Raw genomic sequence first — 84,468 nt, 5'->3', positions numbered from 1 at the left:
AAGCTCATTGACGGTTGTAGCCGGAGGGGCAGCGGGCGACTTCGCCAAGCCTCGGGCCGGATGGCCATCCGGCCCGAGGCTCAATCGCTTCCATCGCACATAATCATCTCGTGCAGATACAAGGGGCGGCGCCAGCGCCGCAATTTTGGGCTGATCGAGCAGTGCGTTGCCCTTATAGCCCTCGCAACAATCGTTCCAACTCTTCAGCATCCGTCACGACCGGTAAACACACCTGCCCAGTACACAGCCATGCACCCGCCTCGTTGGTCGGCGGCAGGATTCCGCCAGGCAGCAAGGGTCGATTCGTACCCGTACCGATCGGCAGGACAATGTCGACGCGGCGTGGGTCCGGACTTCGATTCGCAACCGGAACGAGCTTTGGATCGTCAAGCGCATCGACGATGACCAGTTTTAGCGGCTCGATCGCCAGCGCGCAGGCGTTGACGATGCCGGCTTGGCCATAGGCCTGGTGGGCCGCGCGGCCGGCGGCGTGCTCGGCAACTTGCCAGGCCCTTTCCTGCAGCTCGAGATCGCCCGTGACGGAGGCCAGCCGGACCAGTGCCTCGATGATCTGGCCGGTGGCGGACGGAATGGCCTCGTCGACATCGCCGCGGATGCGGATCGGCACGTCGGTGCTGTCCGAGGCGGTCAGGTAATACCCCGTCTTTTCGGTATCGGCGTGCCAATGGTCGAGCTGCTTGATAAACTGGCCGGCCTGGTCGACATAGCTCCAATTCCCAGTGGCCTCGAACAGCGAGATCGCTGCGTTGGCCATGGCGGCATAGTCGCTGGACAAAGCAGGGAATAGTTTTCTGGCGCCGAGCATCGAATGCGGCAGACGGCTGTCGCGGCCGGCGGTGCTGATGTGGGCAAAGGCCTTTGCCGCCGCATCGATCCAGTCAGGCCGCGCCAGCGAACGGCCGGCCTCTGCAAGCGCTGCGATCATCTGGCCGTTCCAGTCGGTGAGGGTCTTTGCGTCAAGACCGGGCCTGACCCGCTGTTCCCGCACGGTGAGGAGTTTCGCCTTGAGCGGGCCGAGCTCTGCGCGATCGATCACATAGTGCGATTGCTGGGACAGGGTTTGGTGGACGACCGGCTTGCCTTCCCAGCCGTGCGGGCTGGAGAGCGTGAAGTGCTTGAAAAACAAGGCAGAATCGTCGACGAGGGCGGCCTCGATCTCGTCTTGGCTCCAGGTGTAGAACAGTCCTTCCTCGCCGTCGCTGTCGGCATCGAGACTGGCGGCAAAGGCGCCGCCGTCAACGCGCATCTCGCGCAGCAGCCAGCCGATCGTCTCTTCGATTCGGACCCGGAACAACCCGTTGCCGCTTGCGGCATGGGCCCAGTTGCAGAAGCGGATCAGCTGGGCATTGTCGTAAAGCATCTTTTCGAAATGCGGCACCAGCCATTCGGCGTCGGTCGAGTAACGGCTGAGCCCGCCGCCGATATGATCGTAAATGCCGCCGCTGACCATCTGTTCGAGGCTGTTGAGAACGTCGTCGCGATGGCTGGCGTTGCCGTCGCGCAGCCAGGACAGCCACAGCGTTTGCATGAACGGCGCATTGGGGAATTTCGGCGCGCCACGCAAGCCGCCCAGATCGCGGTCGATCATGCCGTCTATGCCCTTGGCAAGCTCAGCCAGCGTGTCGCGATCGAGCCCTGTTCTCGCGTGCAATCCGGCGAGCCGTGCCTGGACATGTGTGGTCAGGCCGTCGGCGCTCTGGTTGAGGCTCGCCCGCTTCTCGCGCCAGGCCTTGTCCACCGCCTCCATCACCTGGATGAAACCGGGGCGGCCATAGCGTGGCTCGCGCGGAAAGTAGGTGCCGCCCCAGAACGGCTTGCCGTCCGGCGTCAGGAACATGGTTAGTGGCCAGCCACCCTGCTCGCCCATCGAGGACAGCGCCGCCATATAGATCTGGTCGATGTCGGGGCGTTCCTCGCGGTCGACCTTGATATTGACGAACAGACGGTTCATGACGGCGGCGACACCATCGTCCTCGAAGCTTTCATGCGCCATGACGTGGCACCAGTGGCAGGCGGCATAGCCGACCGAGAGCAGGATCGGCCTGTCCAGCGCCTTGGCCTCCTCGAGCGAAGCCGGCGACCAGGCCCGCCAGTGGACGGGATTGCCGCTGTGCTGCTGCAAATAGGGGCTGGCTTCTTCAGCAAGCAGGTTTTGCGCGGGCAGCGTCACTGGGCAAACTCGGGTGCGATTGGCTGATGGGCGTAAAGCTAGGGCGGTTCGGTAGAGCGGGCAAATGATTTCAGGCGATTCCATCGTAGCGCTGTCGAGCGGCCGGCTCCCGGCCGGCGTCGCCGTCATCCGTATTTCCGGCCCGCAGACTCGATTCGTAGTCGAAACGATTGCCGGGGGTATTGTTAAGCCCCGCGTCGCGGTCTTGCGCAGATTCAGGGCGCCCGATGGAACCGTGCTCGATAACGGCTTGGTCGTTTTCTTTCCCAATCCGGCCAGTTTCACCGGCGAGGATGTGGCGGAATTCCACGTTCATGGCGGACGCGCCGTGGTGGCCAGGATGCTGGAGACGATTACTGGTTTCGACGGCGTCAGGCACGCGGAACCGGGCGAATTCACGCGCCGCGCCTTTCTCAACGGCAAGGTCGACCTGGTTGAGACCGAGGCCCTGGCGGATCTCGTCAACGCTGAAACCGAGGCGCAGCGGCGTTTTGCTGTCCAAAATGCCGAAGGCGCTCAGAGCGAACTCTATCTCGGCTGGCGTCGCAGGTTGATTCACGCCCGCGCCATGATCGAGGCGGAGATCGATTTTGCCGATGAAGACGATGTCCCCGGTTCCGTTTCGGATACGGTTTGGTCCGATGTCAAAACTATGATCGGCGAGATCGACCGGCACATTGCCGGATTTCGTGCTGCCGAAATCATCCGTGACGGCTTCGAGGTCGTTATCCTTGGCGCGCCCAACGCCGGCAAGTCGAGTCTGTTCAACGCCCTGGCGCGGCGGGATGCCGCTATAGTAACGGATGAACCCGGCACGACGCGGGATCTGCTTGAAGTGACACTTGATCTCCAGGGGCTGCGGGTCCGGCTTACAGATACGGCCGGGCTGCGCGATGCGCCGGGAAAGGTCGAGGCTATCGGCATCGAGAAGGCCAGGGCCAAGGCGCATGGCGCCGATCTCTTGCTCTTGCTGCAGGACATCGCGAACCCAAGAGATGTCGGCGAGCTGCCGAGTGTGGCGCCGACCTTGCGCGTCGGCACCAAGCTCGATCTGTTGGAAGACCGCGCGGCGAGCGACGCGACGGAGGATTATGCCCTTGTCATTTCGGTAAAGAACGGGACGGGCGTCGAGGAACTGCTGGGGGAAATCGGCCGGCGGGCAGCGGAAGCAGCCGGCAGCGTCGGCGATGTCCTGCCGTCGCGCCTGCGCCACGTCGAATTGCTCGGCGCAGCGAATAGCCACCTGCGTCGCGCAACCGACGGCCGGACTGTCGGGCAGGAATTGCGCGCCGAGGAGTTGCGGCTTGCAGCAGATCGCCTGGGCCGTATTGTCGGCGCCATCGACGTCGAGGACATGCTGGACGTGATTTTCTCGCAGTTCTGCATCGGGAAATGACTCACGTGAAACGATGTGCTCTCGTAAAATGACTCAGTTGTCGATGCAGAGATTTTGATGGACCGTTTGCGGAACGCCCCATCGCTTCGTCATCCACGGGCGGAGCAAGGAGCGTAGCGACGCGGCGCAGACCCGAGGATCCATGCCGCGACTTCTGAGCGCGCGCCACGGTGCAGAATTCTGATCCGCTGTACTCTTTGGCCAAGATCACGGCATGGATCCTAGGGTCTCCGCGACGTCGCTTCGCTTCCTGCTTTGCCCTAGGATGACGAACGTTGCGAACGCTTGGGTAAGACCTTCGAGCAGCGGCAAGGTGCGACTCACGTGAAACATCAGTGCCCCGATGACTCACGTGAAACACACGCGATGGCGGTGCAAGGCTGTTTCACGTGAAACGACTCGCGGAGTTTTCTTGACAGCCAAGCCTCGCGGGGACATGTGTCCCTTTAATCATTCGAGTCTGGGAAGTTTGTGATGACCAATCACTATGATGTGGTTGTGGTGGGCGGCGGCCACGCAGGTTGTGAGGCGGCCAGCGCTGCCGCGCGCGCTGGTGCCAAGACCGCGCTGGTGACGCTGCGCTTTGATACGATCGGGGTCATGTCCTGCAATCCGGCGATCGGCGGGCTCGGCAAGGGCCATTTGGTGCGCGAGATCGATGCCATGGATGGCCTGATGGGGCGCGTGGCGGATGCGGCCGGCATTCAGTTCCGCCTGCTCAACCGCCGCAAAGGTCCCGCCGTGCGCGGCCCTCGTACGCAGGCCGACCGGAAGCTTTATCGCCTTGCCATGCAGGAAGCGATTCGGCAGCAGAACGATCTCGACGTGGTTGAAGGCGAGGTTCTGGATTTTGAGATCGCCGATGGGCGGATCACGGCTGTTCTCCTGGCCGACGGCAGGCGGCTTGGCTGTGGCGCGGTCGTGCTGACGACCGGGACTTTTCTGCGCGGGCTCATTCATATTGGCGAGAGGAAGATTGTCGCCGGCCGCATGAACGAGCAGGCCAGCCTTGGGCTCTCGGCGACGATGGACCGCGCGGGCTTCAAGCTTGGACGGCTGAAGACCGGGACGCCGCCGCGGCTCGATGGCCGGAGCATCGACTGGACGACGCTGGCAAGCCAGGCCGCGGATGCGGATCCGGTGCCGTTCTCGCTGATGACCGACCGCATCACCACGCCGCAGATCGAGTGCGGCATCACCCGCACGACGACGGCCACGCATGAGCTGATTCGCGCCAATCTCGGCCGCTCGGCCATGTATTCCGGCTCGATCGAGGGCGTTGGGCCGCGTTATTGCCCGTCGATCGAGGACAAGATCGTCAAGTTCGGCGATAGGGATGGGCACCAGATCTTTCTGGAGCCGGAAGGGCTGGACGATGATACCGTCTATCCCAATGGGATTTCCACCTCGTTGCCCGAAGATGTGCAGCTCGATATATTGAAAACCATTCCGGGGCTGGAGCGCGCAATCATGCTGCAGCCCGGCTATGCCATCGAGTATGATCATGTCGATCCGCGCGAACTGCATCAGACGCTGGAGACGAAGCGCATCGGTGGTCTCTTCCTCGCCGGGCAGATCAACGGCACGACCGGCTATGAGGAAGCAGCCGGGCAAGGCCTGCTCGCAGGCCTCAATGCGGCGCGGCGGGCGGCGGGGAGCGAGCAAATCGTGCTCAGCCGCACCGAGGCGTACATCGGCGTGATGGTCGACGATTTGACCAGCCGCGGCATCGCAGAGCCCTACCGGATGTTCACGTCACGCGCCGAGTTCCGGCTGTCGCTACGCGCCGACAATGCGGATGAGCGGCTGACGCCTCTGGCGGCGAAACTGGGCATCGCCTCGGCACAGCGCATGCAGCGCTACGGGCAGGTCATGCAAAGCCTGGATGAGGCGCGGGATTTGGCGAAGTCGCTCGCCATGACGCCGAATGAGGCGGCGCGGCACGGGCTGGACATCAACCGGGATGGCGTGCGCCGGTCCGGCTATGAATTGCTGTCCTATCCCGACGTCGATGTCGCTTGGCTGGCCGGCGTCGATCCGCGCTTTGCGGCGATCGAAGGCAAGACCGCGGAGCGCCTCGAGACGGAAGCGAAGTATTCTGTCTATCTCGACCGCCAGAAGACCGACGTGGCGCAGATCCGGCATGAGGAGAGCCGGCTGATCCCCGAGACGGTCGATTTCGCCGGAGTGCCGGGTCTGTCGAACGAGCTGAAGCAGAAAATGCAGGCGCGGCGCCCGCGCTCCATAGCCGATGCCCAGCGCATGGAGGGCATGACGCCGGCGGCGCTGGCGATCATTGTCGCGCATGTCCGCCATGCGGAGAGCGCCCAGCGCCTACAAAAGGATGTTGCGTGAATTCTATGTCCCTGGAGAGCCTGCAGGATGCGGCAGGCCCGGTTTCACGTGAAACATTCGATCGGCTGGTGGCGTTCGAGCAGATGTTCCAGAAATGGAATCGCAGCATCAATCTGGTGGCGCAATCCACGTCGGGCGATGTCTGGCAGCGCCATATCCTGGACAGCGCCCAACTCGGGCGCATAGAACCCGTTGCCACACGCTGGGTGGATCTCGGCTCGGGCGGTGGGTTTCCAGGCCTTGTGATGGCGTTCCTGCTGGCCGAGCGCGACGGCGCCAGCATCGATCTGGTTGAAAGCAATCGCAAAAAGGCATCCTTCCTGCAGACCGTCGTCGGCCAGTTCAGCCTGCCGGCGCGGGTCGTGGCGCGCCGCATCGATGACAGCCATGCGCTGGTTTCGACGCCGCAAATCGTCACGGCGCGGGCGCTGGCTCCGCTTTCGACCTTGCTGGACCTGTCGGCGCCCTGGCTGGTTTCAGGCGCGCGCGGCCTGTTCCACAAAGGCCGGGATTACCGCACCGAAGTGCAAGAAAGCGTTCACCGATGGTCCTTCGATCTGGTAGAACATCCAAGTATGACCGACGTTGGCGGCGTCATCCTGGAATTGTCCAACCTGCGACCTGTCTGATCCGTCACTGACAGGCGATTTGGCGCCCAAAATGAATTTCTGGCATAAACCCATGATGAAGAATGGCCCCCGAATCATCACCGTAGCCAACCAGAAGGGCGGTGTCGGCAAGACGACGACCGCCATCAATCTGGCGACCGCGCTAGCTGCTATCGGCGAAAAGGTGCTGATCGTCGATCTCGATCCGCAGGGAAATGCCAGCACCGGTCTGGGCATCGACCGCAAGGACCGGACGGTGTCGTCCTATGACGTGTTGACCGGCGAGCTGGAGCTGGAAGCCGCGGCCATCCCCACAGCCGTGCCGGGCCTGTCGATCGTGCCGTCGACGCTCGATCTGCTCGGCATCGAAATGGAGATCGCCTCCGCGCCCGACCGGGTGCTCAAGCTGCGCAACGCGCTGCGCGCTGCGACCGAGCGCGGCGCACCCTTTGGCTATGTGCTGATCGACTGCCCGCCATCGCTCAACCTTTTGACGTTGAATTCAATGGCTGCGGCCGATTCCGTTCTTGTGCCGCTGCAATGCGAGTTTTTCGCGCTCGAAGGCCTCAGCCAGTTGCTGGAGACGGTCGAGCAGGTGCGGCGCTCGATCAATCCGGATCTCACCATCCAGGGCATCGTGCTGACCATGTATGACGGCCGCAACAATCTCGCCAACCAGGTCGTGCAGGATGTGCGGGCGCATATGGGCGACAAGGTCTACGAGACCATCATCCCGCGCAATGTGCGGGTGTCCGAGGCGCCGTCCTACGGCAAGCCGGCGATCCTCTACGATTTGAAATGCTCGGGCAGCCAGGCCTATCTGCAACTGGCATCGGAAGTGATCCGCCGCGAGCGCAAGTTACGCGCCGCTTGATGTGGCCGGATGCATAGTCAAGAGCCGATTCGATACCGAAACGATTTGGAATAGCCAACTGGAATAAAGATGAGCGAAGACCTTTCGAGAAAGAGACTGGGCCGCGGACTGGCGGCGCTGATCGGCGAGATTGATCGCCCAGTAGCACCTGAAAAACCGGGCATGAGCGCCGACGGCAAGGTGCCGATCGAGTTCCTGACCCCCAACCCGAAAAATCCGCGCCGGCATTTCGGCGACGCCGAGCTGACCGACCTTGCCCAGTCGATCCGCGAACACGGCGTCGTCCAGCCGGTGGTGGCGCGGCCTTCGCCGACACAGGCCGGACGCTACGAGATCATCGCCGGCGAGCGGCGCTGGCGTGCAGCGCAGCGCGCCGGGCTGTCCGAGATCCCGGTCATCATCCGCGAGGTCAACGATCGCACCGCGCTCGAACTGGCGATCATCGAAAACGTCCAGCGCACCGACCTCAACGCGGTCGAGGAAGCGCTCGGTTATCAGCAGCTGATCGACGAGCACGGCTACACCCAGGCCGATCTCGGCCAGGTGATCGGCAAGAGCCGCAGCCATGTCGCCAACACGCTCAGGCTCTTGAAGCTGCCGGATGTGATCCGCGACATGCTGATCGACGGCGCGCTGTCGGCGGGTCATGCCCGCACGCTGGTGACGGCGGAAGATCCGGCGGGCCTTGCCAAGCGCATCGTCGAAGAAGGACTTTCGGTGCGCCAGGCCGAAGCGCTGGCGCAGATGCCGGCCGGCACCAGCAGCGCCAGGGAAGCCAGGCCGGCGCCAAGTCCTGACGAGAAGGACGCCGACACGCTGGCGCTGGAAAAACTGTTGACCGATACGATCGGCATGATCGTGTCGGTGGATCACAAGGGCAGAGGCGGCACGCTTCGGGTAGCCTATCGCTCGCTGGAACAGCTCGATGAGTTGTGCAGGCGGCTGAAGCAGGAACGATAATTAGCCGGCGAATTATCTTCAGGCCGGATTTTTGGCGAAATCGGCGACGCCGCTAATCTCGCTCCTTGAGGGGGAGATGGCCGGCAGGCCAGAGGGGGTCGCCTCACACCAAGCGCCGGCGCCCTTGCGGAAGACATGAAGACGTAAGGAAGTAAGGAAGTAAGGAAGTAAGGAGGCCAGCGCTCCACGCGCAACGACCCCCTCTGTCGCCTTTCGGCGACATCTCCCCCTCGAGGGGGGAGATCAGCCGCGCTGCGCCAACCGGCTACTCTCCACCGCAATCCCCAGCAGCGCCTGCCGTGCCAGCGCCACGGAAAGGTCCGGCCGCCGTCGTGTCTGCAACACCGCCGTCTGCAGCCGGGTCAACGCGCGGCCGAGCGCGTCGGCGCTCCAGCGCTCCAGTGCCTTCTCGACCAGCTTGCGCCTGGAGAAAAACACCGGCGGGCGGGCGGCGGCAACGACCGAGGCGGCGTTGCGGTTACCGGACTCCATCTGGCCGCGCATGATTTGGATCTGCTGCAACTGCCGCATCGCCGAAGACAGCACCAGGAAAGGCTGGCCGCCGGACTGGCAATGGCGGGTAAAGGCAGTGTCGAAGTCGCCGATCTTGCCTTCGAGAAGCGCGTCGACCGCGTCGTCGAAAGAGGCGCCGGAGACGTCGCCCGACATCGCCTTGACCTCCTCCAGTCCGATCTCGTTCTGGCCATGTGCATAGAGCACGAGCTTCTCGATCTCGCCGCGCGAGGCCAACCGGTCGCCGCCGAGATTGCGGCGCAGCGCCTGTCTCGCCTCCATGGTCATCGACATGCCGGTCTTGCTCAGTTCGGCGTCGATGACGCCGTCGATGTCGCGCGCTTCATCGGCATAGCAAGGCAGCGCCATGGCACTGTCGGCCGCCTCGACGATGGCGCGCAATCCGACGCCTTTCTTGAGATCGCCGGCCTCGATGAGAATGATCGCATCGCGCGCCGGCTCCGCCGTCAGCGCCTTGACGTCGTCGGCCAGCGCCTTCTGGCCGCTGGCATTGCGCACCCACAAAAGGCGCCGATCGGAAAACATCGGCACGGTGCGGGCTTCGTCGAGCAGCCGGCCCTCGTCGCGGTCGACCTCCGAACCCTCGAGCCTGACCACCGAGAAGGGATCGTCGAGCGGCAGGCCGGTCTTGCCGGCAAATGCCTTCGCCCGCTCGGATACGAGGCCGCGATCGGGGCCGTAAAGCAGGACGATCGAAATGCGCTGGTCCGGCTTCGCGAGCCAGCCGTCGACCTCGTAAGCTTTCTTCTGTGCCATGCCGGGTTGGTTAGCATGATGCGGGCGTGGGGTGAACCGGGGTGTGCGTGATCTCCCCCTCGAGGGGGAGATGGCCGGCAGGCCAGAGGGGGTCGGTTCGACTGGATGCGACATTTTATGCGCCGAAAGAAGAAGTTGGCGCTCCATGCGCGGCGACCCCCTCTGTCGCCTTCGGCGACATCTCCCCCTCAAGGAGGGAGATTACGCTTCGCGCTTCCCCAATCACCCTATCTGCCAGCAAACCCGGCTCAATCTTGCGTCTAATTGCGCGCCGGCGCCCAACATCGACAAGAAATTTCGCCGACATATCTTCATCTTGGTGCGTGGGAGGCTGGATCGGCCGGCGCTGCCGGGACCGACGTCCGCAGGCTACCCGACGAATTCGCACTGGCCTGGCGGCGCAGATATGCAAATATCGACACTAGGCAACATTGGAGGACAAAGGTCATGGCCGATGCTGGGATGTTGCGTTTCCACGTTCCGGAACCGGAAGTGCGGCCGGGCGGAACGCCTGATTTTTCCAATGTGCCGATCCCCAAGGCCGGCTCGGTGCCGCGCCCCGAAATCGATGTCGATCCGCGCACCATCCGCGATCATGCCTTCTCGATCATCCGCGTGCTGAACCGCACTGGCGAGGCCGTCGGTCCCTGGGCCGGCCTGCTCTCCGATGAGGAACTTCTGGCCGGCCTGCGCCACATGATGACGCTGCGGACCTTCGACGCGCGCATGCAGATGGCGCAGCGGCAGGGCAAGACCTCGTTCTACATGCAGCATCTGGGCGAAGAGGCGGTGGCTTGCGCCTTCCGCAAGGCGCTGGCGCCGGGCGACATGAATTTCCCGACCTATCGCCAGGCAGGGCTGCTCATCGCCGACGGCTATCCGATGGTCACGATGATGAACCAGATCTATTCCAACGAGGCGGATCCGCTGAAGGGCCGGCAACTACCGGTCATGTATTCGTCGAAGGAGCACGGCTTCTTCTCGATCTCCGGCAATCTGGCGACGCAGTACATCCAGGCGGTCGGCTGGGCGATGGCCTCGGCGATCTCGAACGATTCGCGCATCGCAGCCGCCTGGATCGGCGACGGCTCGACGGCCGAATCCGATTTCCACTCGGCGCTGGTGTTCGCCTCGACCTACAAGGCGCCGGTCGTGCTCAATGTGGTCAACAACCAGTGGGCGATCTCGACTTTTCAGGGCATTGCCCGCGGCGGCTCGGGCACATTCGCGGCAAGGGGGCTCGGCTTCGGTATCCCGTCGCTGCGCGTCGACGGCAACGACTATCTCGCCGTCCATGCGGTGGCCAAATGGGCGGCGGAGCGGGCGCGCAGCAATCTCGGGCCGACGCTGGTCGAATATGTCACCTACCGCGCCGGGGCGCATTCGAGCTCGGACGATCCCTCGGCCTACCGGCCAAAGACCGAGTCCGACGCCTGGCCGCTCGGCGACCCGATCGTGCGGCTGAAAAACCATCTCATCGCGCTTGGCGTCTGGTCGGACGAGCGGCACGCGCAGGCCGAGGCAGAAATCCTCGACACGGTCATCGCGGCGCAGAAGGAAGCCGAAAGCCACGGCACGCTGCATGCCGGCGGCAAGCCGTCGACGCGCGACATGTTCGAGGGCCTCTACGCCGAGATGCCGCCGCATCTCAGACGCCAGCGCCAGCAGGCGGGAGTCTGAGCCATGCCGAGACGGACCATGATCGAGGCCATTCGCGATGCCATGGATGTATCGATGGGGCGCGACGACAAAGTCGTCGTGTTCGGCGAAGATGTCGGCTTCTTCGGCGGCGTCTTCCGCTGCACGCAGGGCCTGCAGGCCAAATACGGCAAGAGCCGCTGCTTCGACGCGCCGATCAACGAATCCGGCATTGTCGGCTCGGCCATCGGCATGGCCGCCTATGGGCTGAAGCCGTGCGTGGAGATTCAGTTTGCCGACTACATGTATCCGGCCTACGACCAGCTGACCCAGGAAGCAGCTAGGCTGCGCTATCGCTCCAATGGCGATTTCACCTGCCCGATCGTGGTGCGCATGCCGACCGGCGGCGGCATCTTCGGCGGCCAGACGCACAGCCAGAGCCCGGAAGCGCTGTTCACCCATGTGTCGGGGCTGAAGACCGTGGTGCCGTCCAACCCGCACGACGCCAAGGGGCTCTTGATCGCGGCGATCGAAGACCCCGATCCGGTGATCTTCCTCGAACCGAAGCGGCTCTACAATGGTCCGTTCGACGGCCATCACGACCGGCCGGTGACGCCGTGGTCGAAACATGAGCTCGGCGAGGTCGCCGACGGCCACTACACTGTGCCGCTCGGCAAGGCGGCGATCCGCCGGCCGGGTTCCGCCATCACGGTGCTCGCCTACGGCACCATGGTCTATGTCGCGCAGGCCGCGGCCGAGGAAACCGGCATCGATGCCGAGATCATCGATCTCAGGACGCTGCTGCCGCTCGACCTCGACACGATCGTCGCTTCGGTCAAGAAGACCGGGCGCTGCGTCATCGTGCATGAGGCGACGCTGACGTCGGGCTTCGGCGCCGAACTGTCGGCGCTGGTGCAGGAAAACTGTTTTTATCACCTCGAAGCGCCGGTTGCTCGCGTTGCCGGCTGGGACACGCCCTATCCGCATGCGCAGGAGTGGGATTATTTCCCCGGCCCCGCCCGTGTCGGCCGTGCCTTGCTTGAAACCATGGGGGCCTGAGATGGGCGAACACATCATCAAGCTGCCCGATGTCGGCGAAGGTGTCGCCGAGGCCGAGCTGGTCGAGTGGCACGTCAAGATCGGCGACATGGTGCGCGAGGACACGGTGCTCGCCGCCGTGATGACCGACAAGGCGACAGTCGAAATCCCGTCGCCGGTCGACGGCGAGATCCTGTGGCTGGGCGCCGAAATCGGCGACACGGTGGCGATTGGTTCGCCCATCGTGCGGCTGAAGGTGGCGGGCGAGGGGAATGTTGTCGCAGACACGAAATCGCCAGAGGTCACAGCGGCATCTACCCCCACCCCTAACCCCTCCCCACAAGGGGGAGGGGGAGGCGCCACAGCCTCCAAGGGCGGAGCAAAACCCACCTCATCGTCATCAGCAAATTCCAAAGGAATCGAAGGCGGGGAAGCGGCGGCGACCGAATCCCCCTCCCCCTTGTGGGGAGGGGCTAGGGGTGGGGGTACGGCGCCGACATCTCAAGTTGCCACGCCCGCCGGCGCACCGCGTCCCGAGGGCGAAAGACCGCTGGCTTCGCCTGCCGTGCGTCTGCGGGCAAAGGAAGCCGGCATCGATCTCAGGCAGGTTGCGGGATCCGGCCCTGCCGGCCGCATCGGCCATGAGGACATCGAAGCGTTCCTGGCGCGCGGGCCGCAGGTTGCCAGGACATCCGGCCTCGCCCGCAACGATGCGATCCAGGATATCAAGGTGGTCGGCTTGCGGCGCAAGATCGCCGAGAAGATGTCGCTGTCGAAATCGCGCATCCCGCACATCACCTATGTCGAGGAGATCGATGTCACCGCGCTGGAGGAATTGCGCGCCGCGCTCAACAAGGAGAAGCGCCCAGGTAGGGGTGGCGTGGAGCGGCCGAAGCTGACGCTGCTGCCGTTCCTGATGCGGGCCATGGTCAAGGCGATCGCGGACCAGCCCAACCTCAATTCGCTGTTCGACGACGAGGCCGGCATCATCCACCAGCATGGCGGCATCCATATCGGCATCGCCGCGCAGACGCCGTCGGGGCTGGTAGTGCCTGTGGTCAAACATGCCGAGGCGCGCGACATCTGGGAGTGCGGCGCAGAAATCATCAGGCTGGCCGAGGCGGCCAAGTCCGGCACGGCGACACGCGACGAGCTGTCCGGCTCGACCATCACCATCACCTCGCTCGGCGCCATGGGCGGCGTGGCGACGACGCCGGTCATCAACCATCCGGAAGTGGCGATCATCGGCGTCAACAAGATGATGGTGCGGCCGGTGTGGGACGGCACCCAGTTCATCCCGCGCAAGATGATGAATTTATCGTCAAGCTTCGACCATCGGGTGATCGATGGGTGGGATGCGGCGGTGTTCATCCAGCGGATCAAGACGCTGCTGGAAACGCCGGCGCTGATCTTTGTGGATTGAGGTGATGAGGCCGATGTCGAAGCTTGAGACGGACCTTCGGAAGTTACCGGCGTTGGAATGTGGGCTCCCCCTTCTCCCCTTGTGGGAGAAGGTGTCGCCGAAGGCGACGGATGAGGGGTGTTCCAGGGAACGCCAACGCCTCACTCCGCTGGAACACCCCTCATCCGTCTCGGCGCTAACGCGCCGATCCACCTTCTCCCACAAGGGGAGAAGGACAGGGCGCCCGGCGGCCGAAAGGAAGCAGCCAACATGAAAGAAATCTCCTGCAAGCTGCTGGTCATCGGCGCCGGTCCCGGTGGTTACGTCTGCGCTATCCGTGCCGGACAGCTCGGCGTCGATACGGTGATCGTGGAAGCCGGCAAGCCGGGCGGCACTTGTCTCAATGTCGGCTGCATCCCGTCCAAGGCGCTGATCCATGCGGCGGAGGAGTTCGAGAAGGTGTCGCACATGGAAGGCGGCAAGAGCCCGCTCGGCATCTCGCTCACCGCACCGACGCTCGACCTGGCGAAGACGATCGCCTGGAAGGACGGCATCGTGAGCCGGCTCAACAGCGGCGTCGCCGGCCTGCTCAAGAAGGCAGGAGTCAAGACCGTGCATGGCTGGGCGAGCTTTCGCGACGGCAAGACGGTTGCGGTCGAGACCGAGACGGGAAGCCAAGTCATCCGCGCCGAGACGATCGTCATTGCCACCGGCTCGGCGCCAGTCGAGCTGCCGTTCCTGCCCTTTGGCGGTCCGGTGATTTCGTCAACCGAGGCACTGGCACTGAGCGACGTGCCGAGAAAACTCGCGGTCGTCGGTGGCGGCTATATCGGGCTGGAACTCGGCATGGCGTTTGCAAAAATGGGCGCCAAAGTGACCGTGGTCGAGGCCTTGCCGCGCGTGCTGGCGCAGTATGACGCCGAACTCACGCGGCCCGTGGTCAAGCGGCTCAACGCACTCGGCGTCGAGGTGATGCTGGGTGCCAAGGCCAAGGGGCTATCGACCAAAGGCGATGCGCTGCTGGTCGAGACGGCGGATGGCAAGAGCGCCAAGGTCGCCGCCGAAAAAATCCTGGTCACGGTCGGCCGCAAGCCGGTGACCGAAGGCTGGGGGCTCGAGCAGATCGACCTCGACAGGGCAGGCAAATTCATCCGCATCGACGACCAGTGCCGCACCTCGATGCGCGGCATCTTCGCCATCGGCGACGTCACCGGCGAGCCGATGCTGGCGCACCGGGCGATGGCCCAGGGCGAGATGGTCGCCGAGATCGTCGCCGGCCACAAGCGCAACTGGGACAAGCGCGCCATTCCCGCCGTTTGCTTCACCGATCCGGAACTCGTCACCGCTGGTCTTTCGCCGGAAGAGGCCAGGGCTCTGGGCGGCGAGATCAAGATCGGCATGTTCCCGTTCGCCGCCAACGGCCGGGCGATGACGAAGCTGGGCGAAGACGGCTTCGTCCGCGTGGTGGCGCGGGCGGACAACCATCTGGTGCTCGGCATCCAGGCGGTCGGGCAGGGCGTGTCGGAACTGGCGGCGGCTTTTGGCCTGGCGCTGGAGATGGGCGCCAGGCTGGAGGACATTGCCGGCACCATCCATGCCCATCCGACGCAAGGCGAGGGATTCCAGGAAGCGGCGCTCAAGGCGCTGGGGCACGCGCTGCATGTTTGATTCGTGACAGTGCAAAGGCGGTGATGCTGGCGGGACACTCGCCCCCCTCTGTCCTGCCGGACATCTCCCCCTCAAGGGGGGAGATCAGCAGTTTCGGGCAACCCGCCTCTTCCAAGACTTTGAAAATTGGCGAAATCTAAGATGACAGCCTATCTCCCCCCTAGAGGGGGAGATGCCCGGCAGGGCAGAGGGGGGCAGCCTCTCACAAGAGAGAGACGCTGATCACCCCGCCAGCCGGCTCACCATCTCATGCTGCGCATAGGCGCGGCCGAAGCGGTTGGCCAGAAACGCGTCGAGCGCGATGTCTTCCTGCTTGATGAAGCCCGTGGCCGGCAGGCTGCCGTCGGCGAGCATGTCGAGCACGGCGCAGATGCCGGACGCCGTGGTGATCTGGATGGCGCTGCGCACCTGATCGCCGATGCGCCTGGAGTAGATCTTGTTGGCGTAGGTCTCCTGCAGCAGGCGGCCGTTCTTGCGGCCGGAGACGGTGACGAAGACGATGACCACGTCCTGCAGCGTCGCCGGCAGCGCGCTCTCGAAAATGTCTTTCAGCACGTCACGGCGGTGGCGCAGGCCGAGATCGTTGAGCAGCGCCTTCATGATCGCGGCGTGGCCGGGATAGCGGATGGTGCGGTAGTTCAGCGTGCGCACTCTGCCCTTCAGCGTCTCGGCCAGCGTGCCAAGGCCGCCGGAGGTGTTGAACGCTTCGTAGGTGACGCCGTCGAGCGAGAACTCCTCGCGCTCTTCCAGTGGCGGCACCTCGACCAGCTCGCCTTCGACGATCGCCTCGCAGGGCTCGCAATATTCGTTGATGACGCCGTCGGTGCTCCAGGTCAGATTGTAGTTCAGTGCATTGGAGGGATATTGCGGCAGGGCGCCGACGCGCATGCGCACGCTCTCCAGCGAATCGAACCGGCTGGCGAGATCGTTGGCGACGATCGAGATGAAGCCCGGCGCCAGGCCGCATTGCGGAATGAAGGCGCTTCTGCCCGAAACCGCCAGTTCCTTGACGCGGCGGGTCGAGACGACATCCTCGGTCAGGTCGAGATAGTGCACGCCGGCACAGGCCGCCGCTTCGGCGATGCGGGTGGTCAGATGGAAGGGAGCGGCGCTGAGCACCGCGAATTTGCCGGCGAGTGCGGCTTCAAGCGTGCCGGATGCTTCGATGTCGAGCTCAAGCGTCGCAACCGTGGCCGGCAGTTCGGCAGCAGCGAACTGTGCTGCCGAGCGGTCGACGAGCGTGACCTGATAATCCCCCTTGGCGGCGAGCATCTCGGCAATGGTCGAGCCGATCTTTCCGGCGCCGACAACGACAATTTTCTTCATGGCCGATCCCTCACTGATTGTGAGCCCAGATTCGCAGCTTGCCCGTCGAATGGAAGCGTGGTTTGGTTCGAAACGAAACCGTTGATTGGACAGTCTGCCGGGAAGAATCGTCGAAATGCTCAGTGACGCCGAACAGGCCCTGCTTTCCCTGCTGCGCGAGAATGCGCGCGCCTCGACCGCCGAGCTGGCGCGGCGGCTTGGCGTCTCGCGGACCACGGTGCAGAGCCGGATCGAACGGCTGGAGCAGCGCGGCATCATATCAGGCTATGGTGTGCGACTGGCGCCGGACTATGAGCAGGGGCTGGTGCGGGCGCATGTACTGCTCACCGTGACGCCCAAGCTCGCCGACAAGGTGGTGCGCGGCATGCGCGCCCTGACGACGGTCCGGACGCTGCATTCGGTCAGCGGCAATTTCGACATGATCGTCATCGTCGACGCACCATCGATCCGCGACCTCGACATGCTGCTCGACCAGATCGGCGCCATGGACGGGGTCGAGCGGACCCTGTCGTCGATCATCCTGTCGACGCGGATCGATCGGTGAAGCTGCTGGTCTCCCCCCTCGAGGGGGAGATGGCCGGCAGGCCAGAGGGGGTCGGTTCGACCGGATGCGACCTCCTTTCGACAGATGGGCGTTAGCGCTTCACGCGAGGCGACCCCCTCTGTCGCCTGCGGCGACATCTCCCCCTCAAGGGGGGAGAAAACTCACCGCCACCTCAAGCCCAGGGCGACAATCCTCAAGCGTGATCGATGCGCCATGCAGATCGGCAATCGCTCGCACAAGGCTGAGACCCAGCCCGCTGCCCCATGTCGACCGGCTATGGTCCAGCCGATAAAGCCGCTGAAACACTTTTTCATGTTCGTCGGCGGGAATGCCGGGACCGTTGTCGGCGACGCCGGCAACGACGCGTTCGTCCTGGCGCCCCACCGACAGCTTTATCGTCGTGCCCGATGGACAATGGCGCAGCGCGTTCTCGACCAGATTGGCGAACATCTGCGTCAACAGCTCGCGATCGCCATGGATCCGGTCCGTCGTTTCCGGTGGTTGCGCCAACGACAGCGACTTTCCGTCGTCCTCGGCAACATCGGCATAGATCTCGGCGATGGTCTGCAGCACCTCGCCCAGATCGACATCGGTGAACCGCGCCCGGCGGGCGCCGGCTTCGATCTGCGCGATGCGCAGCAGCGCATCGAAGGTCTCGTTGATCTGCAGGCTTTCGGCATGCGCCTCGGCCAGTTCGCGGGCGACCTTTTGACCTGACAGGTTCTTTTCGGACGCGGTGTCGAGGATCATCTGCAGCCGGTTGAGCGGCGTCTTCAGGTCGTGGGCGATGTTGGCGCTGACCTGTTTCATGCCTTCGACCAGTGCCGACAGGCGGTCGAGCGCGGCATTGACCTGGCTGGAGACGATGTCGATGTCGTCGCCCTTGCCGGTCAGCGGAATGCGGGTGTCCAGCCGTCCATGCGAGACATCCACCATGGTGGCGGCAATGCCGTCGAGACGGCGCTGGACCCGCGAGGCCAGCAGGGCGCCGCCGGCGACCGCCAGCCCGGTGATGATCAGGGTTCCCCAGCCAAAGCTCATCAGCACGATCCTCTCCAGCTCCTCCGTCTCGGAAAGGCTGAAGGCGACGGTCAGGGTGTTGCCGCCGACGGGGCCGGAATAGGCGCGGTACTCGGCGCCGGGCGGCACGCCGGGCATTTCGGTGTCGAACATCGAGAAACCGTCGGGAAGCCCTGCCGCGGTGAAGTTGCCGGCCAGGCGATTGCCCGTCGCGTCGGTCAGCGAAAACAGCTGCTCCTTTTTGAGGCTGCGCAGGGAGTGGCTGCCGACGGTCTCAACCAGCTCCTTGAGATCGTTCTCGGCATAGGTCGCGGCGACGACCGCGTAGGTCTCCTTGATGGTGTCGTCGAGCCGCTCGGCAAGATCGGCGCTCATCATCTGGTAGACGATGGCGCCCGACAGGACGAAGGCCAGCACGAACAGGAAGGCGAAGGTCAGAGCCAGCCGGAACGGCGTGCTGCGCAGCAGGCGGGACCATGTTCCGGTCATGACGGCGCGTGCAGGCTGTAGCCGGTGTTGCGGACGGTGTGGATGAGCTGGGTTTCGAAGGGCTTGTCGACCTTGGCCCGCAGCCGGCTGATATGGGTCTCGACGACGCTGGTCCTGGGATCGAAATGAAAATCCCAGACGCGCTCCAGAAGCATGGTGCGGGTGATGACGCGGCCTTCGCCGCGCATCAGCACTTCCAGCAGGCTGAATTCCCGCGGCTGCAGGTCGATCGGCTGGCCCCGCCTCGTGACCCGCCGCATGATCAGGTCCATTTCGAGGTCGGCGACCCGCAGGACGGTTTTCTGCTCCTGCGCCGCCGGCCGCCGGCCAAGCGCGTTGATGCGGGCGAGAAGTTCGGAAAAGGCGAAGGGCTTGACCAGATAGTCGTCGCCGCCGGCCTCCAGCCCCTCGACGCGATCGTCGATGCCGCCGACGGAGGTGAGAAAGATCGTGGGCGTCCGTACGCCCGCGGCGCGCACCGCCTTGATCATCGACAGGCCGTCGAGGCCGGGGATCATCCGGTCGGCGACGATCACGTCGTAATTGCCCCGGGTCGCCGCGAACAGCGCGTCATGTCCGTTGCGAAGGAGGTCGCAGACATGGCCGGCCTCGGTCAGTCCCCTGACGATATAGTCGGCCGTCCTGTGGTCGTCCTCGACGAGAAGCAGTCGCATGAAAGGTCCGGTCCGTTGCCGAGATGGAGAGGCTATCACCGGCACGGGCTTGTTCCTAGGATGTCACGAAGGCGCAGGCATTCGGAGCGGCTTCTCCCAACTTCGTCATCGTCGGGTCCGCGCTGCGTCGCTACGCTCCTTGCTCCGCGCGCGGATGACGAGGCCAAGGCTTCAGTCCAGGTCCAGCAACAGTTCATCGGCCTCGTCGGTTGCCTCCTTCAGGGTCATGTGCAGGACAAGCGCAAAGATACAGCCAAGGAAGAGCAGGCTGGTGAAGATGGTGCCGAGACCCAGGCCGCCGTGCCTGGCCGATCGCGACAGCAGGTCGCCGAAGGAGGCGCCAAGCGGCCGTGTCAGGATATAGGCGAGCCAGAAGGCCAGGATGCCGTCGAGATGCAGCAGCCAGTAGGCGAGCGCTATCAGCGCGATGGCACCGCCGAACAGCAGCCCCGTCGTGAGGTAGCCCATGTCGAAGCTTTCGGCGACGAGGTCGCCGGCGGCGGTGCCGAGCGCGAAGGTCAAGAGGATCGCCAGCCAGTAGAAGATCTCGCGCCTGGTGGTGAAGATGGTGTGGATCGACAGCGTCCTTTCGCTGGCGTACCAGACCGCGAATGTCGCGGCGAGCGCGACCGAGAAGGCGATGGTTGCCGTCTGCAGGCGCACGCCGAAACTGTCGACGAGGCTGTCCGTCACCAGCGTGCCGACGATGCTGATCAGCACCACCGCCGGCCAATAAGCCCACGGCACATAGCATTTCCGCGTAAACTGCAGGACAAGGGCCGCGATCAGGATGCCGGTCATGATCAGCGAGGTGACGGTCAGCCCAAGCCCGATCGTGTCGGCAAGATAATCCGCCGCGGTCTCGCCCGTGGTGACCGCCATCAGCTTGACCAGCCAGAAGTCGAGGGTGACGTCGGGAACCCTGTTGTGGCTCGGTGCGGCGGGTTGTTGCCTGTTGGGCGCGAGCATGGCTGAAGTCCAGAGGTCGATGGTTGCGGCGGGGCGGTTGCGATCCGCCCCGCGCATCGTAAACAAACGAGTTCACACCGGCCTGTCCGGCGGCATACAAATTCGTAAGAATGGGCGCAAAAGGCATTGCCAATGTCTGGCGATGCGTTTGATGGAATGCGGCGCCTTGCATCCGCCATCGCTGTTCAACGGCGCGCTGATGGCGGCCGCGGTGCCGGGCCGCACGTTCGGCCCGACCCATCCTGCGCTCTGGTGATCGGTGGTTCTAGCTACCGAGCGGATGCGGCATGTAGCCGACGAAGCCTGATATCTTCCAGCTGCCGCCGACCTTGCTGCAGAAATACAGCGTCTGCCATTTCAAGCGGTCGACGCTGCCGTCCGCCTTGGCAACCGAGCCGTCGAATTTCTTGTGCAGCACGGCGCGGTCGCCGTCGACATCGATGTCGCGCATGTTGGTGACGCGAAACAGCGCCTCGCGCAGCGGCTCGGCGAATTTGGTCGCCGCCGTCTCCCTGGCCTGGCGCAGCCATTCGTCGCGATAGATTTCGAGCCTTGGAAACTGCAGCCGCCAGGCGTCGGCGTTGTGCAGGAAATGCGCATGCATGCCGAAGAAGCTCGAGGCTACGAAATCATCCTCGACCATGGCCCAGTCCTGGCCGATGAAAGCGTCGATGTCGCGCCGCACCAGCATTTCCCAGAGCGCGTGGCGATCGGCATCGCCTGATGGAAACGGGTTCTTGTCGTAAGTCATCGCTGGGTGTCTCCGCTCTGGCAAATGCGTCTGTACGTTGCGGCTTCCAAGCCGCCCGTCAGCGCGTACGATGCAAGCGCTCTTGTAATAAAGCAACACGGATTTCGAAGAATGTTGCTTTCCAACAAGGCCCCCTATGAGGATCGCCCCGATCGGCGTAAATGTCGATCGAAGCGGGCGCTGCCATGGCACCCCGTCCTGTCATCAGAGGAGGCTTGTCCCTTGCCGAAACAGTGTTTTGGAACATCGCATGTGCCGTTGTCGCCCGCCGTGCGGGCCGGCGATCTCGTCTATGTCTCGGGCCAGGTTCCCGTCGGCAGCGACGGCATCGTGGTCAAGGGCGGCATATCGGAACAGACCGAGCAGGTGCTCGCCAATATCAAGGCCGCGCTGGCGCTGGCCGGCTGCACCATGGACGATGTGGTGAAGACCACGGTCTGGCTGGAAGATGCGCGCGATTTCGGCGCCTTCAACGCGGTCTATGCCCGGCATTTCCCCAAAAACCCGCCGGCCCGCACCACGGTCGAATCGCGGCTGATGATCGATATCAAGATCGAGGTCGAGGCGGTCGCTTACCGGCCTCTGTAGGCAAAGCAACGAAGCGGAGGTGACCTCAATGCAATTCGACCTCCTGCTGAAGGGCGGACGGCTGATCGATCCGGCCGCTGGCCTCGACGCGCCGCGCGATGTCGCCATCGCCAATGGCCGCGTTGCCGCAGTCGATGCCGATATCCCGGCGGACAGCGCAGCGCAGATCGTCGATGCCGGCGGCTGCATCGTCACGCCGGGCCTGGTCGACCTGCACAGCCACGTCTATTGGGGCGGCACGTCGCTTGGCGTCGATGCCGACCGGCTGGCCGCCAAGAGCGGCACCACCACCTTCATCGATGCGGGCAGTGCCGGCGCCGGCAATTTCCTCGGCTTCCGCCGCCATGTCATGGAGCGGTCGAAGGTCCGCATCCTGGCCTATGTCAACATTTCCTTTGCCGGCATTTTCGGCTTCTCGCAGACAGTGTCGGTCGGCGAGTGCAGCGACCTCAGGCTGTGCGAGCCGCGCGAGGTGGTCGCGGCGGTGCGTGAACACCGCGATGTCGTGGTCGGCGTAAAAGTCCGCTCCGGCAAGCATGCCGGCGGCACCAGCGGCATCGCCCCGGTGGATCTGGCGCTGGAGGCCGCCGACCAGGCCGGCCTGCCGCTGATGGCGCATATAGACGAGCCGCCGCCCGGCCGCTCGGAAGTGCTGCCGCGGCTGCGCAGGGGCGACATTCTCACCCACTGCTTCCGGCCGTTTCCCAATGCGCCGGTATTTGCTTCCGGCGCGGTGCGGCCCGACATGCGGCTGGCGCGCGAGCGCGGCGTCATCTTCGACATCGGCCACGGCATGGGCTCGTTCGATTTCGCCGTTGCCCGTGCCATGCTCGAGGAAGGGCTGGCGCCCGACGTGATCTCGAGCGACGTGCATCTCTACTGCGTCGACGGGCCGGCCTTCGACATACTGGTCTGCATGTCGAAGCTGCTGGCGCTCGGCATGCCGCTGGTCGAGGTCCTGCGCGCCGCCACGCAAGCGCCGGCGCAGGCGATCGCCAGGCCTGACCTGGGCACGCTGGCGGTCGGCACCGTCGGCGATGTCGCCGTGCTCCGGCAGCGCCCGGGCCGCTTCACCTTCGTCGATGCGGTCGGCGCGTCATTGGTCGCCGACCAGAGGCTGGTGTCGGATGGCATCGTTATCGGCGGCACCTGGTGGCCGAACGAGGCGGCTGATCACAACGAGACCGAGCGTTTCGTGGCGCAGGCGTCGCATACGCATGTTGAGGTGGCCGCGAGGCATTTTGGGCATCGGCACGATTAGCTCTTGCGGTAGATGGCTACCGCCCCGAATTGCTCGGCTTCCCATAAACCGGCGTCTCAATGCGCTCCATCCGCGCCTTGATCTGCAGCGCCACATATTTCGAATAGAAGCGCGACAGCGCCAGATTGCCGCCGTGGAACCAAAGCGCTTCCTGCGCGGTCGGCTTCCACATGTTGCGCAGCTCGCCTTGCCAGGGTCCGGGGTCGCCCTTGACGCCCGAGCCAAGCCCCCAGCAGGGGCCGACCTTGTCGGCGACTTCGCGCGAGACGATCGAAGCCACCGTCTCGTTCATCGACTGATAGCCGGTGCAGGCGATGATGGCGTCGGCGGCGAGTTCACTGCCGTCCTCGAACAGGATGCCGCTCGGGGTCAGCGACTTGATGGCGACGCCGCTGCGGATGCCGATCTTGCCGTCGATGATCAGGTCGGAAGCGCCGACATCGATATAGTAGCCGGAGCCGGTGCGGTAGGCCTTCATCAGAAGGCCGGTCTCGTCGTCGCCGAAATCGAGGGCGAAGCCGGCGGCGCGCAAGCGGTCGTAAAAAGCCGCGTCGCGCGCCTTGATCACCTCGTAAAGCGCCCGCTGGCCCTTGGGCACCAGCGCGAACGGCGTCGAGGCGACGATCATGTCGGCCTTCTCGGTGGTGATGCCGCGCGCCAGTGCGTCTTCCGAGAAGATCTCGAAGCCGACTTCCATCAGCGTGTCCGATTTGACCACCGTCGTCGGCGAACGCTGGATCATGGTGACCTCGGCGCCGCTTTCCCAGAGGTCGACGCAGACATCGTGGCCGGAGCTGGCCGCGCCGATGACCGCGACTCGTCTGCCGCGGAATTTGTCGCCGCTGGCATACTGGCTGGAGTGCAGCAACTCGCCCTTGAACCGGTCGGCGCCCGGCAGATCGATCCGCCGTGGCGGACCGTAGGCGCCGGTGGCGAAGACGATGTGCTTCGGCTTCAGCGTGATCTGGCGGCCGACGCGGTCGACGACCACGGTCCAGACTTTTTCGGCCTCATCATAGGACGCGCTCAGGCATTTCGTGGCGACCCAGTAATTGAGCTCCATGACGCGCGTGTACATTTCCAGCCAGTCGCCCATCTTGTCCTTGGGCGTGAACACCGGCCAGTTTTCGGGGAAGGGAATGTAGGGCAGATGGTCGTACCAGACCGGATCGTGCAACACGAGCGTGCGATAGCGGTTGCGCCAGGAATCGCCCGGCCGCGCATTCTTCTCGATGACGATGGTGGGCACGCCGAGCTGGCGCAGCCGCGCCCCCAGCATGATGCCGCCCTGGCCGCCGCCGATGACCAGGCAGTAGGGCTGTTCCTCGGTGCCGAGCTCGCGCGTCTCGCGCGCCCGCGCCTCCGACCAGGTCTCGCGCCTGGGATCGGCCTTGTGGCGCACGCCAAGCGGCCGCTTCGCCCCCTTGCGCTCCTCGAAGCCTTTCAGGTCCGTCATTGCCGTGAACAGCGTGCGGCAGCGGCCGTCGCGCAGCCGCATGATGCCCTCTCCCCTGGCCACCGCGGTTTCGAAGCTGAACCACGCCTCGATGGTGCCATCGTCCGAGATCGCCTCGCCGGTCAGTTGCCACGCGCTCGGCTTGGCCGTCGCCAGCGTCGCCGCCAGCATGTCGGCGATCGCCTCGCGGCCTTCCATGGTGGTGATGTTCCAGGTGAAGGTCAGGAGATCGCGCCAGTAGCAATCGTCGACGAACAGGTTGCTCGCAGCGGCCACGTCGCCGGCTGCGAGTGCCTGCGCCAGGGATTCGAGCCATGCGGCTGCCTGTTTCGTCGGTGCTATTTCGAGCATTTCTTTCCCTCTTTGTGCATGCGCCCAATCCAAGTTGGGATCATCAATTGTTGAACTCGGCGCCGCCCCTCATCCGCCTGCCGGCACCTTCTCCCCGTGAACGGGGAGAAGGGAGCTAGTCTCCGAGCGGCTCCATCTCCTTGCCGGTGCGGTGGATCTGGGCGTTGTATTTGATGCGGCGCACGGTCTCGCGGGCCGAACCGTCGAGCTTGTAGGCCGAGGCCACCGCCAGAAGGTCGATCGCCGCCAGGAAGGCGAAGCGCGAGGCCGTCGGCTTCAGCGTGTCGGGATATTCGGGCACCGCCACCGTCAACCTGACGTCGCAGGCGCGGGCGAGTTCGGTGTCGGGCGCGGTTACGGCGATGGCGTTGGCGCGGTAGTGCTTGGCGAGCTCGACGGCCTCGATCACCTCGCGGGTGCGTCCGGTCGCCGAAATGGCGATCACCAGATCGCCCGGCTTGAGCGTCGAGGCGGTCATGCGCATCAGATAGGGGTCGCACTGGGCGCTGACGGTGATGCCGTAGCGGAACAGCCGGTATTGGGTTTCCTGCGCCAGCGCCGAGGAGCTGCCGCCGAGGCCGAACACGGTGACCTGGCGCGCCTTGGCGATCAGATCGGCGGCTTTCTGCAGCTGCGCCGGGTCGAGCTGCCGCTCGGCCTCCTGCAGCGCCCGGCGCGCCTCGCCGAATACGGCGTTCCAGAACGGCATGCCATTGTCATTGCTGACGGAGGGCGACTTGGCCAGATAGAGCGCACCGACGACGAGGCTCTGCGCCAGCTTCAGCTTGAAGTCGCGCACGCCCTCGCAGCCGATGGCGCGGCAGAACCGGGTCACCGTCGGTTCGCTGACCCCGGCGCGCTGGGCAAGGGCGGCGTTGGAGGCGTCGACGGCATATTTGACGTCGTCGAGCACGACATCGGCGACACGCCGTTCGGCCGGGCGCAATTCGCTGTAGGAATCCTTGACCAGCGAGATGATGTCGGGAATGCGCCGGACAGGATCGCGCCCCTCGGTATCCTGGCCTGGAACAGGCTCGTCCTGGCTGCCAGCTTCGTTCATGGGGTCCTGGTCTTTCCCTGGGTTGCGAGGCTGCCGTCTTAGCATGTTTGCACGCCCTGGCTCCACGCGCCCGACCGCATCGCAACCGCAGCGTGTCGTAGGGTAAAGATCACCTTCCTCCGGTCCTCTCCGATCCGTGTCAGTTCCGAAGTATGTAGGAAAGCAACATGCATTTCAAGGCCGCAAAACCGATATTAAAACAAGCAGATAGGCATACTAATCGATTTTCCTGATACGGTGGCCATCGTCGGTGCTTGACAGGAAAGTAGGATAGTTACAGACTGATTTTCGCTGGGGATGAGCCAATGGATCATCGCGCAATCTTCCCGGGGGGCAGATGAATACGGGCGATGCAAAAAAGCCGAAGCTTGGCGTGCAGGCAGCGACCAAGATCTATCACACGGCCTCCGGCGACCTGCTGGCGCTGGACCGCTGCAGCCTAGATGTCAGCGCCAATGAAATCGTCTCGATCGTCGGCCCTTCCGGCTGCGGCAAGACCACGCTCTTGTGGTCGATGTCGGGCCTGCACAGCCTGACCAGCGGCGAGATCCGGCTCGATGGCAAGGCCATCACCGGTCCGCATCCCGATATCGGCATCGTCTTCCAGGAGGCGAACCTCCTGCCGTGGCGCAATCTCGACGCCAACATCCGCTTCCCTTTCGAGATCAAGGGCGAGAAGCCGGACCGGGCGTGGATCGCGCATCTGCTCAACCGGGTCGGGCTCGACGGCTTCGGCGGCAAGTTTCCGCGTGAGCTGTCGGGCGGCATGCAGCAGCGTGCGGCGATCGTGCGGGCGCTGGCGCTGAAGCCCTCGGTGCTTTTGATGGACGAGCCGTTCGGCGCGCTCGACAGCTTCACCCGCGAGGAGATGAACCGGCTGGTCGAGGAGATCTGGCTCGACACCAAGACAACGATCGTCTTCATCACCCACTCGATCGAGGAGGCGATCTTCCTCTCCGACCGGGTCGTGGTGCTGAGCGCCCGGCCGGGCCGCGTCGCCAAGGAATATCGCGTGCCGTTTGCGCGGCCACGCTCGCTGGAGATCATGGCGACGAAGGAGGTCTTCGACCTCACCAACCGTATCAAGATGGACATTGTCGGCGAACGCACGCGGCCAAAAGCGCCGGAGCGCGCGAGCGCCGAGATCGTGAGGATCAGGCCGTGAGCGGAGGCGACGCCATTCCGGAATTCTCCAAATCCAAGTCTGCCGACGGCCACGAGGTCAGCCTGACCAATCTGTCGGCCTTCGCCAGCGGCCCCGGCATCAAGTCGGGCAAGGAGGTGGCGGCCATTCTTGCCGTGGCGGTGATCATCATCGGCGGCATCGAACTGGCGCTGCGGCTGTTCCACGTGCCGCTCTACATCATGCCGCCGCCGAGCTCGATCGCCTATGCGCTGTTCGACGAGTTCCCGCTGATCGCGCCGCATCTCGGCTACACGCTCGTCGAGCTGGTGTCCGGCTTCACCATCGGCGCCATCATCGGCCTGGTGCTGGCCGCCGTCATCACCCAGTTTCCGTTCGCCGAGAAGATCGTCGCGCCCTACATCCTGCTTCTGGTCACCACGCCGATGCTGGCACTGGTGCCGCTTCTGATCCTGCGCTTCGGCTTCGGCTACACGCCGCGCATCATCGCGGTGGCGCTGGCCGCCGGGCCGATGGTGATGATCAATGCCGCCACCGGCTTTCGCCGCGTCGACAGCGCCAAGATCGCGCTGGCACGCTCCTATGGCGCCAGCACCCTGCAGATCTTCTGGAAAATCCGAGCGCCGATGGCGCTGCCGATGATCCTGGTCGGGCTGATGATCGGCGCCATCTTCGGTCTGCTGACCGCGGTCGGCGCCGAAATGGTCGGCGGCGGCTTCGGCCTCGGCAACCGGCTGACCACCTATTCGTCGATGATCCAGATGCCGCAGTTCTTCGCCGTGGTGCTGATCCTGTCGACGCTCGGCATCCTGATCTACGTGCTGTTCTTCCTGATCGGCAAGAAATGGGCGAGCTGGGAGGCTTGAACACAGGGATATGACGGCGCGCCCGGGAGGCGGCGGCAAGAGACTGACATCAAACAAAAAAGGGGAATGCTATGACCAAAGAAAACTCCATCAGCCCGGCGGGCATCAGCCGCCGCTACTTCCTGCAGGTGACCGGCGCCGGGCTGGTGACCGCGACGGCGCTTGGCGCCACCGGCCTCAAGGCCAGGGCCGAACCCTACGGAAAATTCACCTGGATCTCGCCGCGCGGCACGCTCGAAGTGCTCGACGACTATCCCTACTGGGCAGCCAAGAAGGCCGGCTATTTCGATGGGCTGGACACCGACATGCAGCCGGGGCCGTCGGACGGCACCGCGACGGTGAAGTTCGTCGATGTCGGCCAGGCCGATATGGGCTTCCCGTCGCCCGGCGTGTTCTCTTTCGCCATCCAGAACGGCATGAAGCTGAAGTCGGTGTTCCATATGGGCGCCCGCGACACGTTCAGCATCGCCTTCCGCAAGGGCGAGGGATCGAACGATCTGAAGAAGCTGGAAGGCAAGACCATCCTGCTCGGCTCCGCCGCCTGGCAGTCGATCACCGACCCGCTGCTGGCGGCGCAGGGCGTCGACATCAAGAAGGTCAAATATGTCGAAGCCGGCTGGCCGACATGGGGCACGGCTCTTGCCGGCGGCCAGGGCGACGCTGCCCTGTCGTGGGAAGGCCTACGCGCCGAATGGATCGCCAAGGGGCTCGACTTCGAATACTGGCTCGGCGTGCAGAACTCAAAGCTGCCGGCCAATACTTTCGTCGTGCGCGCCGCCGATCTGGAGGACGCCGACAAGAAGGCGTTGCTGGAAAAGTACCTGCGCGGCTGGGCGATGGGCCTCGAATTCGGCTACCAGAATCCCCGCGCGGCGGTCGAAGCGGTGTTCGAGCAGTTCCCGACGCTGGCCAAGAATCTCGGGCCGGAGCTTGGCACCACCTCGATCCTGCAGCAGATCAACGTCTTCCGCGGCGACATGGACAAACGCGGCGGCTGGGGCTCGCACGACATGGCGAGCTGGCAGGGCTTCTTCGACGAAATCCACAAGATCGGCCAGATCACCGCTCCGGTGAAGGCCGAGGATGTCTGCACCAACGATTTGATCGGCCCGGCCAATGATTTCGACAAGGCCAAGGTCAAGGCCGATGCCGACGGCGTCAAGCTGTCGGAAGGTTTTGCCGCGCTCGATGTCGAGAAGATCAAGGCGCATCAGTTCGATTCGGCGGTGAAGTAGGGCTGGCAATTGTCCAGGTCAGCGCCGCCCCTCACCTGCCTGCCGGCATCCTCTCCCCGTAAACGGGGCGAGGGGACGCTGTCGTTGATGATTTCGCCAATCGCCAACATTGCGGCCAGCCCTTTCTCCCCGTCACTATACGGGGAGAAATGCCCGGCAGGGCAATGAGGGGCGGCGCCAACCTAAGGTGATTGTCCTGGATAAACATGCGGGCGACGGCAACAGCGCCGCCTGTGATTTAATCAAGAATTTGGGAGGCAGCGGTGTCCGACAGAGTAAAAGTGCTGGTGGTGGGTCTCGGCAATATGGGTGCGTCGCATGCCAGCGCGTATCACCGGCTCGACGGTTTCGAGATCGTCGGCATTATGAGCCGCTCGATCAAGAGCAACACGAAGATTCCGGGAGAGTTAGCCGGCTACCCACTCTACGAGGATTTCGACCAGGCGCTGAAGGAAACAAAACCGGACGCGGTGTCGATCAACAGCTGGCCGAACACCCACGCCGAATATGCGCTGAAGGCAATCGCCGCCAACTGCCATGTGTTCATGGAAAAGCCGCTCGCCACCAACAATGAGGATGCCGAGAAGGTTGTCGCGGCGGCGCGGGCGAAGAACCGCAAGCTGGTGCTCGGCTATATCCTGCGCGTCCACCCGTCATGGATCAAGTTCATCGAGGTCGGGAAGACGCTCGGCAAGCCGCTGGTGATGCGGCTCAACCTCAACCAGCAGAGCAGCGGCAGCGCCTGGCACTGGCACAAGAACCTGATCGATTCGCTGATCCCGATCGTCGATTGCGGCGTCCATTATGTCGACGTCATGTGCCAGCTGACCGGCGCCAAGCCGGTGCGCGTGCATGGCATCGGCGCCAAGCTCTGGGCGGAAGCCGACAAGCAGAATTACGGCCACCTGCACGTCACCTTCGATGACGGCTCGGTCGGCTGGTACGAGGCGGGCTGGGGCCCAATGATGAGCGAAACGGCCTATTTCGTGAAGGACGTGGTCGGCCCCAAGGGCGCGGTGTCGATCGTCGCCGGCCAGCAGGCAAGCAATGCTGCCGAACTTGCAGAGGTTTCGAGTTCCGCCGACATCGACCGCCACACCAAGACCGATGCGCTGAAGATCCATTATGCTCAGGTCGACGGCGACAAGAATTTCTCGAAGCCCGACGAGATCGTCAGCATGGAGGACGAGCCCGGCCACCAGGAGCTCTGCGACCGCGAGCAGGCCTTCTTCCTGCGCGCCATCCGCGAGGATCTCGACCTCACCGAGCAGATGGATGCGGCGGTCAACAGCCTGCGCATCGTGCTGGCCGCTGAACAGAGCATCGCACTCGGGCGGACCATCGACCTGGCCTGACGCAATCCGGCTGCTGGCGGCAATCGTTTCAGGCCGGCGCTGCCCCTCACCCTTACCCTCTCCCCGTGAAGAACGGGGAGAGGGGGTCGTCAGCGTTGGAGCGTCTCCCTTCTCCCCGTCACTATACGGGGAGAAGGTGCCGGCAGGCGGCTGAGGGGCGGCGCCAACGTTGGCAAGATCAACGAACGACGGGAGAGAGACATGGTCACCGAAAGTCTGCTGAAAACCTATGCCGAGTCCGACGCGCTCGACCTTGCGGCACTTGTGAAGCGGGGCGACGTTTCACCGGGGGAACTGGTGGAGGCGGCGATCACGCTGGTCGAGCGGCTCAACCCGACGCTCAATGCGGTCATCCATCGCCTCTACGACATGGCGCGCGCCCAGGCCGAGACAATCGACACATCAGCGCCCTTCGCCGGCGTGCCGTTCCTGCTCAAGGAGCTGGCCTCGTCCTGGACCGGGGCACCGAACACCAACTCCTCATTCTACCTCAGGGATGTCGTTGCCGATTTCGACACCGAGGTCGTTCGCCGCATGAAGGCGGCCGGGCTGGTGCTGGTCGGCAAGTCGAACGCGCCGGAGAACGGTTGGTCGATCACCACCGAACCAAAACTCTACGGTGTGACCAAGAACCCGTGGAAGGAAGGCATCACGCCCGGCGGCTCGAGCGGCGGCGCTGCCGCGGCCATCGCTTCGCGCATGGTGCCGATCGCCGAGGCCAGCGATGGTGCAGGCTCGATCCGCATTCCGGCCTCCTGCTGCGGTATCGTCGGGCTGAAACCGTCGCGCGGCCGCGTCAGCCTCGCGCCGTTCGGCGACTATTGGTATGGCGGCGCGTACTTCCTGTGCTGCTCGCGCACCGTGCGCGACACGGCGGCCTATCTCGACGCGGTTGCCGGCGCGCTGCCGGGCGACCCCTATACGCCGCCGGTGCCCGATGGTTCTTGGCTCAGCCTGTCGGCACGGGCGCCAAAGAAGCTGCGCATCGGCTTTTCCGTCACGCCACCCAACGGCACGGCGATCGATGCGGAGGTGAAGGCGGCGGTGCTGGCAACCGTGGCTGCGCTCGAGCGGCTCGGCCACGACGTCGAGGAGCACGATATGCCGCTCGACGCGAACGCTGTGTGGAAGACCTACACCAACATGACCTGCGTGCAGACGGCGGCGACGTTCGACTACCTTGAGACGGTGATCGGCCGGCCGGTGACGCCAGGCGATGTCGAGGCGGTGACTTGGGCAATCATCGAGCGCGGCCGCTCGACCAGCGGCACCAGGCACATCTCCGATGTCGAGCAGCTCAGGCAGGTCGGCCGCGACATCGTCGGCGACCTCGGCGCCTACGATATCTTCATCACCCCGACCCTGACGCAGCTGCCGCGTCCGTTCGGCTATTACGACATGTCGGAAACCGACATCGACCGCTACAACGCCAAGTGGGCGGATTCGGTGTTTGCGTTCCCCTTCAACATCTCCGGCCAGCCGGCGATCTCGCTGCCGCTCGGCTGGTCGAAAGACGGCGTGCCGATCGGCGTGCAACTGGTCGGCCGCTACGGTGACGAGGCAACGGTGCTGGCCGCGTCGGCGCAGCTGGAGCAGGAGATGCCGTGGAGCGATCGGCGGCCACCGGTGAGTGGTTAGGTGCTGGCCACCTCACCACCGAGTTCCGTGGCGCCCCCCTCTGTCCTGCCGGACATCTCCCCCTCAAGTGGGGAGATCGGCTGCTACGACCACCTTCGCCAATATTCGACGTTGAAGACGAAGACCGACGCCGAAACAGTCAATCTCCCCACTTGAGGGGGAGATGCCCGGCAGGGCAGAGGGGGGCGCCGTAGAGCGCTATCTTTGAAAAACGACCACGCCCTCGCTACCCAATCCTCTCCAGCCGTCTCGGCAAGCGGTTCATGGCGACAGCCCCGTCCGGTGTGATCAGGAACTGATCCTCGAGATTGAAGCTGGCGAGGCCGTCTATGTAGAGCGGGATCTCGAAGGCCAGCACCATGCCGGCTTCGATGACGACATCGCTATCGGCGGCGATGAACGGCCATTGCTCCGAGAAGACCGACTGGCCGACGCCATGGCCGAAATGACCGCGGCGGTAGGTGCGCAGCCCTTGCCGCGCCAGGCTGTCGGTGGCGACGCGATGCACGTGGGTGAGCGTGGCTCCCGGAACAAGCGCTGCCAGCCCGTCGTCAAAGGCCCGCTCGGCGATCGCGTGCAGTTCGGCCTGCTCGGCGGATGGCGATCCGAAGGTGAAGTTGCGCGACATGTCGGAGGCGTAGCCGCCGACCGTGCAGACCATGTCGCACTTCAGCGGATCGCCAGGCATGGCTTTCGCATCGGTGCTTTTGGCCTTCGCGCCCAGCGTCACATATTCGGCTGTGGCGACCGGATGGGACAGGCCGGACGCGGCCGTGGCGACGCCTTGCCGATAGAGGGCAATGAGATCGCCCTGACGCATGCCGGCCATGGCATCGACCTGCAGCCGCTCCAGCCCGGCTTCCGACAGGATGATGCCTTGCTGGAGCAGATCGATCTCGCGCGGCGACTTGATGGCCCGCAACCTGTCGAGCACGGCCGAGCCGTCGACCATCGTGCAGCCCGGCAGCAGCGCCTGCATGACCGAGAGATCGGCGGCGGGAATAAAATCGAGATCGACGCCGATCCTTGCGCGCTCAAGTCCGAACCCGCTCAGGATCTCCTTCAGTTCGCGGACGGAACGGGCAAGTTCGAATGTTGCCGGCCGGGAAAAACCAGGCGCCCGGCCAGACGAGGCAAGGCCGGCCTCGACGCGTTGCGCCAGCCCTTGCCCTGCGGTCGAGGCGTCAAGCGTGGCGGTTTCGATCCAGATCGGGTGGCTGCGGATGACGGCATCCGACAGAGCCAGTTGCAGCTGTCCCGCATTGAAATCCGCCACCACGACGCCCACCGGCAAGTCTTGGCCAGCCGGGATGACGACGAAGCCGGCGCCGGCGCGCCGGAACAGTCCCGACGGCCCGATCGAGGCTCCGGTCGCATAGTGGAAGGCCTCAGGCGCGCACAGCACCAGCGCCTCGATGCCGGCGCGGTCCATCAGTTGCGCCGCGCGCTGGCGATCGACAAAGCCTGTCATGGGTTTCTCCACTGTCCGAAGCGGCAACGGAGCATTCCGGGTGCGCACAATCAAGCCGCTGACAGCAGCTACTTGATCGATTCCAGCTTGGCGACGGCGGCGGTGAAGCCGGCCAGCGACACCGGGATGGTGACCGGCTTGCGGGTGACCGATTCCATGCCGATGTTCAGATTGGTCCCGGACTTCATGGCCTTGATGAGATCCGCCGACAACGGCGTGGCGGCATAGGCGCCGTTCTGGTCGCTGGTCTGGATGGCAATCGTCGTCTTCTGGCCCTGGTCGATCTGGAAGGAGGCGCCGGACGGCAGGAACAGGCCGTGCGGCAGGGCAAGCAGCATGGCGAGGCTGCCATTGCCGTTGTCGCGGCGCACGGTCACGGTCAGCACGCGCTGCCCGGTCTTGGCCTCGGTCAGGTTCTGCGACACCTGGCACTGAAGCTCGGTGGTCGCCGAACCGGAGGAGCAGTTCACCGCCCACGGATTGGCATCGGCCGGTTTTGCATTGGTTTCAGCCGGCTTTGGCTGGGCCGGCTTGGCATCTTCGGCAAGGGCTGGGCCGGCGGCCAGACCAAGCCACAGGGCGGCCAGCCCCGCGGCCACGCCAAGTAAATTAGACTTGTCTAAAGTAAGTGCCATGTTGTTTTGCCGGATGCCTTGCATGTTTCCTCGCCGCGCCCCGGTATTCTCCCGAGCATGGCTTGATACAACACTCGCGACTGTTCCGAAAGCCGAGCCGGAGGCAAGCAAGCCGGCGAAATTACTGTGGCCTTTCAGACACAGCGAGCAATTTTGCAGGAAAGCTCTAGAAATCGGATCGGCCAGGACTCGCTATACAATAGAATTCGAGTAAGAATCTACACGGGGCGCGTGTAGTCCCCGAAGGACTCGCCAGGGATGGGAACTACCGAGACTTCTCGGCAAGTTGGTGAGATAGCGGCGCGTGGGGAGGATTTCCACATTCGCGCTGGCTATCGCCGTTCGCAAATCGCCAGGCATCTTTGGAAGACGACGGCGCTGACGACGCTGGCGCTCGGTCTTTCCAGTCTGACGGCCCATGCCGATCCGAACGGCCTGTGGCAGCCGCAGATCCGCGCCATCATCGGCGCCGACAACAATGGCGGCAACGGCGCGCTCGAAGGTTTCATCCCGCTCAAGCAGACGGCCGAATCCGTGCTGTTCCTGGATGTCCGGGCCAAGCATGATTTCAAGGATGGTTCCGGCCAGGATGTCGGCCTCGGCATTCGCCGCATCGTCAACCCGGACCTGATGATCGGCGGCTACGCCTATCTCAACCTCGAGAACTACAACTCCACCCAGTTCACCGCCGCCACGCTGGGCGCCGAGGCGATCACGCCACATTTCGATGCGCATGTGAACGTCTATCTGCCGATCAAGGGCGATTCGACGGATCACTCGACCAGTTCGACCCTGTCGATGGTCAGCAACCAGCTGATCGAGCAGATCTCGGTCCTTGACCACCGCGACTACGCCGCGTGGGGCATCGAGGGCGAGATCGGTGCGCAGGTGCCGGTCGCCCTGCCCGACAAGCATTCGCTGCGGCTCGACATCGGCGGCTATCACTTCGAGGATCCGCATGGCGACGACGGCAGCGTCACAGGCGCCAAGGCCGGGTTCGAGTATACGATCGGCGATGTCTTCGGCAGCAACACGGAACTGGTCTTCGCCGGCGAGGTCCGCAACGACAATCGCGACGACACCCAGTTCGCCGGCAGCGTGCGGCTGAACATCCCGTTCAATCCCGGCAGCGGCTCGGACAATGCGGCCAATGGGGCCGACAACGGGCCGGAGCCGGTCTATCCGGTCAGCGAAGGCCTGCGCAAGCGCGTCAACGAACGCGTGCGTGGCGATATCGGGGTCCGCGTCCAGTCGCAGACGCTGACCGGCGGCTCGACGACGCGTGTCGCGATCAACGCCGCCACCAATGCCGCCTTCGGCAAGTTCTATTTCGCCGATGGCGGCCTCGCCGGCGCCGGCACGCTGGCCGACCCGACGACTCTGGACGACGCCGTGACCAAGTCGGGTGCGAACGGCTTTGTCGTCGCGCTTGGCGGCAACGGCAATCTGACGACCGGCGGCGTGACGCTTGCCAATGGACAGACCGTCATCGGCGGCGGCGAAAGCGTCACCGCCAGGCTTTTCGGCGGCGGCACCAGCACCTTCAACCTGGGCGGCAGCGACGGCACGATCCAGGGCACCAACGTCGCCAACCCGGTCATCACGCTGGGCAACGGCAACACGCTCAACGGCATCACCATCACCGGCGGCGCCGACGGCATTTTCGGCAACAACATCACCGGCGCGACGCTGACCAATGTGACGGTCACCGGTGCGGGCGGCAACGGCGCCGACTTCACCGGCAGCTCGACCGGCATCACCGGCTCCAATTTCACCGCCACCGGCAACGGCCTCGATGGCTTGCACATCGAAGGCGACGGCACCTACAATTTCACCGGCACGACGCTGCTGCAGGGCAATCTCGACGACGGTCTCGATATCAGCGGCAAGGGCACCTACACCTTCGCCACCATCAATGCGCAGGACAATACTGACCGCGGCATCACCGTGCAGGGCACGTCGACCGGCGGGACGTTCACCACCACCGGCGGCACAATATCGGGCAATGGCGGCACCGCCGTCTTCATCGATCCGATCACCGCTCATGTGGTGCTGGACTCGATCAGCCAGAGCGGCGGCACGTCGGGCGTCGTGCTCGAGAATGTCGCGGGCAGCTTCACCGTCAACGGTGCGACGACGATCTCCGACACGACCGGACCGGCGATCGCCATTTCGGATTCGCCGGCGGCGATCCGCTTCGGCGACATCAGCATCACCAATCCCGGCGCCGACGGCATCTCGTTTGCCGGCGTCAATGCGGCGGTGGTCACCGGCAACATCGTCATTTCCGGACTGGGTGTCGGCACCGGCGTCGATTTCTCCGGCAGCAAAACCAATTTCACCGCGCAGTCGCTCAACATCACCGGTACCGGTGCCGCCGGTTCGATCGGCATCGACCTGACCTCGCCGAGCGTCGGCGGCGCGGTGATCACCATCACCGCTGGTGGCGTCATCGCCAATGTCGATACCGGCGTGCGGCTGGGCATTGCCGGAACGCCGGGGGCCACGGCCAACGCCGAGTTTACCTTCGGCGGCGGTTCCAGCTCCATCTCCGGCATCACCGCCTCGCTCGATGCGCGCGGGCTCAATGAGGGCAGCGGCCACTACGCCTTCGGCACGACGCAGTTTACCGGCCCGCAACTCTACGATCTGCGCAATTACATCTTCGTCGCGGCCGGGGCTTCGGGCGGCGGCACGTCCATCACCGACCTCGCCTCGATCGATTATGCCGACAGCATTACCGCCAGCGACGCCATCATTGTCCTGGTCAACCGCGGGACGATCGACGACGCCACCGGCTTCTCGCTGAGCGACGGGCAGGAACTGGCGTCGTTCGGCAACGGCCGCGCGTTCTCGCTCGGCGGGGTGCCGTTGAATGTCACCGGCACCAACGTCCATCATGACGAATCCATCTCGGATTCCGCGGGCGCGGCAACGCTGACCAGTTCCGGCGCCGGCGATGTCGTGACGCTGGGCAACGGCAACACATTGCTCGATTTCAATATTTCCGGGGGCGCCGCCGCCGGCATCCACGGCCTGGGCACAAATGGCCTGACCGTCCAGGGCGTGACGGTCAGCAATGTCGCAACCGGCCTCTTCCTCGATGGAGTGGCCGGTACGGTCTCGGTCGACGACCTGACCGTCCAGACCGCATCTGAAACCGGCATCGTGCTTGTCGGTTCGAGCGCGACCGTCAATTTCACCGGCAACACCAAGATCACCAACGCCACCAGTGCGGCGCTGTCCGCCAACAATTTCGACGGCATCGCCACCTTCGACGATCTCGACATCACCGGCGGCGGCGTAGGCATAGGCATCGTCGGCAGCTCCAGCGGAACCTTGACCTTCGGGGTCGGGAGTTCCATCGCCAACACGAGCAGCAACGCCTTCTCCATCAGCAACTCGACGCCCAACGTCACCTACAACGGCACCATCAACCAGACCGCTGCTACCAGCGCGGTGGGGATCTCCGGCATGAGCGGCGGCAGCGCCACGTTCGGTGGAGCGATCACCGCCAGCACCGCCACCGCCTTTGCGATCAACCTGAGCGGCAACACCGGCGGCACAATCAAGTTCACCGGCGGGCTGGATCTGACCACGACCACCGGCACCGGCTTCAGCGCCACCGGGGGCGGCACGATCACAGTCGCGGCCGCAGGCACGGAGCAGATCACCACCGGCACCGGCCACGCGATCAATCTCGACGGCGTCACCATCGGCACCGGCGGCATGGCGTTCGACAGCATCACGACAGGTGTTGCGCAAGCCACGGCGCTCAACTTCAATGCCGTTTCGGGCGGCCCGTTCCTGGGTGGCAATGTCACCATCGGCGGCACCGGTGGCGGCATCAACGGCCTTGCAATCAACGCTTCGTCATCGACCTTCACCATCACCAATCTGGTGACGACCAATGTCGCGGGCACCGATGTCAGCCTGACCAACAACACCGGCTCGATCGCGATCCTCGGTGGCGCCATCGCCAATTCGGGCACTGGCGACGGTGTCGTCGTTTCCGGTGGCAGCGCGACAATCGGTGTGGCGGCCAACATCTCCAGCTCGGCAACCGTGCCAGGCATAGCGGTCAAGGTCGACGGCACCACTGGCGGCTCGGTGACCTTCAGCGGCAGCGTCACCTCGACCGGCACCGGCAATCTTTTCGCGATCGGCTCGACGCTGCCCCCGGTCGGCGGCGCGATCAGCTTCATCGGCTCGACGCTGTCTGCGACGGGCGGCGGTGGCGCCGTCGTCACCGGCCTTGCCGGAACCGCGACGCTGAACGTCACAGCTCCGCTGTCGATCACCGGCGCCACTGCCACCGGCCTGGCCGTCGCCAATGTCGCCAGCACCGCATCGGCGACCTTCGGGGCGGTGACCGTGTCGGGTGCCACGGGCAATGGCATCGACATCACCAACAATGCCGGCGCCGTCACCTTCGGCACCACCAGCGTGACGATGGGTTCGACCGTCGGTCCAGCCGGCATCAACTTCGCCCTGACCAATGCCGATGTCACATTTGGAACAACCAATGTGACGATGGGCTCCGGCGCCAACCAGACCGGCATCGACTTCAGCGGTTCATCGACCACGGCCGATTTCGGCGTGACAACGATCACCGGCACCGGCGACCTCACCTCGCGCGGCATCGACCTGTCATCGACGACGGGCAACAAGACCATCACCTTTCTGCAGGGCTCCAGCATTTCCAATGCTGGTGTCGGCGTCGAACTGTCGTCGGGCGGCACGACGGCGACGTCGGCCAACGCCAACTTCACCTTCGGCGACGGCGACGCGACTGTGCTGCAATCCTCGATCACAGCGGCCAGTGGCGGCTACACGGTCAACACGATCGGGCTCGATCCGACGCTCGGCAATTATGATTTCGATGATGTCGCCTTCACCGGCAGCGCCAATCTGGCCAGCGCGGTCGGCGGGGTCGTCATGATTTCCCAGGACGGTGGCGTGATCGCTGCCGGCACCAACGGGCTCAGCGCCGCGGTGACCACGGTCACGGCCGCTCAGGCCGATGCCATGACCGGCACACTGACCTTCGCCTTTGTCGGCACGGTCGATCTGAGCGCCACGCCGTTCACGCTCGATTCGGGCCAGTCGATCACCGGCTTCGGCAACGGCAGTTCGATCATCACCTCCGGCACCATCCAGCCGATCAATGTCCAGGGCAATCTCGGCGCCACCGGCGGCAACGTCACCGGCAATGAGGGCGTGGTCAAGAGCACGGGCGGCGATACGTTGCAGCTGCTCGGCAGCAACCAGGTGCGCGACACCGCGTTCGACTTCACCGGCGGCAGCGGTTCGGTCTTCACCATCGACCAGAATGCCGGCGGCTTCAGCAATGTCGGCGGCATCGTTATCCAGGGCGTCACGGTCAGCAATGTCGCCACCGGCCAGACGGCGTTCAAGGTCGCCGGCCTCGACACCAATTTGTCGATCACGGACAACAACGTCAACGTCGCCGGCACGCTGCTCGACGTCGATGGCGGCGCCGGCAACATCACGGTCACGCGCGGCACCTTGCCCAACAGCGGACCGGCGGGCACGCTGACCGGCGGCGGCATCTCGATCGCCAACCGCACCGGCGGCACGATCAACTTCACCGACAAGGTCACAGTCAACGGCAATGGTGCCTCGCTTACCAACAACGCTGGCTCTACGGTCACCTTCGCCGATCTGGACATCACCACATCGGGCGCGACGGCGTTCAGCGCCAGCGGCGGCGGCACGGTCAATGTCACGACCGGCACGATCAACGCCACCAACGCGCAGGCGGTGGCGCTCGACGGCATCACGGCCGGTATCAACTTCGCCTCGACAAGTGCGACTTTCGCTTCCGGCAGCGGCATCGACCTGCAGAACCTGGCCGGCACCGCAAGCTTCGGCACCGGTACGCTGACCAACACCGGTTCGGGCACGTCGTTCAATGTCGGCTCGGGGACCGCAGCCAGCGGCGGCAACGCGACGACTTCCTATGGCGGCACGATTGCCAGCAACGGAACGGGCGCTGCGGCGTCGATCCAGAGCATGACCGGTGGCTCGGTGACGCTGTCGGGTAATCTGACCGATACCAATGCGGCCGCCGGCGGCAACATCGTCGTTGCCGGTAACGACGCAGCCGCGATCACGTTCTCGGGCGCGACCAAGCAGATCAATTCGGGCGCGACGGACGGCGTGAGCTTGGGCATCATTGGCAATTACGGCTCAGGCGCCCCGGCACTCAATACCAACAGCACGATCGACTTCACCCATGGCGGCCTTGATATATCGACAATGGCCGGGGCGGGCTTCGTCGCAATTGGCGATTTAGGCCCGGCTGGCGCAACCTCCACCATTATTACCGTCACCGGCGCGGGCAACAAGATCAATGCCGGCAGCGACGGGCTTGCTGTGTATGGTGCCAATGTCGGCAGCGCCGGCATTACCTTCGACAGCATCTCGGCGGACTCCACGATCCCCCTTCCCGGCGACCCCGGCGGTGCCGGAGTGACGCTGTTGGGCGCCAATCTCGTCGGGGATGTCAACATCGGCGGCCTGAGGGATACTGGATACACCGGCGCCTGGCTGTACGCCCTGAGTGGCACCGGAGAGGTCAATTTCACCGGGACGATCGATCTCGACGTCCAATATGCCGGGTTCAATATCGGCGGTCCCGAGGTTGGTACCGTCAACATCGCCAATGTCGCCGGATCCACCCTGACCATCGATGGCGGCCAGTTCGGCATCATACAGAGCTCGCAGGGCGGGACCGTCAACGTCGGCATCAACGGCAGCGCCAGCATCACGAACACCACCCTCTCGGCTATCAGCCTCGGCGGCGGCAATGACCTGGCCTTCACCACGCTGACCTACAAAGGTTCGATCACGGTCGGTGTGGGCGCGGTGTTAAGCGCCACGGGCGATGCGACCCGTCTGAACATGAGCGGTTCCGTCGTTTCCACCACGTCATCGACGGCCTTCGACTTCTTTGGCCATGCCGAAGGCATATACGATATTTCGAGCACCATCGATCACAGCGGTGGCGAGGGTGTCGCCATCGGCGGCTCGGCCAACGGCACGGTCACCTTCTCCGGCACGTCGAAGATATTCAACACCGGCGCCAACGATGCCATCGTCAAGGCACCGTCGTACGTGATGGACCCGCAGACCAAGGGCACTCTCGCCTTCACCAATGGCGGCCTTGTCATCACCACCAGCAGCGGCGCCGGCTTCACCGCCAGCACCTTCGGTTCGGGAACAGTCAGCGTCACCGGCGCCGGCAACACCATCACGACCACGAACGGCGGCACGGCGCTGAAGCTTGGCGACGCGACGGCGGTCGTCGCCGGGGCGAAAGGCGCGACGGTCGGCGCCGGTGGTATCAAGTTCGATACGATTTCGGTCAATGGCGCGGCGACCGGCATATCGCTCAACAATGTCAGCGGCGGCGTAATCGATCTCGGCACGGTCAACCTGCTAGGCATCACCGGTGCCAATGCGCGCGGTGTCGACATTTCCGGCACGCTCGGCTCGACGTTGAATTTCGCCAGCCTGAACATCGGGCTTGGCGCGGCGAACACCATCGGTCTCGACCTCAACGGCGCGTCGCTCGGCGCGAGCAACATCACCGCTGGCGATTTCGACGTCGACGGCGGCGGTTTTGCCGGCACGATCGGCATCGACATGGCCGACACGACCGGCACCGGCACGATCCAGCTCGGCGACACGGTCAACAACAATCCGGCGGGACAGACCTCCAAGATCGAAAATGTAGGCTATGGGGTCCAGTTCTCCAGCGCCACCAACGCCCAGCTCGTGTTCGGCGACGGCGCCGGCCCGGCCGAATCGTCGATCAAGACCACAGGCGGCCAGGTCATCCACGCCACCGACACTTTGCCGACCAACGGCGACTACAATTTCAACGACGTCAATTTCGATGGCGACATTTCGAACCTGTCCTCCTACAAGGTCTACTATGTCACGGCCGATGCCACCGCCCTTGGCGACGGCAGTCTGCTCAATCCAGGCACCTACGCCAACGCCCAGACGTCTTCGGCCAATGTCATTGTGCTGATCGACAAGACCGTCGACGGCGGCCAGGCGACGATCGACCTCGGCGCGACGTCGTTCCAACTCGATGACGGACAGGTGCTGCTCGCCTTCAAGAGCAACGACGCGGCGATCGATGTCTCCCAGCTCGGGGTCGACACCAGCGCCGGCGCGTCGCCGGCGTTCCACTTCACCACGGTGCAGAATTCGCCGATCATCGCGGCGCCGGCGGGCATCGACACGCTGCGGCCGGTCCTGCAGAGCAATAACGCCACGCAGGTCATCAATCTGGCGACATCAGGCAGCGGCATCTTCACGGGCGGTATCCAGAACCTGATCGTCAGCAATCTCGGTTCCGGTGCGGGCGTTGCCGTCAACGCGAGCGGCGCCTCCAGTTTCTTCGTCAGGAACAACACCATCGCCGCCGGCGGCAACGCGCTCGATTTCTCCACCACGGGAGCTCCGGCCAATACGCTTCTGCTTTCGATCGACGGCAACACGCTCAGCTCGACCGCGTCCGGCCTGGCTGCGTCGTTCACCGGCCAGAACATCGATGCCGACCTGAATTCAATCGCGATCAGATCGTTTGCCGGCAATACGGCGACCGGGGGCGCCGGCAGTGGCGGCATCGCCTTCAACAATGTCCGCTTCGATTCCGACGGCGCCGGCGGCACCGTCAGCGCCGGCACGCTCGGCATCGGTAACCCAGGCGCTCGCGTCCAGGGCAATGGCCTCAGTTTCACCAACACCAGCGGTACCCTTAATCTGGGCACGCTCAGCCTTGCCAACAATGGCGGCACCGGTGTCATCGCCAACACCAAAACCACCACCTTCACGCTGAACAACACCGGTGGCGTGGTCACCACCACCAACGGCGCGGCGTTCGATCTCGATCCGCTGACCGTCAACATGACGTTTGCCACCGTAAACGCCAGTGGCGGCGCGAGCGGCATCATCTTCGACGGCGTCGCTGGTACCTTCACCGTTACTGGCGCGACCGCCATCGGCAACACGACAGGCTTTGGCATCGATGCCGTCAACACCAACACCGGCACCTTCAACTTCAACACGGTGACGGTGAACAATGCCACCGTCCCCAACACAGGCGGCGGTATCCGAGTCCAGACCGGCACGCTCAACGTCACCGGCCTCGCCAACATCGACACGACCAGCGGCGTTGGTCTCTCGCAGGCCGGCGGCACAACCAGCTTCACCAACGGCTTGACCATCGACACCACCGCCGGCACCGGCATTCTCGCCACCGGCGGCACGATGGGCATCACCGCTACGGCTGCCGCCCAGACGGTGAACGCAACCGGCGGCACAGCGATCAATCTCTCCGGTGTCGCCGCCACCATCGCGCTCGATTCGACCTCGTCGGCCGGTGGCATCAACAATGTCAGCCTGACCGATGTCACGGGTATTGTTGGACTTGGAACTGGTGCGCTGAGCGGCGCAACGGGCGCGTCGTTCAATGTCGTCGGCGGCACGGCTGCCGTGAGCTATTCGGGCACGGTCAACAATTCGGGCGCATTCAGTCCGGCGCTGAATGTCCAGAGCCGGCTTGCCGGCGCCGGCCTCGTCGCCCTGAACGGCAATCTGACGGCCAGCGGGCTGGGCGTATCGCTGAACAACAATGCAGGCGGCACGGTGACGGTGTCCGGCGCCTCGAACAGCTTTACCGGCGGGGGCACCGGCATATCGATCACCGCCAACACCGGCGGCACCTACAACATCAGCGGCGCCAGCTACGCCATCGGCATGAGCAGCGGCGGGCTTGGCGTCGATATTGCCGGCAACAGCGCCCCGGTGACGGTCAATTTCAACGGCGGCGGGCTGGCGATCGTGACCTCGGCAGGCGCCGGCTTCAATGCCACGGGTTCCGGCACGATCAGCGTGACCGGCGTGGGCAACTCCATCGCCACGGGCACCGGTGTGGCGATGAACCTGAGCGGCGTCACCGTCGCGGCCACCGGCATGAATTTTTCCTCGACCAGCAACGGCGCCGGCGGCAACAGCGCCGTCGTCCTCACCAACGTGATCGGGTTGGGGACGATCAATCTCGGCGCCGGCACGCTGGTCGGCGGCAGCGCGGCAACCATCGCTGTCAGCGGCGGCACCGCCAACCTCAACTATACCGGCAATGTCAGCCAGTCGAACAATGCCACCCTGGTCAGCGTCACGGGCGGGCACAGCGGCTCGCTCAACTTCGCTACCGGTACGCTGTCGGCGACGAACGGTACCGGCCTGCAGTTCGACAATGCGGACGGCATCTACAGTTTCGTCGGCACGACGACGCTGAATGGCGGCAATGCCAGCGTCGACATCCTCAACGGCTCGGGCGGCACGTTCAATTTCGGCACCGGCACCTCGATCATCAGCCCCAGCGGCACGGCGTTCAACGTCAATGGCGGCACCGCCACCGTCACCTATGCCGGCACGATCACGCAAGCCACCGCCGGCCAGCGCATGATCGTCGTCGCCGACACCGCCGGCGGTTCGGTGAATTTCACCACTGCCGTGGCGAACGGGCTCAACGACACCGGCGGCACCGGCATTGTGATCGACGGCGCGGCGGGCAGCGTCACCGTCAGCAATGCCAGCCTGACGGGCACGGCCGGCATCACCATTCTCGGCGATTCGACCAACAATGCGACCGGCACCTACACTTTCAACAATGTCGCCATCCAGACCGACGCGGGGGCTGCGAACAATGCCTTCGTCGTCGATGGCGACCAGGGCACGCCAGGCAATGACGACGTCAGCGCGGTCGTCAACCTGAACAATGTCGACATCACCAACCCTGGCGGCAATGTCGCCAACATCCGCGGCATGGCCGGCGGCTCGGTCAATTTCGACAGCGCCAGCACGATCACTCGCAACGACGGCGGGCTGGGCATTGCCGTGCTCAGCAACGCCGGCGGCACGATCAACTTCGGCGGCGCGGTCAAGACGCTCTCGACCGGCGTCAACGCCGCCGTCATCATGACCAGCAACCCCGGCGCCGCCATCAACTTCACCAATGGCGGGCTGGTTATCAACACAACGAGCGGCGACGGCTTCAACGCGACCGGCGGCGGCACGGTGACGGTGCAGGGCACCGGCAACACGATCACCTCCGGCACAGGCACGGCGCTCAACGTCGTCAACACGAATATCGGCGCCAGCGGGCTGAATTTCCAGAGCATTTCGGCGAATGGCGGCATCAACGGCATCGTGCTCAACAATACGGGCTCGGGTGGATTGACCGTTACAGGTGTCGGCACCACCGCCGGCTCGGGCGGCACAATTCAGAACACAACCGGGCGCGGCGCCAGTTTCATCAGCGCGAGCAACATCACGCTGAAGAACATGAATTTCACCAATGCCGGCACCGACGATCTCGATGCCGACAATTCGGGGCTTTCGACTGGTGACAACCTCACGACCAACGCGGCCATCCACCTTCAAAACGTCTCTACGGCGACGCTGGACCGGATCGCCATTTCGGGCGGCGCCGAGCAAGGCATCAACGGCAATACCGTTTCGAACTTCACGCTCAGCAACAGCAGCATATCGAATGCGGGCAATGGAGCGGACGAAGATGGCATCCATTTCTACAACATGTCCGGCACCAGCGCGGTCACCAACACCACGATCACAGGCAGCGGCGACGACAACTTCCAGCTGCAGACCCAGTCCGGCACGCTCGCGCTGACGATTTCAGGCGGCAGCTCGACTGGCGCCGTGCTTGGCAGCGGGTATCTGTTCGGCATCCGTGGAACGTCGAACGCCACGATCAACTTCTCGGGTGCCAATTCGAGCAACAACTTCAGCGGTGGCATCGTCGCCGATGCATTCGACAACTCCACAATGAACCTGAACGTCATCAACAGCACTTCGAGCAGCAACAACGATCAGCTGTCCGTCAGCGCCGGGGACAACAGCGATGTGAGCCTCGTCGCCACCGGCAACACGCTGAGCAGCACGGCGGCGGGCGACTTCGTCGTGGTGAGCCTGCTCGGGTCGGCGTTCGACAACGGCTTTACTTTTGACGCTCGAATTGAAAGCAATACCATCACGGTCGCAAACGGGCTGACAGCGGATGGCATATCCGTATTCAATGCCGGCGGCGGCGCCATGCGGGTCGGAATCAAAAACAACTCCATCGACTATGCCGGTACGCAACGTGCTATCCTTGTCCAGGCCGGACAGGACGGCGCCGGCAGCATCCTGGCCCAGATAACCGGCAACGCGATTGACATCAAACTGGATGGGACCGGAGATGCGGCTGCTGGCATTCTCGTCCAGTCAGCCGTCACGGACCCGGAGGGAAATGGTGCATCCGTCGATCTGAGCATAGGCGGCGCCGGCGCGCTCGCGAACATCTTTACGCATTCGCTTGGCGGCACCATGGCGGCTGGTGACATCCGGGTACGTCAGCGCAACAACGGGACGATCAACCTTAGCGGCTATGCTGGGGGCGCCATGGATACTGCTGCCGTGATCGCTTATCTGAACGGCCGCAATACAGTTGTTTCTGCATCTACCGCGACGGCGCAAACGAGCGGATTTACCGGGCTTGCCACGCCGCCGTTCCCATGATGGCTACGTTGATGAGGTAGAAAGGCCACCATTTGGTGCGACGATCTACAACCTTGGGTACACACTGCCTTCCTGCGCCTCTTGTTATTTAAATACTGTCTATTATTTTATAATAGTACTTGGTTTGTTAGAAACCCAAGTAGACTTCTATGTCGTTCCGTGTATTCTTCTGATATCTAATGAGGGCGCGAGACATGGCCGAGCCATTTCTATCGGAAATCAGGATTATGTCCTTTGTCTTCCCGCCCAAGGGTTGGGCGCTCTGTAACGGGCAGCTTTTGCCGATCAACCAGAACCAGGCGCTATTTTCACTGCTCGGAACCACTTTCGGCGGTGACGGCCAAGTCAATTTCGCGCTGCCCGATTATAGGGGACGTATCCCGATCCACGTTGGGAGCGGTCACACACTAGGCGAGCGCGGTGGCGAGCAAAGCCATACGCTGTCGATTTCCGAAATACCGACACACGTTCACTTTGCGCAGGCAAGCACAAACACCGGTAGCAGCCAGGATGGTGCGGGGAACGTTTTGGGGGTGGTTCCGGGGCGGCTGTATAGCGATTTCGCGAACGTGACGACGCTGAGCCCGAGCACAATTACCAGTGTCGGCGGCAGTCAGGCACATCTCAACATGCAGCCGTTCCTGACGCTGAGCTTCTGCATTGCCCTGCAGGGCATTTTCCCTTCGCCGAATTAAGGAGGCGCGATCATGGCACAGCCTTATGTTGGTGAGATACGCATGTTTGCCGGCAATTTCGCGCCGGCCGGCTGGATGTTCTGCGAGGGACAGCTTCTGCCGATCTCGGAGAACGAGACACTGTTCCAGCTGATTGGCACGACCTATGGCGGCGATGGCCAGAGCACCTTCGCGCTGCCCGACCTGCGAGGCCGTGTTCCGCTCCATCAGGGCAGCGGCTTCATCCTTGCGGAGACGGGAGGCATAGAGGAAGTCAATCTGACAATTTCCCAGATTCCGTCACACAGCCATCCGATGGTCGCGTCCCTGAGCATTGGTCAAGATACCAGTCCCAGCGGGAAGGTCGTTGCACAGATTGGCGGTGGCGCCTTGCCCTACATCCAGGACACGACCGATACCGACATGGCCCAGCAGGCTGTAACAGCCGTTGGCGGCAGCCAGCCGCACAACAATTTCCAGCCGTATCTTTGCATCAGCTTTATCATTTCACTTTTCGGCATCTTTCCGTCGCCGACCTGAGAGGGACATCATGGCTGACCCGTTCGTCGCCGAAATCCGAATCTTCCCCTTTTATTTCGCGCCCAGGGGCTGGGCGTGGTGCGACGGGCAGTTGCTGCCGCTGTCGCAGAACACGGCATTGTTCTCGTTGCTGGGCACGACCTATGGCGGCAATGGCAAAAGCAATTTTGCCTTGCCCGACCTTCAGGGCCGCTTGCCGATGCACCCGGGGCAAGGACCAGGGCTTTCGCTGCACGATCTCGGCGAGACCGACGGTACGGAAACGGTAAGCCTGCTCGAATCGGAGATTCCTAACCACACCCACGCAATGCGCGACCATGACATCGACCTGGGCGAACTCAATGCGCCGTCCTCGACGCGAAGCCTGGCCAAATCCACCAACGCAACAATCTATACCCCGGCGGCCAACCTGACGCAGATGAGCCCTCAAGCGCTCCCCCCTGCCGGCGGCGACCAGCCGCACAACAACATGCAGCCCTATCTCACCTGCTATTTCTGCATCGCGCTGCAGGGCGTCTTCCCGCCAAGAAGCTGAATTCCGAACCGAAAGGGCAGGACCGTACGATGGCCAAGAACGCAGAACCGAAGTCGAAGGTCCCCGCAGCGAAGACGCCGGCGCCGAAAGCGGCTTCCAGGGCCCGCCCGGCGCCGTCCAGCCCTCCACCCATTTTCCAGCACAAGCCGGCCGGCACGTCGTTTTTCGAACTGTCGCGGCTGATGGTGGTGGGGATCGATTCCGCCAAGGGGCAGTTGATCCAGAAGGCGCAGCTTTCGCCGAACGGGCCATGGCCCTCGGCCTGGTCGTTCATCGCGCCCGGCGCCTGGGTGATCATGACGGCGGGCCTCACCAAGGACGGCCGTGTCGCCGTGGTCGCGCAGCCATCGGGAACCACCAATCTGTCCTTCATCACCGAAGACGCCAACCAGATCGGCCCGGTCGAGAAATGGACCGCGCCGATGAGCATCGGCACGCCGCCCGGCGCCACCTCCTATCAGAAGCTTTCGATGGCGCGCGATGCCGATGGCCGCATCGAGGTCTTCGTCACCGACAATCAGGGCCGCATCTGGTGGATCTACCAGAATCCGGACCAGATCGTGCAGGTGCAGAAAACCATCACGCCGCCCGGCACGACGACACCGATCGTCGTCACCGTCGACGTGCTGACGCCGCCGGCCAAACCGTGGAGCGACTGGATCCAGATCCCCGGCGGCCTGGTGACGGTTTCGGCGATACGCCAGGGTGACGGCCGCATCGCGCTGTTCGGCATCAATTCGAACCTGCATCTCTATCGCTGCCAGCAGGCGAAGGCGCAGGCCTTGAAGGCCGCCGACTGGACGGGTTGGGTGCAGATCGACACGACCCAGACAGGTGGCTTCATCGAGATGGCGCCGGTCATCGGCCCGCTGGGCGCCACCAATTTGTTCGCCCTGACCCAGAACGGCCAGGTGCTGCACACGCGCCAGATGCCCGCCGGATCGGATACGTGGACGCAGTGGGCGACACCCGGCTACTCCAGGGCGCCCAACCAGGCGCTTGCCGCCGGCATCCAGGGCGACGGCGATATCGTGCTGGTCGCGGCCGACCAGCAGCACTTCCTCCAATTCAACGCGCAATGGGATGCCTATACCCAGAACTGGTCGGGATGGCGCGATTTCGGCGCATCCCTTCGCTCGACGCGCCTGACGCTCAACTACAATGCCGACGGCCGGCTCGCTTTGTTCAGCCTGGCGCTCATGCCGGACGGCACCAACGGGCTGTGGACGATCAACCAGATGGGCGTCGACAGTTCCGAATGGGAGTATAACTGGACGTCGCTGACCGACAATAATCTCAAGCAGATCGTCGTCGTGCGCGACCTGACGCCGCCGGTCTGACGGTTGATTTCCGGCAGCGTGGCGGAAGGCAAGCAGGCCCGTCCGGTCTGGCCCCGGTCTGACACGGCCGGGCTCCGCTTTCGTGCGGCAGTGGAGGCGGACTTGCCGTTCCTGTCGCGGCTCTATGCCTCGACCCGCTTCGAAGAACTCGCGGTGACGTCGTGGAGCGAGGCGCAGAAGGCCGAATTCCTCGGCATGCAGTTCCAGGCCCAGCACGCGCATTACCGAAAACACTATCCCGAGGCCGATTGGCTGGTGGTGGAACGCGATAGCGACGACATCGGCCGCCTCTATATCGAGCGCTGGCCAACCCAGCACCGCATCATCGACATCGCCTTCCTGCCGCATCATCGCCGCAAGGGTTACGGCACCGCGCTGCTCTGCGACCTCATCGACGAGGCATGGTTAGCCGGCAAATCAGCGTCGATCCATGTCGAGAAGCACAATCCGGCGAGACGGCTTTATGTCGCGCTCGGCTTCGCGGTCGTCGAGGACAAGGGCGTTTATGACCTGATGGCGTGTGCGCCGCCGGGGGGCGACGATCTATGATCGTCGGAACCGATTTGTTGGCAGATGCGATCATTGTCTATGGTCATCGTTTGCGCTGCCCCTCACCTGCCTGCCGGCATCCTCTCCCCGTATAGTGACGGGGAGAGGGACGCTTTCATCGCGGATTTCGCCAATCTCCAGCGTTGCAAGAAAGGCGCCGGCGTCGCAGCCAGCCACTCTCGCCCCGTTTACGGGGAGAGATGTCCGGCAGGACAGTGAGGGGCGGCGCCGGCGGCAAGGATTGTCGCATCAGGCCCTGTCACGATGCGATAGGCCTGCGTGCAGCCCAAAACAGGGTCCTAATTGAACACCGCCTCGTACAGCCGCCCCGTCGCATCGGCGGCGACCGGCACGATGAAGATCTCGTGGCTGCCGCTTTCCCCCGTGAAAAGATAGGTCGCCTGCGGCAGTGCGATGTCGCGCGGGCCTTTGAACAGCAGCGAGAAGCCGCCGCCCGGGCGCGGGCTGGCGGCGATGGGCTTGACCGCGCTGAGTTCGAGCGGGATCTGCCGGCCGCCGGCTTCGATGGTGAAGGTTTGTCCCTGCTCGAAATCCGACACCGACGCCATTCCGTTTCCCTCAATCTGTCCGCCGGAGCGGTTCAGCGTTCGGATCGCTGATCCGATCCGGCTTTTGTTTCTTCGCAATCGCCAGGGGAAAACCGCTCCACACTTTTCCTGGATTTGCTCCAGCGGAGGCACTGTCGCCGCTTCGCCGCAAGCTGTCCAGAGGCGGGCAGGCTGGCGGTCGTGTTCCCAAGGCAATCGGCCGCCGCAATCCCAAAATACAGCACCGCCTGTCCTTTTATGCGCGCAAGAGACGCTGTAGTACTTTGTTCCTGCGCGGGATTCCTTTCGACCCAAGATCAGCGCAAACAAGCATAGATCCCGGCTTCGGGACCATTGGCAGCCTGATGGGCGTGCGGGAGACGGATGATGGCTGATGCAAAGACGGAAGTGACGGGCGACGCGATGCCGCTGTTCTATTCGAGGCCCGAGGCGCTCAACCCGGCGCGGCACGGCTCGCTGGGCCTGACCGCGCGCAGCGATTTCGGCTTCGCCCGCTCGGCGCACGCCATTCCGGTGGTGGCGTCGGAAATGCCGGCGGCGATGCGCTCCTACCCAATCGTCTTCATCGGCCCGGGCAAGGCGCCGGTGATCATCACCGGCGTGCGTCAGAACGAGAACCTGTTCGTCGGTGCCGAAGGCAAATGGACCGCGCCGCACTACATCCCCGCCTATGTCCGCCGCTATCCCTTCATCCTTGCCGAAGACCCGACATCGGCCGGCCGGCTGACGCTGTGCGTCGAACGGGCCAGCGACCGCATCGTCGACCAGTTGCTGGCGCCGTCCCGCGATGACAAGATCCTGCCGTTCTTCACCGGCAACGAGCCAACCGAAGCGACCAAACAGGCGCTCGCCTTCTGCAATCAGTTCCAGATCGACTTCCGAGCCACCCGCGAGATGGTCGAAAAGATCGATGCGCACGGCCTGTTTTCGCCACGCCAGAGCAAGGTGACGCTGGAAGGCGGCGAGGTGCTCAACCTCACCGATTTCCAGGTGATCGACGAGCCGGCCTTCAACAAATTGAGCGACGAGGCGTTTCTCGACCTGCGCAAATCAGGCGCGCTCGGCCTGCTCTATTGCCATCTCGCCTCGACCAACAGCTGGACCTCGCTGGTGCATCAGGCGTCGCTGCGGAAGGCGGGGCGGCCAGCGAGCTGATTTCACCCTGGCACGCACCAGATTGATCGTGACAACAGCGCAAGTGATTAACTTGAGGACACAGTGATAGTTCCGTCTTCAGGGCCGCTTACGATGGTCTCCTCGAAGTAATTATTTGTGATCCGAACATAGTATTCTCCAGTCAGAGCGCCGGATTCCGCTTTAAGCTTAAAGTTAATTGTTGTTGTGTCTTCGATGTTAGTGTCGTTGTCGTTGATCAATAAACATGAGGCTATGTCTGAAGTGTCAGCATAAATAAAGTCGATTACCAAGTACTCTGTGTCGTTAAACCAGCCACGGTCCGGGGAGACCGTCACGCTCACAGTAATCGGCTCTCCGGCTCTTACAGCATTCCCTTCAGGTGTATCGACGCGCACTATATCTACTCTTGCCATGATCCATCTCCCTTTGGCATTCTCAAATGACAATCGGGAACGCTAGTCGAGATCGCCGCGCCCGTTGCGGTTCATTGCGCCACCGGACCGCCCCATCGCACCGCCAGACCTGCCCATGGCGCCGCCCGATCGCCCCATGGCACCACCAGATCTCCCCATTGCTCCACCCGACCGACCAAACGAATGCGGGTCCAGCTCTGCACCCAACAGAACATCTTCGAGCGTTCCCGTGTCGAGCTCCAGCCGCATTGTCAGGTCACTCTTGTCGTACACCCAGACCTGCATTCCGCGGGCAAATGAGCCTATCTGCGATGAAAGTCCGGTATAGGCAGGGTCGCTTGGACCGCGGCTCATGACCTTCAGATCGGTGTCCGCCGGAGCTGGATAATCAACCGCGGTGCCAGGCCCATGAACAAGAAGTATGGTCGGTCTGGCCAGCTCGTAGAACTGCGCCTCGAAGGTGAATGCATAGATCCTTGCCAGCAGGCTGCCGGAGGCGTCGATCTGGTTCTGCAGGAATCTGTTATTGCCAGGTCTTGGAGGCCGTCCCCCATCGATCCTCTTCTTCAGCTTCAAATCTTCAAGAACTCTACCGAACAAGTGTATGGCCGAGGTATTTAAAATGGTTTCAGTTATCATGGATCACCCCATCCTCTGCAATGTCGATCAAAGCTCGGCGCCACTTCTGGACATCCAATATTTCTCGAAATAGCTCATATCCGGGAGACGCACCTGATCCCGTGGACGAGCGGTTCGACCCTCATGAACATGGCTCTTTCGGTCTGGCTTCGTCAGGCGAGGCCCGGCACGGTAGCGAAAAATCCCTCTTCGGTCGAAATCCCGGAAGATGATGCTTGATAGTTCTCCTCCGGTCACACGGTCGTCGACCGCGAGCATCGTTCTCGCCATGTCACGATAGTCCAGGAAATCCGGGGCGAGAGCCCACAGCGTCTCGGCGAGATAGGTACCCACGATATCGCGCGCGTCGAGCAGCGCTTCGACGAAACCGTCTGGATTGCGCGTGAAATCGCGGTCAAAGACTTTCTGGAGCGGCGCCTCGGCGGTTGGGTAGATCTCGGCGAGGTCGGCAAGATCTTCGGCCTCCGGCGAAATCAGTCCTCGATCCACCAAGCTCTCGTGAAAGACATCGACCAGAATGTCGAAGACGGCACCCGTTAGAGGTTGCGACAAGGCATGCTCGTCGGTCCAGCCGTCCGCGAAATCGGCCATCGTCAGCTTGTTGTTGGCCTCGCGTATCTGGCGGTGCGGTGAAAATTCCGAAAAGCGAGAGAGTTGATTGGCGATGTAGAGGTTCCCGCGCGTCACCGTCAGAACGTTTTCGATCACGGATGGAAAATGCATGGCCGCGATCAACGAAACGCAGTCGGAAAAGGCCTCCTGAAAGCCCAGATATTCGGGGAACTCAGCTCCCGGCTTGGGTATGCCGAGGACGCTGTAGACGAACGCATGGCCAACCTCATGCGCGATAATATCGAAGTCGAGGCTGAAGGGGAGCGCGCGTCCGTCTTTCGTGAATTGGCTGCCGAGCTCGAGGAAGCCATAGCCGTATTGAGCGTTGTCCCAATCCGGCAGGATCGAGATTTCCAGACGGTCGTGGTGATCGTGGAAATGCCAGACGAGCGGTTGGCCGATGTAACGCTCCCAAACGTCGAGCGTGAAGCGCACGCATCCGAACGCGTGCGCTGCTTCGAAGCCGGGCGTCGAGGGCTGATAGTGATCGAAGTTGCCTTCCTCGTCGGGAATGGCCGGATCGAGGATAGCTCGCGTCCAGGGCGGCAGGGAGATGAAGGGCGTGCCCAACGGACCGTGGTTGACGCCATAGGGCCGCATCTTGTCGGCCGGCTCGACGACATACATACGATCGTCGGATGGGCCAGGTCCGACACTGCCTCGCGGGGAAGAAACCGTAATGATCTCGGGACTTGACGTAGGGTCTTCGAACGGAGGCTGAACGAACAACCTGAACCGGGTACCCATTCCCCACCTCTCGGTTATATTAGTTACGTAACATAATATCCGCGGGATGGCGAGGGCGTTGGTTTTTCGGGTAAATCTTCCTGAAGGCCGATTCTTGATTATCGGCGACAATTTGACTCAAGAACAATGCGTATCGCTACTGCAGCAGCTGGAGCAACTTCTGGTAGCGAGGATGACTGCGAACAGAGGCGAAATCGGAATCGTTCTTGAACCAGAGTCTCATCTCGGCGCCAGCCTGCGGCAGCCACGCTTCCAAAAGGTCGATCGAACGTTCGAACTCCCCCAGCAACGCATAGGTACAAGCTGCGTTGTATTGGACGTTGATATCGTTAGGGTCGATCGCCAGAGACCGGTCAAGCCACTTGGCCGCCCTATCGCGTTCACCAAGGAAGGCCAGCACGATAGCCCCTAGGCAGGCACAATTGGCGTTCTCGGGATGCAAACGGAGTTCCTCTTCAGCTCTCTCCAATGCGATTCGTGCATAAAGCTCCGCATCGTTCTGTTGGCCGAGAGTCCGAAAGACGTTCACCAGCATGACCGGTGCGCCGTAGTCGGACGGTTTGATTTCCATCGCGCGCATGAAGTACGTGGCGGCGAACTCGAACTGGCCGCCGGTTACGCAAAACTCGGCATAGTAACGATTGGCCTCGTGGCAATTGGCGTCGAGCGTAAGAGCCTGTTCGAACGCCGCCGCGGCCTCGGAACGGCGATCGGCGAGGGACAGGGCAAAGCCCCTGGCTGAATGCGCTTCGGCCAAATTCGCGTCCAGGGCCAGGGCCTTGTCCGCGGTCGCGAGAATGTCGTCCACATGGATCGGTGAGCCGTAGTTCGACTGAAGGCGTACGTCGCAGACCGCCAGACCTGCATAGGCACGGGCATATCCCGGATCGAGCTCAATGGCCCTGATATAGCTTTGTCTGGCCATCAGGTGGTTGGCTCTGGTCGCGATGTGGCTGTAATCGCGCCCTCGAAGGTAATGCGTATAGGCTTCCACATTGTCCGTCGGCGCCTGCTCGATAGCTTTCCTCTCCTCAGGCAGGAGCTTGACCCTGAGCTGCGCCACGACCGCTTTGGCGATTTCGTCCTGCACGGCGAAGATGTCGGTGAGGTCGCGGTCGTAGCGGGCAGCCCAAACGTGTCCGTCCGTGGCGCCCTCGATCAACTCGGCATTGATCCTGACCCGGTTTCCCGCCTTGCGGACGCTGCCCTCGACAATGTAGCCGACGCCAAGCTCCCTGGCGATGCGTTCCATCTTGTCGGTCCTGCCCTTGAACGCGAAGACTGTATTGCGGCTGAGCACGAACAGGCCGGAGACGTTCGAGAGGTCGGTTATGATGTCTTCAGTGATGCCATCGCTGAAATACTGCTGGTCGGGATCAGCGCTAAGATTGGCGAATGGCAGGATCGCCACCGACGGCTTGTCGGACCGCACCAGCGTCTGGACGGTTCTGGCCGCAACATGCGTCTCGACATAAGACACGCCCTGGTCCCAGTTGGCGAAGTAGACATGCACCTGCTGGGCAATGTTCTTGACGGTCCTGGTGCCCTGATCGGCGAAGTCGACGCCCAGCTTGTTGCCGACCGCATGGCGCACCGCTTCCGAGCAGGCAATGCCGCCGGGCATCGCGAGGCCCTGCAGCCGCACCGCAAGATTGACACCGTCGCCCTGGAAATCATCGCCGTCGACGATGATGTCGCCAAGGTTGATGCCCATGCGAAACTTGAAATGCCGGTCCTCGGGAATGCCGGCATTCCGCTCGGGCATGCCGCGCTGGATCTCGACCGCGCAGCGCGCCGCATTGATTACGCTGCCGAACTCGACCAGAAAGCCGTCACCCATCACCTTGAAGATGCGCCCGCCGTGCTTGGTGACGGTCGGATCGAAGAACTCCCGTCGATGCTGCCGAAGGAGATTGAGCGTGTGCTCTTCGTCGACCTCCATAAGACGGCTATAGCCGACCACATCCGCGGCCAGGATCGCCGCCAGCCGACGCTCAACATGCTCCTCGGACATGTCGTCTCCTGAAATCGCAGACAATTGTTCCGCCTGAGTTAGTTCTAGCTGATTTACCTGCTCGGCGCCAACGCCGCTGGAGGTCGCTCGCGCCCGATTCGCGGTCTCGGCCGTCAGGGTCGCGAAATGGAAGCGAAAGCCGTTGGCCGATTATCCATGGCATATCGATCGCCCGCGACGCAAATTCCGGAGCCGCCTCGCTCTACCCGCGGACAACCTGTTGAGGCTCAACACCCAGGTCGGATGGGCAGCCCTACGTTCCCGGCTTCGGCTGGAAACGTCGTCCCCCCGCTCCCCGGCGCCAGATAGCAAAAAGGCCCGGTTACCCGGGCCCTTTATGCTTTTCAAATCTAAAGAAGATTTGGAGCGGGTGAAGCGATTCGAACGCTCGACCCCAACCTTGGCAAGGTTGTGCTCTACCCCTGAGCTACACCCGCTCGCACGGCGCTTGGCCGCAAGCCGGGCCTATATGGCTGAAGAGCGCGGCGATTGCAACAGGGAAATCGCAGGCTTTTTGCGACACGATGCGCGGGGCCGGCAAGCCGCCGGCGGGCGCGTGAGTGGCGGGCGGCGGGGCGCCAGCGCGAAGGGCGGTGCCGCTCACCATGATGTCGCATGACGGTCTTGTGTCGGCTGCCCCATTGGCCGTAAACGGCTGGCTTGAGAAACGGGACGAAACCGATGCCGAAGACCGAAGCCGATTTGATGGCCTTTCTTGCCGAACTCGGCATTGCCACGTCGACGAAGCGCCACCCGCCGCTCTATACCGTCGCCGATTCGCAGGCGCTGCGCGGCGAAATCGCCGGCGGGCACACGAAAAACCTGTTCCTGAAGGACAAGAAGGACAATTTCTTCCTGGTCACCGTCGGCGAGGACGCGGTCGTCGACCTGAAGCAGATCCACCAGGTGATCGGCGCCGCCAGCCGGGTTTCCTTCGGCAAGCCGGAGATGCTGATGGAGCTGCTCGGCGTCACACCGGGCGCCGTCACGGTCTTTGGCGTCATCAACGACACGGCAAACAGGGTCAAGCTCGTGCTCGACAAGGATTTGATGGAGCATGCGGTCATCAATGGGCATCCGCTGACCAATGAGGCGACGACATCGATCGCGGCGCGCGACCTGATCAGATTCGTCGAGGCAACCGGGCACGATGCTGCTATCTTGAAAGTCTCCGTGTGATCGCCACATGGATGGCTTGAGTCAGATGGTCTGAAGCATAGGGCGCCTGGCCGCCGGCCGGCGGCGCCACGGAAGGGTAGAGAGATGAGCGACAACAATCCGTTCGGCGGCTCCTTTGGCGGCAATGGCGGCCAGTACACCACCTCGGTGCAGTATGGTGGAGCCGCGCCGGCGCCGGCGAAAGTCGCGCTTGGCGATGCGCCCGCCGCTCCCGCCGACGTGATCAAGGACACGACGACGGCTGCCTTTGCCGCCGATGTCATCAAGGAATCGCGCCGGCAGCCGGTGCTGGTCGATTTCTGGGCGCCCTGGTGCGGGCCTTGCAAGCAGTTGACGCCGCAGTTGGAGAAGGCGGTCAAGGCCGCCGGCGGCAGGGTCAAGCTGGTGAAGATGAACATCGACGACCATCCCTCGATCGCCGGCCAGCTCGGCATCCAGTCTATCCCGGCGGTCATCGCCTTCAAGGACGGCCAGCCGGTCGATGGCTTCATGGGCGCCATCCCGGAGAGCCAGATCAACGAATTCATCACCAAGGTCGGCGGCAAGGACAATGGCGCGCCGCCAGTGGCTGAAGCCCTGGCCGCAGCCGTTGAGGCGCGCGCCGCCGGCGACATGCAGACCGCGGCCGACATTTATGACGCCATCCTGGCGCAGGCGCCGGAGACGATCGAGGCGATCGCCGGACTGGGCGAACTGTTGTTCGACGCCGGCGACACGGAAGGCGCCGAGGCGCTTTTGGCAACAGCCCCGGAGGCCAAGAAGGATGCGCCGCCGCTGGCAGCCCTGCGCGCCAGGATGGCGGTTGCGGCGCAGGCGGCGGCTCTCGGCAATCCAGCCGAGTTCGAGCGCCGGCTGGCGGAAAATCCCGGAGATCACCAGGCGCGCTTCGATCTGGCCATGATCCAAAACGCCAACGGCGACCGTACGGCCGCGGCCGACAATCTGCTGGCCATCATCAAGGCCGACCGGGCCTGGAACGAGGATGGCGCGAGGACGCAATTGCTGCAGCTGTTCGAGGCCTGGGGCATGACCGACGAGGCGACGCTGGCGGCGCGCCGCAAATTGTCGGCGCTGCTGTTCTCCTGAGCCGGCTGCCGGTTGTTTTGCCGCACGGGCTTGGCGTCGGCGACGACTGCGCCAGATTAGCTGGTATGACGCGCTTCTGGTGAAGCGATCGGAGGAATATGGTGCAAGCGGGAAACGCGCATTACCGGCTCGCCAAGGATTTGCCGTCGACGATCCCGATCTTTCCGCTCGAGGGTGCGCTTTTGCTGCCGGGAGGTCGCATGCCGCTCAACATCTTCGAGCCGCGCTATCTGCAGATGGTGGACGAGGCGATCGCCGGCCCGCGGCTCATCGGCGTCATCCAGCCCAGTCTCGACGGCGCCTTGCGCGGCGATGGCGAGCCGGAGCTCTGCAATGTCGGTTGCGCCGGCCGCATCATCGCCTTCTCCGAAAGCGGCGACGGCCGCTACCTGATTTCGCTGCAGGGCGTGTGCCGGTTCCGCATCGCCCACGAATTGACGGTCAAGACGCCGTTTCGCCAGTGCAAGCCCGCGCCTTTCCTTGCCGATCTCGACGAGGATCAGGCGGACAACGAGATCGACCGGCCATCGCTGCTCAAGGCGTTTCGCGCCTATCTGCAGGCCAACGATCTGGAGGCCGACTGGGAAAGCGTCAGCCGCGCCGAAAATGCCATGCTGGTCAATGCGCTGTCGATGATGGCGCCCTACGGGCCGGCCGAGAAACAGGCGCTGCTCGAAGCAGCCGACCTGAAGACCCGGGCGGAGACGCTGATCGCCATCACCGAAATGGCACTGGCGCGCGAGAATGAGGATTTTGGCTCGAGTTTGCAGTAAGAGTGTCGATATCCAGGTGAGACCGGCCTGCAAATGGTGGCTTCCTGCGCTTCCGGTGCTTGCGTACGAAAAGTACGCTCCGCTCCGGTTCTCGGTATCAGCCATTTTCGACTGGGCCTGACCTGAATCTCGGCACATCTTAGGCCCGCAACTGGCTGGGAGGAGAATCTTATGGCGGCGGATGGACGTGACGGGAGGAAGGTCGACCCCAAGCTGCTGGAACTCTTGGCCTGCCCGCTGACCAAGGGGCCGCTGGCCTGGGATCCAGAGCGCGGCGAACTGATTTCCAGGGTCGCCAAGATTGCCTATCCGGTGCGTGACGGCATCCCGATCATGCTGCCCTCCGAGGCGCGGACGCTTTCGGTGGAGGATGTGCTGGCCCCGCTGCCGCGCTTGGGTGGGTCGGGCTGAGGGGCACGCTGCTTATACCCGCCAATTTGCCGAAGGCTGGCGGGACAGCGGGGAGCGCGAAGGATCGCCGACGTCCGCTTTCGTTCCGCCCTTGGCATGGCCTTGCCTACTGAAAATTGCGGCCCTTGGGCATGACCCTTTCCGCTTCTTCCGACAGCGTTGCGAGATCCTGCCGGATCGGCGCGCTTTGTTTGGCGGGGCTGGAGCGATCCGAACCGTCCTTGGCGAGGTCTCTCGGAGGAACCGCTGGTGCGGCCCCGCTGACCTTCTCCAGAAGCACGGTCAGCCAGGGCGTCAGATCCTCGATCCTCTCGGCGACGATGTGGACCACGCCCGATTCCGACTGCAATTTTCCGGTGACCTTGACGAACCGGGCGCCCATGACGATCGGCCGGTAACGGTCGAAGGTCCTTTGCCAGAAGATGACGTTGGCAACCGCCTTGTCGTCCTCCAGCGTCAGGAAGATCGCATTGCCCTTGCCGGGGCGCTGCCGCACCAGCACGAGGCCGGCGACGGAGACGCGCCTGCCGTCGCGCACGGAAGGCAGGTTCGCATTGGGGATGACGCCGGCGCGGTCGAGCCGCTCGCGCAGGAAGGCGACCGGATGCGCCTTCAGCGACAGGCCGAGCGCGCGGTAATCATGGATGACATGCTCGCCGAGCGGCATTTTCGGCAGCTTCGTCTCAGGCTCCAGCTCGCGCAGGCGAAGCGCCGGCTGGTCGAACAGCGGCAGCCTTTCGGCGGCGCTCTTGCCGTCGAGCGCGCGCACCGCCCACAAGGCTTGGCGACGATCAAGGCCGAGCGAACGGAAGGCATCGGCCTGCGCCAGCCGCTCGATGTCGCCGACATCGAGGCCGGAGCGCAGCCAGACATCCCTGACGGATACGTAGCCTGAGCCGCGCTGTTCGACGAAGGCCGCCATGCGCTCCTTCGACAGGCCCTTGATCTGGCGGAAGCCGAGCCGCACGGCATGCTTCGTCTCGATGACGCCGCGCATCTCGGCATGGCGTGGGAGGATGCGGGCCGGATCGAACGGCGCCTTTTCCAGCGTGCAATCCCACACCGAAAAATTGACGTCGACATCGCGAATGTCGACGCCATGGTCGCTTGCGTCGCGCACCAGCTGGGCCGGCTGGTAAAACCCCATCGGCTGCGAATTCAGGATCGCGGCGCAGAACACGTCGGGATAGAAGGTCTTGAACCAGCAGGAGGCGTAGACGAGCAGGGCGAAGGAAGCGGCATGGCTTTCGGGAAAGCCATATTCGCCAAAGCCCTCGATCTGCTTGAAACAGCGCTCGGCGAAGTCCTTCGTGTAGCCCTTGCCGACCATGCCATTGATCATACGGTCGCGGTAATTGCCGATGGTGCCGGTGCGCTTGAAGGTGGCCATGGCGCGGCGCAGTTCATCGGCCTCGCCCGGTTTGAAACCGCCGGCGACGATGGCGATATTCATCGCCTGCTCCTGGAACAGCGGCACACCTAGTGTCTTGCTGAGGATCGCCTCCAGCTCCGGTTTTTGATACTCGGGTTTTTCCTTGCCCTGCCGGCGGCGCAGATAGGGGTGGACCATGTCGCCCTGGATCGGGCCCGGCCGCACGATCGCCACCTCGATGACAAGGTCATAAAAGGTTTTCGGCTCAAGGCGCGGCAGCATCGACATCTGCGCCCGCGATTCAATCTGAAAGACGCCCAATGTGTCGGCACGGCAGATCATATCGTAGACCCGGGCGTCTTCTGCCGGCAGGGTGGCCAGCACATAAGGTCGGCCGTATTTGTCTCGCGCCTTTGGATAGTGGTCAGTAAGCAAGGTGAAGGCGCGCTGGAGGCAGGTCAGCATGCCGAGCGCCAGCACGTCGACTTTCAGGATCTTCACCGCGTCGAGATCGTCCTTGTCCCATTCGACCATCTTGCGCTCGTCCATCGCCGTCTTGACGATGGGCACGATCTCGTCGAGCCGGTCCCTGGTTATGACGAAGCCGCCGACATGCTGCGACAGATGGCGGGGGAAGCCCATGATCTCATTGGCACGCTCCATCACGTGCCTCGACACCGGATCGGTGCGGTCGAGGCCGCCGGCGCGGGCTTCCTTCTCGCCAAGCTCCGATGTCGACCAACCCCAGATCGAGCCGGAAAGCGATGCCCTGACATCCTCGGACAGGCCCATCGCCTTCGACACTTCGCGCAGCGCCGAACGGCCGCGATAGCTGATGACGGCGGCCGCAAGTGCCGTGCGCTTGCCGCTGTATTTCTCGTAGATGTACTGGATTACGGTTTCGCGCTTTTCGTGCTCGAAATCGACGTCGATATCCGGCGGCTCGTTTCTCTCCTCGGAAATGAAGCGCTCGAAGAGCGAATCGATTTTTTCCGGTCCTACTTCGGTGATGCCGATGCAGAAGCAGACGACCGAATTGGCGGCCGATCCACGTCCCTGGCAGAGAATATCCTTGTTGCGCGCGAACTTGACGATGTCGTAGACAGTCAGGAAATAGCGGGCATAGTTGAGGCGTTCGATCAAAGCGAGCTCTTCCTCGATGCGCCTGGTCACCGAATCCGGCACACCCGCCGGATAGCGGTTGGCCGCTCCCTCCCGCGCCAGCCGCTCCAGTTCAGCCTGTGGGCCAAGACCCGATTCCGTCGGCTCGTCCGGATAATTGTACTGAAGGTCGCTCAACGAAAAGGTCAGTTCTTCCGCAAACCGCAGCGTCTCGGCCAGCGCTTGCGGATGCCTGCGGAACAGGCGCGCCATCTCCATTGGCGGCTTCAGATGACGCTCGGCATTGGCGCTGAGTTGCAGCCCGACCTCGGCGACGGGCGTGTTGAGGCGGATCGCGGTCAGCACGTCCTGCAGCGGGCGCCGTTCGGCCGTGTGGTAGAGAACGTCGTTGGTCGCCATCAGCGGAATACCGACGCTCTCGGCAAGCGCCGCGGCCTGCTCGATGCGGAAACGGTCATTGCCGGCGTAGTCGGGCGAAACGCCAAGCCGCAGGTACCTGCCGAAGCGGCCTTTGAGGTCTCCAAGCAGGGGAAGACTATCTTCCGCGCCCGCCGACAGACCGGGCAGGACCGCCAGCGACATCAGGTCACCCCATTCGAGGAGGTCGCCGCGCTGGAGAAGGGTGGCGCCTTTTTCGTTCTCGTCGCGCAGATTGGCTTGGGTAAGCATGCGGCACAGATGTCCCCAGCCCTTGCGGTCCTGGGGATAGGCGAGGATGTCCGGCGTGCCGTCGCCGAAAACCAGCCGGCAGCCGGGGTGATAGGAGAGCTTTTCGACCTTGGCCTGCTGCCAGGCGCGCACCACGCCGGCCACCGTGTTGCGGTCGGCAAGCCCGATCGCGGAGAAGCCCAGGAGCTTGGCCGCGACCACCAGCTCCTCCGGCTTGGAGGCGCCGCGCAGGAAGGAGAAATTCGACTGGATGCCGAATTCGGCATAGGGGATGACGGTCAGCGCGTTCATGCGAAGACACCATGCATGAACCAGCGCGGCGGTACCTGCGTGTTGCCGTAAAGACCTTGCCGGTAGAGCCAATAGCGGCGGCCATCGGCATCCTCGATGCGGAAATAGTCGCGCGTCGATGCCGCCTCGTCGCTTGGCGCTTCCCGCCACCATTCGGCGGCGATGCGTTCCGGCCCTTCGGCGCGCGTGACCCGGTAGAGCGCGCGCCGCCAGCGGAAGTGCAGCGGTGGTCCTTCCGGCATTTCAGTGGCCGGCACATCGATGGGTTCGGGCGAGCGGAACAGCCGGATTGGCCGTTCCGGCGGAAAAATGGTTTGTGGCGCCTGCAGCCTGCCGGGCTTTTTCGGCGGCGTGGTCCGGCGCGGCGCTTCGGTGAAGGGGATCGTGGCGACAGCACGCTCCGGCAGATGGCTCTCGACCGCGACCGGCCGGAGAACCGCGCCCTCGCCGAGCCGGGCGCGGATGCGGTCGGCGAACAGCGCGATATCGGCGCCATCGTCGATCGTTTCACCAGTCAGATCAGCCTGCTGCATGTCGAAGGTGGCTGCCGCCAACACCGAGAGCCGCACCAGATCGAAACCATAGCCGGCATCGATATCCTGCTCGAGCGCGGCCAGCCTCTCATGGAACAGTTTCTGGATCAGCATGGGTTCGCGCATCGGCCGCGAGGTGCCGATGGCGATGCGGCTGACGGCGCCGTCGACGCGAAAGAGCAGCAGCGCCAGTGTCCTGGCACCCTCGCCGCGGCGTTCGAGATCGGTTTTCAAGGTCGCCGCCAGCATGCCCACCAGCCGTTCGATGTCCTCGGTCAGGGTGACGGGTTCGGCGAGGTGGCGTTCGACCGAAAGCGGCGCGACGGGAAGGCGCGGCGACACCGCTTCGTCGAGACGGCCAAGCGCCTGGTCGAGGCGCAGGAGCAGCAAGGCGCCAAAGCGGCGGGCGAGCGGCGCGCGCGGTGCCGCCATGACGGCGCCCGCCGTGCGCAGGCCGACGCTTTCCAGGCTGGTGCGGGTCGCCGGCTCGATGCGCAGTGCGGCCAGCGGCAGGGGTGCCAGCAGCGCTTCCTCCTCGCCTGACACAATGATGCGGTCACTGCAAAAGCGTGCCGCCGCCCAGGCCGCGCCAGGCGTCGCGGCAAGCCCGGCTCGGACATCGAAACCCTGATGGAAGAAGCGCGACAGGATCTCGTCCAGCATGGCGCGTTCGCCGCCGAACAGATGGGTGCAGCCGGTGACGTCGAGAAACAGACCGTCCGCGCCATCCAGCGCCACCAGCGGGGTGTAGCGGTCGCACCAGTCGGCAAGGCCTTCGAGCAGACGGCGGTCGGCTTCCGGATCGGCCTCGACGATGTCGATCGACGGATGCATGGCGCGCGCATCGGCAATGCCCATGTCGCGCTTCAGGTGCAGCGCCTCAGCCCGCTCGTCGAGGGCCGAGATGCGCTGCGCGTTGCGGTCGCGATGGCTGATCACGAGCGGCGGGTGAGAGAGGTGATCCGACGGCCGGGAACGCCAGGACCGCCCCAGACGCTGGCGCAGGATCCTTTCCGCCGCCAGATAGGGAAACCACAGGGACAGGATTCTTTGTCCGGTCTCTTCCCTCGCTCCTTTTTTCGTCGCCCCATCTTTCGTCGAATGCGCGTTCATCGGGGTTCCACTCCAGTGTGAATTGTCCAGGCAGGGCTGTGCGGCTCTTGCCGATGGTGAGGGCGAAGGCCGGGCGGCCGATCGAGCCGGCCAGCGGCCCGGCGATGGTGTCGCGCGGCACCGCCGGCGCCGAGGCGACGATGAGGCGGACAGGGGCGGCCGTCGGTTCGGGTTCGGCCGCCTGCCGCAGCAGGAACACCGGCCGGCCGGCCGCTTGCGCCCTTGCATGCAGCCGGCGTGTCGCGGTCAGGTCCAGCCGCTGCGGATTGCCGCGGATTTCCAGGATGACCGCGGCGAGCGCTGTCATCCGGGCCGCCTCCTCGGCGACCCACAGCGCATCGACAAGCCTTGGCGCCTCGGAAAACAGCAATTGCTCCGGCTCGATGCCGAACGAGGCGTGAAGCCCCCTTGCATAGGGAAAGCCGGCCTCGCGGAAAATCTCCGATGTGCCGATCCACAGCACCGGCAGCCCCGGCGTTTGCTTGAGGATCAGACTGGTGAGCGACAAAGCGAAGCCGGCGACGGCCCCGGCATCGCGGGTTTGCGTGCCATGGATTTCACTCAGGGCGGCCTTCGGCAGGCCGCCGCTCAGGGCGGCGTCGAGGCGCTCGACACCGATAGGCAGAAACGCATCCGGCAACGCCGCGGCAATGCCACGCCGGACGATTGTGAGATCGGTGTTGGCGTCGGCGTGAAGGGGCGCGGCGGCCGGCGCGGCCAAGCGCTCGGGCAGCGTTCCCTCGATTTTCGCGATCTGGCGGCGCAGGGCAAAAACAGTCTCCCGCGCCACGGCGGTCATCGCCATGACGGTCAGCTTCCACTCACAATTGTTCCTGTTATGTTCCCTATAGATTCCAGAGGGGGACCCAGGAGTCAAGCAGAGTCATGGGGAATTTATTCCTCTCGGCAGGGATGGCGCAGGCGCATCGGCCCGTTCATTTGCCGATTCCGGTGCGAAAGCCTATATGCCGGGATCAAAGGACAAAGCATGGCCCGCATCTACAAGACCCGCACCTGGCACGACGAACTCTCGCCCTCGATGGACGAAATGGAGTTCCTGGCGCTGGAGGCGTATGCGCATCTGCCGGAGGATTTTCGCAAGCTGACCGGCGAGATCGTCATCCAGATCGCCGAGTTCCCGACCGACGAGATCATGGACGACCTGTCGCTGGAAACGCCCTTCGACCTGCTCGGCCTGTTCGAGGGACGCGGCATCGCCGAGCGCTGGAACCCGCAGACCGGCGAAGGCCCGAACCGCATCACGCTCTACCGCCGCGCCATCCTCGATTACTGGTCCGAAAACGAAGAAACGCTGGGCGACATCGTCACCCACGTGCTGATCCACGAGATCGGCCACCATTTCGGCCTGTCGGACGATGATATGGAGAAGATCGAAGAGGCGGCCGAGTAGCACTCAGATGACGGAAGCAGAATTTGCCGACCTGATCGATTGCAATTGGCCGTACCACGACATTTCACAAAGCCGGGAACTGATCGCAACCGCCATCGGGATTTCGCCGAATGCCGCTTTCCTCGCACTTAGTGAGCTTTGCCATCTGCCCGCAAGTGCTGCCATCGAACCGGCCACTCTCGTTGCCCTGGTCGATTTCTGGCTATCCGAATTCGACCACCCGATGGCACCTATGACAGCGGAATGCGCGATCTCCATGATTGAACGCAAGCGGTTGCCGGTTCCTGAAATCCTTACGAGAATGGATTCCGTCTCCGGCTATCCCGGTCTCCTTGCAGCGCTATCGATCCTCTATTTCGGCTGCGATGACGTCGAGGGCCGCGCAGACGCACGGTTCAACGAAATCAGAGCCGCCTGGGAAAATCTGGCGTAGCTGGTTACTGATCGACCAAGCGCTGTATTCGGCCCTCATTCCTGACCGTCGATATCCTTGACTACTGGTCCGAGAACGAAGAGACGCTGGGCGACATCCACGAGATCGGTCACCATTCGGCCTGTCGGACGATGATATGGAGAAGTTCGAAGAAGCGGCCGAGTAGCCCCACACCTTCGTCATCCTAGGGCGGAGCAAGGAGCGAAGCGACGCGGCGCAGACCCTAGGATCCATGCCGTGACGGCGATGCTATGCTCCGGCGGTGCAAGAAACCCGAGCGGCTACCAGCCGGTTCCACGAAAGAGCTCGAACCACTCCGGATTGGCCGTTTCGATCAGCTCGATCTTCCATTGTCGAGGCCAGCGCTTCAATGACTTCTCGCGCTGGATGGCATCGGTAATGTCGAAATATTCCTCGTACCACACCAGCCGCTGTACGCTGTAGCGACTCGTGAAGCGCGAGCCCTGGCCGGCCTTGTGCTCAGGCATTCGACGGCCGAGATCGTTGGTGACGCCGATATAGATGGTGCCGCGGTTCTGACTCGCGGTCATATAGACGTAGCCGGTCGTGGTTTCAGGGTAGCGAGCGTTGATGCGCGCACAAGCGCCATTTTGATCCGCCGCATTCTACGGCCAATGTCACGGCATGGATCCTAGGGTCTGCGCCGCGTCGCTTCGCTCCTTGCTCCGCCCTAGGATGACGAAGAAAGAGAGAGTCCTCAGCGCTGTCCCCTACCAGTCACTCAGCTTGGTATCGGGCCCGTATTCCTGGCCGTCGACATCCTTGACCACGGCCTGGCCGCAACGCATCGTCTTGGCCTTCTTGTCGTAGGCATAGGTCGGCGAGCCGAACAGGTGCCAGCCCTTGTTCAGCGCCGCCGTCACCTTGTGGCAGAAGCTGGCATCGTCCGGGCCGGACAGAAAGCGGTAGAGTTTCATTGTTCAGTCCTGTCGTGAGTAGCCATAGCCCGCTCGCATCCATCGAGCATTTATGCCCCGATGGCGGCTGCCTTCGCCAGCAGTTTTTCGGCCTGCGCCAAGTGCAGGCGCTCGACCATCCTGCCGTTCAGCGCGATCACGCCCTTGCCGGCATTCTCGGCGAGCGCGAAGGCTTCCTTCACCGAGCGCGCCTCGGCCACGGCTTCCGCGGACGGTGCGAAGGCACGGTTGGCGGCTTCGATCTGGGCCGGGTGGATGAGGCTCTTGCCGTCGAACCCCATGGCCGCGGCTTCCGCGCATTCATGGGTGAAAGCGCCGAGGTTGCGAAAATCGTTGGAGACCCCGTCGAGCATGTCGATGCCGCCGGCGCGCGCGGCCAGCACCATCTGCATCAGCCATGGCACGAGGTAGCGTCGGTCAGGCGTTGCCAGAATGCCGGTCTCCTTGACCAGGTCATTCGTTCCGGCAACGAAACAACTGAGCCGCGAGGCCGGGTCACGGCCAAGCTCGGCGATGGCGCCGATGTTGAGCAGCGCCTTGGGCGTCTCGATCATCGCCCACAGTTTCACGCTATCGGGGACAAAATTGTCGTCGAGCACATCGCCGGCCTCGAGCAGGTCGCGCGGCGTGTCGACCTTGGGCAACAGGATGCCGTCGGGCTCGCAGCCTGCGGCAGCCAGCAGGTCGTCGGCGCCCCATTCGGTTGCCAGAGCATTGATGCGCACGATCATCTCGCAGCGTTCGTTGGGGCGGTTGGCGAAAATGCCGGCCAGTTTTTCGCGAGCGGCGATCTTGTCGGCCGGGGCTACGGCATCCTCGAGGTCGATGATGATGGCGTCGCAGGCAAGCTGCGCGATCTTGGCCAGGGCCTTGTCGTTGGAGGCCGGGATGTAGAGCACGGAGCGGCGCGGGCGGTAGGTTTCCATGGGTGATCTATGCCGCGTGCGGGCAGGTGAGGCAAGCGCGCAGGGCTGTGCCTGAGGCGAGCCATCGCGAAAGCTGGTGCTGCCCCTCACTGTCCTGCCGGACATCTCTCCCCGTAAACGGGGCGAGAGGAGATGGCGGCAACGCCGGCGCCTTTCTTGCGACGCTGGAGATTGGCGAAACCGGCGACAAGAGCGTCCCTCGCCCCGTTTACGGGGAGAGGATGCCGGCAGGCAGGTGAGGGGCAGCGCCGACGTTAGAAAGATGGCGAATTCGACCTCAACAATTGCCTGCACGAAAACTGCACAGGCCTGCGGAAAACCTCCTCCGATCCGCCTCACCCTTTCCCCGCCGGCCTGACAAACAGACGGCATGCAAAACCGAGCAAAACCCCGATGGTCCCTGCCTTACCGGCTGCGCCGCGAAGACTGGTGGCTGGCCGATGCGCCGCGCGTGTGTCCCGTCGCAATCCTCATTCCCTTTGTCCGCAACAGCCCGCCGGCAACCCGGCGGGACGCCATCAGGAAAGCCCGATCATGACAGCGTTGCTCTCCGCCGCGCCGAGCTATTGCAGCCGCTTCGGTGTCGCCATCCTGCTGGCGGCACTTGCGGATTTCCTGTTCTACGGCCAGCCCGCCGGGATCACGGTTTTCCTGTTCGCCCTGCTGATTGCCGCCGCGGTTGTCGCCGTGCATCCGGCGGCTTTCAGCGACGGTCGGGTCTGGCTCAAGCCCATCGCCTCGCTTGTCGCGCTGCTGCCGCTGGCTGAAAACGTCAGCACCCTGTCGGTTTCGATCGCGCTGGCGGCGCTGACCGTCTTTGCCCTTTCGCTGAGCGGGCGGCTGCGGCACAGCATCGCCCGTATTGCCGGGCAGATCGTGCTGTTCGGGCTGGCGGCGCCGTTCCGCTTCGCCAATGATTTCATCCGCTGGCGCAGGACGGCGCGGCGGTTCGGCCGGCGGCGCATCCGGCTGGCGGCGATCGCTGTCTGGGTGATGCCGCTGACGCTGGGCGCGGTCTTCCTGGCGCTGTTCGGCGCCGCCAATCCGGTGATCGACTACTGGCTGTCGCTGATCGACCTCGTGAGGCTGCTCGATCTTATCCAGCTGGCGCGGATTGCCTTCTGGCTGTTCGTGCTCGCTGCTGTCTGGGCTTTTCTGCGGCCGCGCCTGCCGCGCCCGGTTCGCCGCAACCGGCGCGCGGCGCCCGCCGTCAGCGCTCAAGCCGACAAAACCGTCACCACCATCGAAGATATCCTGTTCGGCAAGGCCGCCATCCTGCGCGCCCTGATCGTCTTCAACATCCTGTTTGCGCTGCAGACGGCGCTCGACGCCACCTATCTGTGGGGCGGGGCGGCCCTTCCCGACGGGCTGAGCTACGCGGCCTACGCGCATCGTGGCGCCTATCCCCTGATCGTCACGGCGCTGCTTGCCGCCGGCTTCGTGCTGGCAGCGCTGCGGCCAGGCAGCGAGACCTCGGCCGATCCGCTCATCCGCCGGCTGGTCTACGCCTGGGTGGCGCAAAACATCATGCTGGTGGTCTCGTCGATCCTGCGGCTCGACCTCTATATCGGCATCTATGCATTGACCTATTGGCGCGTCGCTGCCTTTGTCTGGATGGGGCTGGTGGCAGCAGGCCTTGCCCTGATCATCGCTCGCATCGCGCTTAGAAAATCCAACGAATGGCTGCTGTCCGCCAATCTTCTGACGTTATCTCTGACGCTTTATGCCGGCTGTTTCATCAATTTCGCAGCAACGATCGCCAACTACAATGTCGACCATTCCCTCGAAATGACCGGCCAGGGCATTCCCCTAGACGCCTGGTATCTTCACTCGCTCGGTCCAGGCGCGTTTCCCGCACTCGATCGCTTCCTCGAGCAACAGGGCAAGACGGCGGCGGCCGGCACTGTCCGCGAACTGGCTGGCGTGCGCGGCAGCGATGAAATCTGGTATCGAACTATCCAGCAGAACTGGCGGGCCTGGAGCTTTCGCGACTGGCGGCTGCTTCGATATCTCGACACCAAGGGGCCGTTCGTGATTCCCTCCGCTATCGAACCTTCCATGCCGGGCCGCTGATCCATGCCGCATCACATCCTCGTCGCCGACGATGACCCGCACATCCGCGAGGTGATCTGCTTTGCGCTGGAAAAGGCCGGCATGAAAACGACAGGCGTGGCCGACGGTGCCGCCGCCCTGCAGGCGATCGGCCGCCGGGCGCCGGATCTTGTCGTGCTCGACATCGGCATGCCGGAGATGGACGGGCTGGAGGTCTGCCGGCGACTGCGGCACACATCCGATGTGCCGGTGCTGTTCCTGTCCGCGCGCGACGAGGAGATCGATCGCATCCTTGGGCTCGAAATGGGCGGCGACGACTATGTGACGAAACCATTCAGCCCGCGCGAGTTGGTCGCCCGCGTCAACGTCATCCTGCGGCGCGCCCGCCCGGCGGCGGCCGAACCGGTCGACAACAGGCAGTTTTCGCATGGCAAACTGGCTCTGGCGCCGGCCAGTCACGCTGCCAGCTTCGACGGCAAGGCGCTTGCCCTGACGGGGATCGAATTCTCGATCCTGAAGGGATTCCTGGCGCGGCCCGCGCATGTGCTCGACCGCGACGCGGTGATGGCCAGCGCCTATGCCGCAAACATCCATGTCGCCGGCCGCACCGTCGACAGCCATATCCGCAACATCCGCGCCAAGCTGGCAGCAGTGGGTTGCCTGGATGCCATCGAGACCGTGCATGGCGTCGGCTTCCGGCTTGGCCGATGCGGCTGACGACTTCCGGCAAATGGATCGGCCGCAAGTGGCGGCCACGGCTTGCCACGGTCGTCGTCGCCATCCTGATCATGGTGATGGCCCTGCCATTGGTCGGCTTGTTCTTCTTCCGCCTCTACGAGAACCAGCTGATCCGCCAGACCGAAGCGGAGCTGATCGCGCAAGGGGCGGCCATCGCCGCCATCTATGCGCAGGATGTGCGCGACGCCGGCATTGCGGCGGACAAGCTCGGTGCGCCGATGCCGGGGCCAGGCGGGGATTCAAGCCGAAGCGTCAATCCGGGCCCGCTGTACAAGCCGATCGAGCCGCAACTCGATCTCGCCTCCGACTATGTGCTGCCGACCCGGCCGGCGGCGATCGCTGCCACCGCCGATCCTGCCTTCGCGGCGATCGGTGCGCGCCTGTCCGGTATTCTCGACGCCACGCAGAAAACCACGCTGGCCGGCTTCCGGCTGCTCGATCCCCGGGGCGTCGTCATTGCCGGGCGCGGCGAGGTCGGCCAGTCGCTCAGTGCGGCCGAAGAGGTGCGCACAGCACTTGCCGGCAGCTATGCCAGCGCGCTCAGGCTGCGCATCCGCGACCAGCCGGCGCCGCCGCTCTATTCGGTCAGCCGCGGCACCAAGGTGCGTGTCTTCGCCGCTTTGCCGGTGGCCGTCGACGGCAAGGTCGCCGGCGTCGTCTATGTGTCGCGGACGCCCAACAACATCATCAAGCATCTCTATGGCGAACGCGGCAAGGTGACGTTGGCGGCGATTGCCATTCTCGGCGGCACGCTGCTCATCGGCCTCATCTTCCTGCGCACCGTCAGCCGGCCGATCTATGCGCTGATCGACCGCACCGAGCGCATCGCCGCCGGCGACCGCGCGGCGATCAGGCCGCTCGACCATCACGGCACGCGAGAGATGGCGGAGCTTTCCGCCGCCTTCCTCGACATGGCCGAAAAACTGCAGGCGCGTTCCGACAGCATCCAGACGTTCGCCACCCATGTCTCGCACGAACTCAAATCGCCGCTGACAGCGATCCAGGGCGCAGCCGAATTGCTGCGCGATTCCGGTGGCGCGATGGACGATACGGAGCGGCGGCGTTTCTCCAACAATATCGTCACCGATGCGGGACGGCTCAATCTGCTGGTTCGCCGCCTGCTTGACATGGCGCGCGCCGAAAACCTGGCGCCGAGCGGCGAAAGCACATCGATCGGTGCGGCGCTGGCGCTGCTTCCCGTAGACAACAGGCTGGCGGTTAGCATCGGGGCCGGCGGCGACATCAGATTGCACATATCGGCCGAGAACGCGGCTATCGTGCTGGCCAATCTCATCGACAATTCGGCCAGGCACGGCGCGACACAGGTTTCTGTCTCCGCTACGAGCGCCGACGGCAAGGCGAGCCTCCTGGTCAGTGACGACGGCGCCGGTATTTCGCCGAGCAACCGGGCGCGCATTTTCGAGCCGTTTTTCACCACGCGGCGCGAACAGGGCGGCACCGGCATGGGGCTCGGCATCGTGCTGGCCCTCCTGAAAGCGCATGATGGTATGATCGCGCTGGTTGACAGCGAACGCGGCACGCGCTTCGAGATCATTCTGCCGGTGGCGTGAAGGACACCATCGGCCGGATCGGAGAGAACATGCGCTACGACATCGTCATCATCGGCGGAGCCATCGTCGGCTCCTCGGTCGCCTATTACCTGCGTGAGCAAGGGTTTTCCGGCACGATCGCGCTGGTCGAGCGTGATCCGCAATTCGCGCATGCGGCAACGACGCTGTCCATGGCCTCGATCCGCCAGCAATTCTCGATCCCGGAAAACATCCGCCTGTCGCAGTTCACGCTGAAACTGTTTCGGCGGCTGAAGGAAGAGTTCGGGGACGACGCCGATATCGGCTTTCGCGAGGGCGGCTACCTCATCCTTGCCGGCGAGGACGGCTTGCCGATCCTCAAGAGCAATCACGAGGCGCAGATCGCGGAGGGCGCCGACATCGTGCTGGAGGATGCCGCCCAGCTTACGCGCCGGTTCCCGTGGCTGTCGACCGAGGGCATTTCAGCCGGCGCCTATGGCCGCACCGGCGAAGGCTGGTTCGACGCGCATGCGATGCTGACGCTGTTCCGCAAGGCGCTGCGGCAGAAGAAAGTCGATTTCATCGCCGCCGATGTCACCGGCATCGCGCGCGATGGCAACCGCGTCACCGGAGTGAGCCTCGGCAATGGCGAGACGCTGGAGGCTGGCATCGTCGTCAACGCCGCCGGCCCGAACGCCGGCAAGGTGGCTGCCATGGCCGGGCTTGAGCTGCCGGTCGAGCCGCGCAAGCGCAATGTCTTCGTCTTCGAGGCGCGCGAGAAATATGCCGACATGCCGCTGCTGGTCGATCCCTCCGGCATCTATGTCCGTCCGGAAGGCTCGGTCTACCTCACCGGCGGCGCCGAACCGGAGGAAGGCGACCGCGCACCCGACCCCGGCGACTTCGAGGTAAACTGGCCGCTGTTCGAAGAGGTGATCTGGCCGGTGCTGGCGACCCGCATTCCCGCCTTCGAGGCGATCAAGCCGACCCGCGCCTGGGCCGGCCACTACGACTACAACACGCTCGACCAGAACGCGGTGATCGGTCCGCATCCCGAAGTCGGCAATTTCATCTTCGCCAACGGATTCTCCGGCCACGGCCTGCAGCAGGCGCCGGCGGTCGGCAAGGCGCTGGCCGAACTGATCGTTCATGGCGGCTATCGCACGGTGGATTGTTCGGCGTTTGGCTATGGTCGAGTCGCGGAAGGGCGGGCGTTCCGGGAATTGAACGTGATTTGAGCGTTGGCGTTTCCTTCTCCCCCTGTGGGAGAAGGTGTCGCCGAAGGCGACGGATGAGGGGTGTTCCAGGGAACGCCAACGCCTCACTCCGCTGGAACACCCCTCATCCGTCTCGGCGCTGCGCGCCGATCCACCTTCTCCCACAGGGGGAGAAGGCAAGGCGCGCTTCTCTCGTTCCCCAACCAGAGAGATCTCAGCCCTTGCGGTCGAACCAGAATGCATCCGCCATGCGCTTCATGCCGATACGTTCGTAGAAGCCGACGGCGTCGGGCATGGAGATCAGGCTGATGGCGACCGACGGTCCAAGCTGCCGGCGCGCCTCGTCCATCAGGCCCTTGCCGATGCCGAGCCCCTGTGCCGATCGGGAAACGGCGAGTTCGGAGATGTAGCAGACCCAGGAGAAGTCGGTGATGCCTCTGATCACGCCGACCAGCGGCTTGCCTTCGACGTCGAGACGCGCGGTCAGCACCAGATTGGCGCCCGACAGCATCGCCCGCAGGCGTGCTTCATCATCGACCGGCCGTGTCTCGCCGAGGCCGGATTCGACCAGCACACGCCGGAATTCGGCGATGTCGAGCGCGGGTTCACGCGCATAGAGGACGTGTGCGTTTTCTGCCATGGCCGCCAGACTGCACCATCGGGCTGGCTTGTGCCACTGTGCACGAACAGTTGCCTTTTATTTGCTGCCGGCTTTGTGTAAACCGTGCCTCAGCAATCCCCCCGCAACGAAAACACGGGCAAAAGCCATGGAAAAGTTCACCAAGCTCACCGGCGTCGCCGCTCCGATGCCGATCGTCAATGTCGACACCGACATGATCATCCCGAAGGATTACCTCAAGACGATCAAGCGCACCGGGCTCGGCACCGGCCTGTTCGCCGAAATGCGCTACAAGGATGACGGCTCGGAAAATCCGGATTTCGTGCTCAACAAGCCGGCCTACCGCAAGGCGCAGATCCTGGTTGCCGGCGACAATTTCGGCTGCGGTTCCAGCCGCGAGCACGCACCATGGGCGCTGCTCGACTTCGGCATTCGCTGCGTCATCTCGACCTCGTTCGCCGACATTTTCTACAACAACTGCTTCAAGAACGGCATTTTGCCGATCACCGTCAGCCCCGAGGATCTCGAGAAGCTGATGGATGACGCCTCGCGCGGTTCCAATGCCACAGTGTCGGTCGACCTCGAAGCCAAGGAAATCCGCGGTCCCGACGGCGGTGTCGTCACCTTCGACCTCGACGACTTCAAGCGGCACTGCCTGCTCAACGGTCTCGACGACATCGGCCTGACCATGGAGAAGGCCGGCGCCATCGCGTCGTTCGAGAAGCGGAACGCCGAACAGCGCCCCTGGGCCTGAGTCGCAGGATCTGACCCGGCCGCCACAGGCCGGGTTCGTGGCGGCGAACGGAGGGACAGTCATGACACGTTTGCTTCTTGCCGGCGTTTGCGGGCTGGCCTTGTTGCTAGGGCAAACCGTGAGCGCGTTCGCGCAGACACAGGCACCCGCCACCCAGCCGGCCCCGGCGACGGACCAGCCGTCCGCCGATCAGGGGACGAACGCCGCCGACGCTGCCGATGACGACAAGCAGGCGCCCGTCCCTTTCGAAGGCGGCACGCTGACCATCACCCAGAAGGAACAGTATGGCGAGAAGGTGCTTGCCTATGACGGCCAGCAGCTGGCCAGCAATTATGACGTCTTCTTCGACAAAATAGTCGAGGTCGGCGGCGTCAAGGTGGCGCTGTTCGATGTGGGCGACGGCGGCAATCAATGCGGGCCGGCGACGGTGATCGTCTGGAAACCGGAAGGCGGCACCATCCAGAGCACGACAGTCGAGCAGGACCAGTGCGGCGCACCGCCCTCGGCGGTGTCCGACAACGCCATCTATTTCGTGCCCTATCTGCTGCCGGGGGATGAGAAGCCGGCTTTGCAATGGTCGCCGACCGATGGGCTGACGATTTCGGGCAATCTGACCTACATGCCGGAACCCGGCACGGACTGGAAAGACATCGATCCGGAAAAGTACCAGAACATCATCGACGCCTTCCACAACGAGGCCGTCTACAAGGAAGCGAAAAAGCTTCTCGGCAAGGACATGCCCGACATGGCAACCAGCCTGCTGGTCGGCGGCGGCACGGAAAAGACCGCTTCGGGCACCTTCTACGCCAGCGGCTGCGTGCCGCATGATTGCGGCGGCAATGACGGCTTCATGGCGGTCGACCCGGCCCAGCACAGGCTCTATTTTGCGCGCCGCGGCGACAAGGGCCAGCCGCAGGCGTGGCCTGATGTGGCGACATGGCCGGTCGATGTGAAGGCGGCGTTGGACAAGGCGCTGGGGTCGGCGAACTAAGTATTTTGCGCGACGGCAGCCGCACCGTCGTCGTGCTGCGGAAAAGAATTGTCCGCCGCGATCCTTCACACCCCCGCTGGCATCGAAGGTTTGCACCGCCAATCCAACCATGTTGGCCCATGGTCGGACAGGCGTCTTCCCTGCAAAATGGCCACCAAATCCTGCGAGGCCCCATGCGCACACTCATCTCCACCGGTTCGCCCTTCGAAAAGACCGCCGGCTATTCGCGTGCAGTGGTGCAGGGCGACTGGTGTTTCGTGTCCGGTACGACCGGCTACGACTATGCGACGATGACGATGCCGGAGACGGTGGAGGCGCAGACGCGCAATTGCCTGGCGACGATCGGCAAGGCGCTTCAGGACGGCGGCTTCGAGATGGCCGACGTGGTGCGGGCGCATTACTACATCACTGACCAGGCCTTCGTGGACGTGGTCTTCCCGATCCTCGGCGAGACGTTCGGCGACATCAGGCCGGCGGCGACGATGATCGTCTGCCAGCTCAACAGATCGGAAATGAAGATCGAGATCGAGGTGACGGCGCTGCGGCGCACGGCTTGAAAGGCGACCGACGATGAAAGTCCGGCGCATCGTTGCCAATATCGAGACATCGGATGCCACTGCGGCCAAGCGTTTCTATCAGGATGTCCTCGGCCTCGATGTGCTTATGGACCTTGGCTGGATCGCCACCTACGGCTCGCAAGCAAAGATGGATGTCCAGGTCAGTTTCATGGCGCAAGGCGGCTCCGAAACGCCGGTGCCGGATCTTTCGATCGAGGTCGATGATGTCGATGCGGCGCTCGATGCCATGAAAGCGGCGGGCTTCGCCATCGAATACGGACCGGCCGACGAGCCCTGGGGCGTGCGCCGCTTCTATGTCCGCGATCCGTTCGGCCGGCTGGTCAACATTCTCTCGCATCGGTGAAGGCAAGGCGCTGCAATTTGCGGGAGGCTGGCGGGGCAGAGGGGAGCGCGAAGGATCGCAAACGAACGAGGTTGTTCTTGATCGCTGCGTTACTCCTTGCGCACAACCGGCTTGGCGTTTAGCAAGGCCGCGGTTCAAATTCTTTCCAGGACGGTTCCTCCATGGCAACGAAGCATCTTTTCCTGCTCCCCGGTGACGGCATCGGTCCCGAGGCCATGGCCGAGGTCAAGAAACTGATCGCGGTCATGAACGACAAGCTCGGCAGCGGTTTTGCCACCGATGAGGGGCTGGTCGGCGGCTGCGCCTATGACGCGCATGGCGCGGCGATCTCCGATGCCGACATGGAAAAGGCGATGGCGGCCGACGCGGTGCTGTTCGGCGCCGTCGGCGGTCCCAAATGGGATGCGGTGCCCTACGAGGTGCGCCCTGAGGCCGGCCTGCTGCGCCTGCGCAAGGACATGGAGCTGTTTGCCAACCTTCGCCCGGCCATCTGCTATCCGGCGCTGGCGGCGTCCTCCTCGCTCAAGCAGGAGGTGGTCGAAGGCCTCGACATATTGATCGTGCGCGAGCTGACCGGCGGCGTCTATTTCGGCGAGCCCAAGCAGATCATCGATCTCGGCAACGGCCAGAAGCGCGGCATCGACACGCAGGTCTACGACACGTTCGAGATCGAGCGCATTTCGGGCGTCGCTTTCGAACTGGCACGCACGCGCAAGAACCGTGTCACTTCGATGGAAAAGCGCAATGTGATGAAGTCGGGCGTGTTGTGGAACGAGGTCGTCACCCAGACCCACAAGGCGCGCTATTCCGACGTCAAGCTCGACCACATGCTGGCCGATGCCGGCGGCATGCAGCTGGTGCGCTGGCCAAAACAGTTCGACGTCATTGTCACCGACAATCTGTTCGGCGACATGCTGTCCGACATTGCCGCCATGCTGACCGGCTCGATCGGCATGCTGCCGTCGGCCTCGCTCGGCGCGCCTGACGTGAAGACCAAGAAGCGCAAGGCGCTTTACGAGCCGGTGCACGGTTCAGCCCCCGACATAGCCGGCAAGGGCATCGCCAACCCGATCGCCATGATCGCTTCCTTCGCCATGTGCCTGCGCTATTCCTTCGGCATGGTCGATGAAGCCGACCGTGTCGAAAGCGCGATCGCCGCCGTGCTCGACGAAGGCCTGCGGACGAAAGACATCATGTCCGATGGCATGACCGAGGTCGGTACGGTTCAGATGGGCGACGCGATCATCGCCAAATTCCTGGGCTGATTCCGTGACGGTCGACGTCCGCTGGGCGACGATCGAGGACGCGACGGCACTCGCGGCCATATTGTGCGAGATGGCGGAGCATTACCGGCAGCCGCCTCTCGATGCTGACCGGGCCCTGTCTGCTGCACGCAAATGGCTTGGCGAGGAAAGCCCGGCCTATCCGCATTTCGCGCTCGCCTTCGTCGACGGCGAAGTCAGCGGCCTGGCGTCGGTGGCGATCGCGCATCCCGGTATCGATCTCGAGCGGCTGCTGTTCCTCAAGGATCTGTTCGTATGCGAGAAGGTTCGCAACGCCGGCGTCGGCCGGGCGCTGATCGGCTTTCTCGCCGATCATTGCCTGCGCGAAGGCATCGGCCGCATCGACCTGACCACCGAGGACTGGAACGAGGGCGCGCTGCGCTTCTACGACCGGCTTGGCGCCGAGCGCCACGGCCAGAAGGTCTTTCTCAGGCTTTCAGGCGAAGCGCTGAAGGCGGCTAGATCCTGACGCCTGCCGGCACCGGTCCCCAAGGGTTTTCGCCCACCTGGGACGGCAGAAGTCCGAAGACCAGCAAGGCAATGCTGCCAATGGGAGTTATGAAGCCCAGAAGTGCAAACCAGCCGCTCAGACCCGCGTCATGCACACGCCGCACGACGAGCGCAATCGACGGCAGGATCAATCCCGAAAAGAAAAGAAGGAAGGGTATGAGCCCTATGGCCCTCATCGGCGTCCTGTCCGCATTGGTTTTGAAGCCATTGAACGCCAGGTCAACGAGTATTCCGAAGCCTAGAAGCGCCAATATCCCGAGGGTGTAGAATAGCCAGAAGGCCCAGAATTCCTTGCGGCGGGCGCGACCTTTGAAATTGCTATAGTCCGCAATTATCGCGCGCCAGAAGTAAGCCCACAGACCCATGGAATAGGCGGGCCTGCTCTCGGCCGAACGGCGTGGCTGGCCCGTGCTTGGCGATGGCGCTGTCGGGGTGACGGCGACTATATCGTGCGCCGTACCGTCCTCCGGTTGAAACTCGACAAGGGTGCCCCTGGCGAGGGTCACTTCATGGCTCACATCGTCACGGGCAAAGATATAACGCTTGCTGTCGATTCCGTCGATGTAGCCGTAGTCCTGATCCTGATCGTAGTGGAATATCGTGCCACGCATGTTTCTCCCCCGCGTTGCGCAAATACTACCCAGGGTTGTTTGTGATTGCAATACACGTGGCGGCTAAATCCTGACACCCGCCGGCACCGGCCCCCACTGGTTTTCCCGGGCCTGCGTCGGGATCAGCGCGAAGACCAGGATGATCAGGCTGCCGATGGTCGGGATCAGGATCAGCAGGCAGAGCCAGCCTGACAGGCCGATGTCGTGCAGCCGGCGCACGATCATGCCGAGGCTGGGAAGAATTGTCGCCAGCAGGAACGTGCCGCACAACCCGACCGTTATCGCGCCCGAAATATCACTGTCGAAACCGCCCATATCCATATCGGTGTACAGGCCGATGCCGCCGATGATCAGCAGGCAAACCGTCCAGAACAGGCAGTAGCCCCAATATTCCTTGCGGCGGGCGCGTCCGGCGAAATTGAAATAGTTCTGCGTCACGCCGCTCCAGAAATAGCCCCAGAGATCGCCGGGCTCGGCTATCTCGGAAGATCGACCGAAATGCTGCGCAGCGGGCGGGACCACTGCGGACGGAACGCTGGCCTGGGCCGGTGCGGCTTTGACGCTGGGATTGGCGGCGGAGGGAGCGGCAGTCGGAGCGGTGATCGAAAAAACGTCGCGCGCCTGGCCGCCACCCGGCTGGAACTCGACGGCCGCGCCCTTCCGCATAGCAGTTTCCCGGCGCAGGTTCTCGCGGGTGAAGGTGTAACGGTTGCCGTCGGCCCCGGATATGAAGCCGAAGCCCTGGATCTCGTCATAGTGAAGTACTTCGCCGCGCATTTGCCACCCCCGCTCGCCACGTCCCGGCCGAAGGTGGCACAGGGCCGGGCCGATGGGCAAGACGGCCAGCATGGCTACCGTCTTCGCGGCAAATGAAGCATAAGGCATCGAGTGCAACCGCCTTCGACAGAAGCAGAACATGACAGTCGAGAGTCCTGACAGTAAAACCGTGATTGAAGATGGAGGGGAAAGAAGACCTCCCAGGCTGGCCATCGACGCCACCGGCCTGACGTTCTGGCCGTCCGGCCAGGGACTTGTCGGCATCCCGCGGGTGGAAAGCTTTCTCGTCAGCGCAGCCCTGGCCGATCCCGACCCTAGCGTGGAGGTGGTGGCGTTCCGACCGTGGGAAGGCCGGTTTCGCCCCCTCGCTCCTTTCGAGCAGGACCATGTCGCGACGGGCGAGATTTCACCCTGGCGCCTCAAACGATGGCCTGGGAGACGTACGGCGATGTCGCAGGCCCTCGAAGCGGTGAGGCAGCAGCCATGGGGCAAGCGCGACGCCGACCGCCATCTCGCCAAGACGGTGACCCATGGCCGCAAAGGGATTGCCTATTCAGGCGACGAGGTTGCTGATCAGGGCCTATCGTCTGTACCAGCGGGCGCGGATCCGGTCGGCCCCGCGTCAGGTTCCAAGCCAACCGAACGAGACCGAACGCGGCTTTGTCCTGATCAGCCATCACATTCTGACCGGTGACGATCGAGCCGCCCTTTCCGGGCGCGCCGGTGGCCTTGCGTTTCTTTGCCACGACCTCATCCCGACACTGCGCCCCGACATGGTTGGTATGAGCCCTGGCGAGGCTCGCTACGGGTCATATCTCGAGCACCTCGTGCGTTCCGGCGCGCCGGCATTTTGTGCATCCGACGAAGTTGGTGCGACGCTGACCGACCATATGCAACAGGCAGGCGTCACACAGCCGGTGGTATACCGGTTTCCGATGCCTTCCATCCTGTACGAGACGGCTTCGCGCATCGGCCAGACTTCGCGCATCGAGGCCGACGAGCCGTTCGTGCTCTATTGCTCGACCATCGAGGTGCGCAAGAACCACATCCTGCTGGCACGGATATGGCAGCAGGCGCTCGACGAGGGCGTCAAGCTGCCGCGGCTCGTCTGCGCCGGGCGCTGGGGCTGGATGATCGATCCGCTGCGCGCCTATCTCAAGGCCCATCCGAGATTGCTTGAGCGGGTTACGTTCACCGGAGCGATCAGCGATGAGGAGCTCATCCGATATTATCGCAGCGCTTCCTTCGGCGTCTTTCCCTCGCATATCGAGGGCTGGGGCTATGGCGCCTCGGAATGTCTCGATTTTGGCATTCCGGTCATCGTCTCGACCGCGCCGTCGCTGATCGAGGCGAGCGGCGGGCTGATGCCGGCGATCGATTCCAATGACCAGGCCAGCTGGTACGCTGCGATCCGCAGGATGGCGGAAGACGCGGACTGGCGCTCATCGCTGACGGAACGCATCGCAAAGCAGCATCGCCCGACGCCGGCATCGGCCAGCTGGGCTGCCATCAAGGCTGGCCTGCAGGCAAGCGCTTCCCTCCGGCCGAAGTCCTAGAGCAATTCTAGGAAAAGTGTGAAGCCGTTTTCCCTTGGGAATTGCGTCAAAACAAAGAGTTAGAGCAGATCGCCGTTTCCGTGAAACGGTGAAATGCTCTAGGCGGGCCGTTTCTTCGCCTTCTTGTGCTTGGGCGCGCCGGTGGTGTCGAATTTCGGCTTGCCCGGCTTTTTCGCCCATGGCTTTGCCTCATGCGCGGCGGCCGGGCGCTGATCGACTGCTGCCGGTGCACGTTTTTCGAATTTGCGCTTCGGCGCGTTGGGGTCGAACGGCGCCTTGCCGCGATGCGGCTTCTTGTCGGGGCTTGGCGGCTGATAGCCGGCGCGTGAAAGATCGGGCGTACCATCGAGCCGCTTCACCAGGATGTTGCCTTGCAGCTTGCGGTCGGGACCGATCGCGGCCAGGAAGCGGTCGGCCCAGTCGGCTGATATCTGCACGTAGGTCTCTTCCGGCTGCATCTTGATGGCGCCGATCTCGCGCTTCGAGATGCTGCCGGTGCGGCACAGCATCGGGATCAGCCAGCGCGGCTCGGCATTCTGCCGGCGCCCGATCGACAGCGAGAACCAGACGCTGTCGCCGAAATCGTCGCGGCGGCTGGGCGCCTCGTCGCGGCGCGCGAAACCTTCGCCCGCCGGTCTTTCACGCGACGGCGTGAAGGGCGCGATCTCCATGAGGTCCTCGGGCGCCGAGCGGCTGGCGCGGCACTGGCGCACGAAGGCAGCGGCCACCTGTTCGGCGCCATGTCTGGCGAGCAGCGCGTCGATGAAACCGCGTTCGTCGTCCTTCACCGGCTCGTCGAAAACCGGGTCGGCCAGGATGCGCTCGTCGTCGCGCCGCATCACGTCGTCGGCCGAGGGCGGGCTCGCCCATGTTGCCTTGAGGCCGGCGTTCTGCAGCAGCCGCTCGGTGCGCTTGCGGGCGCTGTTGGGCACGATCAGCGCGCTGACGCCCTTGCGCCCGGCGCGGCCGGTGCGGCCGCTGCGGTGAAGCAGCGTTTCCGGATTGGTCGGCAGATCGGCATGGATGACCAGCTCCAGATTGGGCAGATCGATGCCGCGCGCCGCGACATCGGTGGCGATGCAGACTTTTGCGCGGCCGTCGCGCATTGCCTGCAAGGCATGGCTGCGCTCGTTCTGGCTGAGCTCGCCCGAAAGCGCCACGACGGAGAAGTTGCGGTTGTTGAAGCGCGCGGTCAGATGATTGACGGCGGCACGCGTGTTGCAGAACACCAGCGCGTTCTTGGCTTCGTAATAGCGCAGCACGTTGATGATGGCGTTCTCGCGGTCGGGCTGGGCGACGCTCAGCGCCCGGTATTCGATGTCGAGATGCTGCTTCTCCTCGCCGGCGGCCGAGATGCGCACCGCATCGCGCTGGTAGCCCTGGGCGAGCGTGGCGATCGAGCGCGGCACGGTGGCCGAGAACATCAGCGTGCGGCGTTCGGCCGGAGCAGCGTCGAGGATGAATTCGAGGTCTTCGCGAAAGCCGAGATCGAGCATTTCGTCGGCCTCGTCGAGCACCACCGCCTTCAGCGCCGACATGTCGAGCGAGCGCCGGGTGATGTGGTCGCGCAGCCGGCCGGGCGTGCCGACGACGATATGGGCGCCGCGCTCCAGCACACGCCGCTCCGAGCGCATGTCCATGCCGCCGACGCATGACGCCACGGTGGCGCCGGTCAGTTCGTAGAGCCATTCCAGTTCGCGCGTCACCTGCAAGGCGAGTTCGCGCGTCGGCGCCACCGCCAGCGCCAGCGGTGCGGCGGCGTGGCCAAAGCGCTCCGCGCCCTCAAGCAGGGTCGGCGCCAGAGCGAGGCCGAAGGCCACCGTCTTGCCGGAGCCTGTCTGCGCCGAAACCAGCGCATCGGCCTCGCCGAGTTCCGGCGCCACAACCGCCTTCTGGACGGGCGTCAGCTCGGAATAGCCGCGTTTTTCCAGCGCCCTTGCCAGCGCGGGAACGAGTGCATCGAAGTTGGACATCTTACTCTTTCGGAATTCGGATTCTTATATGCCCAGC

At 63.8% G+C, this 84,468-nt stretch carries 68 protein-coding genes, 1 tRNA gene and 1 pseudogene; 43 read left to right on the top strand and 27 right to left on the bottom strand.

The genetic code is table 11. The features are described 5' to 3' along the window. Positions 1–172: 172 nt before the first annotated feature. The gene (locus NP503_RS17445) at positions 173–2,191 is read right to left on the bottom strand and encodes a thioredoxin domain-containing protein (protein WP_127271099.1); all 2,019 of its coding nucleotides are present in this window, start codon (positions 2,189–2,191) and stop codon (positions 173–175) included. 64 nt (positions 2,192–2,255) lie between these two features. Between NP503_RS17445 and mnmE the strand changes: the two genes are divergently transcribed. The 5 genes from mnmE to NP503_RS17420 all read left to right on the top strand — a co-directional run bounded on the left by mnmE (position 2,256) and on the right by NP503_RS17420 (position 8,384). Then, positions 2,256–3,587, top strand: a complete 1,332-nt coding sequence (gene mnmE / locus NP503_RS17440) for a tRNA uridine-5-carboxymethylaminomethyl(34) synthesis GTPase MnmE (protein WP_127272526.1) — start codon at positions 2,256–2,258, stop codon at positions 3,585–3,587. 474 nt (positions 3,588–4,061) lie between these two features. Continuing rightward, the gene (gene mnmG, locus NP503_RS17435) at positions 4,062–5,942 is read left to right on the top strand and encodes a tRNA uridine-5-carboxymethylaminomethyl(34) synthesis enzyme MnmG (RefSeq protein ID WP_127269179.1); all 1,881 of its coding nucleotides are present in this window, start codon (positions 4,062–4,064) and stop codon (positions 5,940–5,942) included. Next, the gene (rsmG, locus tag NP503_RS17430; RefSeq protein WP_127269178.1) at positions 5,939–6,571 is read left to right on the top strand and encodes a 16S rRNA (guanine(527)-N(7))-methyltransferase RsmG; all 633 of its coding nucleotides are present in this window, start codon (positions 5,939–5,941) and stop codon (positions 6,569–6,571) included. Before mnmG ends, rsmG begins: the two co-directional genes overlap by 4 nt. Positions 6,572–6,623: 52 nt before the next feature. After that, the gene (locus NP503_RS17425; protein WP_081738757.1) at positions 6,624–7,424 is read left to right on the top strand and encodes a ParA family protein; all 801 of its coding nucleotides are present in this window, start codon (positions 6,624–6,626) and stop codon (positions 7,422–7,424) included. 69 nt (positions 7,425–7,493) lie between these two features. Then, complete coding sequence (locus NP503_RS17420) at positions 7,494–8,384, top strand: ParB/RepB/Spo0J family partition protein (protein ID WP_127272527.1); 891 nt, start codon at positions 7,494–7,496, stop codon at positions 8,382–8,384. Positions 8,385–8,627: 243 nt separating this feature from the next. Here NP503_RS17420 and holA read toward each other — a convergent pair whose 3' ends face one another. Beyond that, positions 8,628–9,674, bottom strand: a complete 1,047-nt coding sequence (gene holA, locus NP503_RS17415) for a DNA polymerase III subunit delta (protein ID WP_127271610.1) — start codon at positions 9,672–9,674, stop codon at positions 8,628–8,630. Positions 9,675–10,121: 447 nt separating this feature from the next. On the opposite strand from holA, the gene NP503_RS17410 reads away from it, so the two are divergent. From NP503_RS17410 to lpdA, 4 genes are all read left to right on the top strand, one after another. Further along, positions 10,122–11,354: a 3-methyl-2-oxobutanoate dehydrogenase (2-methylpropanoyl-transferring) subunit alpha gene (locus tag NP503_RS17410; RefSeq protein ID WP_127272764.1), complete on the top strand. Its 1,233-nt coding sequence runs from the start codon at positions 10,122–10,124 to the stop codon at positions 11,352–11,354. 3 nt (positions 11,355–11,357) lie between these two features. Then, entirely contained in the window at positions 11,358–12,371 is a 1,014-nt protein-coding gene (locus NP503_RS17405; RefSeq protein WP_127271317.1) for an alpha-ketoacid dehydrogenase subunit beta, read from the top strand. A 1-nt stretch (position 12,372) separates the two neighbouring features. Further along, positions 12,373–13,773 (top strand): dihydrolipoamide acetyltransferase family protein, encoded by a 1,401-nt coding sequence (locus tag NP503_RS17400; protein ID WP_236382975.1) that lies wholly within the window; start codon positions 12,373–12,375, stop codon positions 13,771–13,773. A 249-nt stretch (positions 13,774–14,022) separates the two neighbouring features. Then, on the top strand, positions 14,023–15,420 hold the full coding sequence (gene lpdA, locus NP503_RS17395; protein ID WP_127268448.1) for a dihydrolipoyl dehydrogenase: 1,398 nt from the start codon (positions 14,023–14,025) through the stop codon (positions 15,418–15,420). A 222-nt stretch (positions 15,421–15,642) separates the two neighbouring features. Here lpdA and NP503_RS17390 read toward each other — a convergent pair whose 3' ends face one another. Beyond that, on the bottom strand, positions 15,643–16,746 hold the full coding sequence (locus tag NP503_RS17390) for a saccharopine dehydrogenase family protein (RefSeq protein ID WP_127268447.1): 1,104 nt from the start codon (positions 16,744–16,746) through the stop codon (positions 15,643–15,645). Positions 16,747–16,861: 115 nt separating this feature from the next. Between NP503_RS17390 and NP503_RS17385 the strand changes: the two genes are divergently transcribed. Continuing rightward, positions 16,862–17,290 carry an Lrp/AsnC family transcriptional regulator gene (locus tag NP503_RS17385; RefSeq protein ID WP_127268446.1) on the top strand — a complete coding sequence of 143 codons (429 nt, stop codon included), beginning with the start codon at positions 16,862–16,864 and terminating at the stop codon, positions 17,288–17,290. A 144-nt stretch (positions 17,291–17,434) separates the two neighbouring features. Here NP503_RS17385 and NP503_RS17380 read toward each other — a convergent pair whose 3' ends face one another. The 3 genes from NP503_RS17380 to NP503_RS17370 form a co-directional block, all read right to left on the bottom strand. Beyond that, complete coding sequence (locus tag NP503_RS17380) at positions 17,435–18,799, bottom strand: ATP-binding protein (protein WP_127268445.1); 1,365 nt, start codon at positions 18,797–18,799, stop codon at positions 17,435–17,437. Further along, positions 18,796–19,473 (bottom strand): winged helix-turn-helix domain-containing protein, encoded by a 678-nt coding sequence (locus NP503_RS17375; protein WP_127268444.1) that lies wholly within the window; start codon positions 19,471–19,473, stop codon positions 18,796–18,798. The genes NP503_RS17380 and NP503_RS17375 overlap by 4 nt, the downstream gene beginning before the upstream one ends. A 171-nt stretch (positions 19,474–19,644) precedes the next feature. Then, on the bottom strand, positions 19,645–20,442 hold the full coding sequence (locus tag NP503_RS17370; RefSeq protein ID WP_127268443.1) for a hypothetical protein: 798 nt from the start codon (positions 20,440–20,442) through the stop codon (positions 19,645–19,647). On the opposite strand from NP503_RS17370, the gene NP503_RS17365 reads away from it, so the two are divergent. Beyond that, a complete protein-coding gene (locus NP503_RS17365; RefSeq protein WP_127268442.1) occupies positions 20,441–20,698 on the top strand; it encodes a hypothetical protein in 258 nt (85 codons plus the stop codon). The two genes, NP503_RS17370 and NP503_RS17365, sit on opposite strands and share 2 nt — an antisense overlap. Positions 20,699–20,707: 9 nt before the next feature. Here the strand turns inward: NP503_RS17365 and NP503_RS17360 are convergent, their stop codons facing one another. Then, positions 20,708–21,193: a hypothetical protein gene (locus tag NP503_RS17360; RefSeq protein ID WP_127272427.1), complete on the bottom strand. Its 486-nt coding sequence runs from the start codon at positions 21,191–21,193 to the stop codon at positions 20,708–20,710. Between the two features lie 222 nt (positions 21,194–21,415). On the opposite strand from NP503_RS17360, the gene NP503_RS17355 reads away from it, so the two are divergent. Together NP503_RS17355 and NP503_RS17350 are read left to right on the top strand one after the other, a co-directional pair. Beyond that, the gene (locus NP503_RS17355) at positions 21,416–21,781 is read left to right on the top strand and encodes a RidA family protein (RefSeq protein WP_013528752.1); all 366 of its coding nucleotides are present in this window, start codon (positions 21,416–21,418) and stop codon (positions 21,779–21,781) included. Between the two features lie 28 nt (positions 21,782–21,809). Next, positions 21,810–23,042 (top strand): amidohydrolase/deacetylase family metallohydrolase, encoded by a 1,233-nt coding sequence (locus NP503_RS17350; RefSeq protein WP_127269761.1) that lies wholly within the window; start codon positions 21,810–21,812, stop codon positions 23,040–23,042. A gap of 16 nt (positions 23,043–23,058) precedes the next feature. On the opposite strand, the gene NP503_RS17345 is transcribed toward NP503_RS17350, so the two are convergent. Together NP503_RS17345 and NP503_RS17340 are read right to left on the bottom strand one after the other, a co-directional pair. Then, a complete protein-coding gene (locus NP503_RS17345) occupies positions 23,059–24,849 on the bottom strand; it encodes an NAD(P)/FAD-dependent oxidoreductase (protein WP_127269759.1) in 1,791 nt (596 codons plus the stop codon). Between the two features lie 115 nt (positions 24,850–24,964). Further along, entirely contained in the window at positions 24,965–25,909 is a 945-nt protein-coding gene (locus NP503_RS17340) for a MurR/RpiR family transcriptional regulator (protein ID WP_127273418.1), read from the bottom strand. A 337-nt stretch (positions 25,910–26,246) separates the two neighbouring features. Between NP503_RS17340 and NP503_RS17335 the strand changes: the two genes are divergently transcribed. The 5 genes from NP503_RS17335 to NP503_RS17315 all read left to right on the top strand — a co-directional run bounded on the left by NP503_RS17335 (position 26,247) and on the right by NP503_RS17315 (position 32,147). Continuing rightward, complete coding sequence (locus NP503_RS17335; protein WP_127267334.1) at positions 26,247–27,074, top strand: ABC transporter ATP-binding protein; 828 nt, start codon at positions 26,247–26,249, stop codon at positions 27,072–27,074. After that, positions 27,071–27,919, top strand: coding sequence for an ABC transporter permease (locus tag NP503_RS17330; protein ID WP_127267335.1), 849 nt, complete (start codon positions 27,071–27,073; stop codon positions 27,917–27,919). Before NP503_RS17335 ends, NP503_RS17330 begins: the two co-directional genes overlap by 4 nt. A gap of 71 nt (positions 27,920–27,990) precedes the next feature. After that, complete coding sequence (locus NP503_RS17325; protein ID WP_127267336.1) at positions 27,991–29,154, top strand: ABC transporter substrate-binding protein; 1,164 nt, start codon at positions 27,991–27,993, stop codon at positions 29,152–29,154. 263 nt (positions 29,155–29,417) lie between these two features. Then, the gene (locus NP503_RS17320) at positions 29,418–30,509 is read left to right on the top strand and encodes a Gfo/Idh/MocA family protein (RefSeq protein WP_127267337.1); all 1,092 of its coding nucleotides are present in this window, start codon (positions 29,418–29,420) and stop codon (positions 30,507–30,509) included. Between the two features lie 201 nt (positions 30,510–30,710). Next, entirely contained in the window at positions 30,711–32,147 is a 1,437-nt protein-coding gene (locus NP503_RS17315; RefSeq protein ID WP_127267338.1) for an amidase, read from the top strand. A 226-nt stretch (positions 32,148–32,373) separates the two neighbouring features. Here the strand turns inward: NP503_RS17315 and NP503_RS17310 are convergent, their stop codons facing one another. Next, a complete protein-coding gene (locus NP503_RS17310; protein ID WP_127267339.1) occupies positions 32,374–33,618 on the bottom strand; it encodes a Xaa-Pro peptidase family protein in 1,245 nt (414 codons plus the stop codon). 68 nt (positions 33,619–33,686) lie between these two features. Continuing rightward, positions 33,687–34,253, bottom strand: a complete 567-nt coding sequence (locus tag NP503_RS17305; protein ID WP_236382972.1) for an invasion associated locus B family protein — start codon at positions 34,251–34,253, stop codon at positions 33,687–33,689. Between the two features lie 258 nt (positions 34,254–34,511). Here NP503_RS17305 and NP503_RS17300 point away from each other — a divergent pair, with 258 nt between their 5' ends. The 6 genes from NP503_RS17300 (at position 34,512) to NP503_RS17275 (ending at position 50,512) form a co-directional block, all read left to right on the top strand. Beyond that, positions 34,512–46,874 carry a hypothetical protein gene (locus NP503_RS17300; RefSeq protein ID WP_206523937.1) on the top strand — a complete coding sequence of 4,121 codons (12,363 nt, stop codon included), beginning with the start codon at positions 34,512–34,514 and terminating at the stop codon, positions 46,872–46,874. Between the two features lie 194 nt (positions 46,875–47,068). Beyond that, positions 47,069–47,569 (top strand): phage tail protein, encoded by a 501-nt coding sequence (locus NP503_RS17295; protein WP_127267580.1) that lies wholly within the window; start codon positions 47,069–47,071, stop codon positions 47,567–47,569. Between the two features lie 12 nt (positions 47,570–47,581). After that, positions 47,582–48,088: a phage tail protein gene (locus NP503_RS17290; RefSeq protein ID WP_127267581.1), complete on the top strand. Its 507-nt coding sequence runs from the start codon at positions 47,582–47,584 to the stop codon at positions 48,086–48,088. Positions 48,089–48,098: 10 nt separating this feature from the next. Next, the gene (locus NP503_RS17285) at positions 48,099–48,623 is read left to right on the top strand and encodes a phage tail protein (RefSeq protein WP_127267582.1); all 525 of its coding nucleotides are present in this window, start codon (positions 48,099–48,101) and stop codon (positions 48,621–48,623) included. 29 nt (positions 48,624–48,652) lie between these two features. Continuing rightward, the gene (locus NP503_RS17280) at positions 48,653–49,963 is read left to right on the top strand and encodes a hypothetical protein (RefSeq protein WP_127267583.1); all 1,311 of its coding nucleotides are present in this window, start codon (positions 48,653–48,655) and stop codon (positions 49,961–49,963) included. An 18-nt stretch (positions 49,964–49,981) separates the two neighbouring features. Beyond that, positions 49,982–50,512: a GNAT family N-acetyltransferase gene (locus NP503_RS17275; protein ID WP_256754981.1), complete on the top strand. Its 531-nt coding sequence runs from the start codon at positions 49,982–49,984 to the stop codon at positions 50,510–50,512. 299 nt (positions 50,513–50,811) lie between these two features. On the opposite strand, the gene NP503_RS17270 is transcribed toward NP503_RS17275, so the two are convergent. Continuing rightward, on the bottom strand, positions 50,812–51,390 hold the full coding sequence (locus NP503_RS17270) for a hypothetical protein (protein ID WP_236382967.1): 579 nt from the start codon (positions 51,388–51,390) through the stop codon (positions 50,812–50,814). A 57-nt stretch (positions 51,391–51,447) separates the two neighbouring features. Between NP503_RS17270 and NP503_RS17265 the strand changes: the two genes are divergently transcribed. Then, the gene (locus NP503_RS17265; RefSeq protein WP_127267585.1) at positions 51,448–52,236 is read left to right on the top strand and encodes a SapC family protein; all 789 of its coding nucleotides are present in this window, start codon (positions 51,448–51,450) and stop codon (positions 52,234–52,236) included. 47 nt (positions 52,237–52,283) lie between these two features. On the opposite strand, the gene NP503_RS17260 is transcribed toward NP503_RS17265, so the two are convergent. From NP503_RS17260 to NP503_RS17240, 5 genes are all read right to left on the bottom strand, one after another. After that, entirely contained in the window at positions 52,284–52,631 is a 348-nt protein-coding gene (locus NP503_RS17260; RefSeq protein ID WP_127267586.1) for a hypothetical protein, read from the bottom strand. Between the two features lie 42 nt (positions 52,632–52,673). Further along, positions 52,674–53,270 carry a hypothetical protein gene (locus NP503_RS17255; RefSeq protein ID WP_127267587.1) on the bottom strand — a complete coding sequence of 199 codons (597 nt, stop codon included), beginning with the start codon at positions 53,268–53,270 and terminating at the stop codon, positions 52,674–52,676. A gap of 27 nt (positions 53,271–53,297) precedes the next feature. After that, entirely contained in the window at positions 53,298–54,629 is a 1,332-nt protein-coding gene (locus NP503_RS17250) for a hypothetical protein (protein WP_127267588.1), read from the bottom strand. A 136-nt stretch (positions 54,630–54,765) separates the two neighbouring features. Continuing rightward, positions 54,766–56,643, bottom strand: a complete 1,878-nt coding sequence (locus NP503_RS17245; protein WP_127267589.1) for an adenylate/guanylate cyclase domain-containing protein — start codon at positions 56,641–56,643, stop codon at positions 54,766–54,768. Positions 56,644–57,005: 362 nt separating this feature from the next. Continuing rightward, positions 57,006–57,080: transfer RNA gene (locus NP503_RS17240), tRNA-Gly, on the bottom strand. Between the two features lie 244 nt (positions 57,081–57,324). Here NP503_RS17240 and NP503_RS17235 point away from each other — a divergent pair. From NP503_RS17235 to NP503_RS17220, 4 genes are all read left to right on the top strand, one after another. Further along, positions 57,325–57,822: a prolyl-tRNA synthetase associated domain-containing protein gene (locus NP503_RS17235; protein ID WP_127271756.1), complete on the top strand. Its 498-nt coding sequence runs from the start codon at positions 57,325–57,327 to the stop codon at positions 57,820–57,822. An 84-nt stretch (positions 57,823–57,906) separates the two neighbouring features. Continuing rightward, on the top strand, positions 57,907–58,908 hold the full coding sequence (gene trxA, locus NP503_RS17230) for a thioredoxin (protein ID WP_127271857.1): 1,002 nt from the start codon (positions 57,907–57,909) through the stop codon (positions 58,906–58,908). A gap of 101 nt (positions 58,909–59,009) precedes the next feature. Next, entirely contained in the window at positions 59,010–59,681 is a 672-nt protein-coding gene (locus NP503_RS17225; RefSeq protein ID WP_127267296.1) for an LON peptidase substrate-binding domain-containing protein, read from the top strand. Between the two features lie 171 nt (positions 59,682–59,852). Further along, positions 59,853–60,092, top strand: a complete 240-nt coding sequence (locus tag NP503_RS17220; protein WP_127267295.1) for a Trm112 family protein — start codon at positions 59,853–59,855, stop codon at positions 60,090–60,092. Positions 60,093–60,198: 106 nt separating this feature from the next. Here NP503_RS17220 and NP503_RS17215 read toward each other — a convergent pair whose 3' ends face one another. Genes NP503_RS17215 through NP503_RS17205 form a run of 3 tightly spaced genes read right to left on the bottom strand, consistent with a single transcriptional unit; the run spans position 60,199 to position 65,997 of the window. Continuing rightward, positions 60,199–63,546: an error-prone DNA polymerase gene (locus NP503_RS17215; protein WP_127267294.1), complete on the bottom strand. Its 3,348-nt coding sequence runs from the start codon at positions 63,544–63,546 to the stop codon at positions 60,199–60,201. Continuing rightward, the gene (locus tag NP503_RS17210; RefSeq protein ID WP_127808653.1) at positions 63,543–65,018 is read right to left on the bottom strand and encodes a DUF6504 family protein; all 1,476 of its coding nucleotides are present in this window, start codon (positions 65,016–65,018) and stop codon (positions 63,543–63,545) included. The genes NP503_RS17215 and NP503_RS17210 overlap by 4 nt, the downstream gene beginning before the upstream one ends. After that, positions 64,960–65,997 (bottom strand): hypothetical protein, encoded by a 1,038-nt coding sequence (locus NP503_RS17205; protein ID WP_127267293.1) that lies wholly within the window; start codon positions 65,995–65,997, stop codon positions 64,960–64,962. The genes NP503_RS17210 and NP503_RS17205 overlap by 59 nt, the downstream gene beginning before the upstream one ends. Positions 65,998–66,180: 183 nt before the next feature. On the opposite strand from NP503_RS17205, the gene NP503_RS17200 reads away from it, so the two are divergent. The 3 genes and pseudogenes from NP503_RS17200 to NP503_RS17190 all read left to right on the top strand — a co-directional run. Beyond that, complete coding sequence (locus NP503_RS17200) at positions 66,181–66,603, top strand: metallopeptidase family protein (RefSeq protein WP_023763026.1); 423 nt, start codon at positions 66,181–66,183, stop codon at positions 66,601–66,603. A 7-nt stretch (positions 66,604–66,610) separates the two neighbouring features. Continuing rightward, complete coding sequence (locus NP503_RS17195; protein ID WP_127267292.1) at positions 66,611–67,036, top strand: hypothetical protein; 426 nt, start codon at positions 66,611–66,613, stop codon at positions 67,034–67,036. Positions 67,037–67,089: 53 nt separating this feature from the next. Next, positions 67,090–67,202, top strand: a pseudogene (locus NP503_RS17190) (metallopeptidase family protein); the annotation flags it as partial. Positions 67,203–67,317: 115 nt separating this feature from the next. On the opposite strand, the gene NP503_RS17185 reads toward NP503_RS17190, so the two are convergent. The 3 genes from NP503_RS17185 to NP503_RS17175 form a co-directional block, all read right to left on the bottom strand. Next, positions 67,318–67,587 (bottom strand): GIY-YIG nuclease family protein, encoded by a 270-nt coding sequence (locus tag NP503_RS17185; protein WP_127267291.1) that lies wholly within the window; start codon positions 67,585–67,587, stop codon positions 67,318–67,320. Positions 67,588–67,767: 180 nt separating this feature from the next. Then, positions 67,768–67,974 (bottom strand): DUF1737 domain-containing protein, encoded by a 207-nt coding sequence (locus NP503_RS17180; protein ID WP_127267290.1) that lies wholly within the window; start codon positions 67,972–67,974, stop codon positions 67,768–67,770. A 50-nt stretch (positions 67,975–68,024) separates the two neighbouring features. After that, complete coding sequence (locus NP503_RS17175; RefSeq protein WP_127267289.1) at positions 68,025–68,900, bottom strand: CoA ester lyase; 876 nt, start codon at positions 68,898–68,900, stop codon at positions 68,025–68,027. Between the two features lie 534 nt (positions 68,901–69,434). Between NP503_RS17175 and NP503_RS17170 the strand changes: the two genes are divergently transcribed. The 4 genes from NP503_RS17170 to NP503_RS17155 are packed head-to-tail and all read left to right on the top strand — an operon-like array spanning position 69,435 to position 74,457. Next, positions 69,435–70,973, top strand: coding sequence for a DUF4173 domain-containing protein (locus NP503_RS17170; protein ID WP_127267288.1), 1,539 nt, complete (start codon positions 69,435–69,437; stop codon positions 70,971–70,973). Positions 70,974–70,976: 3 nt separating this feature from the next. Next, positions 70,977–71,669 carry a response regulator transcription factor gene (locus tag NP503_RS17165; protein WP_127271328.1) on the top strand — a complete coding sequence of 231 codons (693 nt, stop codon included), beginning with the start codon at positions 70,977–70,979 and terminating at the stop codon, positions 71,667–71,669. Next, a complete protein-coding gene (locus NP503_RS17160) occupies positions 71,660–73,261 on the top strand; it encodes a HAMP domain-containing sensor histidine kinase (RefSeq protein ID WP_127271327.1) in 1,602 nt (533 codons plus the stop codon). Before NP503_RS17165 ends, NP503_RS17160 begins: the two co-directional genes overlap by 10 nt. 29 nt (positions 73,262–73,290) lie before the next feature. Further along, entirely contained in the window at positions 73,291–74,457 is a 1,167-nt protein-coding gene (locus NP503_RS17155; protein WP_127271325.1) for an FAD-binding oxidoreductase, read from the top strand. Between the two features lie 193 nt (positions 74,458–74,650). Here the strand turns inward: NP503_RS17155 and NP503_RS17150 are convergent, their stop codons facing one another. Next, positions 74,651–75,076: a GNAT family N-acetyltransferase gene (locus NP503_RS17150; RefSeq protein ID WP_127271072.1), complete on the bottom strand. Its 426-nt coding sequence runs from the start codon at positions 75,074–75,076 to the stop codon at positions 74,651–74,653. 127 nt (positions 75,077–75,203) lie between these two features. Between NP503_RS17150 and leuD the strand changes: the two genes are divergently transcribed. The 6 genes from leuD to NP503_RS17120 all read left to right on the top strand — a co-directional run bounded on the left by leuD (position 75,204) and on the right by NP503_RS17120 (position 79,473). Beyond that, positions 75,204–75,809: a 3-isopropylmalate dehydratase small subunit gene (leuD, locus tag NP503_RS17145; RefSeq protein ID WP_023810900.1), complete on the top strand. Its 606-nt coding sequence runs from the start codon at positions 75,204–75,206 to the stop codon at positions 75,807–75,809. Between the two features lie 61 nt (positions 75,810–75,870). Beyond that, positions 75,871–76,800 carry a hypothetical protein gene (locus tag NP503_RS17140; protein ID WP_127271323.1) on the top strand — a complete coding sequence of 310 codons (930 nt, stop codon included), beginning with the start codon at positions 75,871–75,873 and terminating at the stop codon, positions 76,798–76,800. A 173-nt stretch (positions 76,801–76,973) separates the two neighbouring features. Further along, positions 76,974–77,357: a RidA family protein gene (locus NP503_RS17135; protein WP_127271321.1), complete on the top strand. Its 384-nt coding sequence runs from the start codon at positions 76,974–76,976 to the stop codon at positions 77,355–77,357. 13 nt (positions 77,358–77,370) lie between these two features. Continuing rightward, positions 77,371–77,721: a VOC family protein gene (locus NP503_RS17130; RefSeq protein ID WP_127271319.1), complete on the top strand. Its 351-nt coding sequence runs from the start codon at positions 77,371–77,373 to the stop codon at positions 77,719–77,721. A 161-nt stretch (positions 77,722–77,882) separates the two neighbouring features. Beyond that, positions 77,883–78,986: a 3-isopropylmalate dehydrogenase gene (leuB, locus tag NP503_RS17125; RefSeq protein WP_127269799.1), complete on the top strand. Its 1,104-nt coding sequence runs from the start codon at positions 77,883–77,885 to the stop codon at positions 78,984–78,986. Between the two features lie 4 nt (positions 78,987–78,990). Continuing rightward, complete coding sequence (locus NP503_RS17120) at positions 78,991–79,473, top strand: GNAT family N-acetyltransferase (protein WP_127269801.1); 483 nt, start codon at positions 78,991–78,993, stop codon at positions 79,471–79,473. Here the strand turns inward: NP503_RS17120 and NP503_RS17115 are convergent. Then, complete coding sequence (locus NP503_RS17115; RefSeq protein ID WP_127269803.1) at positions 79,463–80,125, bottom strand: DUF805 domain-containing protein; 663 nt, start codon at positions 80,123–80,125, stop codon at positions 79,463–79,465. The genes NP503_RS17120 and NP503_RS17115 overlap by 11 nt on opposite strands. Positions 80,126–80,188: 63 nt before the next feature. After that, complete coding sequence (locus NP503_RS17110) at positions 80,189–80,902, bottom strand: DUF805 domain-containing protein (protein ID WP_127271316.1); 714 nt, start codon at positions 80,900–80,902, stop codon at positions 80,189–80,191. Between the two features lie 530 nt (positions 80,903–81,432). Here NP503_RS17110 and NP503_RS17105 point away from each other — a divergent pair. Further along, positions 81,433–82,458, top strand: coding sequence for a glycosyltransferase (locus tag NP503_RS17105; protein WP_236382965.1), 1,026 nt, complete (start codon positions 81,433–81,435; stop codon positions 82,456–82,458). A gap of 98 nt (positions 82,459–82,556) precedes the next feature. On the opposite strand, the gene NP503_RS17100 is transcribed toward NP503_RS17105, so the two are convergent. Beyond that, complete coding sequence (locus tag NP503_RS17100; RefSeq protein ID WP_127268221.1) at positions 82,557–84,431, bottom strand: DEAD/DEAH box helicase; 1,875 nt, start codon at positions 84,429–84,431, stop codon at positions 82,557–82,559. Between the last annotated feature and the right edge of the window lie 37 nt (positions 84,432–84,468).

This window comes from Mesorhizobium sp. SEMIA396 (genome assembly GCF_024518615.1).
In the GTDB taxonomy this organism is placed as follows: Bacteria; Pseudomonadota; Alphaproteobacteria; order Rhizobiales; family Rhizobiaceae; genus Mesorhizobium.
The sequence above is the reverse complement of the archived record's forward strand: the minus strand, read 5'-3'. Positions and strand labels throughout refer to the sequence as shown.

Excerpts from the sequence above, each read along its gene's own strand:
- mnmE (WP_127272526.1), top strand. The coding sequence starts at position 2,256 with ATGATTTCAGGCGATTCCATCGTAGCGCTGTCGAGCGGCCGGCTCCCG.
- mnmG (WP_127269179.1), top strand. The coding sequence starts at position 4,062 with ATGACCAATCACTATGATGTGGTTGTGGTGGGCGGCGGCCACGCAGGT.
- NP503_RS17425 (WP_081738757.1), top strand. The coding sequence starts at position 6,624 with ATGATGAAGAATGGCCCCCGAATCATCACCGTAGCCAACCAGAAGGGC.
- NP503_RS17420 (WP_127272527.1), top strand. The coding sequence starts at position 7,494 with ATGAGCGAAGACCTTTCGAGAAAGAGACTGGGCCGCGGACTGGCGGCG.
- holA (WP_127271610.1), bottom strand. The coding sequence starts at position 9,674 with ATGGCACAGAAGAAAGCTTACGAGGTCGACGGCTGGCTCGCGAAGCCG.
- NP503_RS17410 (WP_127272764.1), top strand. The coding sequence starts at position 10,122 with ATGGCCGATGCTGGGATGTTGCGTTTCCACGTTCCGGAACCGGAAGTG.
- NP503_RS17405 (WP_127271317.1), top strand. The coding sequence starts at position 11,358 with ATGCCGAGACGGACCATGATCGAGGCCATTCGCGATGCCATGGATGTA.
- NP503_RS17400 (WP_236382975.1), top strand. The coding sequence starts at position 12,373 with ATGGGCGAACACATCATCAAGCTGCCCGATGTCGGCGAAGGTGTCGCC.
- lpdA (WP_127268448.1), top strand. The coding sequence starts at position 14,023 with ATGAAAGAAATCTCCTGCAAGCTGCTGGTCATCGGCGCCGGTCCCGGT.
- NP503_RS17390 (WP_127268447.1), bottom strand. The coding sequence starts at position 16,746 with ATGAAGAAAATTGTCGTTGTCGGCGCCGGAAAGATCGGCTCGACCATT.
- NP503_RS17385 (WP_127268446.1), top strand. The coding sequence starts at position 16,862 with ATGCTCAGTGACGCCGAACAGGCCCTGCTTTCCCTGCTGCGCGAGAAT.
- NP503_RS17380 (WP_127268445.1), bottom strand. The coding sequence starts at position 18,799 with ATGACCGGAACATGGTCCCGCCTGCTGCGCAGCACGCCGTTCCGGCTG.
- NP503_RS17375 (WP_127268444.1), bottom strand. The coding sequence starts at position 19,473 with ATGCGACTGCTTCTCGTCGAGGACGACCACAGGACGGCCGACTATATC.
- NP503_RS17365 (WP_127268442.1), top strand. The coding sequence starts at position 20,441 with ATGGCTGAAGTCCAGAGGTCGATGGTTGCGGCGGGGCGGTTGCGATCC.
- NP503_RS17370 (WP_127268443.1), bottom strand. The coding sequence starts at position 20,442 with ATGCTCGCGCCCAACAGGCAACAACCCGCCGCACCGAGCCACAACAGG.
- NP503_RS17360 (WP_127272427.1), bottom strand. The coding sequence starts at position 21,193 with ATGACTTACGACAAGAACCCGTTTCCATCAGGCGATGCCGATCGCCAC.
- NP503_RS17350 (WP_127269761.1), top strand. The coding sequence starts at position 21,810 with ATGCAATTCGACCTCCTGCTGAAGGGCGGACGGCTGATCGATCCGGCC.
- NP503_RS17345 (WP_127269759.1), bottom strand. The coding sequence starts at position 24,849 with ATGCTCGAAATAGCACCGACGAAACAGGCAGCCGCATGGCTCGAATCC.
- NP503_RS17340 (WP_127273418.1), bottom strand. The coding sequence starts at position 25,909 with ATGAACGAAGCTGGCAGCCAGGACGAGCCTGTTCCAGGCCAGGATACC.
- NP503_RS17335 (WP_127267334.1), top strand. The coding sequence starts at position 26,247 with ATGAATACGGGCGATGCAAAAAAGCCGAAGCTTGGCGTGCAGGCAGCG.
- NP503_RS17325 (WP_127267336.1), top strand. The coding sequence starts at position 27,991 with ATGACCAAAGAAAACTCCATCAGCCCGGCGGGCATCAGCCGCCGCTAC.
- NP503_RS17315 (WP_127267338.1), top strand. The coding sequence starts at position 30,711 with ATGGTCACCGAAAGTCTGCTGAAAACCTATGCCGAGTCCGACGCGCTC.
- NP503_RS17310 (WP_127267339.1), bottom strand. The coding sequence starts at position 33,618 with ATGACAGGCTTTGTCGATCGCCAGCGCGCGGCGCAACTGATGGACCGC.
- NP503_RS17305 (WP_236382972.1), bottom strand. The coding sequence starts at position 34,253 with ATGGCACTTACTTTAGACAAGTCTAATTTACTTGGCGTGGCCGCGGGG.
- NP503_RS17300 (WP_206523937.1), top strand. The coding sequence starts at position 34,512 with ATGGGAACTACCGAGACTTCTCGGCAAGTTGGTGAGATAGCGGCGCGT.
- NP503_RS17295 (WP_127267580.1), top strand. The coding sequence starts at position 47,069 with ATGGCCGAGCCATTTCTATCGGAAATCAGGATTATGTCCTTTGTCTTC.
- NP503_RS17290 (WP_127267581.1), top strand. The coding sequence starts at position 47,582 with ATGGCACAGCCTTATGTTGGTGAGATACGCATGTTTGCCGGCAATTTC.
- NP503_RS17285 (WP_127267582.1), top strand. The coding sequence starts at position 48,099 with ATGGCTGACCCGTTCGTCGCCGAAATCCGAATCTTCCCCTTTTATTTC.
- NP503_RS17280 (WP_127267583.1), top strand. The coding sequence starts at position 48,653 with ATGGCCAAGAACGCAGAACCGAAGTCGAAGGTCCCCGCAGCGAAGACG.
- NP503_RS17265 (WP_127267585.1), top strand. The coding sequence starts at position 51,448 with ATGGCTGATGCAAAGACGGAAGTGACGGGCGACGCGATGCCGCTGTTC.
- NP503_RS17260 (WP_127267586.1), bottom strand. The coding sequence starts at position 52,631 with ATGGCAAGAGTAGATATAGTGCGCGTCGATACACCTGAAGGGAATGCT.
- NP503_RS17255 (WP_127267587.1), bottom strand. The coding sequence starts at position 53,270 with ATGATAACTGAAACCATTTTAAATACCTCGGCCATACACTTGTTCGGT.
- NP503_RS17250 (WP_127267588.1), bottom strand. The coding sequence starts at position 54,629 with ATGGGTACCCGGTTCAGGTTGTTCGTTCAGCCTCCGTTCGAAGACCCT.
- NP503_RS17245 (WP_127267589.1), bottom strand. The coding sequence starts at position 56,643 with ATGTCCGAGGAGCATGTTGAGCGTCGGCTGGCGGCGATCCTGGCCGCG.
- NP503_RS17235 (WP_127271756.1), top strand. The coding sequence starts at position 57,325 with ATGCCGAAGACCGAAGCCGATTTGATGGCCTTTCTTGCCGAACTCGGC.
- trxA (WP_127271857.1), top strand. The coding sequence starts at position 57,907 with ATGAGCGACAACAATCCGTTCGGCGGCTCCTTTGGCGGCAATGGCGGC.
- NP503_RS17220 (WP_127267295.1), top strand. The coding sequence starts at position 59,853 with ATGGCGGCGGATGGACGTGACGGGAGGAAGGTCGACCCCAAGCTGCTG.
- NP503_RS17215 (WP_127267294.1), bottom strand. The coding sequence starts at position 63,546 with ATGAACGCGCTGACCGTCATCCCCTATGCCGAATTCGGCATCCAGTCG.
- NP503_RS17205 (WP_127267293.1), bottom strand. The coding sequence starts at position 65,997 with ATGGCGATGACCGCCGTGGCGCGGGAGACTGTTTTTGCCCTGCGCCGC.
- NP503_RS17200 (WP_023763026.1), top strand. The coding sequence starts at position 66,181 with ATGGCCCGCATCTACAAGACCCGCACCTGGCACGACGAACTCTCGCCC.
- NP503_RS17195 (WP_127267292.1), top strand. The coding sequence starts at position 66,611 with ATGACGGAAGCAGAATTTGCCGACCTGATCGATTGCAATTGGCCGTAC.
- NP503_RS17185 (WP_127267291.1), bottom strand. The coding sequence starts at position 67,587 with ATGACCGCGAGTCAGAACCGCGGCACCATCTATATCGGCGTCACCAAC.
- NP503_RS17180 (WP_127267290.1), bottom strand. The coding sequence starts at position 67,974 with ATGAAACTCTACCGCTTTCTGTCCGGCCCGGACGATGCCAGCTTCTGC.
- NP503_RS17175 (WP_127267289.1), bottom strand. The coding sequence starts at position 68,900 with ATGGAAACCTACCGCCCGCGCCGCTCCGTGCTCTACATCCCGGCCTCC.
- NP503_RS17170 (WP_127267288.1), top strand. The coding sequence starts at position 69,435 with ATGACAGCGTTGCTCTCCGCCGCGCCGAGCTATTGCAGCCGCTTCGGT.
- NP503_RS17165 (WP_127271328.1), top strand. The coding sequence starts at position 70,977 with ATGCCGCATCACATCCTCGTCGCCGACGATGACCCGCACATCCGCGAG.
- NP503_RS17160 (WP_127271327.1), top strand. The coding sequence starts at position 71,660 with ATGCGGCTGACGACTTCCGGCAAATGGATCGGCCGCAAGTGGCGGCCA.
- NP503_RS17155 (WP_127271325.1), top strand. The coding sequence starts at position 73,291 with ATGCGCTACGACATCGTCATCATCGGCGGAGCCATCGTCGGCTCCTCG.
- NP503_RS17150 (WP_127271072.1), bottom strand. The coding sequence starts at position 75,076 with ATGGCAGAAAACGCACACGTCCTCTATGCGCGTGAACCCGCGCTCGAC.
- leuD (WP_023810900.1), top strand. The coding sequence starts at position 75,204 with ATGGAAAAGTTCACCAAGCTCACCGGCGTCGCCGCTCCGATGCCGATC.
- NP503_RS17140 (WP_127271323.1), top strand. The coding sequence starts at position 75,871 with ATGACACGTTTGCTTCTTGCCGGCGTTTGCGGGCTGGCCTTGTTGCTA.
- NP503_RS17135 (WP_127271321.1), top strand. The coding sequence starts at position 76,974 with ATGCGCACACTCATCTCCACCGGTTCGCCCTTCGAAAAGACCGCCGGC.
- NP503_RS17130 (WP_127271319.1), top strand. The coding sequence starts at position 77,371 with ATGAAAGTCCGGCGCATCGTTGCCAATATCGAGACATCGGATGCCACT.
- leuB (WP_127269799.1), top strand. The coding sequence starts at position 77,883 with ATGGCAACGAAGCATCTTTTCCTGCTCCCCGGTGACGGCATCGGTCCC.
- NP503_RS17115 (WP_127269803.1), bottom strand. The coding sequence starts at position 80,125 with ATGCGTGGCACGATATTCCACTACGATCAGGATCAGGACTACGGCTAC.
- NP503_RS17110 (WP_127271316.1), bottom strand. The coding sequence starts at position 80,902 with ATGCGCGGCGAAGTACTTCACTATGACGAGATCCAGGGCTTCGGCTTC.
- NP503_RS17105 (WP_236382965.1), top strand. The coding sequence starts at position 81,433 with ATGGCCGCAAAGGGATTGCCTATTCAGGCGACGAGGTTGCTGATCAGG.
- NP503_RS17100 (WP_127268221.1), bottom strand. The coding sequence starts at position 84,431 with ATGTCCAACTTCGATGCACTCGTTCCCGCGCTGGCAAGGGCGCTGGAA.